89 protein-coding genes, 1 riboswitch and 1 other annotated feature are annotated in these 95,421 nt (G+C 33.0%); of the genes, 56 read left to right on the top strand and 33 right to left on the bottom strand.

Annotated features, from left to right (window positions below):
• Positions 1 to 364: 364 nt before the first annotated feature.
• From croR to serS, 6 genes are all read left to right on the top strand, one after another.
• Entirely contained in the window at positions 365 to 1,051 is a 687-nt protein-coding gene (croR, locus tag AC37UB_RS09370) for a response regulator transcription factor CroR (protein ID WP_117973706.1), read from the top strand.
• Positions 1,041 to 2,195 carry a sensor histidine kinase gene (locus AC37UB_RS09365; protein WP_241699656.1) on the top strand — a complete coding sequence of 385 codons (1,155 nt, stop codon included), beginning with the start codon at positions 1,041 to 1,043 and terminating at the stop codon, positions 2,193 to 2,195. The genes croR and AC37UB_RS09365 overlap by 11 nt, the downstream gene beginning before the upstream one ends.
• An 85-nt stretch (positions 2,196 to 2,280) precedes the next feature.
• Entirely contained in the window at positions 2,281 to 3,546 is a 1,266-nt protein-coding gene (locus AC37UB_RS09360; RefSeq protein ID WP_241699655.1) for a serine hydrolase, read from the top strand.
• A 51-nt stretch (positions 3,547 to 3,597) separates the two neighbouring features.
• A complete protein-coding gene (locus AC37UB_RS09355) occupies positions 3,598 to 4,881 on the top strand; it encodes a serine hydrolase domain-containing protein (protein WP_241699654.1) in 1,284 nt (427 codons plus the stop codon).
• A gap of 15 nt (positions 4,882 to 4,896) precedes the next feature.
• Positions 4,897 to 5,196, top strand: coding sequence for a MazG-like family protein (locus AC37UB_RS09350; RefSeq protein ID WP_117973714.1), 300 nt, complete (start codon positions 4,897 to 4,899; stop codon positions 5,194 to 5,196).
• Between the two features lie 37 nt (positions 5,197 to 5,233).
• Positions 5,234 to 5,459 (top strand) — a binding site (T-box leader).
• A gap of 61 nt (positions 5,460 to 5,520) precedes the next feature.
• Positions 5,521 to 6,795, top strand: a complete 1,275-nt coding sequence (gene serS / locus AC37UB_RS09345; RefSeq protein ID WP_241699653.1) for a serine--tRNA ligase — start codon at positions 5,521 to 5,523, stop codon at positions 6,793 to 6,795.
• 54 nt (positions 6,796 to 6,849) lie between these two features.
• On the opposite strand, the gene AC37UB_RS09340 is transcribed toward serS, so the two are convergent.
• The 16 genes from AC37UB_RS09340 to rpmH form a co-directional block, all read right to left on the bottom strand.
• Positions 6,850 to 7,086 carry a Rossmann-fold NAD(P)-binding domain-containing protein gene (locus AC37UB_RS09340; RefSeq protein WP_241699652.1) on the bottom strand — a complete coding sequence of 79 codons (237 nt, stop codon included), beginning with the start codon at positions 7,084 to 7,086 and terminating at the stop codon, positions 6,850 to 6,852.
• Between the two features lie 34 nt (positions 7,087 to 7,120).
• The gene (locus tag AC37UB_RS09335) at positions 7,121 to 7,465 is read right to left on the bottom strand and encodes a lactate/malate family dehydrogenase (protein ID WP_117973719.1); all 345 of its coding nucleotides are present in this window, start codon (positions 7,463 to 7,465) and stop codon (positions 7,121 to 7,123) included.
• Positions 7,466 to 7,708: 243 nt separating this feature from the next.
• A complete protein-coding gene (gene guaB, locus AC37UB_RS09330; RefSeq protein WP_241699651.1) occupies positions 7,709 to 9,190 on the bottom strand; it encodes an IMP dehydrogenase in 1,482 nt (493 codons plus the stop codon).
• 125 nt (positions 9,191 to 9,315) lie between these two features.
• On the bottom strand, positions 9,316 to 10,017 hold the full coding sequence (locus AC37UB_RS09325) for a DUF1129 domain-containing protein (protein ID WP_241699650.1): 702 nt from the start codon (positions 10,015 to 10,017) through the stop codon (positions 9,316 to 9,318).
• A gap of 21 nt (positions 10,018 to 10,038) precedes the next feature.
• The gene (ychF, locus tag AC37UB_RS09320) at positions 10,039 to 11,139 is read right to left on the bottom strand and encodes a redox-regulated ATPase YchF (protein ID WP_117973725.1); all 1,101 of its coding nucleotides are present in this window, start codon (positions 11,137 to 11,139) and stop codon (positions 10,039 to 10,041) included.
• Between the two features lie 34 nt (positions 11,140 to 11,173).
• Positions 11,174 to 11,359: a DUF951 domain-containing protein gene (locus AC37UB_RS09315; RefSeq protein ID WP_241699649.1), complete on the bottom strand. Its 186-nt coding sequence runs from the start codon at positions 11,357 to 11,359 to the stop codon at positions 11,174 to 11,176.
• A gap of 94 nt (positions 11,360 to 11,453) precedes the next feature.
• On the bottom strand, positions 11,454 to 12,338 hold the full coding sequence (locus AC37UB_RS09310) for a ParB/RepB/Spo0J family partition protein (protein WP_241699648.1): 885 nt from the start codon (positions 12,336 to 12,338) through the stop codon (positions 11,454 to 11,456).
• Positions 12,322 to 13,092 carry a ParA family protein gene (locus AC37UB_RS09305; protein WP_117973731.1) on the bottom strand — a complete coding sequence of 257 codons (771 nt, stop codon included), beginning with the start codon at positions 13,090 to 13,092 and terminating at the stop codon, positions 12,322 to 12,324. The genes AC37UB_RS09310 and AC37UB_RS09305 overlap by 17 nt, the downstream gene beginning before the upstream one ends.
• 58 nt (positions 13,093 to 13,150) lie before the next feature.
• Positions 13,151 to 13,870 carry a 16S rRNA (guanine(527)-N(7))-methyltransferase RsmG gene (gene rsmG / locus AC37UB_RS09300; RefSeq protein WP_117973732.1) on the bottom strand — a complete coding sequence of 240 codons (720 nt, stop codon included), beginning with the start codon at positions 13,868 to 13,870 and terminating at the stop codon, positions 13,151 to 13,153.
• A 573-nt stretch (positions 13,871 to 14,443) separates the two neighbouring features.
• Positions 14,444 to 14,644, bottom strand: coding sequence for a hypothetical protein (locus AC37UB_RS09295; RefSeq protein ID WP_490685638.1), 201 nt, complete (start codon positions 14,642 to 14,644; stop codon positions 14,444 to 14,446).
• Between the two features lie 77 nt (positions 14,645 to 14,721).
• The gene (gene mnmG / locus AC37UB_RS09290) at positions 14,722 to 16,629 is read right to left on the bottom strand and encodes a tRNA uridine-5-carboxymethylaminomethyl(34) synthesis enzyme MnmG (RefSeq protein ID WP_490685637.1); all 1,908 of its coding nucleotides are present in this window, start codon (positions 16,627 to 16,629) and stop codon (positions 14,722 to 14,724) included.
• A gap of 14 nt (positions 16,630 to 16,643) precedes the next feature.
• On the bottom strand, positions 16,644 to 18,038 hold the full coding sequence (mnmE, locus tag AC37UB_RS09285) for a tRNA uridine-5-carboxymethylaminomethyl(34) synthesis GTPase MnmE (protein ID WP_490685636.1): 1,395 nt from the start codon (positions 18,036 to 18,038) through the stop codon (positions 16,644 to 16,646).
• Between the two features lie 209 nt (positions 18,039 to 18,247).
• The gene (gene jag / locus AC37UB_RS09280; RefSeq protein ID WP_117973741.1) at positions 18,248 to 18,997 is read right to left on the bottom strand and encodes an RNA-binding cell elongation regulator Jag/EloR; all 750 of its coding nucleotides are present in this window, start codon (positions 18,995 to 18,997) and stop codon (positions 18,248 to 18,250) included.
• A gap of 18 nt (positions 18,998 to 19,015) precedes the next feature.
• Positions 19,016 to 19,798 (bottom strand): YidC/Oxa1 family membrane protein insertase, encoded by a 783-nt coding sequence (locus tag AC37UB_RS09275; RefSeq protein WP_490685639.1) that lies wholly within the window; start codon positions 19,796 to 19,798, stop codon positions 19,016 to 19,018.
• 50 nt (positions 19,799 to 19,848) lie between these two features.
• Positions 19,849 to 20,187, bottom strand: coding sequence for a ribonuclease P protein component (gene rnpA, locus AC37UB_RS09270; RefSeq protein ID WP_117973743.1), 339 nt, complete (start codon positions 20,185 to 20,187; stop codon positions 19,849 to 19,851).
• 85 nt (positions 20,188 to 20,272) lie between these two features.
• Entirely contained in the window at positions 20,273 to 20,407 is a 135-nt protein-coding gene (gene rpmH, locus AC37UB_RS09265) for a 50S ribosomal protein L34 (RefSeq protein ID WP_071457793.1), read from the bottom strand.
• 472 nt (positions 20,408 to 20,879) lie between these two features.
• Here rpmH and dnaA point away from each other — a divergent pair, with 472 nt between their 5' ends.
• The 23 genes from dnaA (at position 20,880) to AC37UB_RS09150 (ending at position 44,671) form a co-directional block, all read left to right on the top strand.
• Complete coding sequence (dnaA, locus tag AC37UB_RS09260; RefSeq protein ID WP_490685635.1) at positions 20,880 to 22,223, top strand: chromosomal replication initiator protein DnaA; 1,344 nt, start codon at positions 20,880 to 20,882, stop codon at positions 22,221 to 22,223.
• Between the two features lie 154 nt (positions 22,224 to 22,377).
• Positions 22,378 to 23,508: a DNA polymerase III subunit beta gene (dnaN, locus tag AC37UB_RS09255; protein WP_241699645.1), complete on the top strand. Its 1,131-nt coding sequence runs from the start codon at positions 22,378 to 22,380 to the stop codon at positions 23,506 to 23,508.
• A 130-nt stretch (positions 23,509 to 23,638) separates the two neighbouring features.
• Positions 23,639 to 24,112 carry a glutathione peroxidase gene (locus tag AC37UB_RS09250; RefSeq protein ID WP_241699644.1) on the top strand — a complete coding sequence of 158 codons (474 nt, stop codon included), beginning with the start codon at positions 23,639 to 23,641 and terminating at the stop codon, positions 24,110 to 24,112.
• 237 nt (positions 24,113 to 24,349) lie between these two features.
• The gene (gene yaaA / locus AC37UB_RS09245; RefSeq protein ID WP_117973751.1) at positions 24,350 to 24,583 is read left to right on the top strand and encodes a S4 domain-containing protein YaaA; all 234 of its coding nucleotides are present in this window, start codon (positions 24,350 to 24,352) and stop codon (positions 24,581 to 24,583) included.
• 2 nt (positions 24,584 to 24,585) lie between these two features.
• Positions 24,586 to 25,719, top strand: coding sequence for a DNA replication/repair protein RecF (gene recF, locus AC37UB_RS09240; protein WP_117973753.1), 1,134 nt, complete (start codon positions 24,586 to 24,588; stop codon positions 25,717 to 25,719).
• On the top strand, positions 25,709 to 27,655 hold the full coding sequence (gene gyrB, locus AC37UB_RS09235) for a DNA topoisomerase (ATP-hydrolyzing) subunit B (RefSeq protein WP_117973755.1): 1,947 nt from the start codon (positions 25,709 to 25,711) through the stop codon (positions 27,653 to 27,655). Before recF ends, gyrB begins: the two co-directional genes overlap by 11 nt.
• Before the next feature lie 17 nt (positions 27,656 to 27,672).
• Entirely contained in the window at positions 27,673 to 30,186 is a 2,514-nt protein-coding gene (gene gyrA / locus AC37UB_RS09230; RefSeq protein ID WP_117973757.1) for a DNA gyrase subunit A, read from the top strand.
• Positions 30,187 to 30,506: 320 nt separating this feature from the next.
• Positions 30,507 to 30,806: a 30S ribosomal protein S6 gene (gene rpsF / locus AC37UB_RS09225; protein WP_117973759.1), complete on the top strand. Its 300-nt coding sequence runs from the start codon at positions 30,507 to 30,509 to the stop codon at positions 30,804 to 30,806.
• A 43-nt stretch (positions 30,807 to 30,849) separates the two neighbouring features.
• Positions 30,850 to 31,353 carry a single-stranded DNA-binding protein gene (gene ssb, locus AC37UB_RS09220; protein WP_117973761.1) on the top strand — a complete coding sequence of 168 codons (504 nt, stop codon included), beginning with the start codon at positions 30,850 to 30,852 and terminating at the stop codon, positions 31,351 to 31,353.
• An 18-nt stretch (positions 31,354 to 31,371) separates the two neighbouring features.
• Positions 31,372 to 31,611: a 30S ribosomal protein S18 gene (gene rpsR / locus AC37UB_RS09215; RefSeq protein WP_071455937.1), complete on the top strand. Its 240-nt coding sequence runs from the start codon at positions 31,372 to 31,374 to the stop codon at positions 31,609 to 31,611.
• 133 nt (positions 31,612 to 31,744) lie between these two features.
• Positions 31,745 to 32,197 (top strand): 50S ribosomal protein L9, encoded by a 453-nt coding sequence (rplI, locus tag AC37UB_RS09210; protein WP_117973763.1) that lies wholly within the window; start codon positions 31,745 to 31,747, stop codon positions 32,195 to 32,197.
• 23 nt (positions 32,198 to 32,220) lie between these two features.
• The gene (gene dnaB, locus AC37UB_RS09205) at positions 32,221 to 33,588 is read left to right on the top strand and encodes a replicative DNA helicase (RefSeq protein ID WP_117973765.1); all 1,368 of its coding nucleotides are present in this window, start codon (positions 32,221 to 32,223) and stop codon (positions 33,586 to 33,588) included.
• A 122-nt stretch (positions 33,589 to 33,710) separates the two neighbouring features.
• Positions 33,711 to 35,003 (top strand): adenylosuccinate synthase, encoded by a 1,293-nt coding sequence (locus tag AC37UB_RS09200; RefSeq protein WP_117973767.1) that lies wholly within the window; start codon positions 33,711 to 33,713, stop codon positions 35,001 to 35,003.
• A 93-nt stretch (positions 35,004 to 35,096) separates the two neighbouring features.
• Complete coding sequence (locus AC37UB_RS09195) at positions 35,097 to 35,969, top strand: DegV family protein (protein ID WP_241699643.1); 873 nt, start codon at positions 35,097 to 35,099, stop codon at positions 35,967 to 35,969.
• Positions 35,970 to 36,502: 533 nt separating this feature from the next.
• Complete coding sequence (locus AC37UB_RS09190) at positions 36,503 to 38,974, top strand: hypothetical protein (RefSeq protein WP_490685634.1); 2,472 nt, start codon at positions 36,503 to 36,505, stop codon at positions 38,972 to 38,974.
• Positions 38,975 to 38,996: 22 nt separating this feature from the next.
• Complete coding sequence (locus tag AC37UB_RS09185; RefSeq protein ID WP_241699641.1) at positions 38,997 to 39,347, top strand: EF2685/EF0750 family sortase-dependent surface protein; 351 nt, start codon at positions 38,997 to 38,999, stop codon at positions 39,345 to 39,347.
• Entirely contained in the window at positions 39,344 to 40,144 is an 801-nt protein-coding gene (locus AC37UB_RS09180; RefSeq protein WP_490685633.1) for a WxL domain-containing protein, read from the top strand. The genes AC37UB_RS09185 and AC37UB_RS09180 overlap by 4 nt, the downstream gene beginning before the upstream one ends.
• A 28-nt stretch (positions 40,145 to 40,172) precedes the next feature.
• A complete protein-coding gene (locus tag AC37UB_RS09175) occupies positions 40,173 to 41,072 on the top strand; it encodes a WxL domain-containing protein (protein WP_241699639.1) in 900 nt (299 codons plus the stop codon).
• 97 nt (positions 41,073 to 41,169) lie between these two features.
• Positions 41,170 to 42,252 carry a WxLIP family cell surface protein gene (locus tag AC37UB_RS09170; protein ID WP_241699638.1) on the top strand — a complete coding sequence of 361 codons (1,083 nt, stop codon included), beginning with the start codon at positions 41,170 to 41,172 and terminating at the stop codon, positions 42,250 to 42,252.
• Positions 42,253 to 42,264: 12 nt separating this feature from the next.
• Positions 42,265 to 42,918 (top strand): hypothetical protein, encoded by a 654-nt coding sequence (locus tag AC37UB_RS09165; RefSeq protein ID WP_241699637.1) that lies wholly within the window; start codon positions 42,265 to 42,267, stop codon positions 42,916 to 42,918.
• 18 nt (positions 42,919 to 42,936) lie between these two features.
• On the top strand, positions 42,937 to 43,467 hold the full coding sequence (gene lepB, locus AC37UB_RS09160) for a signal peptidase I (protein WP_241699636.1): 531 nt from the start codon (positions 42,937 to 42,939) through the stop codon (positions 43,465 to 43,467).
• A 120-nt stretch (positions 43,468 to 43,587) separates the two neighbouring features.
• A complete protein-coding gene (locus AC37UB_RS09155; RefSeq protein WP_241699635.1) occupies positions 43,588 to 44,037 on the top strand; it encodes a DUF3290 family protein in 450 nt (149 codons plus the stop codon).
• 4 nt (positions 44,038 to 44,041) lie between these two features.
• Entirely contained in the window at positions 44,042 to 44,671 is a 630-nt protein-coding gene (locus tag AC37UB_RS09150; protein WP_117973773.1) for a DUF421 domain-containing protein, read from the top strand.
• Positions 44,672 to 44,705: 34 nt separating this feature from the next.
• Here the strand turns inward: AC37UB_RS09150 and AC37UB_RS09145 are convergent, their stop codons facing one another.
• The 4 genes from AC37UB_RS09145 to AC37UB_RS09130 form a co-directional block, all read right to left on the bottom strand.
• A complete protein-coding gene (locus AC37UB_RS09145; RefSeq protein WP_241699634.1) occupies positions 44,706 to 46,328 on the bottom strand; it encodes an ABC-F family ATP-binding cassette domain-containing protein in 1,623 nt (540 codons plus the stop codon).
• A gap of 130 nt (positions 46,329 to 46,458) precedes the next feature.
• Positions 46,459 to 47,445: a polyprenyl synthetase family protein gene (locus AC37UB_RS09140; protein ID WP_117973776.1), complete on the bottom strand. Its 987-nt coding sequence runs from the start codon at positions 47,443 to 47,445 to the stop codon at positions 46,459 to 46,461.
• 11 nt (positions 47,446 to 47,456) lie between these two features.
• On the bottom strand, positions 47,457 to 47,996 hold the full coding sequence (locus tag AC37UB_RS09135; protein WP_117973778.1) for a Gx transporter family protein: 540 nt from the start codon (positions 47,994 to 47,996) through the stop codon (positions 47,457 to 47,459).
• Between the two features lie 115 nt (positions 47,997 to 48,111).
• A complete protein-coding gene (locus AC37UB_RS09130; RefSeq protein WP_490685632.1) occupies positions 48,112 to 50,025 on the bottom strand; it encodes an FAD-dependent oxidoreductase in 1,914 nt (637 codons plus the stop codon).
• A 297-nt stretch (positions 50,026 to 50,322) separates the two neighbouring features.
• On the opposite strand from AC37UB_RS09130, the gene AC37UB_RS09125 reads away from it, so the two are divergent.
• The 15 genes from AC37UB_RS09125 (at position 50,323) to deoD (ending at position 66,388) form a co-directional block, all read left to right on the top strand.
• Positions 50,323 to 50,874, top strand: coding sequence for an FMN-binding protein (locus AC37UB_RS09125; RefSeq protein WP_117973782.1), 552 nt, complete (start codon positions 50,323 to 50,325; stop codon positions 50,872 to 50,874).
• Positions 50,875 to 50,961: 87 nt separating this feature from the next.
• Entirely contained in the window at positions 50,962 to 52,056 is a 1,095-nt protein-coding gene (locus tag AC37UB_RS09120) for an FAD:protein FMN transferase (protein WP_117973784.1), read from the top strand.
• Between the two features lie 18 nt (positions 52,057 to 52,074).
• The gene (gene menA / locus AC37UB_RS09115) at positions 52,075 to 53,019 is read left to right on the top strand and encodes a 1,4-dihydroxy-2-naphthoate polyprenyltransferase (RefSeq protein ID WP_241699633.1); all 945 of its coding nucleotides are present in this window, start codon (positions 52,075 to 52,077) and stop codon (positions 53,017 to 53,019) included.
• Positions 53,020 to 53,472: 453 nt separating this feature from the next.
• Positions 53,473 to 54,945, top strand: a complete 1,473-nt coding sequence (locus tag AC37UB_RS09110; RefSeq protein WP_490685631.1) for an LPXTG cell wall anchor domain-containing protein — start codon at positions 53,473 to 53,475, stop codon at positions 54,943 to 54,945.
• A 21-nt stretch (positions 54,946 to 54,966) separates the two neighbouring features.
• Positions 54,967 to 55,341 carry a hypothetical protein gene (locus AC37UB_RS09105; RefSeq protein ID WP_242093948.1) on the top strand — a complete coding sequence of 125 codons (375 nt, stop codon included), beginning with the start codon at positions 54,967 to 54,969 and terminating at the stop codon, positions 55,339 to 55,341.
• A 125-nt stretch (positions 55,342 to 55,466) separates the two neighbouring features.
• Complete coding sequence (locus tag AC37UB_RS09100) at positions 55,467 to 56,468, top strand: LacI family DNA-binding transcriptional regulator (RefSeq protein WP_241699670.1); 1,002 nt, start codon at positions 55,467 to 55,469, stop codon at positions 56,466 to 56,468.
• 120 nt (positions 56,469 to 56,588) lie between these two features.
• Positions 56,589 to 57,890, top strand: a complete 1,302-nt coding sequence (locus AC37UB_RS09095) for a pyrimidine-nucleoside phosphorylase (RefSeq protein WP_117973795.1) — start codon at positions 56,589 to 56,591, stop codon at positions 57,888 to 57,890.
• A 350-nt stretch (positions 57,891 to 58,240) separates the two neighbouring features.
• On the top strand, positions 58,241 to 58,639 hold the full coding sequence (locus AC37UB_RS09090) for a cytidine deaminase (RefSeq protein ID WP_370448245.1): 399 nt from the start codon (positions 58,241 to 58,243) through the stop codon (positions 58,637 to 58,639).
• Positions 58,640 to 58,676: 37 nt separating this feature from the next.
• Positions 58,677 to 59,786, top strand: coding sequence for a BMP family lipoprotein (locus AC37UB_RS09085; RefSeq protein WP_117973800.1), 1,110 nt, complete (start codon positions 58,677 to 58,679; stop codon positions 59,784 to 59,786).
• A gap of 172 nt (positions 59,787 to 59,958) precedes the next feature.
• Positions 59,959 to 61,524 (top strand): ABC transporter ATP-binding protein, encoded by a 1,566-nt coding sequence (locus AC37UB_RS09080; RefSeq protein ID WP_117973801.1) that lies wholly within the window; start codon positions 59,959 to 59,961, stop codon positions 61,522 to 61,524.
• Positions 61,517 to 62,620 (top strand): ABC transporter permease, encoded by a 1,104-nt coding sequence (locus AC37UB_RS09075; RefSeq protein ID WP_241699669.1) that lies wholly within the window; start codon positions 61,517 to 61,519, stop codon positions 62,618 to 62,620. Before AC37UB_RS09080 ends, AC37UB_RS09075 begins: the two co-directional genes overlap by 8 nt.
• The gene (locus tag AC37UB_RS09070; RefSeq protein WP_233519207.1) at positions 62,620 to 63,582 is read left to right on the top strand and encodes an ABC transporter permease; all 963 of its coding nucleotides are present in this window, start codon (positions 62,620 to 62,622) and stop codon (positions 63,580 to 63,582) included. The genes AC37UB_RS09075 and AC37UB_RS09070 overlap by 1 nt, the downstream gene beginning before the upstream one ends.
• A gap of 78 nt (positions 63,583 to 63,660) precedes the next feature.
• A complete protein-coding gene (gene deoB, locus AC37UB_RS09065) occupies positions 63,661 to 64,830 on the top strand; it encodes a phosphopentomutase (protein ID WP_117973805.1) in 1,170 nt (389 codons plus the stop codon).
• 13 nt (positions 64,831 to 64,843) lie between these two features.
• A complete protein-coding gene (locus tag AC37UB_RS09060) occupies positions 64,844 to 65,659 on the top strand; it encodes a purine-nucleoside phosphorylase (protein WP_490685630.1) in 816 nt (271 codons plus the stop codon).
• Positions 65,660 to 65,677: 18 nt separating this feature from the next.
• Positions 65,678 to 66,388 (top strand): purine-nucleoside phosphorylase, encoded by a 711-nt coding sequence (deoD, locus tag AC37UB_RS09055; RefSeq protein WP_117973807.1) that lies wholly within the window; start codon positions 65,678 to 65,680, stop codon positions 66,386 to 66,388.
• 38 nt (positions 66,389 to 66,426) lie between these two features.
• On the opposite strand, the gene AC37UB_RS09050 is transcribed toward deoD, so the two are convergent.
• Positions 66,427 to 67,188: a hypothetical protein gene (locus tag AC37UB_RS09050; protein WP_117973809.1), complete on the bottom strand. Its 762-nt coding sequence runs from the start codon at positions 67,186 to 67,188 to the stop codon at positions 66,427 to 66,429.
• A 112-nt stretch (positions 67,189 to 67,300) separates the two neighbouring features.
• A riboswitch (SMK box riboswitch) is annotated at positions 67,301 to 67,383 on the top strand.
• Between AC37UB_RS09050 and metK the strand changes: the two genes are divergently transcribed.
• Positions 67,381 to 68,568 (top strand): methionine adenosyltransferase, encoded by a 1,188-nt coding sequence (metK, locus tag AC37UB_RS09045; protein WP_490685629.1) that lies wholly within the window; start codon positions 67,381 to 67,383, stop codon positions 68,566 to 68,568. Its footprint overlaps the riboswitch before it by 3 nt.
• Positions 68,569 to 68,636: 68 nt before the next feature.
• Positions 68,637 to 70,124 (top strand): MDR family MFS transporter, encoded by a 1,488-nt coding sequence (locus AC37UB_RS09040; protein ID WP_117973813.1) that lies wholly within the window; start codon positions 68,637 to 68,639, stop codon positions 70,122 to 70,124.
• Between the two features lie 16 nt (positions 70,125 to 70,140).
• On the opposite strand, the gene AC37UB_RS09035 is transcribed toward AC37UB_RS09040, so the two are convergent.
• Positions 70,141 to 70,410, bottom strand: coding sequence for a hypothetical protein (locus tag AC37UB_RS09035; RefSeq protein WP_117973815.1), 270 nt, complete (start codon positions 70,408 to 70,410; stop codon positions 70,141 to 70,143).
• Between the two features lie 375 nt (positions 70,411 to 70,785).
• Here AC37UB_RS09035 and AC37UB_RS09030 point away from each other — a divergent pair, with 375 nt between their 5' ends.
• From AC37UB_RS09030 to AC37UB_RS09020, 3 genes are all read left to right on the top strand, one after another.
• A complete protein-coding gene (locus tag AC37UB_RS09030) occupies positions 70,786 to 71,058 on the top strand; it encodes a hypothetical protein (RefSeq protein WP_117973817.1) in 273 nt (90 codons plus the stop codon).
• 180 nt (positions 71,059 to 71,238) lie between these two features.
• A complete protein-coding gene (locus AC37UB_RS09025) occupies positions 71,239 to 72,294 on the top strand; it encodes an AEC family transporter (protein WP_117973819.1) in 1,056 nt (351 codons plus the stop codon).
• A 34-nt stretch (positions 72,295 to 72,328) separates the two neighbouring features.
• Positions 72,329 to 73,330, top strand: a complete 1,002-nt coding sequence (locus AC37UB_RS09020; protein WP_117973821.1) for a 2-hydroxyacid dehydrogenase — start codon at positions 72,329 to 72,331, stop codon at positions 73,328 to 73,330.
• 37 nt (positions 73,331 to 73,367) lie between these two features.
• Here AC37UB_RS09020 and AC37UB_RS09015 read toward each other — a convergent pair whose 3' ends face one another.
• The 7 genes from AC37UB_RS09015 to AC37UB_RS08985 all read right to left on the bottom strand — a co-directional run bounded on the left by AC37UB_RS09015 (position 73,368) and on the right by AC37UB_RS08985 (position 79,707).
• Positions 73,368 to 74,054, bottom strand: a complete 687-nt coding sequence (locus tag AC37UB_RS09015) for a response regulator (RefSeq protein ID WP_117973823.1) — start codon at positions 74,052 to 74,054, stop codon at positions 73,368 to 73,370.
• Positions 74,055 to 74,064: 10 nt separating this feature from the next.
• On the bottom strand, positions 74,065 to 75,681 hold the full coding sequence (locus AC37UB_RS09010) for an ATP-binding protein (RefSeq protein WP_158559460.1): 1,617 nt from the start codon (positions 75,679 to 75,681) through the stop codon (positions 74,065 to 74,067).
• A 97-nt stretch (positions 75,682 to 75,778) separates the two neighbouring features.
• On the bottom strand, positions 75,779 to 76,345 hold the full coding sequence (mnmM, locus tag AC37UB_RS09005; protein WP_490685628.1) for a tRNA 5-(aminomethyl)-2-thiouridylate-methyltransferase MnmM: 567 nt from the start codon (positions 76,343 to 76,345) through the stop codon (positions 75,779 to 75,781).
• Positions 76,338 to 77,306 carry a tRNA modification radical SAM protein MnmL/YtqA gene (mnmL, locus tag AC37UB_RS09000; RefSeq protein WP_117973829.1) on the bottom strand — a complete coding sequence of 323 codons (969 nt, stop codon included), beginning with the start codon at positions 77,304 to 77,306 and terminating at the stop codon, positions 76,338 to 76,340. The genes mnmM and mnmL overlap by 8 nt, the downstream gene beginning before the upstream one ends.
• A complete protein-coding gene (locus tag AC37UB_RS08995; RefSeq protein WP_117973831.1) occupies positions 77,303 to 77,959 on the bottom strand; it encodes a phosphatase PAP2 family protein in 657 nt (218 codons plus the stop codon). Before AC37UB_RS08995 ends, mnmL begins: the two co-directional genes overlap by 4 nt.
• 69 nt (positions 77,960 to 78,028) lie before the next feature.
• A complete protein-coding gene (locus AC37UB_RS08990; RefSeq protein WP_158559461.1) occupies positions 78,029 to 79,084 on the bottom strand; it encodes a DUF4097 family beta strand repeat-containing protein in 1,056 nt (351 codons plus the stop codon).
• Positions 79,081 to 79,707 (bottom strand): DUF1700 domain-containing protein, encoded by a 627-nt coding sequence (locus AC37UB_RS08985; RefSeq protein ID WP_117973835.1) that lies wholly within the window; start codon positions 79,705 to 79,707, stop codon positions 79,081 to 79,083. The genes AC37UB_RS08990 and AC37UB_RS08985 overlap by 4 nt, the downstream gene beginning before the upstream one ends.
• 320 nt (positions 79,708 to 80,027) lie before the next feature.
• Here AC37UB_RS08985 and AC37UB_RS08980 point away from each other — a divergent pair, with 320 nt between their 5' ends.
• The 5 genes from AC37UB_RS08980 (at position 80,028) to pepV (ending at position 89,415) form a co-directional block, all read left to right on the top strand.
• Positions 80,028 to 82,685, top strand: a complete 2,658-nt coding sequence (locus tag AC37UB_RS08980) for a LysM peptidoglycan-binding domain-containing protein (RefSeq protein ID WP_490685627.1) — start codon at positions 80,028 to 80,030, stop codon at positions 82,683 to 82,685.
• A gap of 303 nt (positions 82,686 to 82,988) precedes the next feature.
• Complete coding sequence (leuS, locus tag AC37UB_RS08975) at positions 82,989 to 85,403, top strand: leucine--tRNA ligase (RefSeq protein WP_117973839.1); 2,415 nt, start codon at positions 82,989 to 82,991, stop codon at positions 85,401 to 85,403.
• Positions 85,404 to 85,499: 96 nt separating this feature from the next.
• A complete protein-coding gene (locus AC37UB_RS08970) occupies positions 85,500 to 87,146 on the top strand; it encodes a putative polysaccharide biosynthesis protein (RefSeq protein ID WP_242093960.1) in 1,647 nt (548 codons plus the stop codon).
• 52 nt (positions 87,147 to 87,198) lie between these two features.
• The gene (locus AC37UB_RS08965) at positions 87,199 to 87,921 is read left to right on the top strand and encodes a pseudouridine synthase (protein ID WP_117973842.1); all 723 of its coding nucleotides are present in this window, start codon (positions 87,199 to 87,201) and stop codon (positions 87,919 to 87,921) included.
• Between the two features lie 87 nt (positions 87,922 to 88,008).
• A complete protein-coding gene (pepV, locus tag AC37UB_RS08960; RefSeq protein WP_490685626.1) occupies positions 88,009 to 89,415 on the top strand; it encodes a dipeptidase PepV in 1,407 nt (468 codons plus the stop codon).
• A 303-nt stretch (positions 89,416 to 89,718) separates the two neighbouring features.
• Here the strand turns inward: pepV and AC37UB_RS08955 are convergent, their stop codons facing one another.
• The 3 genes from AC37UB_RS08955 to AC37UB_RS08945 form a co-directional block, all read right to left on the bottom strand.
• Entirely contained in the window at positions 89,719 to 92,058 is a 2,340-nt protein-coding gene (locus tag AC37UB_RS08955; protein WP_490685625.1) for an ABC transporter ATP-binding protein/permease, read from the bottom strand.
• Positions 92,059 to 92,530: 472 nt separating this feature from the next.
• On the bottom strand, positions 92,531 to 93,010 hold the full coding sequence (locus tag AC37UB_RS08950; protein ID WP_241699659.1) for an RpiB/LacA/LacB family sugar-phosphate isomerase: 480 nt from the start codon (positions 93,008 to 93,010) through the stop codon (positions 92,531 to 92,533).
• A gap of 168 nt (positions 93,011 to 93,178) precedes the next feature.
• Entirely contained in the window at positions 93,179 to 93,388 is a 210-nt protein-coding gene (locus tag AC37UB_RS08945) for a CsbD family protein (protein WP_241699658.1), read from the bottom strand.
• Positions 93,389 to 93,607: 219 nt separating this feature from the next.
• Between AC37UB_RS08945 and AC37UB_RS08940 the strand changes: the two genes are divergently transcribed.
• A complete protein-coding gene (locus AC37UB_RS08940; protein WP_117973850.1) occupies positions 93,608 to 93,835 on the top strand; it encodes a hypothetical protein in 228 nt (75 codons plus the stop codon).
• Between the two features lie 387 nt (positions 93,836 to 94,222).
• Entirely contained in the window at positions 94,223 to 94,609 is a 387-nt protein-coding gene (locus AC37UB_RS08935) for an HsmA family protein (protein WP_117973852.1), read from the top strand.
• A 162-nt stretch (positions 94,610 to 94,771) separates the two neighbouring features.
• Here the strand turns inward: AC37UB_RS08935 and AC37UB_RS08930 are convergent.
• Positions 94,772 to 95,421 (bottom strand): LPXTG cell wall anchor domain-containing protein (locus AC37UB_RS08930; protein WP_490685624.1); only part of this gene is annotated, 650 nt, incomplete at its 5' end.

The raw sequence follows: 95,421 nt of genomic DNA, 5'->3' as shown, positions 1-95,421 counted from the left end.
TTTGTTTCTACATAGTAGAAACGCCCTACACATTTGGTTCGTCTTACTTTGTTCAGTTTTCAAAGGTCTAAACTTTGTTGTCGTAACAACTTTTATATCATAACAAGTTTATAATAACTTGTCAACATTTTTTTAAAATTATTTTCATAATGATTTTCTGTTACCGATGCAACTTAATGATAATAACATGTCGATACATAATCGTCAACATTTTTTTATCTTTTTTGTTTGAGTTATTAATATAAATAACAATGAAATTAATATACTACTTATTTAAAAAAAAGTAAACATATTTTTAAACAATTTTTTATTTCAAATTATTTGGTACAATAATAATATATTTAATATATTAGGAGGAAATAACATGAAAATTCTAGTAGCAGATGATGATAAAGAAATTGTGGAACTATTAAGTATCTATATAAAGAATGAAGGTTATGATGTTATACAGGCCTATGATGGAAAGGAAGCTCTTAGCAAAATTATTACAAACCCTGATATAGACTTACTTATATTAGACATCATGATGCCAAAAATGGATGGATTAGAGGTCGTAAAAGAATTAAGAAAAGACTCACAAATCCCCATCATTATGTTAACTGCTAAAACAACTGATATGGATAAAATTCAAGGTTTAATTACTGGAGCTGATGATTATGTTACAAAACCTTTTAATCCTCTAGAAATTATGGCTCGTGTAAAATCACTATTAAGACGAACTAACATGCAAGTTCAAACAGATATACCAGACTTATTAGAAGTGGGTCCACTTATTATAAAAAAAGATTCTCACGAAGTTGAGACTGAGAAAGGAATAAAAATTCAATTAACTGCTTTAGAATTTGGTATTCTTTACTTACTTGCAAGTCATCCGAACCGTGTCTTTAGCGCTGAAGAAATTTTCGAGAGAGTTTGGCAACAGGAAAGTTTAGTTTCTGCTAAAACTGTTATGGTTCATGTAAGTCATTTACGTGACAAAATTGAAGAAGCGACTAATGGAGAAAAAGTTATTCAAACAGTTTGGGGGGTAGGATACAAAATTGAAGGGTGATGAAAAAAAGACACGTATTAAACTTACCTCAAAAGAAACCAGTGAGTTAATTATTGAGGGGATTATTACTGTCATCTTGCTTATTCTTCTTAATTTAGCCTTATTTATCTTAATTGATCAAATTGTGAATACATCGTTACCCATCGATCAATTTCTGTGGCACATTCAATACAATATATTTTATGATCCTCGTCCGCCCATGTTTTGGCAGCGCCCTTTAATTTTTATGATGATAGTTGCAGATATTATTGTATTATATTGGCGATTAATTAGGCGTTATAAGCAGATGCAACAACAACATATTATTAGTGAACTACACTATATATCAAACGGGCATTACGATCACCGTATTCCATTTGAATTAAAAGGGGATTTAGGTAGGCTTATTACAAGTATAAATGCTTTGGTAGATAGTACAGTGGAAGCCCTAGAGGAAGAGCGTCGTATCGAACAGTCAAAAGATGAATTAATTACTAACGTTAGCCATGATATTAGAACACCGCTCACATCAATTATCGGATACCTTGGCCTAATTGAAGAAGGAAAATACAATAATAAAGAAGATTTATTGAAATACACACATACTGCTTATTTAAAATCTAGACAAATGAAAGTATTGGTTGATGATTTATTTGAATACACCAAAGTGAGACAATCAAATGTTCCACTAAATGCTATGACTTTTGATATGAACCAACTCATTGGCCAACTAACAGTTGATTACGAATTAGAAGCATCCAAAAAGGATCGTGTCATTGATTTTTTACCACAAGAAGATACCTTAATGATGAAGGGTGATACTGAAAAACTAGTACGTGTTTTTGATAATCTTCTGTCTAATGCACTCAAATACGGTGTGAATGGGACACAGATTATCATCACATCAGAAAAAATTGGTAATGAGGCGATTATCGTCGTTAAAAATGATGGTAAATCTATACCCCAAGAATCTTTAGATCATTTATTCGATCGTTTTTACCGAGTAGAAGAATCGAGATCTCAACAAACAGGAGGAACTGGACTTGGGTTGGCTATCGCTCAAAGTATTGTAGCACTGCATGGTGGCTATATTTATGCTACATCAAATAATAACTGGACATCATTTACCATACATTTACCATTAGAAACAACTAGTCATTCTTGATTTTTTTGTGCTCTTTAATAAAATCTATTGTTTTCTATTGGTTAATTTGTTAAATTAATTTCAGTTAAATATTAGGAGATTGTTTATGACATTACTAAAAAAAAAACGTGCTCTATTTTTTCTACTGTTATCTTTTTTATTCATTCTTCCTGTATCAGTTGTTGCTGAACAAAACAGTTTTGATGTTCCTGCAAAAGCTGCAATCGCTGTTGATTTTGATACGGGAAAAATTTTATATGAAAAAAATAGTGAAGCCCCTCTTCCTATTGCTTCAATGTCCAAGTTATTATCAGCATACTTAGTATATGAAGCAATTGATACAAAAAAAATAAACTGGAATGATAAAGTGCCTTTTGATGATGCTTTAATCAAACTAACTGAAGACCCAGATTTATCTAATATTCCAATCAAAAAAGAATTAACTTATACAGTTGATGATAATGTAAAAGCCATGCTCATTTCTTCTTCAAACGTTTCAACAACTGCACTTGCTAGACTGGTTTCGGGTAGTGAGCAAGCTTTTGTTGATAGTATGAATCAACATATTAAGGATTGGGGTATCACTGATGGCGTATTTATTTCTGCCTCTGGTTTAGATACACAAGATCTTTTAACAGTAGATCGTTACCCAAACTCTAAACCCGAAGATAGTAATATTTTATCAGCAAAAGACATGGTAATCGTAGCTCGACATCTCATTTCTGATTATCCTGAAGTATTAGATATTACGAAACAATCTCACTACACATTATTTCAAGGAACTGATAATGAAGAAACTTTCTGGTCATCTAATTTAATGTTACCGGATTTGTATTACTATACTGAAGGTGTCGATGGATTAAAAACAGGGACAACCCCAAATGCTGGAGCTTGCTTTATTGGTTCAACCATACAAAATGGGCACCGTATTATTACGGTTGTAATGAATGTAGACGAAGAATATGATCGATTTGAAGTCACGAAAAACTTACTCAATTATGTTAATACGAATTGGGAATATAAAACTATTGTTAAAAAAGGCGATAGCGCCGTTGTGAACAACCTCGATGTACCAAATGGAAAGTCTGAATCAGTTGCACTAACCTTAGCTGAACCTATTTCATTATGGGTCAATAAAGAGACGACTGAATTAAAACAAGTTTTTGCTTCAACTAAAGATGCAGTCTCTGCTCCTCTTAAAAAAAATGAAGTAGTAGGCCAACAAATTGTATCAGATAGTGCAGATAAATTAGGTTATCTAAGCGACACAGACAAACATGATGCCACCGGTAAAGTGATCACAAAAACAGACGTACAAAAAGCAAATATTTTTGTAAGAGTATGGCGTTCTTTGAAAAACAGCATACACTAATGCTGTTTTTTATATTACTAATTATTAGAAACGGAAATTGGAGAATAATTTATGAAAAAATCACGTATCGCATATGACAAACTTAAAAGAAAACAGAAGTGGATTGGCTTATTATTCTTTATCATTGGTGTCCTCATAAGTATTAGTATATTAATTACTCTATTGGTTATCTATCCTGATGAGCTAACGGCTATCATAAAGAGTAATAAAACAACCACGCAAACAATTATATCTTCCGAAACAAAAGAATCAAGTCAAACGACAACACAGTCATCTGATAGAAATACAGAAGGAGATTTTATTCCTAGGACAAATTTTGCTCAGACAGCATCGACTCCTTTACTATATCAACCATTAAAACAAGCCTTAGAGCAAAATATCGCCTCAAGAGAACTCTCTGGGACGCTGTTAGCCATTAAAGATAATCAAGTAGTTATGTATAATTCATTTGGCTATGCCAAAGATGTATCATGGAAAGCTCAAGATAGTACCTACATGATTGCCTCTATTCAAAAATTTTATACTGCATTACTTATCTCAACTTTAATCTCTGAAAAAAAATTGACATTAGATACTACTTTAGATAAATTTTATCCAGAAATACCTGGAAGTAATCAAATTACGATAGATTCTCTTCTATCAATGACTTCCGGACTGAAATTAGATTCTAGTAAAATCCCTACTTCCATAAACGAACAAACTGAATGGGAGGAATATGTCTTAAAAAATACGACACATCAAAATTCAAATAAATGGGACTACTCTCCGGTTAATTTTAATTTGCTTGCTATGATTATTCAAAAAATAACTGGACAAACATATGAAGAATATTTTAAGAAGGCAGTAACAGAACCTCTTAATTTAAAGCAAACAGGTTTTTATACCGATTTATCAGATAACACTCATCTTGTCCCTGTATATGAAGAAAATGGAACACTAAGAAAAAAAGATATTCCTAATTATGCTTATGTTAGAGAACTAGGTACTGGAAACATGTTTGTTTCACCGAAAGATTTTGCAACTGTCGTCCAAGCTACTATGGATGGTAAATTTGGAGATTTAAATGTAGTTAAATCTATGTGGTTAAAAGACTCACCTTACGGTACAACTTATTATAAATCCGGTCTTTACAGAAAAGTACTCGATGAAAACGGACCGACCATTTTCTGGGGACACGGTATTTTTAGGGGCTATGAACCCACTGTTATTTTTAATAATGATGCCAGTGACATGGTTATTTATTTCAGTAATCAATACTTAACCAATAAATCGAATACCATCGCAACAAAAGAATTTTATGATATCATTTCTCAAAATGTCACCTTCAATCAATAAAGGAGATTCATATCAATGGATTTAATACGTTTAATTAATTTAGCAAAAAAAGAACCAAAATCTCTTGAAGAAATGGGTTTAAAATTATCAGAAGAAACTGGAGAAGTAGCTGAAGCCATTTTAAAATATAAAAAATCCAGTGGAAGTCAATACAAATGTGGTACGTTAGATGATTTGAAGGAAGAGTGTGCGGATACTTTACTTGTGGCTCTTTCCCTATATTTTCAATTAGAAGATAGTTCTATAGGTGAGCTAAACAATATCATTAATATAAAAGCTGACAAATGGGAAAAGAATATGAAAATCAAAGATTAGTTGACATAGATACCAAAACTAGCTATAATTTTGCTAAATAAACAAATTGTGAAAGACTAGTATTTATATTGCTTGTTTTAAGAGAGTTAGCGGTTGGTGTGAGCTAATAACAACAGATAAAGAATCCACTTTCAAAGCATTTCTAGCGAACTCTATGCACTAAGCTAGAACGGGAAAAGCAATCCGTTAACATACTTACTTAGAGACAATATCTATTGTCTAAAATTTGGGTGGTACCGCGAATTCAATCTCTCGCCCCAGAAAATCAATTGATTTTCTGGAGTGAGAGATTTTTTTATTTTAAAAATTTAAGGAGGAAATATCATGTTAGATTTAAAATTTATACGTCAGAATACTGAATTAGTTAAGGAAAAACTCATGACTCGTGGAGTAGATGGAGAAAAAATTGATGAATTTATCCGTTTAGATCAAGAGCGTCGTGACAATTTAGTAAAAGTTGAAACACTTAAAAAACATCGTAACGATGTGTCTCAAGACATTGCAAAATTAAAAAGAGAAAAACAAAATGCTGATGATAAAATTCAAGAAATGAAACAAGTCGGAGAGGATATCAAAGTTTTAGATGAAAACATCAATGCAATTGATGAAAAGTTAGAATATATTGCTCATACACTTCCTAACCTTCCTGCTGAAGGTATTCCTGTTGGGGAAGATGAAGAAGAAAATATTGAATTAAGAAAATGGGGTACTCCTAGACAATTTGATTTTGAGCCAAAACCTCATTGGGAAGTAGCGGAAGAATTAGATATTCTTGATTTTGAACGTGGTGCTAAAGTATCTGGTAGCCGTTTCCTTTTCTATAAAGGTGCTGGGGCTAGATTAGAACGCGCGGTATATAACTTAATGCTAGATACTCATATCTATGAACATGGTTATACAGAAATGATGCCACCATATATCGTGAATGACAAATCTATGTTTGGTACAGGACAATTTCCTAAATTTAAAGAAGATGTTTTCCAACTAGAAAATTCAAACTATACATTAATCCCGACAGCAGAAGTTCCATTAACAAACTATTATCGTGACGAGATTTTAGATAATGATGCCCTACCTGTTTACTTTACTGCTTTAAGTCCAGCCTTTCGTTCTGAAGCTGGAAGTGCCGGGAGAGATACACGTGGATTAATTCGATTACATCAATTTAATAAAGTAGAGATGGTTAAATTTAGTAAACCCGAAACATCTTATGAAGAATTAGAAAAAATGACCAATAATGCTGAAGCCATTCTACAAAAATTAAACTTACCATATCGTGTCATTGTATTATGTACTGGTGACATGGGATTCTCAGCTGCGAAAACATATGATATCGAAGTTTGGATTCCAGCTCAAGAAACCTATCGTGAAATCAGCTCTTGTTCTAATTGTGAAGACTTCCAAGCTAGACGTGCAAAAATTCGTTACAGAGATGAAGAAGAAAAAGTACAATATGTTCATACTTTAAACGGTTCTGGTTTGGCTGTTGGTCGTACCGTTGCAGCTATTTTAGAAAATTATCAAAATGAAGATGGCAGTGTAACAATACCTGAAGCTCTTGTTCCTTACATGGGCGGAATGACTAAAATTACAAAATAATAAAAAAGCTCCTCCGTTTAGTTTCATTTTAAATGAATTCAACGGAGGAATTTTTTATTGTTCCAGATATTGTGTTACTTGCTCAACAAATTGTTTAAATAATAAGTCTTCTTTTTTCGTTAAGTCTAAAGATAGTGCTTTAACAATACATCCTTTACCTAAAACTGCGGGATAACCTATATGAATATTATCTTTTTCTTGATAAATCAACAAAGGATAAATCTTTTTTTCATCTTTTAAAATAGACTGAATCACCTGGATGTAGTTGAAGATATTCCATAACTTGTCCAATTTTTACGTTGAGATTTCCTATCCCCCAAAACGATTAGCCTCTTTCTTTCATTTTTTCCAATTCATCTTCTGATAACGACACAATGTCTAATAATTTTTGTGTGCCTACCACCACTGTAGTCCATGTGACAAACTGACTTTCCCTATGTTCACCTAACACATCACCATTGATAGATTGACCAGAAACACCTAATTTTTCCCCAACAATACGTTTCATACGATTAGTATCTAAACTCATACCGGTCCCAATCACTCGATATGTTGGAAAACTACTTTCTTGGTAAACAAGGGTTGTAATCACATCGCAAGGATTAGTAATGACTAAGAATATTCCTTTAAACCCACTAGAAACAACTTGTGAGATAATGGCGATACTCATATAATAAAATAGTGGTTTTTACATCTGTTCATCATCAAGCTATCTGTGAGTTTTAAATATTCTACCATTACTTTTCTTTGTTTTTATCAATTAACACTAATCCATCTATTTGACCTTTTGTATATAAGGTATAAGCAATATCTGATTCAACATACCCTAATCCAATAATTCCAACTTTCCTTAAATATAATTCCTTCTTTCTAAAAAAAGAGGCAGGAAAATCCCGACCTCTTTTAATCCATTTTATGAAATTGAATAGTTTGGTGCTTCTTTAGTAATTTGAACATCATGAGGATGAGATTCTCTTAGACCAGCGCCACTCATTTCAACAAATTGTGCGTTGTCTCTTAACTCTTTTAAGTTTCCAGCTCCAACATAACCCATTCCAGCACGTAACCCTCCTAGTAATTGGAAGATAATATCTTGTACACTACCTTTGTACGCTACACGACCTTCAATACCTTCGGGAACTAATTTGTTTGCTTCATTAACAGAACTTTGGAAATAACGGTCACTTGAACCTTTTTCCATAGCTCCTAAAGAACCCATTCCACGGTATGTTTTAAAACGACGACCTTGGAAAATTTCAAATTCACCAGGGGATTCATCTGTTCCAGCTAACATTGAGCCTAACATAACAACATACCCACCAGCTGCTAGTGCTTTAACAATATCTCCAGAGTACTTAATACCACCATCAGCGATGATTGTACGACCATATTCACGAGCGACACCTGCTGCATCATAAATAGCTGTTAATTGTGGGACACCAACACCCGCCACAACACGTGTTGTACAGATTGAACCAGGGCCAATTCCGACTTTTACAACATCCACCCCAACGTCATATAATGCACGTGTTGCTTCAGCAGTCGCAACGTTTCCTGCAATTAATGTCACATCTGGAAAGGCATCACGAATTTCTTTAATTTTACGAATAACACCCGCACTATGTCCATGGGCGGTATCAATAACTAACGCATCAACGCCTGCCTCAATTAAAGCACCCGCACGCTCAAATGTATCACTCGTTACCCCAACAGCCGCAGCAACTAATAAACGTCCATGCTCGTCTTTTGCGGCATTAGGAAATTCAATCACTTTTTCAATATCTTTAATCGTAATTAAACCACTTAATCGACCTTTAGCATCTACGATAGGTAGTTTTTCTATTTTATGTTGCTGAAGGATTTTTTCTGCATCTTTTAAAGATGTTCCAACTGGAGCTGTTACGAGACCTTCTTTTGTCATAACATCTTTAATCATTAAATTATAGTCAGTCACAAAACGTAAATCACGGTTTGTTAAAATACCAACTAATATTCTATTTTCTAATGTATCAACAATAGGTACACCACTAATACGATATTTAGCCATTAAATGTTCTGCATCACTTACTTTATGTTCTGGAGTTAAAAAGAATGGATCGATAATCACACCACTTTCAGAACGTTTTACTTTGCGTACTTCATCTTTTTGTTGTTCCACACTCATATTTTTATGGATAACACCTAGACCACCTTGTCTAGCCATAGCAATAGCCATTTTACTGTCTGTCACAGTATCCATACTGGCACTCATAATTGGAATATTCAACTTAATCTTAGATGATAATTCAACACTTAAATCGACATCGTTTGGCAATACATGACTTTCTGCTGGAATTAATAGAACATCATCAAATGTATACCCTTTTTTTGAAAATTTAGTTTCCCAATTTGACATTAGAAATTCGCACTCCTTTAATTTTGTTTTATTAACAAACTTACCAAATAATCTGTTATTCGTCAATCTTATATAAACGAAAAACCAAACAAATTTTCTTTAAAAAATGTTTGGTCTTCTTATTTTTAAGGACGTAAGAACATACTTCCTTGAATATTGTATTTTTTCTTTAATAAGTAACGGATACCAAATGCTACCACACCTAAAATAAGCGTTAAAACTGGGTCAAGTGATGGATTGATTGCATGTGGGATAAACGCAGATAATGAAAAAATCATTAACCACGGGATAAAGCATAATGCCATAATCCCACCTGTCTTCCATACACCAGGTCGTTTACTTCTATCAGCTCCTGGCATATCGTATATATAAATATAACGATAGATTAAGTAAAATGATAGACCACCTGACATCGCACCAATCGTGATACTTAATATGCCTTGTGTCGGTTGCGGTGTTTTAGAAATCATCGTTAATACACCCGTCATAACAGCTAAAAATGTAAACAATAATAAACTATTATCTAACCACATCGAAGCAAAATTAGTTTTCGTTGGCGTTGCTGGTTTTGTGGTAACAAACACAACAGCTTCCGTCGGTGTCCCATATAATTGTTTAGCGGTTACTCCTGTTTTTTGTCCTTCAACTAATGCTTTTAACATGGTGTTAAAGACTTCTATTTTTTGACGTTCATCAATCACTACACCATCATCTAATAATTTATTTAAATCAAACATAAATTGATTATTTTTTTTTGTTAATTGTTTTTCTAATTCACGATTTTCTGAGACTTTTTGTTGTAACTCTTCATTTGTTAACTCAGTCATTGTTGTCACCTATTCTTTCCATTAAACATTAAAACGGAAGAGCATTACATCACCATCTTGAACAACATAATCCTTTCCTTCTAAACGCACACGACCAGCTTCTTTAGCTGCATGCATGCTTCCATATTCTTTTAAATCAGTGTAAGAAACTGTTTCCGCGCGAATAAATCCTCGTTCAAAATCAGTATGAATAATACCCGCACATTCTGGTGCTTTCATTCCCACTTTAAATGTCCAAGCACGTACTTCTTGCTCACCAGCCGTAAAATAAGTAGCTAGCCCTAGTAAATGATATGCTGCACGAATTAATTTATCTAAACCAGATTCTTCAATACCTAATGCTTCAAGGAAATCTTTTTTATCATCTTCATCAAGCTCTGCTATTTCTTCTTCTGCTCTAGCACATACAGTAATGACTTCAGCATTTTCAGTTGCTGCAAATTCTTTTACTTTTTTTACGTAATCATTGTTTTCTGTATCTGCTATTTCATCTTCCGCTACGTTTGCAACATACAATACAGGTTTTGTTGTTAATAAAAATAATCCTTTTACAATAGGTAATTCTTCATCAGTGAATGCAATCGATCTAGCTGATTTTCCTTCTTCTAAAACAGGCTTAATTTTTTCTAATACTGCTAATTCTGCGACTGCTTCCTTGTCTTTTGTTTTAGCAATTTTTGATACACGTGCAAAACGTTTATCAACTGACTCTAAATCTGCTAACACAAGTTCTAAATTAATGGTATCAATATCTGCTAATGGATCCACACGCCCTTCAACGTGAGTGATATTATCATCATCAAAACAACGAACAACATGACAAATTGCATCTACTTGTCGAATATGACTTAAAAACTTATTTCCAAGTCCCTCGCCCTTACTAGCTCCACGAACAATTCCCGCAATATCTGTAAATTCAAAGGTCGCTGGGACTGTTTTTTTCGGTTTAACTAATTTTGTTAATTCTTCTAATCGATAATCTGGCACTTCTACCATTCCTACATTTGGATCGATTGTTGCAAAAGGATAATTGGCAGCTTCTGCACCTGCTTTTGTTATTGCATTAAATAAAGTTGATTTTCCAACGTTTGGCAATCCAACAATTCCTGCCGTTAATGACATAGTTATTTTCCACTCTTTCTTTTTAATCTTTAAATTAATCTTCTTTTTTCACTAATACCTTTTTCATCTTCTTATCAAATTCACGTCGGGGCATCATCACAATATGCTGACAGTTTAAGCATCTAATTTTGATATCCATTCCCATACGAATAATCTCCCAACGGTTTGTTTGACACGCATGTGGTTTTTTCATTTCGACTATATCGCCTAAATCGTACATACTAAACGTCCCTCCTTGATTCATTTTCTACGTGATATATCTTAACATAATTTTATCAGATTCATACTCATTTATCCTATTTTTATAAGTACAATTAATCAAATTCAATATTTAATAAATCTAAAATACGTGTCAAATCTGAAGAAGAAAGATATTCGATTTCTATTTTTCCCTTGCCTTCTTTTTCTTGGATATGAACACTTGTACCAAATTTATCCATTAATCGTTCTTCACTTTCAATGATATAATAAGGCTTCGGTTGTTGCTCTTTCTTTTTAACAAGCTCTTTTTTAGGCATATCATTCATCTGAGTGACCATCTGCTCTAATTGTCGGACGGTGAGTCCTTCTTTAATGGCTCGATTTGCTACGACTAAAATATCTTCTTTTTTCTTCAATCCAAGTAATGTTCTTGCTTGTCCCATTGAAAGCGACTCTTTTTGTACTAAATCTTTTACTACTTTTGGTAATGCTAATAAACGTAGATAATTTGCGATATATGGACGACTCTTACCTAATTTTTCAGACAGTTCTACCTGTGTTAAATCTAAATTTTTCATCAACATCTCATATGCTTCTGCTTCTTCAAGAGGATTTAAATCTTCTCGCTGTAAGTTTTCTAATACAGCAATCTGCATCATACGCTCTTCATCAAACTCACGAATAATTGCTGGTATTGTTTCTTTTCCTGCCAATTTAGATGCTCTAAAACGACGTTCACCCGCAATAATTTCATAACCTTTTACAGAAGATTGTCTCACAATGATTGGTTGAAACACACCTGATTGTTTAATAGATGAAGCTAACTCCTCTAGAGCCTTTTCATCAAATGTTTTACGTGGTTGATAAGGATTAGGTCTTAATTCTGCTAACGGAATATCTTGAACAGCCTCTGACTGAATATCTACTTCTTCAATTGTCGATAAATCTTGGAATAATGCGTCAATCCCTCGCCCTAATCCTTTATTCGACTTGTTCACGATTCATCACTTCCTTTGCTAATGCTTGATACACTTCTGCACCTCTAGATTTTGGATCATAATCAATAATCGCTTTACCATGACTGGGTGCTTCAGACAGTCTTACATTTCTTGGAATAATAGTATCATATACTCGCTCTCTAAAATAAGTTCGAACTTCTTCTACTACTTCTGAACCTAAATTAGTCCTAGCGTCATACATCGTCAACAACACACCTTCTATACGTAAATCCGGATTAAAGTGTTTTTGTACTAAACGTATCGTATTTAATAATTGACTCAATCCTTCTAGTGCATAATATTCACACTGAACAGGAATTAAAATGGAATCACTCGATGTAAATGAATTGATTGTTAAATGGCCTAACGATGGTGGACAATCGATTAATATATAATCATATTTAGCTTCCACTTCTTTTAGAGCGAGTTTTAATCGTGATTCTCTTGCCATCATAGATGTTAACTCAATCTCTGCTCCAGATAGTTGAATCGTCGCTGGTGCGATATCCATTCCTTCTCTATTCGTTTTTTGAATGACTTCAATGATGGGAACTTCATTAACTAAGACATCATAAATATCTTGAGATACATCCGCTTTACGTATGCCTATACCACTTGTCGCATTTCCTTGTGCATCCATATCTACTAATAATACTTTTTTTCCTTCGTACGCTAAACACGCACCAAGATTGACTGTAGTAGTCGTTTTACCAACTCCGCCTTTTTGGTTTGCTACAGAAATAATTCTAGCCATAATAGGTCCCTCCGTTTCTTACTCATTGTGTCTAATGATTTATCAGGCACCTTCATTTTTATACTAATGGTTTTTTATTTGGTAATCCTGCTTTACGAGGATATTTATTTGGTGTAACTTTCTTTTTATCTATTTCAATAATAAAGCGTTCATCTTGTGTTATAGGTAAACTAACCTCATGTTCTGATACAACTTTACCACCAAGTGTTGCTATTGCTTTTTTAGCTTCTAATAATTCTTCTTCACTCTTAGCTGCTTTCATTGCTAAAAATTGTCCATCTTGTTTAACTAAAGGTAAACACAACTCTGCCAACACATTTAATCGTGCAACCGCTCGAGCTGTCACCAAGTCAAAAGACTCTCGATATAATTTATTTTGTCCGAAATCTTCCGCTCTTGAATGATACAAATTGACATTATCTAATCCCAATTCTGTTGTTAATTCCGTTAAAAATTTAATACGTTTATTCAACGAATCAACAATCGAAATAGTGATATTAGGGAAAACAATTTTCAAAGGAATACTTGGAAACCCTGCACCCGATCCCACATCACACAAAGTTACTTCCTCTTTTGTCATATCTCGTTCAAACGCTAACGTTAATGAGTCGTAAAAGTGTTTTAAATACACTTCTTTTTTGTCTACAATTGCGGTTAGGTTTATTTTTTCGTTCCATTCAACAAGGCGTTTAAAATACAATTCAAACTGATTCATTTGTTTATCACTCAACACGATACCATGTTTTTTCAAATTCTTTTTAAACTCTTCTGGTGTCATTTTTATTCTCCTTCATGTGAAACAATCAGTGTTTCACGGATATGTCCACTTTATCGTATCCATCTTAAAAGTTCAATGCTTAATACGTCAGTTTTAATAAAAAAGCAACCCTAAATAACGAATAAGTTTACTTTTTTTTATTTATAAAATGTTTCACGTGGAACATTTTAATTTACACGACTATTTTCAAAATACTTGCGTAAAAAAAACTATATTTTCGCGAATTGTTTCACTTGCATTTATACTAGATAATGTATCATTTAAAAAGTCTTCAATTGTTTCATTCGTTACCGATTCGTAGCTAAAATAATTAAAATGTCGTTGCTGAAATTCACGTAAGTCTTTAATTATTTGCTGAAATTCATTAAATAGCTTTTCTTGGATAAATGGTTCATATTGATTCAACTAATTATCTAACTCATTAAGAGATTCACTACTTTTGACTACTCCTTCTTGAATCAATTTAACATACGTTTCTTCTAACGTTAATTCACTATTTTCTTTCAACAACTGTAAGCTTCCTTTGATACTTCTTGTCCTATCTATCGTTTGTTGCAATAAATCAAATAAATTTCAAAACAAATGATACTCTTTTTCGTACTGCTTTTGTGTCATAAAAATAAAACTATCTTGTTTTGCTAACATTTTTACTAGTTCTCTATCTTGCTTTATTTGTTTGCTTTGTATTGTTCGCTGCATTTGATACGTCAAAAAAATCGACACACTACTAATCAATATTGCTAATATAGCCATACCTATTGTCAAATATGCCATAATAGTCACCTCTTCTTAATTATACCAAAACTTCACTTAAATCCTTAAGTATTTATATAAAAAGAAAAGGCCTAATATTAGGCCTTTTCACTATCTATCTTTGCTATTTTCCCTTGTTCGATATAAACCATCAAAATGCTTATATCTGAAGGATTAACTCCACTTATTCGACTTGCTTGAGCAATTGTTTCTGGGCGGATTTTTTCTAATTTTTGAACTGCTTCTGTTGCCAAGCTGTTTATTGCTTTATAATCAATATTTTCTGGGATACGTTTTGCTTCCATACGCTTTAATTTTTCAACTTTATCTTTTGCTTTTTTTATATATCCTTCATACTTCACTTGAATTTCTACTTGTTCAATCACATAACGAGGTAATGGTTTTTCTGGTTTTGGGATAAATTGACTCAAATCATGATAAGTAATTTCAGGGCGTTTTAGAAAATCGCGAGCTAAAATCCCATCTTTTAGCGGAGCCAATTCTTTTTCTTCTAAAAATGATTGAATATCTTTGGTTGGTTTCAAACGAATTTTTCCTAATCTTTCTAATTCATTTTCCACCATCATTTTTTTCTCTTGATATTGTTCATATCTTGAGTCATCTACTAACCCAATGTCATGTCCCATCTCTGTTAGACGTAAATCTGCATTATCATGACGTAATAGTAAACGATACTCTGCACGAGATGTTAGCAGTCGATAAGGTTCATTCGTTCCTTTCGTTACCAAATCGTCGATTAACACTCCGATGTACGCATCGCTTCTTTTTAAAATAAATGGTTCTTTGCCTTGTATTTTTAAAGCAGCATTTATTCCTGCCATTAATCCTTGACAAGCGGCTTCTTCATACCCTGATGTTCCATTAGTTTGTCCTGCTGTATAAAGACCTGAAATCTTCATTGTTTCAAGTGTTGGACGTAATTGATGAGGCACAACGACATCATACTCAATCGCATAACCACTACGCATAATTTTCGCTTTTTCCAATCCTTCAATGCTTTGAACCATCTCTTTTTGGACATCTTCTGGTAATGAAGTTGACAGACCTTGAACATAGACTTCTTCAGTATGTTCTCCTTCTGGTTCTAAAAATATTTGGTGGCGAGGTTTATCACTAAAGCGAACGATTTTATCTTCAATCGACGGACAATATCTTGCCCCTACACCTTCAACAATCCCTGTAAACATTGGGGCACGATGTAAATTGTCACGAATTACCGTATGCGTGTCTAAGTTTGTATAAGTTAACCAACAAGGTAATTGATCGGTACGGTACTGATCATCTGTGCTTTCAAAACTAAAATGATTAGGTTGTTTATCCCCTGGTTGTTCTTCTGTTACAGAGTAATCAATCGTACTTGATTTTACTCGTGGTGGCGTTCCTGTTTTAAATCGTTCTATCTCTAATCCAATTTCTTTTAAGTTATTTGCTAATCCAATTGAGGGCAATGAGTTATTTGGGCCAGAAGAATATTTCAATTCACCAATAATAATTTCACCACGCAAAGCAGTTCCTGCTGTAATGATAACTGCTTTACTTGTATATTGTGTACCCGTACTTAGCTCCACACCATAACATACATCATCTTTAACTAATAATTTTTCTACGATACCTTGCTTAACAACTAAATTATCTTCTTTTTCTAATGTATGCTTTAATTCTGATTGATACGCATGTTTATCTGCTTGTGCTCGTAGGGCTCTTACAGCTGGTCCTTTACCAGTATTCAACATACGCATTTGAATATAGGTTTTATCAATATTACGACCCATTTCTCCACCTAGTGCATCAATTTCACGAACCACTACACCTTTAGCTGGTCCCCCTATTGATGGGTTACAAGGCATAAACCCAATCATATCTAAATTTAATGTCACAAGTAGTGTACTCATGCCCATTCTTGCTGCAGCTAAAGAAGCTTCTGAACCTGCATGTCCACCACCAACAACAATGATATCATAATCTCTCATTTCAATAGTTTCCATTAATGTTAATCTCCTTATTTTCCTAAACAGAACTGACTAAATAACTGGGTAATTAATTCATCTTGAACATTTTCACCCATAATTTCTCCTAATAAGTCCCAAGCTCTTGTCATATCAATTTGTAATAAATCTACAGGCATCTCTGATTCGATTCCTTTTAATACCTCATCAAGAGCCATATCAGCTTGTTCTAACAATGACACATGTCTTGTGTTAGAAATATATGTTGCATCTTTTTCAGACGTATTAGAAGCAAAGAATGTGTCTTTTATTAACTGTTCTAATAAATCAATACCTCTACCCTCTAAAACTGATATCGGTAAGAATGGTGTTTCCCCTAATATATTTTGTAACTCATCTTTATCTAATTTATTTGGTAAATCATTTTTGTTCAGTAATACAATACGTTGCATATCTTTTGTTAAAGAGATTAGCTCACGATCCATATCTGTAATAGATTCGCTTTGATTTAACACAAGTAACACTAAATCTGCTTCAGATAATGCTTTCCGACTTCGTTCTACCCCTATTTTTTCAACAATATCTTCTGTTTCACGAATACCTGCCGTATCAATTAATTTTAACGGCACACCACGTACATTAACAAACTCCTCTATAACGTCTCTTGTTGTTCCTTCTACATCTGTTACAATGGCTTTGTCTTCACGCAATAAATCATTTAATAGACTTGATTTTCCTACGTTTGGACGCCCAATAATAGCAGTTGCTAATCCTTCGCGTAAAATCTTTCCTTGTGTTGCTGTTTCTAACAAATGCGAAATATCTTCTTTCACCTCTAACGCTTTTTCCTTCATAAGTTTCGTAGTCATTTCTTCTACATCATCATACTCCGGGTAATCTATGTTTACCTCTACTTGTGCTAACGCTACTAATAATTTTTGTCTTAATGAATGAATTAATTGTGATAATCGTCCATCAAGTTGACCTAAAGCTAAGTCCATTGATTCACTTGTTTTGGCTTGTATTAAATCCATCACGGCTTCTGCTTGAGATAAATCCATACGACCATTTAAAAACGCTCGCTTGGTAAATTCTCCTGGTTCAGCTAACCTTGCCCCCTGTCTTAATAACAACTGTAACACTTGATTAGCTACAACCATCCCACCATGACAGTTTATCTCCACTATGTTTTCTCGTGTAAAGGTTTTGGGCTCTAACATCACAGAATACATCACTTCATCAATCACTTGATTTGTTTTTGGATCCTTGATATGTCCATAGTGAATCGTATGCGTCTCTACTTTGGTCAAATCCTTTTCTTTATAGTTTGTCACGCTTTGCGCAATTGTTATGGCATCATCTCCACTTAAACGAACAATACTAATAGCTCCCTCACCCGGTGGTGTTGATATCGCTACAATCGTATCAAACTCTTTTGTAATATTCATTTTTTACCTTCCTTTCTTAAAAAATACATATAAAAAAGTGCCCACTCCACCTCTTTATTTATCCCGTAAGCATAAATAAAAAAGTAGATAAGCACTTTGACTGCTATCTTATTTATAATCATAGAAATAATAGCATACTTTTATAGCTATTGACAATGGATATGATAATAAAAAAAGAAGTCATACAAGGGATGTATGACTCAATAGAGTTATTTTTTTAATTCAACAACTAAATAACGATGAGGTTCGTTACCTTCAGAGTGCGTTTTAATGTCCTTTTCATTTGATAAAATCGAATGAACTTGCTTTCGTTCAAACGCAGGCATTGGCTCCAAAAATACAGGTTGAGTAGTATCTCTTACCTTATGAACTGCTTGATTAGCTAATCGTTTAATGATTGCTTCTCGTCTTTCACGGTAATCTCCAACATTCACTATAACAGTTAATCGATTTTTCACTAAACGATGAATATAAACCTGTGATAGATACTGAATAGCGTTTAATACTTTTCCATGTTTACCAATCAACAAACCTTTTTTGTCTGTGTCTAAATGTAACACTACATGATTATCATTACGTTGTACTCTTGTCATTGCTGGTGCTCCTAAAGCCGTCGTTATATCTGTTAAATACACCGATAACTTCGTAATAGCCTCATCAAGTGATATATCTTGTGATTCAACTGGAGTTTCTTTTATTTCTACTTTAACTGGCTCTTGATATTCTATCATGACTTCAGATTCTATTTCTGGTTCTTCGATAATTTCTGTCGTTACTTGAATTTCTTCCTCTTTTTCTTTGGCGTTAATAGAAACAATCGCTTCTTTTTTACCAATTCCTAGAAATCCTTTTTTACCCTCTTCTATAATGGAGATAGCCGCATCGGCACGATTTATACCAAGTGAAGCCAAACCTTTTTTTATAGCTTGATCAACAGTTTCTCCCGTAAATGTTGGCATGATACGAACCCCCTCAATTTATTTTTTTCGTTTTTTTGGAGCATTTGCTTTACGCAGTGCTTTTTCTAATTCTTTTTTTCGTTGTTCTTCTGCTTCTTGTTCACGTCTAATTTTAAATGGATTATTAATCAATAATGTTTGAATTACTTGGAATGCATTTGATATTACCCAATATAAGGATAATCCACTAGCCAATTTAATACCCATAAATAAGATCATAACAGGCATCACATAATTCATTGCTTTCATCGTGCCTTGAACGTTTGACTGACTCATTGTTGTTAATCTCGTACTAATAAACGTAAAGATTGCGGCAAGTATTGGTAAAATAAACGTTGGATCAGGTTTACCTAACTCTAACCATAAAAATGTTCCCTCCGTTAATGCTGGAATACGAGAAATTGCTTGCCACAACGCCATCATAATTGGAAGTTGTACAACTAATGGTAAACAGCCTGATAACGGATTAACTCCTGCATCGCTGTATAAACGTTGCTGCTCTTCTTGTAATTTTCTAACCGTTTCAGAATCTTTTGAAGCATACTTTTCTTGTAATTCTTTTAATTTTGGTTGTAATTCTTGCGTTTTACGCATGCTTTTTGTCTGGTAATGCATTAAAGGTAATAAAATAATCCTAACAATAATCGTAAATAGAATAATCCCAATACCAGGATGCCCAAAAGATAACGCTTTTATCGCTTGACCAAAATAATAAACAATATATCGATCCCATAAACCAGTACTACTTTGATTGATTTCACCTGTACCACATCCTGTCAAAATAAAGACAAGAACAAACATGGACAGAATAAATAGCCATTTTTTCTTATTTTTCACTGACTAACCCTCTCTTATTTCATTAAATTAGCTAATTTAAACACATGCTGAATATTTTTCTTTACTTCATCTAAAGATAAATTAATGACTTGAGGTCTTGCAATTAATACAATATTGTAATTCGATTGAACCATCTCCTTCATATCATACAAGGATGTTCTCATTAATCGTTTCACCCGATTACGCATAACAGCATTTCCTACTTTTTTGCCAACAGATAACCCTACACGGAAATGAACGTTTTCAGGTGACTCATAGACATACACTATAAAATTTCTATTTGCAAAAGATTGCTTATTCTCAATAATTTGTTGAAACTCTTTTTCTTTTTTAATTCGATACGCTTTTTTCATATTAAATCACTCTTATCATAGCATAAAGATCGCTTTTTTTTTAATTTATTATAAAAAAAAATCACTGATTCGTAGAGTCAGTGATTTATGCCGCTAATACTTTTCTTCCTTTACGACGTCTACTTGCTAATACACGGCGACCGTTTTTAGTACTCATACGTTTTCGGAAACCATGAACTTTTTGACGTTTACGTTTTTTTGGTTGATATGTTCTTTTCATTCTCATACACCTCCTATAAACTAATATGCTTTCTAAATAATCACATTAGACAGACTATGACATTATACAAATAAAATAGTCATTTTGTCAACTTTATTTAAAATCTTTCTCATTATATAGTTATCCACAATGTCTTTTTTTATTCACATTCCTGTTAAAAATTAGACACATCACATTTTTTATCCATAACTTTAATACTAGTTATCAACAATATAACAACTTGTAAAAAAGTTATTAACATTCTAAAAAAATATTGTTAAAAACTCTTTTAAACTTTAAAAAAACAACTCTTGTATTTGTGTAAAACTTGTTGATAACTAAACTGATTATAAAAAATATTCACATTTTTTTAAACTTGTTGATAACTTTTATTAAGAGATGAAAATAAAATATCCACAAGTAAAATATTCAGTGGAAAACTTGTTTTTAAAGTGATAGAATATAAAAGACTATATAAGTTAGGGGGGTAACTATGCCCGATTTTAATTTTATCTGGAAAGAACTTGTTGAAAACTATAGAAAAACACTAACTCCTCCAAGTTTTAGCGCTTGGATTGATCCTGCAAAACCAATAACTTTGCAAAATAATATATTAACAATTGAGCTACCATCAGATTTACACAAAAACTACTGGGAAAAAAACTTAGCTGCAAAAATTGTAGAAACAGGTTTCGAATTAACAGGTGAAGAAATTACGCCTATTTTTATTATTCAAGATGATGAACCACAAATAAATGAATCAAAAAAAGAAGCTCCAACTGAACTACCAAATATCGTAAGAAAAAATAGCAAGAAAGCTTTACTTAATTCAAAATACACATTTGATACATTTGTTATTGGTAAAGGTAATCAAATGGCTCATGCTGCGGCATTAGTGGTATCAGAAGATCCAGGGGCGACATATAATCCTTTATTTTTCTACGGTGGCGTTGGTCTAGGAAAAACACACTTGATGCATGCAATTGGACATCAAATGCTTTCAAATAATGTGGATGCTAAAATAAAATATGTCACAAGTGAATCCTTCGCAAATGACTACATTAATTCGATTAAAAATAATAAATCCGAAGATTTTAGACAAGAGTATCGAAACGTCGATTTATTATTAGTTGATGACATTCAATTTTTTGCTGACAAAGAGGGAACACAAGAAGAATTTTTCCATACATTCAATACTCTTTATAATGAAGGGCATCAAATTGTCTTAACCAGCGATCGATTACCAAATGAGATTCCGAAATTACAAGAACGACTTGTTTCAAGATTTGCTTGGGGATTATCAGTAGATATCACTCCTCCTGATTTAGAGACACGAATTGCCATATTACGAAAAAAAGCTGATGCTGAAGGTTTGGAAATTCCTGATGATACATTATCATATATTGCTGGACAAATTGAATCAAATATACGTGAACTTGAAGGTGCTCTTGTCCGCGTGCAAGCTTTTTCTACAATGAAAGGGCAAGATATTACAACTAGTTTAGCTGCCGATGCTTTAAAAAGTTTAAAACCAATTAAAGAAAAAAGTGAATTATCCATTTTAAACATTCAAGAAGAAGTTTGTAAATATTATCATTTGCAATTAAAAGATTTAAAGGGAAAAAAACGTGTCAAAACAATAGTTGTACCAAGACAAATAGCAATGTATCTCTCAAGAGAACTAACAGATAATTCCCTACCAAAAATTGGTGCAGAATTTGGTGGTAAAGACCACACCACTGTTATACATGCTCATGAAAAAATTCAACAATTAGTCGAAAAAGATGTTACCATACAAAAAGAAGTAAATGACATTAAACAAACATTACTTTCCTAATTGTGGAAAACAAAAAAAACAACCTCGAGTTTTCCACATGTTATTAACAAGAAAAAATCCTTATCAGTTATAAACAGAAAATACTTATACACAGAATCAACAGCACCTACTACTACTACTACTTTATATATATTAATTAAAAGGAGACTAACTAATGAAAATAACGTTAAATCGCGCAGCATTTTTAAATGAATTAACTACAGTTCAACGTGCTATTTCCGGTAAAACAACTATTCCTATATTGACAGGGGTAAAATTAAGTATCACAGATGTTGGCTTAACTCTTACAGGTAGTAACGCTGATATTTCTATTGAAACTTTTTTAAGTGTTGATAATGATAAAGCCAGTATGCTAATTGAATCCACTGGATCAATAGTTATTCAAGCACGTTTCTTTAATGAAATTATAAAAAAATTGCCTGAACAAACATTAACTTTAGAGTTAATTGAGAATAATCAAGTTATTATTACATCAGGAAAAGCTTTATTTAATGTTAATGGATTAAATGCTGATAGTTATCCTCAGTTACCAATTATTGAGGATCAAACCAACTTCAAATTACCTGCAAGGGTATTAAATAAATTAATCAGTGAAACTGTTTTTGCTGTATCATCACAAGAAAGTAGACCAATACTTACAGGGGTACATATGACTCTAAATGATAATAATTTATTAGCAGTTGCAACAGATAGTCATCGTTTAAGTCAACGTAAAATGGAACTAGACAATGTCAATCAAACTTTTGATGTCGTGATACCTGGAAAAAGCTTACAAGAATTATCACGTTCATTTAAAGATGAAGAAGAGCAAGTTGATATTTCTATTATGGAAAATCAAATTTTATTTAGAACAGAAACAATGAATTTTTACTCTAGGTTATTAGAAGGAAATTATCCTGATACTAATCGTTTAATCCCGACGAATTTTAATACTGAAATTAGTTTTAATGTCTCTAGTTTATTATCAGCGATTGATCGAGCGTCATTACTATCTCATGAGGGCCGTAATAATATTGTCAAGTTAGCAATTGATGCTGAACAAGTGATTATTTATGGAAATTCACCTGAAATTGGTAATGTAGAGGAAAAATTAACTTATATCGAAGTTACAGGTGATCCTATAACAATCTCTTTTAATCCTGACTATATGAAAGCATCATTAAAATCGTTTGGAGATATCGATGTGACAATTCGTTTTATTTCACCGATTCGTCCATTCACACTCCAACCTAAAGATGGTGATATTGAATTTATTCAACTAATAACACCAGTTAGAACCAATTAGGAGGTTTTTAGCACTCATTAAAAAGGTGAGTGCTTTTTTATTTTGTATTCATTATGGTGTGTCATTCCTGAAAAAAATTAGATAATGTAGTTTAATTAAGCTATTACTACACAACGGGGAGGAAAATAGCGTGACAATTTATGGTTACGAAGCGACGTTAGATAATGGAGAGTCTTACTTTTTGGAAAAATATAAAGGGAAAGTAATGATTATTGTCAATACTGCAACTAAATGCGGACTAGCACCACAATTTAAGGAATTGGAGACTATTTATCAAACCTATAAGGATAAAGGGTTAGTAATATTAGGATTTCCATCTAATCAGTTTCATCAGGAAGTAAAAACAAGTGAAGAAGCTAGCCAAGCATGTCGAATGACTTATGGAGTGACATTTCCTATGCATCAATTATCTAAGGTGAATGGTAAAGCTGCTAATCCTATTTTTAGCTATTTGATGAACGAAGCACCTGGAGTACTAGGTGACAAAATTAAATGGAATTTCACTAAATTCTTAATTAATCAAAAAGGGGAAGTCGTTAAACGATTTTCACCAACAGACAAACCTGAAAAAATGGTACCAGATATTGAAAAACTATTAAATTAATCATGAAAACAAAGGAAGGGTTGAGAAAAAATCAATCATTCCTTTTTAATTATTTACAAAAAAATTTAAATTATCTCTTATTTTACGTTCTAAGAGGTTTAGTATAAAAAATGAAAAAAGTATCGATTCATTATAATATTGCGTAAAAAACGATTTTAGCAAAGAAAATTTGTTTTTAAGACTTAAAAAGGGTATAATAATAGCAATGGTAAATTGAAACAGAGAAGGTGAAAATTTGTGAAAAAAACATTTATATTAAAAACAGAATATATGACTCTTGGTCAATTTTTAAAAGAAGTTGATGTTATTTCTAGCGGTGGAATGGCCAAATGGTATTTACAGGAACATGCTGTATTTGTTAATGGAGAACCTGAAAATCGTCGCGGTAGAAAATTATATAAAGACATGATGATTGAAATACCTGAGTTAGGTACTTTTTTTATGGAAACAAACGCATCGGATGCTAAATAATTATGCAACTTAATCAAATAGAATTAACGAATTATCGAAATTACAATCAACTTACTTTAAATTTTTCACCAAAATTGAATGTATTTGTTGGTGATAATGCCCAAGGAAAAACTAATTTATTAGAAAGTATTTATGTTTTATCGTTAACAAAAAGTCACCGAAGCAATCATGAAAAAGAATTAATTCAATGGAATCAAGAGTTTGCTAGAATTGAAGGTCAAATAAGTAAAAAGAATAGTGATATTGATTTAACAATGATTGTTTCTAATAAAGGGAAAAAAACAAAAGTAAATGGTTTAGAACAAATTAAATTAAGTCAATATATAGGTTATTTGAATGTTATTTTATTTGCTCCAGAAGATTTATCTTTAGTTAAAGGGTCACCACAACATCGTCGAAAATTTCTAGACATGGAAATTGGCCAAATCAACTCACACTATTTATATCACCTAAGCAATTATCAAACAGTGCTTAAACAACGAAACCAATATTTAAAAAAAACAGCTTTTAATAAATCATATGATCCTCTTTATTTAGAAGTATTAAATGAGCAATTAGCACAAGAAGGAAGTTTTGTTCTCTTGTCACGTTTGTATTTTGTTAACTTACTTGAAAAATGGGCAAATAGTATTCATGATAACATCTCTTACGGAAAAGAAGAATTACGTATTTCCTATAAAACTTCCTTTCAATTAGGTTCAGAACAAACGCAAGAAGAGTTATATTATTTATTAATGAAAGAGTTTAAAAAACATGAGGAGAGAGATCTATCACAATTTACAACAAGTGTAGGACCTCATAGAGATGATTTGGTTTTTATGGTAAATGGACAAAATGTTCAAACGTATGGCTCGCAAGGACAACAGAGAACAGCAGCTTTAAGCGTTAAATTAGCAGAAATTGAGCTAATTAATGAGGAGATTGGGGAATATCCTATTTTACTTCTTGATGATGTTCTTAGCGAACTGGATGACGAAAGACAAGTACAGTTAATGGAATTTATTGATAATAAACTTCAAACGTTTTTGACGACAACCAGTATCGTGCATTTAAATGATAAATTAAAAATAAATCCCGAAATATTTTATGTAACAAATGGAAAAGTAGAAAGGACGAGTGAAGACGTTGACGGATAAACAAATAAATGGAGGGCAAGCTTCATCATATGATGCCAGCCAAATTCAAGTATTAGAAGGACTTGAGGCTGTTAGAAAACGACCTGGTATGTATATTGGGTCCACAGGACCACAAGGTTTACACCATTTAGTATGGGAAATTGTTGACAATTCAATTGATGAGGCGTTGGCTGGTTTTTGTACTGAGATTAACGTGACGATTGAAGAAGATAATAGTATCACAGTAAAAGATAATGGACGTGGTATTCCAGTAGGGATTCAAGAAAAAACGGGACGACCAGCTGTTGAAACCGTCTTTACAGTATTACACGCTGGAGGAAAATTTGGCGGTGGGGGTTATAAAGTCTCAGGTGGTTTACATGGTGTAGGTTCATCCGTTGTAAACGCGTTATCTGAATCACTTAATGTTAAGGTTCATGTTGATGGGAAAATTCATCATCAAGAATTTAAGCGTGGAAAAGTCATAGATGACTTAGAAGTAATTGGTGAAACAGACCATCGCGGAACAGTTGTTAACTTTAAACCAGATGCTGAAATTTTTAAAGAAACAACCGTTTTTGAATATGATAAATTAGCAACACGTATTCGTGAATTAGCTTTCTTAAATCGAGGATTACGTATTAGTATTACTGATAAACGTGTGAGTCCTGAAAAAGAAGAATCTTACCACTACGATGGTGGGATTAAGAGTTATGTTGAGTATTTAAATGCTGGGAAAACAGTTCTTTTTCCAGATCCAATTTATACAGAAGGTGAACAACAAGATATTAGTGTTGAAGTAGCAATCCAGTACACTGACGATTACCATACTAATTTGTTGAGTTTTGCTAATAATATCCATACCTATGAGGGGGGAACACATGAGTTTGGTTTTAGAACTGCTTTAACACGTGTGATTAATGATTATGCAAAACGTCAAAAATTATTAAAAGAAAATGACGAAAATTTAAGTGGAGATGATGTACGTGAAGGAATGACAGCTGTTATCTCTATCAAACATCCAGAACCACAATTTGAAGGACAAACAAAAACAAAATTAGGTAACTCTGAAGTAAGAACAGTTACAGATCGATTATTCTCAGAAGCTTTTAATAAATTTTTATTAGAAAACCCTGATGTAGCAAAACGTGTCGTTGAAAAAGGGATTTTAGCATCTAAAGCTCGTTTGGCAGCTAAAAGAGCACGTGAAGTAACACGACGTAAGGGAGCTCTTGAAATTAGTAGTTTACCTGGTAAGTTAGCAGATTGTTCAAGTCGTGATCCTGAGAAAAGTGAATTATATATTGTCGAAGGGGATTCTGCGGGAGGCTCAGCAAAAACTGGTCGTGACCGTAATTATCAAGCCATTTTACCTATTCGTGGGAAAATCTTAAACGTCGAAAAAGCAAGCATGGAAAAAATATTAGCCAATGCAGAAATTCGTTCACTATTTACAGCAATGGGAACAGGGTTTGGTGGCGATTTTGATGTATCAAAAGCACGTTATCATAAATTAATTATCATGACCGATGCCGACGTTGATGGGGCACATATTAGAACTCTTTTATTAACGCTATTTTATCGTTATATGCGTCCAATTGTTGAAGCAGGGTATGTTTACATTGCTCAGCCGCCATTGTATGGGGTAAAACAAGGGAAAAAGATTACATATATTCAACCAGGAAAAGATGCTGATGAGAGGTTAGCACAAGCAGTTGCAGATTTGCCAGCGACACCAAAACCAAGTATTCAACGTTATAAAGGTTTAGGCGAGATGGATGATCATCAATTATGGGATACAACAATGGATCCAACAAAACGTACAATGTTACGTGTAACAGTTGAAGATGCTGCTAAAGCAGATGCAGTGTTTGATATGTTGATGGGAGATAGAGTAGAACCTCGTCGTGAATTTATTGAGGCCAATGCACATTATGTTAAGAATTTAGATATTTAAGTAAGGGAGAAACGTTCATGTCTGAAGAAATCAGAGAAAATATTCAAGATGTTAATTTGACACAAGAAATGGAAGAATCCTTTATTGATTATGCCATGAGTGTTATTGTGTCTCGTGCGTTACCAGACGTAAGAGATGGGCTAAAACCTGTTCATCGCCGTATTTTATATGGGATGAATGAAATGGGTGTGACACCTGATAAGGCACATAAAAAATCAGCACGTATCGTTGGGGATGTTATGGGTAAATACCATCCTCATGGTGATAGTGCGATTTATGAATCTATGGTGCGTATGGCTCAACCGTTTAGTTACCGTAACATGTTAGTTGATGGGCATGGTAACTTTGGTTCTGTCGATGGTGATGGAGCTGCCGCAATGCGTTATACGGAAGCTCGTATGAGTAAAATTGCGGTTGAAATGTTACGTGATATCAATAAAAATACCGTTAATTTCCAAAAGAATTATGATGAAACAGAAAGAGAGCCAGAAGTATTACCTGCACGATTTCCTAATCTTCTAGTTAACGGGACAACAGGGATTGCAGTAGGTATGGCAACGAATATACCACCACACAATTTGTCAGAAGTCATTGATGCGTTAAAACTATTGATGGAAAATAAAGATGTGACAACAAATGAATTGATGGAGGCACTACCTGGACCTGACTTTCCGACTGGTGGACTTGTCATGGGGAAAACGGGTATTCGTAAAGCTTATGAAACGGGTAAAGGATCAATTATTGTTCGTGCGAAAGTCGATATTGAAGAAAAATCAAATGGTCGTGAACGCATTATTGTCACTGAAATCCCATATATGGTGAATAAAGCAAAACTGGTTGAACGTATTGCTGAGTTGCACCGTGAAAAACGTATTGAGGGGATTACTGACTTAAGAGATGAATCCTCACGCGAAGGGATGCGTATTGTCATCGAGATTCGTCGTGATACAAGCGCATCAGTTGTGTTGAATAATTTATATAAATTAACGTCATTACAAACAAGTTTTGGCTTTAATATGCTAGCCATTGTTAAAGGTGTACCAAAAGTTTTAGGATTAAAACCAATTCTAGAGTATTATTTGGAACATCAAGAAGAAGTTATTGTTCGCCGCACAGAATTTGATAAACAAAAAGCAGAAGCTCGTGCGCACATATTAGAAGGCTTGAGAATAGCATTAGATCACATTGATGAAATTATTAAAATTATTCGTGCATCTGATTCTGATGACGTGGCAAAAGCAACTTTGATGGAACAATTTGATCTATCCGATAGACAATCACAAGCAATTTTAGATATGCGTCTACGTCGTTTAACTGGTTTAGAACGTGAAAAAATCGAAGCGGAATACCAAGATTTATTAGTATTAATTGCTGATTTGAAAGACATATTAGCTAATCATCATAGAGTACTCAATATTATCTCTGAAGAACTGGATGAAGTTCAACGTAAATATGGGGACGAAAGACGGACCGAATTACTCGTTGGAGAAGTATTAAGTCTAGAAGATGAAGATTTAATTGAAGAAGAAGATGTGGTTATTACGTTAACTCATAATGGTTACATTAAACGATTACCAAGTACGGAGTTCCGTACCCAAAATCGTGGCGGACGTGGTGTTCAAGGAATGGGCGTTCATGATGATGACTTTGTTGAGAATTTATTATCTTGTTCAACACATGATACGTTATTATTCTTTACAGATACAGGTAAAGTATATCGTGCAAAAGGATATGAAATCCCTGAGTACGGTCGTACAGCTAAGGGGATTCCAGTCATCAATCTATTAGGTATTGATTCTTCAGAAAATATTGAAGCTATTATTAATGTGGAAGGAAAAGCTGATTCTAATCAGTATTTATTCTTTACAACGAAATTAGGAACAGTAAAACGTACGTCTGTTAAAGAATTTTCGAATATTCGCACCAATGGCTTAAAAGCTATTGGTTTAAAAGATGGTGATTCACTGATTAATGTAGCATTAACAGATGATGATGATACGATTATTATTGGGACAAATCTAGGGTATTCTGTAACCTTTAAAGCAGAAGCAGTGCGTTCAATGGGACGTAGTGCAGCAGGTGTTCGTGGTATTCGTTTAAGAGAAAATGATTATGTCATTGGCATGGATATTTTAAAACCAGACATGGAAGTATTAGTTATTACTGAAAATGGGTATGGTAAGAGAACACATGCTAAAGAATATCCAATCAAGGGCCGTGGTGGTAAAGGGATTAAAACCGTTAATATTACTGAGAAAAATGGTCATTTAGTTGGATTAACAACGGTTAGTGGTGAAGAAGACATTATGTTAGTCACTAATAAAGGTGTCATCATCCGTTTTGAGCTGAATTCTGTTTCTCAGACAGGTCGTTCAACCCAAGGTGTCCGTTTAATTCGTTTAGAAGAAGATGCTTTGGTATCAACTATGGCAACTATTGATGTTGATGAAGATGAAATAGAAGATACTATTGTGTCAGAGGAAATCGATGTTAAAATAACAGCGGATGAACAAGAAAAGAATTTTGAATAATAAAATGATAATTAACTCAAAGTAGGCAACTATTTTGAGTTATTGTTTTATAAAAAATTTAATTAAGGAGATATTCTAGATAACTATCTATTTACTAGGTTTAGTAACAAACAGTAAGGGAAATTTGTAGAAACTTTTGATATTAAATAATTTGAAGAAATATATCATTAGTAAATGGTCGATTAAAATAAAGGTATTATAAATTTATGTTGCAATACGATATAAAAAATAGTATAATTTATTACTGTGAGTAAATGAAAGTTTACTCTCCTTGTTCCTTATAATTAAGGAACCTTTAGTCCATAAGGAGGTGAAAATCAATGAGTCAGGTATCAAATTATGAAATCATGTATATAATTCGTCCTAACATTGATGAGGAAGCAAAAAATGCTCTAGTAAATCGTTTCGATTCAATCTTGAAAGATAACGGAGCAGAAGTTTTGGAATCTAAACAATGGGAAAAACGTCGTTTAGCTTACGAAATCCAAAATTTCCGTGAAGGAATCTACCATATCGTTAAAGTTTCTTCTACAGATGCTGCAGCAATCAATGAATTTGATCGTTTAGCAAAAATCAATGATGACATTTTACGTCACATGATTGTTAAAGAAGAAAAGTAATAATGTTTCACGTGAAACATTTATAACGAAAGGAGATTAACCAATGATTAACAATGTTGTATTGGTAGGTAGACTTACTCGAGACCCAGATTTGAGATATACGTCAAATGGTTCTGCCGTAGCGACTTTTAACTTAGCTGTTAATCGTAACTTTACGAATCAAAGTGGGGAACGAGAAGCAGACTTTATTAATTGTGTGATTTGGAGAAAACCAGCTGAAACCTTAGCAAATTATGCTAAAAAAGGAACTCTATTGGGAGTAGTTGGACGTATTCAAACTAGAAACTACGAGAATCAACAGGGACAAAGAGTGTATGTAACTGAAGTGGTTTGTGAGAACTTCCAATTATTAGAATCTAAGAATGCATCGAGTCAAAGACAACAGCAAACTAGCGGATTTAATAATTTTTCTCAAGATAACCAAAATACACAATCATCATTTGGCCAATCTTCAAGTAATGACATGCCGAACTTCGATCGTGATAATAGTAATCCTTTTGGAAACTCATCATCGATAGATATTTCGGATGACGATTTACCATTCTAATATAGAGGAGGGCATATAATGGCAGCTCAACAAAGAAGAGGCGGACGCCGTCGTCGTAAAGTATGTTACTTTACAGCTAACCATATTGATCATATCGATTACAAAGATGTTGAATTATTATCTCGTTTTGTTTCAGAACGCGGTAAAATTTTACCTCGTCGTGTAACAGGAACTTGTGCTAAACATCAACGTAAATTAACGATTGCAATTAAACGTGCAAGAATTATGGGATTATTACCATTCGTTAGTGAAGACTAATAAAATCCAGAGACATTCATTTGAATGTCTCTTTTTGTTTCACGTGAAACAATGAAGAATAGTTTAGAAATACTATAAATTATGTTAAAATAAAAAGAGTGTGTAACTAGAATCGTTAGGAGAGTGAATATAGATGAAAGTTATCTTTTTAGAAGATGTAAAAGGAAAAGGAAAAAAAGGTGAAGTGAAAGATGTTGCAGTAGGATATGCTCAAAACTTTTTAATTAAAAAAGGATTGGCTAAAGAAGCAACAGCTCAAAATTTAAGTGAACTTAAAGGAAAAGAAAAAGCCAAAGCTAAAGAAGATGCAGAAGTATTAGAAGAAGCTAAAAAATTAAAAAAAACATTTGAAACTGAAGGTTTTGAAGTTGTTATAAAATCAAAAGCAGGAGAAGATGGACGTTTATTTGGTTCAATTCCTTCTAAACAAATAGCAGATGGACTTCAAAAGCAACACAAAATAAAAGTAGATAAACGCAAAATTGAAATGGAACAACCAATTAAAGCATTAGGCTATACAACTGTTCCAGTTAAATTACATAAAGAAGTGGTAGCCAAACTACGTGTACATGTAGTGGTTGAGTAACCGGAAAATTGAGGATTTAATCTATGGAACTTATTCAACAAGATAGAGTGCCACCTCAAAGTATCGAGGCAGAACAAGCAGTTTTAGGTTCTGTCTTTTTAAATGCAGATGCTTTGATTGAGGCAATGGAATATATTGATTCAGCTGATTTTTATCGACGTTCACATCAGTTACTTTTCCAAACTATGTTAGATTTAAATAATCGTAATGAAGCAATTGATGTCATTACGATGAAAACAGAGTTGGAACAAAAGCAATTACTAGAAGATGTTGGTGGTATTAGTTACTTATCTGAGTTAACAACAAACGTTCCAACAGCAGCCAATGTGGGACACTATGCCAAAATTGTGGAACAAAAATCGTTGTTGCGTCGTTTGATACAAACGGCAACAGATATCGTAACAAAAGGCTTTGAACAAGATGAAGATGTTGAATTTATATTAGATGAAGCAGAACGTCAAATTTTAGAAGTCTCTGAAAAAAGAAATAGAAGTGGCTTTTTAGCGATTTCTGATGTGTTGAGTGATTCTATTGCTCAAATAGAACAATTATCACAACAAGGTGATGATATAACTGGATTGCCAACAGGATATCATGCTCTTGATAAAATGACAGCCGGTCTCCAGTCAGAAGAGCTCATCATATTAGCAGCACGTCCGGCTGTGGGGAAAACAGCCTTTGCTTTAAATATCGCACAAAATGTAGGAACAAAAACGGATGAATCAGTCGCTATTTTTAGTTTAGAAATGAGTGCAGAGTCATTAGTTAATCGTATGTTATGTTCAGAAGGCTCAATAGAAGCAAGTCATTTAAAAACAGGTCAGTTGACTGACGAAGAATGGAACAGTTTAATTGTCGCAATGGGAAGTTTATCAAGGGCTAATATTTTTATAGATGATACGCCTGGTATTAAAATATCTGAAATTCGGGCGAAATGTCGAAAATTAGCTCAAGAACAAGGTGATTTGGGCCTTATCTTAATTGATTATTTACAATTAATTGAAGGAACAGGACGAGAGAACAGACAACAAGAAGTATCGGAAATTTCACGTCAATTAAAGAAACTTGCTAAGGAATTGAAAGTGCCAGTTATTGCCTTATCACAGCTATCTCGTGGAGTGGAACAAAGGCAAGATAAAAGACCAGTATTAAGTGATATTCGTGAATCAGGTTCTATTGAGCAAGATGCAGATATTGTCGCCTTTTTATATCGTGATGATTATTATCAACGTGATAGTGAAGAAGATGATGATGAACCAGTACAAGAGTCTAATAATATTATTGAAGTTATTATAGAAAAAAATAGAAGTGGTGCAAGAGGAACGGTAGAATTGATGTTTATTAAAGAATATAATAAATTTACTTCTATTTCCCCAAGAGAAGAATTTTAATATTCGTAATTTTTGATAAAAATATGTTTTTTTTATTTTAATGTTCTGATTTAGTTGTGTTAGATTCTTTTTTTTGATAATATAGTTAGGTAATGAATAAAAGAGAAGAACGGAGTGTTCGTATGTCATCAGTTGTAGTAGTAGGAACTCAGTGGGGAGACGAAGGTAAAGGAAAAATCACTGATTTTTTAAGCGAAAATGCAGAAATTATTGCAAGATACCAGGGTGGAGATAATGCAGGACACACTATTCAATTTGATGGAACAACCTATAAACTTCATTTAATTCCATCAGGTATTTTTTATCAAGATAAAATAAGCGTGATTGGAAATGGTGTAGTCGTTAATCCAAAATCATTAATTAAAGAATTAAACTATTTAAAAGAACATAATATTCCAACTACTAATTTAAGAATTTCAGATAGAGCACATGTTATTTTGCCTTATCATATTCTTTTAGATCAGTTACAAGAAGATGCTAAAGGTGATCAAAAAATCGGAACAACGATTAAAGGGATTGGACCTGCTTATATGGATAAAGCAGCTCGTGTGGGTATTAGAATAGCTGATTTATTAGATAAAGAGATTTTTGAAGAACGATTAAAAATAAATTTAGAAGAAAAAAATAAATTATTTACTAAAATCTATGAAGTAGACCCTATTTCATTTGAAGAAGTGTTTGAAGAATACTATGAGTATGGTCAATTAATTAAAGAATATGTAACTGATACATCAGTTATCTTAAATGAAGCCTTAGATAATGGAAAACATGTACTATTTGAAGGAGCTCAAGGTGTTATGTTGGATATTGATCAAGGTACTTATCCATTTGTTACCTCATCAAATCCATTAGCTGGAGGCGTGACAATTGGAACAGGTGTAGGACCTTCCAAAATTGATAAAGTGGTGGGTGTTTGTAAAGCTTATACCTCTCGTGTAGGTGATGGACCATTCCCAACTGAACTATTTGATGAAACAGGTCATCAAATTAGAGAAGTTGGTCGTGAATATGGTACAACAACTGGTCGACCAAGACGTGTTGGTTGGTTTGATAGTGTTGTGATGAGACACTCTAGACGTGTATCAGGTATCACTAACCTATCATTAAATTCAATCGATGTTTTAACAGGTTTACCTGTCATTAAAATTTGTGTGGCTTATGAGTTAGATGGAAAAGAAATCACTCATTACCCAGCAAGTTTGAAAGAATTATCGAGATGTAAACCAATTTATGAAGAATTACCAGGGTGGACGGAAGATATTACTGGTTGTAAAACATTAGAAGAATTACCAGAAAATGCTAGAAATTATGTTAAACGTGTTTCTGAGTTAGTAGATGTTAGAATTTCAACATTTTCTGTTGGTCCTGATAGAACACAAACAAATATTTTAGAAAATGTTTGGGAACAAATTTAAATACCCAATAAATATAAAAAAATAGAGAGTTATCGAACTCTCTATTTTTTTATTATATAATAAAGTTAAACCAATGATAGGGAGAAAATAAAAATGACTTATAAATTTGATTTGTTGGTAGATTCCTGTTGTGATTTGACACATGATGAATTAGAGGAACCAGGCATTAAAAAAATTAGTATGACGATTCAATTAGACAACAAAGAATATATTGATGACTTTCAGGAAACTTTTGATTACAATTGGTTTATGACAGAACTTAAAAATGGAGCAACACCTAGTACGTCACAAATTAATATTGGGAATTACTTAGATATTTTTAAAGATTATGTCGGCCAGAACCAACCCTTGCTATATGTTTGTTTTTCATCAGGTTTAAGTGGCTCATATAATAATGCGATGACAGCTTTATCTATGTTAGAAGAAGAGCATGGTAAACTACCGATTACGATTATTGATTCCTTAGCGGCATGTTTGGGAGAAGGACTACTTGTAAGGAATGTCTTAAATCTTAGGAGACAAGAAAAAACACTTGAAGATGTCGTATTATGGTTAAACGAAATGATACCAAGATTACATTCATGGGTTACAGTTGATGATTTAAAACATCTAGAGCGTGGAGGTAGGATATCCAAAACGTCTGCGATGATTGGTAGTATGATCAAAGTGAAACCAATTATCTGTATGAATGCTGAAGGAAAATTAATTAATATTGGAAAAGTACGTGGACGCAAACATTCATTAGAAAAAATAGCTGAATTAACCAAAGAAACCATTGAGCAAGAATCTGAACAAGATATTTTAATTGCCTATGCTGGAGATAAGGAATCTGGTGAAAAATTAAAAGCTATTTTACAAGATAAAGTATCGGTAAAAAGTATTTCTGTAAAACCGATGGGACCAACCATTGCTAGTCATACAGGATATGGAGCATTGGCAGTATTTTCATTTGGTTTAATAAAGTAACATAAACTTATAAGATTATCTAGACTATGGACAAACTAGTTACTCATTAAGAGTGATTGGTTTGTTTTTTTTAGATACGCCAATTGTAAAATTGAGCTAGACAATAAAAAAAGACAAAGTATTGAAATTATTCAACACTTGTCCATAGTTTTATATAAGTTTATATGACTTTGTGGCTATTATGAATAAAAATTTACATATAATGTGGAACAGATAAAAAATTATTAACTATAACAGTTTTGATTATTTTTATTTGTTTTAAGTATTTTTAATTATGTATTAAATTTATTTAACATATATCTAATGATTATATAAAAAATGCATCATATATAGTTATTTTGTCTACTTTTTTTAATTAAATTATAATAAAAAACTTTAAATGTATTAAAGATACAATTAAACTATCTTTTTATAATAATTGTTGTTAAATTTGATATAAACAATAGTAATCTGTTTATTTTTTTTAAAAATGTGTTATAATTGTAAAGTGGTTGTTTGTGAAATTAGTTATATCAAGTAAGAGGTGGGGGTTAATGAAAAAGAATAAAATAGTATTATTTTTATTGACTTGTTTATTATTTTTATTTGTAACTGATTATAGAGTACTAGCTGTGAATAAATTGGTTGATAATCCTAACGTTACATTAGTGAGGCCAGGTTTAGAAAGATCAGTGGAGATTAATGGTAAGTATAATTTCTCAATGCAATTAATAAATGGGAAAGATGAGAATACGAAAACAACATATAGACCAAAAGGAAATACAGTGTTTTCAGGGAGAAATCCACAAATAGAAAATAGACCTTATAACGAAGCTTTTCCTGGAAGTAAGTCTCAAATTTATTATTTTCAGTCTGGAAAATCCGAAGAACAGTCAGTATATGTATCTAACGTAGGGTTTTACCAAGGTCGATCTGTTGATGTGAAATGGGTAATAGATGAGTTGTATCTAGATATTCCAGGTAGCGTGTTTCGTTTTTTTGCTGTTGATCCTTCTGAACAACATCTGAGTGGTTCGAAATATTATATTCCTTCAGTGGATACAAAAGCTGAATGGGGAGATATATTTATGTCAATAGGATCTGGGTTAGGTAATAAACATACCAATATACCAAATAAAATAATACCCAGATATCCTTTTACATCAGGTAAAGATTATATTGACTATCATTATGAATTTTATGATTCGTTAACTAAAGAAAAAATAGAAATTGTTGGTTTATGGAATGTGTCAAATTTAAATAAACTAAAAACTTTAGAGGTGTATAGTCCACTAAATGATTTGTCTAAGTATTATACTTATTCAAATTATAATGCTTATCCAAATAAATATACGAATAATATTGAGTATAACTATCTTTATAATAATATATTACAGTTTTCTAACTCTGAACCTACAATGAGCAAATATGAAACATCGTTTACAGGCTTATTCGAACGAACGAATACTTTAAAATTTCGTCTTAGTATGAATGATCAGACTATGGGATTAGATTATTTAAGGCAAGCTATACCTCGGGTGGCACCAAGTATCCAAACAGTTATAGGTAGAGTAAATAATGCGACTCATGATCAAGAAAATTATAGAGATGTCTATTATGATATTATTTTTGGTGTAGGAAATAATAGTATAGATAAGAGAACTGATAAATTATCCATAGAGACGACAGCTCCAGATGGCTATAACATAGACCCATCACAGATAAAGGTATATAACGTTGCTGAAAACAGTGAAGAAGTGGATAATAATATTTCATATACGGTTACATTGAATCCTGAAAATAAAGAGAAAGCGACTGTAACTTTTAACGATACTAAAAGCGCAGAATTTAATAACGGACAATATAAAATTTCAGTAGTGGCTACACCTAATGAGTCATTTAACTTATCAAATAATGGTTATCTTATTAAAGAAGATGATAAATTTAATGGATATATGCATTTTGACTTAGCGACAACTGCAGTAATGACGTATACACACTATGCAAGTAATAATATTGATACGAAACAATATTCATATAAAGTCGATGATCGATCAATTGCTAAGACTAACTATGAAGGAATGCCAACAGGTGAAGCAAAACAAAATGTGCCATTAGAGTATGGAAAAAGTATTTTAAGTCAATACCCTGATGCTTCTGAACTATTAGAAGAAGGGTATCAAACATCTATTGATACCAATAATATAGCGAAAGATACTCCTATCAAGGCAGATTATGTCAATAAGGATAAATTACCAGATACTACAAAATTGATGCCTGGTACAAAATTAAAAGTTCCTATTCGTTTAACATCAAAACTGGGTGTCACAACAGATGTAGATGCAACATTAGTTGTTAAAGAAGCTAAAAGTCGATTAACTGTTAACATTGTAAATGAAGCAGATGAATTGATTGATAAAGTAGAATTAAATGACTATTTGATTAATCAAGCAGTTGATTTAACAGCTATCAAAGAAGTAACATCCGTATTAGACAAATATACCACTAATGGTGGGTATACTATTATCGAAAGACCAAATGATGAAACTAATTTATTATTAAACAGTGTAAAGATGAGTGTAACTTATAAATTAAAAGGAAATTTATTGATTGAATCAGCTCCTAGATTGTTTGATTATGGTGAAATCAAAACTTCAGTTGATAATGTACATATAAGACAAGCTAAAAATTTAGATGAACAGCCACCTTTAAAAATTGTTGATAATCGTTCAAATAAGTCAACTGGTTGGAATTTAAAATTAAAAATGGTTAAATCTTTTACGAATGATGGAACAGAGTTACCTAATATTATGGAGTATAGGTTAAGTTCTTCCGATAGCTTTAATGTCACCTCAGATGCAATGACAGCATATCATAGTAAAGCAGGGGGAGATTATACCTTAAGTGATGACTGGAAAAAATATGATACAGGTTTAGGTTTGATTATTGAGCCTGGACAGGTTAAAAAATTAGGTCATTACACGAGTGAAATGGAATGGGACTTAATGCCAGGTGAGGAACCATGAAGCTAGTGGAAGGGGTGACGGAATGAAACACGTTATAAAACATGTATTTTTAGTTTTTAGTCTTGTTTATGTTATGAGTTTTTGTTCATCTATATCCTTTTTAGCTGCTGAACCTGATACCGATTCTGAAGTAACGCATGGTAGGATAATTTTTTATGAAGATGTTGAAACGAGTTCTTCAACATCAAATAAGGATAACCATCCGACACGATCTAATTCTAATCAGTATCCTGTAAGTAATAAAAAAGCAACAAAAGGACTCCTACCTCAAACGAGTGATTATTGCTCTTATTTTCCTACAGCTATTGGTTTAATACTAATATTAGGAGTTGTTATTATGTATAGAACCAAATGGAGAGTGAGAGTAGTATGATATATCGACAATTACTGAATCATGGATTCTATTTATTTATTATATTGATATCTAGTATTTTATTATCAGGTAATACTGTTTTAGCAGTATCACAGACGGTTAATCCAAATGCTAGTACAGAAGTTATCGATAATGGAATTACGCCACCAGTTGATCCTGAAAATCCACCAACGGAGGTTGATCCCAATCAACCATCTAAACAACCTAAAGGTAGTCTGCGTTTAGATTTTGTTTCTAATTTAGATTTTGGACGCGTTAGAATTGGTAATCATAAGGAAGTTAATGCTAAAGCACAATTTTTTAAGCAAGGTACTGAGCCTAGGGGAAGTTATATTCAACTTACAGATGTCCGAAGTGAAAGTACAGGATGGACTTTGATGATGGAGCAAAAAAACCAATTTAAAACTGCTGATGGACAGGAACTTTCTGGAGCTGTATTATCATTTGATCATGCATGGGCGAATGCTAGTCATAAAACAGAAGAAATTATGCCGCAAGTAACTAGAGAAACTTTATCTTTAGTACCCGGTGAATCAGCTATTGTCGCTCAAGCAGAAAAAAATAAAGGGTGGGGCGTCTGGACAGTTGAATTTGGTGCATCACAAAATAATAAAGATGGACAAAAATCAACATTGTATCCCTTGATTGATAGTAATAATCAACCGCTTATCAACCCCGAATGGAATAAACCAGACTTTGGAAATAGAGCTATTTCACTATCCATTCCGGATAAGACAACTATTTTACCAAAGGAATATAATACGGAGATAATTTGGACTATTGCCAAATTGCCTTAATAGATAAATATAAATGGAGGAATATATAATGAAAAACAAGGTTTTAGGAACAATTTTATTATCAACTTTACTATTAAGTAGTGCGGTTAGTGTTAGTGCTGCAACTGCAGACACAGTTAAGTCATCTGGTTCAGTAACGGTCGATGAAGGTTCTATCAAACCAACAGATCCAGATAAACCAGGTGATGGAGGAAATGATAAAGACCCTGAAAAACCAACAGATCCAGTGATTCCGGATGTTGATCCAAAGGATCCAGGTAATGGTGGATTTACACCAGGTAATCCAGATGGTGGAGCGTTGACTCTTTTAGGTGCATCAAACTTGAAATTTGGAACTATTAATATTAGTTCAAATAATATTCAAAAATATGCAGCACCAGCGAAAGTATTGGGTGCTACTCAAGATCCAACAACGGGAGCATTAACTCCTACTGGTACTAATAAAACAGTTGGTAACTATGTTCAATTTGGTGATATCCGCTCAGAACAAACTGGTTATACTTTAACTGCTCAATTAACTAAACAATTTACATTATATGATAAAGATGGAAAAACTCCACTAGGTACTTTAGATAATGCTTCTATAAACTATACTAATGGAATTTTAACTCATGAAGATGGTGCAAATATTACTGGTGGGGTTGATGGATTAGATTTAACTTCTACTATGGAATTAGTTCAAGATTCAGGTACAGCTCAACAAGTTGTTAACTTACCTTCTGGAAAAGCACCAGCTAAAGGTATCTTATCTGTTGAATATGGACAAACTAAAGATTACGATGACAAATACACAGTTAAAGGTACAGCTCAAAAAGAAACAGAAGATAAATCTATTGCGTTAAAAGTTCCTTCTAGAACAGCTACTAATATGAAAAAAGGAAACTATCTAGCAGAGATTACTTGGACTTTAACAGATGGCCAACCTTAATTATTAGACATAAAACTTAATATTGTGCAAAATAGGTTGATATATTTTATCAACCTATTTTGTGTTAATAAAATACATTGATAGAAAGGTTATTTTTATGAAAAAAAATAAAATTAGCAGCATATGGTTATTATTTATTATTATTTTTTGTATTTTTGGTTTTGGTAAAACGATAAGTATCGCAGAAGATAATATAGGAACAGCTGGTTTTTCATTCAGTATTAATTATCCAGATAATCAACTATCAGATAAAGGTTATCTAGACCTCTTAATGAAACCTAATCAAAAGTCATCTTTTACTCTTAATTTAGTCAATCCTTCTTCTGAAGATGTTAATGTTGATATTAGCATTACAGGTGCAAAAACGAATAAAAATGGTGTGATTGAATACACGCCAAATGATATCAAAAACGATGATTCTTTAAAATTTCCATTTGAAAAAATTGTGACTGGTCCTAATCAAGTATTATTGAAACCTGGTGAAACAAAAGAAGTCAAATTCGATATAGTGATGCCAGATAGTGATTTTGACGGTCAAATAGTCGGTGGTATTTCTATGATACGAAGTACTAAAGATGATAAAAATGAAAAAGTGGAAGGAACGCAAATTAAAAATAGATATCGTTATGTAGCACCAGTGGTGTTACAGGTTAACAAAAACGAAGTTTTACCTAAATTAGAATTCCGTAATATTTACCCAGAACAGTTAAATGCAAAAAATACTATATTTATTAATTATTCTAACATTAGTGCGACTTTCTTCAATGATATGTCAGTAGAAGTTAGCATTTCGAAAAAAGGGAAGGATACTGTTTTATATCAAACAAGAAAAAATAATATGAGAATGGCTCCTAATTCATTAATTAACTTTCCTGTAAGCATGCAAGGAGAGAAGATGGAGCCAGGAAATTATACTGCTAATATTACGGTAAAAGGAGATAAAGGTATTATAGAGCATTGGAAAGAGGATTTTAAGATTTCAAAAGATGAAGCAGATAAATATAATGAACGAGATGTTGGTTTATACGAGGAACGAAAAATTAATTGGAAACTCATTATTATAATTACTTTATCAGTGATTCTCTTAGTTATTATTATTTATTTTATTTTAACAAAAATAAATAATAAAAAGAAATCTAGAAATTTATCACGTAAAAAAAATAAAAAAAAGAGTAAATAGGAGTATTGAATAATGAATATAATTGAAATATTGTTTATTTGTTTGATTTCTCTTTCTATTGTGTTTCTAGCTTTTTCATTACTTAATACAATAATTTACTTCATCAATAAAAAAAAGATATTATCTCTTAATAAAAAAAAGCGTCATAAAAAAAAATATCGAAAACAATTACGTCAATTATCAAAAAATCAAGCTCGTTATTTAAAAAGAGCGTTAGTTCTGTTTTTTATATCTGTTATCGTAATGAGTGGATACTTTTTGACTAAAAATTATGTTGAAAAACACTTATTTTCGAAAGATTTAGAAATAGTAATGTCGGGTTATTTTTTAGTAGATAATTATGAAAAAAGTGTAGCTCAAGCAAAAAAATCTGAAGGTAAAAAAGAAGAGGTAACTAAAAAGATAACTGATAACTCTAATCGAATGGCTTCTTACATGACTGAAACGCCTAGTGATATGTTATCTGTAGATGGTCAGCGATTATTAAATAAATATTATAAAAGTTTATCAGAAGTCGGAATGAATACAGTTCCCATTATACAACAACTTTATGGAAATGAAGAGTTATCAAATGAATGTATTCAAAATTTAAATATAGTCAAAGAAAATCAAAAAGCTGTTTTTAATTATTTTAATATTGATGAAAGTAGAATACATAAAAAATAAGTGTAAGGGTTGAAGTATATGATAAAAAAGTATATAACACGACTGTCTTATCGGCGTTTATTCCTATCTGTTTTGATTACTGTTATATCTTTACTATGCTTTTCTCAGTTATTTTATAGAGTTTCAATTGTATCGGATAATCGAATGGCTCCTACACTAAAAAAAAAAGATGTGGTATTAGTAAAAAAAAAGATGAGATTACAACGTTTTGATATAGTATTATGTCAAATAAATAGTCAGTTGATATTTTTACGTATAATAGGATTACCAGAAGAATTTATATCTTATTCTGATGATGTATTATATGTTAATGGTAGTTCACTTGAAGAACCTTTTCTTATTAATAAATCAGTTTATAAACATGATAATAATCAATTATATACTGATTCGTTTACGTTGAGTGCTTTTGGAGAGCTTAATAGTATACCTCGTGATGAGTATTTATTATTAGGTGACAATAGACCATATAGCAATGATAGTAGGTATTATGGTCTCATTCATCGTGACGACATTAAGGGGAAATTAGTCACTATTATTCATACTAAATAAAGATGAGACGATTTAAATGTTGCGATTTAAATCGTCTTTTATATATATATTACATGTGTTTATCAGTTAATAAAGATAGTATAATAAATATTATTATCATTAATTAGGGAGTTGGGCTAAATGGAGTTTTTTACCTATAATTATTTTGTTAATCAGTCTAGTAATAGCCATATTTATCAATATTTATTAGTTATATTAATTTTATTGATAGTACTATTGCTTATTTTAAGACGGTCTAAAAATAAAAGTCGATTAAAATATCGTGATTTAATTATTTTATTGTCTTTATTACTAGTTTTTTTAATTGGAATACAAACAAATGATTATCAAAAGGGGAAAGCTGAAAAAGGGAACTATTCTCAAATGTTATTCTTTTTAGATGCTGTTAGTAAAAAGAAATTAGTTGATCCTGAGACAATTAGTGTTAATTATAAGTATTTAAAAGATGAAATGGTATTAAAAATCAATAATAAATATTATCAAGTGAATTTTAATAGTGATTTTACGACATTTAAGTTAGAAGATACAGTATTAGTAAATGATGAATCAATAAAAGTAACGGGGAAGTGATGACATGAAGGAATATTTGGATATAGGAATAAAACTAGCTATTGGGATTATTACGTTAATTTTTCAAATGAATTTATTAGGAAAAGCTAATTTAGCACCAACCTCTCCTCTTGATCAATTACAGAACTTTGTTTTAGGGGGTATTATAGGTGGGATGATCTATAATGCACAAATATCAATCTTACAATATTTTTTAGTGTTGGTGATGTGGACATTTTTGGTGACGTTATTTAAGTACCTTAAGGAAAATGTCGCTCTTGTGAAGAAAATGATAGATGGTTATCCTACAACATTAATTAAAAATGGTAAAGTATTAGTTGATGAGTGTACAAAACATGGCATTTCTGCTACAGATTTAATGTTTAAACTAAGAACCTCTAATGTTTATGAAACACGTTCGGTAAAACGTGCAATCCAAGAACAGAATGGTCAGCTGACTATTATTTTATATGGCGAAGAAAATGTTAAATACCCTATAATTACGAATGGATACATTAATCAGGAGGTATTAGAAATGATTGAACGAGATGAATCTTGGTTATTTAATGAATTAAATAAACAAGAAGCTGAAGTTCAAAATGTTTACTTAGGTGAATGGGTGAATGGTGAGTTAATCCTTAGTTTATATGATTAAAAAAATGAGTTATGCAAAAGCATAACTCATTTTTTTATTTGAATATCTTTTTTAATTGTTCTTTCACAGTAGGATTTTCTAAAAACTCATCATACGTGGTCTCAGCACGATCAATTACTCCTTGATCAGAAACAGCAATGATACGATTTGCAGTTGTTTGGATAAATTGATGGTCATGAGAAGCAAATAAAATGGACCCACTAAAGGAAATTAAGCCATCATTTAGTGCTGTGATTGATTCTAAGTCCAAATGATTTGTAGGATCATCTAACACTAGTACATTTGATTTAGAAAGCATTAATTTAGAAAGCATACAACGTACTTTTTCTCCCCCAGATAACACATTAACAGGTTTTAATACGTCTTCACCTGAGAAAAGCATACGTCCTAAGAAACTGCGTAAAAATGTATTATCATTTTCTTCTTTTGACGCATATTGGCGTAACCAATCAACGATAGTCATATCATTGTTGAATTCTTCTGTTGTATCCTTAGGCAGGTAAGCTTGAGATGTTGTGACACCCCAACGAACAGAACCAGTATCTGGCTCCATTTCCCCCATAATAATTTTGAAAAGAACAGTCGTTGCGATATCATCTTTTGCAATAAAGGCTACTTTATCATCTTTTCTTAATGTGAATGAGATATTGTCTAGAATTTTCTTCCCATCAATTGTTTTTGACACATTTTCAACTTGCAATAAGTCATTGCCAATTTCACGTTCTGGATTAAATCCTACAAATGGGTAACGACGTGATGATGGTTGGATATCATCTAGTTCAATTTTATCTAACATTTTTTTACGAGAGGTCGCTTGTTTAGATTTAGAGGCATTGGCACTAAATCTTGCGATAAAGGCTTGTAATTCTTTGACTTTTTCTTCTTTTTTCGCATTTTGGTCAGCTTGAAGTCTAGCAGCTAACTGACTAGACTCTAACCAGAAATCATAGTTCCCAACGTATAGCTTAATTTTTCCGAAATCTAAATCAGCCATATGTGTACATACTTTATTTAGAAAGTGGCGGTCATGGGAAACCGTAATAACAGTATTGTCAAAGTTGATTAAAAATTCTTCTAACCATGCGATAGACTCTCTATCAAGACCATTTGTTGGCTCATCTAGTAGTAATACATCGGGTTGGCCAAATAAAGCTTGAGCAAGTAACACTTTCACTTTTTGTCCAGCTGTTAATTCTGACATTTTTAGATTATGTAAGTCTTCTGTAATATTTAATCCTTGGAGTAAGCTAGCAGCTTCAGGTTCAGCTTCCCAACCATTTAATTCCGCAAATTCCCCTTCAAGTTCAGCTGCTTTAATCCCATCTTCATCAGAAAAATCTTCTTTCATATAGATAGCATTTTTTTCTTGCATGACTTCATATAGACGTTTATGTCCCATAATAACAGTGTCTATAACCGTTTCATCTTCGTAGTCAAAATGATTTTGTTTAAGTGTTGCTAATCGTTCATCTGGTCCTAGTGCAACATAACCAGTTGATGGCTCAATTTCATTTGAAAGTATCTTTAAGAAAGTTGACTTTCCAGCACCGTTTGCACCAATTAATCCATAACAATTTCCTGGTGTGAATTTTATATTTACATCGTCGAATAGTTTTCTATCCGGGAATTGTAAACTTACATCTGAAACAGTAATCAAAATAAATCCCTCACTTTTTCGTTATTAGTGTTGTTGTAATGTCTATCGTATCTCCCCGATTATATCGGGTTTAAACACTTGGTGCAACCATATGAATAAAAAGAACCTTAATCTGTTGCTAGATTAAGGTTTAAAACGTTCGTTGTAAAATAGATTTCGTGATTTCGTAGATGGTTTCTTTGGTCTGTTGTTGATTATTTGGTAATGATTGGATAGTGGCTAGTGCTCTGTTAGTATAGTGAGAAGCTAAGTCATAGGCCTTCTCAACACCATGACATTCAATGACTAACTCATGGATCCGTTTTGCATCCTCTTGCGTCATGTTTTCTTTTTTACTTAATATTGGTTCAAAAAGAAGCGGGTGCTCAGCAATGCTACATATCAGAGGTAAGCTGTAAACACCTTGACGAACATCTTCTAAAACAGGCTTACCAAGTGTTTCTTCATTTTGTGAATAATCTAAAATATCATCCACAATTTGAAAGGCTAAACCGATGTCTTTACCAATTTCACGGCATTTATTTGACAGTTTTTTTCCACCACCGTTTTCATAACAACCGACAAAACAACTTAAGGCAAATAGTTCAGCTGTTTTACCTGTAATATTGGCCAAATAATCATCAATTGTGACATTCATATTATATCGTTCACTCATTTGTCCTAATTCACCAAGTAGTACTTTTTCCATACTAGTTGTATTGAGTTCAATACTTTTTAGAGAACTTTGATATTGAATTAATAATTTAAAACAAATAATAAAAAGGTAATCCCCAGAATAAACTGCAACATCCGTGCTAAAGGTTGAATTTATTGTTGCTGTGCCACGTCTTGTATCAGCTACGTCGACAATATCATCATGAATAAGAGTAGCCGTATGTAAGGTTTCTATTGCAGCAGATAGAGCGATGGTTTTCTTTTTATCTATTTTTGTACCAAATTCAGCAAATAATAGTAGATACGCAGGACGTAATAATTTACCGCCAGAATGAAAAATAGCTAATATAGCCTCTTCGACTTCTTTATTAGGTAGTGAGATAGAATCTGAAATGAGATTAAGTGTTTTTTGTAAATCTTTTTTTAAGGACGGATATGACGTCCACATAGCATGAGGTTCCATCAATAGTCTCCTTATTTTAGAGTGTGTTTATCATAAGCTAATTGAAATTCTTGAAGTGTTTTAACATGTAGCATTAAATAATTTGCAGCAATACCAATGGCAATTCCAGCTAAAATCCCAATCCATGACAGAATGGGGAGGTATAACATGACCGTCCATGATTTAGCAATCCAACTTGCCACAATTAATTGTCCTACATTATGTAAAAATCCACCACATGCACTAATCCCAATAGTGCTAATACGTTTTGGCCCTAGTTGTTTTAGGAAGATCATTCCAAAATAACTTAGAAAAGCACCGGCAGCACTATACATTAAAGTGGAAACTGTTCCTCCGAGTAGTGTGGTTAGAAATAGTCTTAAAACCACTAATGTGAAACTATCTTTCATAGGCATCGTAAAAATCGCAATGATGGTGATTAAATTAGCTAATCCTAATTTTGCTCCTGGAGCAAAGGCAAAAGGGAAGGGGATCATATTTTCAAGTAGTCCTATGATAACACCTTGAGCAACAAGTAACGCAATATAGATAATTTTTTTATTTTTGGACATGATTATTCTCCTATCATAGTGAGAATACTATCAATTTATTCATTGTGCAATACTTTGAATAAAAAGAAAGTTCTAGAAAATAATTTCTAGAACTTTCTTATGACGTATTTTAGGTTTATGATTTTTCTCCGTATCGAGATTTTACATCTCCATACCACCAATTACCTAATTTACGTTGGATCCATGGTATAACCCATTTGTCTAATCCAAAGGCACGTCCTGAACCATTCATTAAGGCGAATGCTACGAATAAGAACCAAATATTTACCCAGTAGAACATTCCTGATAAACAAAACATTATAACTAAAACAATAGTGGTTGCATTTGCTAACCAAGTAAATAATCCAACGATAATCGCAAGAGCTAGAGCCACTTCAAATAATGTCATAAATTTTTGCATAAATAAAGCAACTTCAGTATTTGGCATCATGGATTTCATAATAGAGCCAAACCAGTCAGGCATTGATTTAAAGACAAGCATTGGTTCTTCACCAAAGGCATAACTTAATCCAAACGTTGGATCAGCAGTAGCAGTAGTTGCAGCAGCATCAGCGGCTTGAGAAGCACCTGATGTTGCATCAGCCGGTTGTAACCATTCAAACGGAAACGCAACAGTGTTGGTGAACCATGAGCCATCACCAAACCACGTACTTGGTTGTAATACTTTACCATTACCAATGACTTTTTTCATGGCTTCAACTAACCAAACACATCCGTAGAATACGCGTAATGGAACAGACCATAACACATTACTATTACGTGACGTATGCCCTCTGAAAACATTTCGTTCATCTTTAATTCGGAAAAATTCATGCATAATATATTGGAACATATAATAGCCTGAGCGAATATCAAAGAAGTATCTTAAGTTAATAATATGTTTCATCAACATTGCAAAGAATCCACTTAAATGGAATTTATCAAAGACACATGCAACAGCATACTTAGAACCAATGGATACCATGAAGCCATCATATTTTCCTTTATAAGCTTGTTTTTCAGTGCCGTTGATAGTAGCTAAAATATTTTTTGCTGCACACAGACCTGTTTGTTCAGCAGCTTGAACGATTTGTGGTGTTGGACGGTTTTCTTTGTCAGATTCTTCAAAGTAAACTAAATCTCCAACCACATAAATTCCTTTATCTTCAAATCCTTTTGCTTGCATGTATTCGTTTGAAAGCAAACGATTAGCACGAGCAGCAGGCATATCAAATTTTTCAGCGTCACTGTTTGCCTTGACACCAGCAGTCCAAATTAATGTGTGTGTTGGAATTTTTTCACCAGATTTTAACACGATGTGATCGTGGTTTACTTCAACGATTGGCATATCTTTTAAGATGCTAACGCCTTTTTTTGTTAGATATTTTTCAGCTTTAGCCGCATCATTACGATCTAGCATGTTTAAAATCGTTGGTGCTGCTTCGACAACCATTAAGTTAATGTCTTCTGGTTTAATTTTGTTGTTTTTAGCTAATCTATCTTTCCAGTCGATTAATTCACCGACCATCTCGATACCGGTAAATCCAGAACCACAAACAACAAAATTCAACATGGCGTTACGTTTGGCTTCATCAGGTTCAACTGCCGCTAAAGCAACGGTACGCTCGATGTGTTCTCTGATTTTAATGGCATCATCCATTGACCATAATGTAAACCCGTGTTCTTTCACACCAGGTGTACCAAAGTCATTAGGTTCTCCCCCCATACCTAATACTAGGTAGTCAAAAGAATAAGAACCTTGTTGTGTTTTCACCACTTTTTTCTCTTTATCAATCGTTGTGACAGTATCTGTTACAATACTTACATTTTTACGTTTACAAAATAAGCGTTGTAGATCATATTGGATTGCTTCAGGTTCAACACGTCCTCCGGCAACCTCATGTAATTCTGTCATCATTGTTTGATAGGAATGACGATCAATCAATGTGATATGAGCATCTGGATTTTTTTTCAATTTTTTTGATAACATCTTTGTGGCAGCTATCCCAGAATAACCTGCTCCGACAACTACTATTTCAGTTTTTGTCATAAAATACTCTCCTTTATTTATGTAACATATTTTGTGAATTGTGTAGAACAATAGCAAATAATAATTACGTGAAAAACTTTACACAATTACTTACAATTATACAGTTTTTCAAAATAAAAGTCTAACAAATATTTGATTTTATTGAAAATAGAGGGAATTAAGAGTAAGATTAGAAAAATGTGAAAAATGTGAAAAAATGAATAAAGTTGTTAAATGGCATTGCTATTTAAGTTACTATGTTATAAAATGACAAGTGATTAGAAGTTCACAAAGAATATAAAAAGGCGGGTTATTCATATGAAAATTAAAAAATTAGTATCAGGTGTTACAATGTTAGCTTTAACAACAGTATTATTAGCAGCTTGTGGTGGGGATAAAAAAGATGATACAGCTGCTTCATCAAGTACAGAAGCATCAAGTTCAGTTGTAGCTAAAGATTCATCATCAACAGAAGAATCATCAATGACAATTGGTGAATTAAAAGATGGAGAATATAAATTAGAAGAAAAAAATTATAACAATGGTTACCGTGTTGTATTTACTATTGTGGTAAAAGATGGCAAAATTACTGAATCTAACTATGATAATGTAAATGAAGCAGGGAAATCAAAAGTTGACGATGCTGAATACAACAAAAAAATGGAAGAAGTGACAAAAACGTCACCAAAAAAATACATTCCTGAGTTAAACAAAGCATTATTAGAAAAACAAAACCCTTCAGATATTGATACAATTACTGGGGCAACTCACTCAACAGATAGTTTCAAAGAATATGCAAAACAGTTAATTGAAGCAGCTGAAAAAGGTGATACTAAAACAATTGAAATTGATAATCAAGTAGAAAAATAAGGTTGAGTTTTGTTAAAATAATGAGTGGCAAGCTATTAAGTTTGCCACTATTTTTATTTTTAATAACTTATGGTGAGGAAAATAGATATGAAAAGAAAATTAACTACGAGTATTTTATTCTTAGCATTGACCAGTCTCTTAGTGGCAGGTTGTTCAGATAAAAAAACAGAAAAAAGTACTGATACCAAACAAGAAAAACTCGTTAAAGAACCCTATTCTGAAAGACAATTTTTAATGGGAACTTATGTACAAGTAAAAATATATAACAAAGGTAAAGAAGATGTCTTAAAAAAAGCATTTGATCGCATTGGTGTATTAGATAGAGAAATTACGGTTAATGAAAAAGGATCAGAAGTGGATGACATCAATGAACAAGCTGGTATAAAACCAGTAAAGGTCAGCTCGGATGTGTATGAGTTGATTAAGTCAGCTTTAAATTATACAAAAGATTCTAATGGTGGGTTTGATTTAGCTATTGGGCCAATTACTCAACTTTGGCATATTGGATTTGATGATGCGAGAAAGCCAGAACAAAGTGAAATCAATCAAGAATTGAAAAAAGTTGATTATAAAAAGGTTATACTAAATGATAAAGAACAAACCGTTTATTTAGAAGAAAAAGGGATGAGCTTAGATTTAGGAGCCATTGCTAAAGGGTATATTACAGACGAAGTAGTCGATGTTTTAAAAGAAAATGGCGTGACAAGTGCTATTGTCGATTTAGGTGGCAATGTCTATGTGTTAGGTGATAACCCTAAAAGCGAATCTGGCAACTGGAAAGTCGGTATTCAAGATCCTAACGAAGCGAGAAATACCGTTGTCGGAACTGTTGAGGAAAAAAACAAATCACTTGTCACATCCGGAATTTATGAACGTTATTTAAAAGTTGGAGATGATGTATATCATCATTTGTTTAACTCAAAAACAGGTTATCCATTTGATAATGATATTGCAGGTGTGACGATTGTTTCAGATACTTCTATTGCAGGGGATGCTCTGTCAACAGCAGTTTTTTCTAAAGGTGTTAAAGAAGGAATGGACTATGTTGATAGTTTAGATGGAGTGGATGCCATCTTTATTACAAAAGAAGATGATATTTATATTAGCAAGGGATTACAAGGTAATTTCAAATTAAATGAAGACTCTCCTTATAAAGTAAAAGATATTAAAGAGTTGAAATAGATTTAAAAAAGGAGAGGGTTGTTTATGTCAATATTTTTTGAATTGGTGGAAATTCGCACAAAATTAGCGAGTGTTTTTCCTTATTTTATTGGATTGCTATTTTCTTTATACTATTTTGGTCAAGTTAATTGGTTTAATATGTGTTTGTTTTTTATCGGAATGTTTGTATTTGATATGGCAACAACGGCCATCAATAATTTAATGGATTATTTAAAAGCAAAAGATGATAGCTATCAACAATCAACTAATATTATCGGAAAAGCTGGGTTGGGAGTGTCAAAAGTTCGAAATATGATTATTGCGATGATTACTTTCTCAAGTATTATTGGGTTGTGGCTTGTAGTTCGGACTAGTTTGTTACTATTGCCTATGGGTGGACTATGTTTTTTGATTGGTATCTTTTACACCTTTGGACCAGTCCCGCTATCAAGAATGCCACTGGGAGAGCTATTTAGTGGTGTCACAATGGGATTTGGGATATTTTTTATCACATTGTATTTAAACATATATGATACAGGATTTTTATCACTTAATTTTGCTAATGGTCAGTTCATGTTATCAGGCAATATTAAGGAGTTAATCGTCAGTGTATGGGCATCTATTCCTATGATGTTTACTATAGCTAATATTATGCTAGCCAATAATTTATGTGATTTAGATCAAGATATTTTAAATCATCGTTACACATTGCCCTTTTATATAGGTAGAAAACAAGGTGTGTATCTGTTTGATTTGTTGATGTATGGTTGCTATATTTTGATTATACTAAGTGTTTTAGTTGGAATTTACCACTGGAGTATGTTAGTTGTGTTATTAACCTTTCCTATAATTAAAAAGAATGTGTCATTATTCAACCAAAAACAAGAAAAAGCAACCACTTTTTCTGTGGCAATCAAGAATTTAGTATTGTTTAATGGATCGCAGATGATTGGTTTACTGCTGGGGTTATTATTAAGAAAATAGATTAAAAGCATTTTATAGTGGTTTTACATGGAAGTAAAGCGATTATAAAATGCTTTTTTAGTCTGTAGACTTAAAATAAGTCTGTTATAGAAAAAATATCAAGAAATTAGTTGATGATTTTATAATCTATCAGTAATTTTGAATACTATTAGATTACTTAATAATATTTAAACTTAGTGTTATTAATCATGAATCTGTTGCTCTTTTTTTATATCACCATAAGATAATAAACAAATAATAAACAAATAATAAGCAAATAATAAAACAATAATATACAATAAATAAATATAAAGCATAAAAAAACTGTTTTTATTTAATAAACTATCGTTTTTTATTTTAAAAAAGATAAAAAATAACTATAAATAACACAAAATATTGAACTTTAGTTATAAAGTGATATAATACTAGTGTATTATTATAATATATAAGAAAAAATTAGGAGAGATTAATCACATGAAAAAAGTTAAATTAACAACAGCAACATTAGCGTTACTAGCAGGGACCGCAATGGCTCCGATAATTACAAATGCTGTCACTGTTGATCCATCGGAACAAGCAGCTAAAAAAGATTGGAATACTGAATCTGCTAAGGAAGGAAAAGCTTCTGAAGCTGCAGGACAAGATGCATGGGAACAAGCAGCTAAAGAAGATGCAGCTAAAAAAGATTGGAATACTGAATCTGCTAAGGAAGGAAAAGCTTCTGAAGCTGCAGGACAAGATGCATGGGAACAAGCAGCTAAAGAAGATGCAGCTAAAAAAGATTGGAATACTGAATCTGCTAAGGAAGGAAAAGTTTCTGAAGCTGCAGGACAAGATGCATGGGAACAAGCAGCTAAAGAAGATGCAGCTAAAAAAGATTGGAATACTGAATCTGCTAAGGAAGGAAAAGCTTCTGAAGCTGCAGGACAAGATGCATGGGAACAAGTAGCTAAAGAAGATGCAGCTAAAAAAGATTGGAATACTGAATCTGCTAAAGCAGGAAAAGCTGAAGAAGATGCGCATGGAGATGCATGGGAAGAAATGGCTAATTTAGAAAATGCCAAAAACCAAGCATTTAAAGAATTACAAGATAAAGTTAATAATGGTGAAATTGATTATCTAGACGGTTTAGGGTTAACTGATAAAATTACTGGTGCTAAAACGATTAAGGCATTACAAGATCTAGGGTTTTTAGCAGAAAAAAATAATGATAAACCAGTAAGTGAAGATTGGGATACACCAACAGCAGAAGAAGGAAAATCTGCAGAAGACGCACACAAAGATGCATGGGAAGAAGCAACAAAACCATCAACACCAAGTGAAGATTGGAATACACCAACAGCAGAAGAAGGAAAATCTGCAGAAGACGCACACAAAGATGCATGGGAAGAAGCAACAAAACCATCAACACCAAGTGAAGATTGGAATACACCAACAGCAGAAGAAGGAAAATCTGCAGAAGACGCACACAAAGATGCATGGGAAGAAGCAACAAAACCATCAACACCAAGTGAAGATTGGAATACACCAACAGCAGAAGAAGGAAAAACTACAGAAGATGCACACAAAGATGCATGGGAAAATGAAGCTAATGATGCATTAAAAGACTCTTCTAAAAAAGATGACGAAGTAAAAGATTCTTCTAAAAAAGATGACGAAGTAAAAGATTCTTCTAAAAAAGATGACGAAGTAAAAGATTCTTCTAAAAAAGATGACGGAGTAAAAGACTCTTCTAAAAAAGATGGCGAAGTAAAAGATTCTTCTAAAAAAGATGACGGAGTAAAAGACTCTTCTAAAAAAGTGGCAACAAAAACAATAGAAAAAAATGAGGTGAAGAATAATGAAAAAACTTTACCACAAACAAATGAAAAAATGAATATGGGATTAGTGATTGGCGGAATTTCATCAGCTTTAGCATCAGCTTTCATGTTCTTTAGAAGAAAATAATTTAATAAGGTTGTTAATTGCATGGGGATGAGAAGAGAAAGACGGTTACAAGAAACTACTTCTAAAAAAAAGAAAATTATAAAAATTATTATTATTCTCTTATTCATAGTATTTAGTGTATTTTATGCTAAATCAAAGATAAGTAAAACTATAACAAAAGAACCGTCAACTTCATATAATGTTAATAGTTCTGACATTGTTGAAGGTAAAAAAGTCCGAGACGCAATGAGTGCAATGAGAGATTTATATGAAGAGGGGTCCCCAAAAAAGTTAAAAGATAATTTGGATATGGAAACCTTAAAAAAAGTAAAAAAAAGTGTCGATAAATTAGACAATGGCAAATTAAAAGATCAATTGATGAATCAATTGAACCAAATAAGGGAACAAATTAATTGATTGAATTTACTTTTAAAGGAATAGTATACTGACTATTCCTTTTTTTATATATTTTTATTATTTTCACTATTTATTTATGATTTACTTTGATATGATAAAAGTGTCGATAAATTGAGGTGAAATACATGAAAATAACCATTAAAGAAATTGCTGCTATCACTGGTGTTTCTACTACGACTGTTTCTCAAATATTAAATAACAAAGGACAGCGATTTAGTGAGGAAACGCGTCTAAGAGTTTTGAAAGCGGTTGATGAATACGATTACATACCGGATTATTTTGCTAAAAATATGATTCATAGAGAATCGAAAACAGTTGGGATGATTGTTCCAGATGTGACAGATTTATTTTTCTCAAAGGTGATTGAAGGTGTTGAAGCATATTTTAATAAAAAAGATTATATGATTTTATTATGTAATTCAAGACATTCAGCAAGGAAAGAAAAAGATTATATAAAACAGTTACAAAATAGATCTGTTGCTGGTATCTTATTAGCAAGTCCAAATTCGTTAAAGTTAGAGAGTGATTTAAAAGGAAGTCCATATATTTTAATTGATAGGGGGCTTAATACGAGAACAGAGGGAAATCTGTTAGTAAAAGAATATAGTGGTGTTTATCAAGCTATTCAACATTTGATTGATAATGGACATAATAGAATTGGTATGTTGACAAATGAATCTGGTTATTATGAAATGACAGAGCGATTTGATGCGTATTATCAATGTCTAAAAGATAATAATATTGAATATAATCCTGACTTTATTGCAGACGGTCCTGTAACGATAGAGGGTGGATACTTTGCAGCTAAAGCATTACTTGAAAAACAATTTATCACGGCATTATGTTGTGGAAATGATCAAATGGCAGTGGGAGCTTACAGAGCAGCCTATGAATTAGGTATATCTATTCCAAAAGATTTATCGGTGGTAGGATTTGATGACTTAGAACTCTCAGCTTTTTTAAATCCACCATTAACGACAGTAAAACAACCGGCTTTTGATATTGGTTATACAGCCGCCCAATATTTATTGCAAGAAATTGAGCACCCTAATGAAAGTATTCCTAACAAAACGTTCGAAACCACGTTTGTTGAACGAGGTAGCACAACATCTATTGACAAAACATGAAAACGTGTTAAAATTTAATTGTAAGCGCTATTAGTTTAATATTACAATGAGTAAACCGATTTACTCAAGTAAATTAGTTATAGTAAATCGGTTTACTTAATGGGAATTGAGGAACACATAATGAGAATGGTAGATTTAATAAAGAAGAAACGAGACGGTTTAGCTTTATCAAAAGATGAGATTGAATTTATTATTAATACCTATACTACAGGTGATGTAACGGATTATCAAATGAGTGCTCTTTTAATGGCAATATATTTTAATGATATGACAGATGAGGAAATTACATGGATGACTACAGCAATGAGTAAGTCAGGAGATATGATTGATTTATCAGCAATTCATGGTATAAAAGTAGACAAACATTCAACTGGTGGAGTAGGAGACACAACAACATTAGTATTAGCTCCTTTGGTGGCATCGGTTGGAGCAAAAGTAGCTAAAATGAGTGGTCGAGGATTAGGTCACACAGGTGGTACAATTGATAAATTAGAAGCGATTCCTGGGTTTAAAGTAGAATTAGAAAATGATGAATTTATAAAATTTGTAAATGAAAGTAATGTAGCAGTCACTGGTCAATCAGGTGATTTAGCCCCAGCAGATAAAAAGATTTATGCATTACGAGATGTGACAGCAACGGTGGACTCTATTCCACTAATTGCTAGTTCTATCATGAGTAAAAAGATTGCTTCTGGAGCGGATGCAATCGTTTTAGATGTGACCACTGGTGATGGTGCATTCATGAAGAGTTTAGAAGATGCGGAAAGACTTGCCCATACAATGGTAAGAATTGGTCATTTAGCTAATCGACAAACAATGGCAATTATTTCTGATATGTCACAACCTTTGGGAAATGCGATTGGGAATGCTAATGAGATAAAAGAAGCAATTGATGCATTAAAAGGTGAGGGACCAGAAGATTTAATGGAAATGGTCTATACACTTGGAAGTCAAATGGTTGTTCTAGCAGAAAAAGCGTCTACTTTAGAAGAAGCACGACAATTATTAGAAAACAGCATAACAAGTGGCGCGGCTGCGGATAAATTTAAAGAAATGATCCGTAATCAAGGTGGAGATGATTCTGTTGTTGATTTTCCTGAAAAATTACCACGAGCAAACTATATTATAGAAGTTCCAGCTAAAAAAACGGGTGTTGTTTCTAAAATAGTTGCAGACAAAATTGGTGTTGCAGCGATGCTTTTAGGAGCCGGTAGAAGAACAAAAGAAGAAAGCATAGACTATGCAGTTGGGTTGATTTTAAATAGAAAAGTAGGCGAAACAGTTTTTGAAGGAGAATCTTTAGTAACTATTCAATCAAATCGAGAAAATGTAGAAGATGTCTTAAAAGTTATTTATGACAGTATTGAGATTGGAGAGGTAGGAGAAGAACCTATCTTAATTCATAAAATTATAACCGAATAATAAAAAATATTGATAAAAAAATGTTCATATTATTCTAATGAATATTGATAAATTCTCTTAAAAATAGTATCTTTAATTTTAGAAGTAATATAAATGATTAAAGTCTTTTTTACCTAATTTATTATAAAATAACAGTGATTTATAACTTTACTCGTCTATTAAGTAATGTTAACAAAGTAAGAGTTTTCAAATGAGAAGTCAGATTAAGTAATTAAATATAACAGAATTGGTATAGTTATGATAGGTTGGTAAAAGAGATGTTTCTTATCAAAAAGAGGGGGCGGGCGATATCAAAATAAGCTGATAAAGTCTTTGGGTTGATGTTCGTAGGTAATAAAGATAGGAGATATATTATGACAGTAAACAAAAATTGGATTGACCATGCAACACATGCGTATCATCAAGCATATGTTCCTTATTCTGAATTTCCTGTAGGCGCTGCTCTTGTGACTAAGTCAGGAAAAGTGTATGAAGGATGCAATATTGAAAATGCATCATTTGGGTTAACAAACTGTGCAGAAAGAACAGCCATTTTTAAAGCTATCTCAGAAGGTGAAAAAGAATTTGAGCATTTAGTGGTTATTGGTAATACGAAAGAACCAATTTCTCCTTGTGGGGCATGTAGACAAGTTTTAGTCGAATTTTGTAAGCCAGATATGCCAATTACATTATGTAATTTAAATGGTGATACAAAAGAAACAACAATGCAAGAGCTACTTCCTTATTCATTTGTCGAAGTAGAAAAATAACTATCAACTAAAAATTATAAGCGGAGGTTTTTCAAAAATGAAAAAATCAACAAAAATTGGTGCAGGACTATTAGTTATGGGATTAGCAGTGACGTTAACAGCTTGTGGGGGAAATAAAGCAGGTGGTAACGTTGGTGGAAAAACAACTTCAGGTGAAAAACCAGATCAAACAGTTCATACAGCAGCAATTGTAACTGACGTTGGTGGTGTGGATGATAAATCGTTTAACCAAGGTGCTTGGGAAGGTTTGAAAGAGTGGGGAGAAGCTAACAAACTTGAAAAAGGTGCTAATGGTTATGATTACTTCCAATCAACAGATGCCTCTCAATATACAACAAATATTGATCAAGCTGTCGCAAGTAAATTTGAAACTATTTTTGGGATTGGGTACTTATTAACAGATGCTATTTCAGCAGCAGCAGATCAAAATAAAGACACACAATTTGGTATCGTAGACTCAGTTATTGAGGGAAAAGATAATGTGGTATCTTTAACATTTAAGGATAATGAAGCAGCTTACTTGGCAGGGATTGCAGCAGCGTATTCTACTAAAACAGATAAAGTTGGATTTGTTGGAGGAGAAGAAGGGGCAGTTATTGACCGTTTTGAAGCAGGATTTGTTAAAGGTGTTGAAGATGGAGCAAAAGAATTAGATAAAAAAATTAAAGTAGACGTTCAATATGCAGCATCATTTGGTGACCCTGCTAAAGGTAAAGCTTTAGCTGCCAATATGTACCAAAACGGTGTGGATATTATTTACCATGCTTCAGGTGGTACTGGTGCAGGAGTCTTCCAAGAAGCTAAAGACTTAAATGAAAAACAATCAGCAGACAAACGTGTTTGGGTGATTGGTGTAGATAGAGATCAAGAAGAAGATGGTAACTACAAAGACAAAGATGGTAAAGAAGAAAACTTCACCTTAACATCAAGTATTAAAGGTGTGGGAACTGCTGTTAAAGACGTAACTGAAAAAGCTCAAAAAGGTGAATTCCCTGGTGGAGACGTATTAGTTTATGGTCTTAAAGAAGGCGGAGTTGATTTATCTAAAGGGCATTTAGATCAAAAAGCAATTGATGCAGTAGAAAAAGCTCGTAAAGAAGTTATTGATGGAAAAGTAGAAGTTCCAGAAAAACCAGCTAAAAAATAAAAATTGTTGAAAAGTTGTTGATAGAAAACTTTATGGGAAACGTTCAAAATAAACTGAATAACTTTTCCATAAAGTTTTTCTTTTAGGCTTTAAAGGAATGGGAAAAGTAAGTTTTCTCTTTCCTTCAAAGTCTAAACTTTGAAGTGTGATAATGATAAAGAGGTGTGAAGTCATGAATGAGGAAAACTATGTCATAGAAATGCGGAATATCACAAAACAATTTGGTGATTTCAAAGCAAATGACAACATCAATCTCCAAATTAGAAAAGGCGAAATTCATGCGTTATTGGGTGAAAATGGTGCAGGAAAATCAACCTTGATGAATGTATTATCAGGATTACTACAGCCGACTAGTGGACAAATCTATATGGATGGTCAACCAGTAACGATTGCTAATCCAACTGATGCCAAACGTTTAGGAATCGGGATGGTCCATCAGCATTTTATGTTGGTAGATGCTTTTACGGTAACTGAAAACATTATTTTAGGTGATGAACCAACAAAATCTGGTGTGCTGGATAAGAAAAAATCAGTGGAAGATTTAAAACGAATCTCAGAACAATACGGTATGGAAGTTAATCCAGATGCCTTAATCAGTGATATTTCAGTTGGAATGCAACAACGTGTTGAGATTTTAAAAACATTGTATCGTGGCGCGAATATTTTAATTTTTGATGAGCCAACAGCGGTATTAACACCTCAAGAAATTGATGAGTTGATTATGACCATGAAGGAATTAGTAAAAGAAGGTAAATCAATCATTATTATTACGCACAAGTTAGATGAAATTAAAAAAGTGGCGGATAGATGTACGGTAATTCGTCGTGGTAAGAGTATTGAAACAGTGAACGTAAAGGATGTTAGTTCACAACAATTAGCTGATTTAATGGTCGGTCGTTCGGTATCATTTAAGACAGAAAAAGAACCATCAAATCCTAAAGAAGTCATTTTATCGGTTAAAGATTTACATGTAAAAGATAATCGTGGACTTGAAGCAATTAAAGGATTAGATTTAGATGTTCGAGCTGGAGAAGTTGTTGGGATTGCTGGTATTGATGGGAATGGTCAAACAGAATTAATCCAAGCTATTACAGGTCTTAAGAAAATTGAATCTGGTAAAGTGATGTTACGTGATAAGGACATAACGAATTTAAAACCTCGTCAAATCACTGAATCAAGTGTAGGACATGTTCCTGAAGACAGACATAAATATGGTCTTGTTCTAGACATGACATTATCTGAAAATATTGCCTTACAAACTTATTATCACGAACCGTTTAGTAAGAATGGTGTACTGAATTATAACTACATGGATTCTTATGCGAGAAAATTAATCGAAGAGTATGATGTTCGTACAACAAGTGAACATGCACAAGCTAAGTCACTTTCAGGTGGTAATCAACAAAAAGCGATTATCGCTCGTGAAATGGATAGAGATCCTGAGTTACTAATTGTTTCTCAGCCAACTCGTGGGTTAGACGTTGGAGCGATTGAGTACATTCATAAACGTTTGATTAATCACCGTGATAAAGGCAATGCTGTTTTAGTAGTCAGTTTTGAATTAGAAGAAATATTAAATGTGTCGGACCGAATTGCTGTTATCCATGCAGGCCAAATCGTCGGGATTGTTGATCCAAAAGAAACAACAGAAAACGAGTTAGGATTATTAATGGCTGGATACACATTGGAAGAAGCACGACGAGAATTAGGGACAGAGGTAGGTGTAACTAATGAGTAATTTTAAATTTAGTAAGATGAATGGAATCTTGGTTCCTATTTTATCGGTTATTATGGGATTTGTATTAGGTGCTATTATTATGTTGCTATTTGGTTATAACCCAGTTCAAGGGTATCAAGCCATGTTGACAACAGCATTCCAATCACCAAAAAGTATTGGAGAAATTTTTGTAACAGCTGGGCCTTTAATTTTTACGGCTTTAGGATTTTCTGTGGCAAGTGCTGCTGGATTCTTTAATATCGGGCTTTCAGGTCAGGCGTTGGCTGGTTGGGTAGCAAGTATCTGGGTTGGACTTTCAATGGGAGACTCGCCAAGATTAGTTGCCTTAACTGCAGCTATTTTAGCAGGGGTGATTGCTGGAGCTTTAACAGCGGCGATACCTGGTTTATTAAGAGCTTATTTTGGAACAAGTGAAGTCATTGTTACAATCATGATGAACTACATTTTGCTTTATACAAGTACACATATCGTTAATAATGTTATTCCAGAGAAATTTATTTCAACTAAAGGAACTACTAAATTGATTGGGGAAAATGTGTCTCTTAGAACAGAGTTTTTAACCTCAATTAGTAATGGCTCTCGTTTGAATTTAGGTATTATCTTTGCTTTTATTTTCTTAATCTTGATTTGGTTTTTAATGAAGAAAACCACATTAGGTTATGAAATTACAGCTGTTGGTTTAAACCCATTTGCATCAGAATATGCAGGGATGAGTAGTAAACGTATTATTGTGTTATCAATGGTCATATCAGGAGCATTAGCTGGTATGGGTGGCGTTGTGTATGGATTAGGAACATTTGGTAACTTCTTTGTTCAAGGTAACTCATTAAGTATTGGATTTGATGGTATGGCAGTCTCATTACTTGGTGGAGGATCATCCATCGGTATTTTACTATCCTCTTTATTGTTTAGTATCCTAAAATTAGGTGGACAAGGTATGCCAATATTGGCTGGTGTACCAACTGAATTGGTTGATGTTGTTATTGCTTCTATCATCTTCTTTGTTGGTATTAGCTACTTAATCAAATTGATTTTAACAAAACTTGAAACAAAAAAAGAACCAAAAGCTAGCAAAGTTGAAGGAGGTAAAGCGTGATGGCAGCAGATACTATGTCAACAGTTGCGTCTATTATTACGCAAACACTTGTTTATTCAACACCTCTTGTTTTTACAGCATTAGGCGGAACATTTTCAGAACGTGGAGGGATTGTTAACGTTGGGTTAGAAGGTATCATGGTGATGGGTGCATTCAGCTCAGTTGTGTTTAACATTACGTATGCCGGAGTTTTTGGCGTTTGGACACCATGGATTGCTTTATTAGTTGGTGGAATTGTCGGAATGATTTTCTCATTACTTCATGCTGTAGCAACAATTAACTTGCGTGCCGATCATATTATTAGTGGTACTGTTATCAACTTGATGGCACCAGCTTTAAGTATTTTCTTAGTTAAAGTGTTATATGGTAAAGGTCAAACAGACCAAGTGCCACAAACATTTGGTTATTGGGAAGTTCCTGGGTTAAGTAAGATTCCAGTGATTGGGCCATTATTATTTGAAAAAACATCAGCACCAGCTTTCTTAGCTATTTTAGTGTCAGTCCTTGCGTGGTTTGTCATTTATAAAACACGCTTTGGCTTGAGATTACGCTCAGTAGGTGAAAACCCTCAAGCAGCTGATACTTTAGGGATTAATGTTTATGGTATGAAATATTCAGGTGTATTAATTTCTGGCTTTTTAGGTGGTATTGGTGGAGCAGTATTTGCTCAAACCATTGCTGGACGTTTTGCTGTAACAACTATATCCGGTCAAGGTTTCATCTCAATGGCTGCGATGATCTTTGGTAAATGGAACCCACTTGGTGCAATGGGAGCAGCTCTATTCTTTGGATTTGCTCAAAACTTGAGTATTGTAGGAGACAGCATTCCACTTATTTCAAGTATTCCAAAAGTATACCTACAAAGTGCCCCATACGCGTTAACGATTATTGTGTTAGTATTGTTCTTAGGTAAAGCAACAGGACCTAAAGCAGGCGGTAAAACATATATTAAATCTAAATAGTAATTAACTCCTTCCTCTAGCTCCTCTAAACAGAGGAAGGTTTTAAAATATAAAAATGACTTGGAAGAAGGAATGGTAATGTTTAAAAGAATTCATTTAGTAGTACTAGATTCTGTTGGAATTGGTGAAGCTCCTGACGCTGAAAAATTTGGCGATGTTGGAAGTCACACACTAGGTCATATAGCTGAGCATGGGTTACATGTTCCTAATATGGAAGAATTAGGTCTTGGAACAATTGAACCTTTAAAAGGTGTCAAAGCGATTGAAGATCATAAAGGCTATGCGACTAAACTAGAAGAAGTATCTGTTGGTAAAGACACAATGACTGGTCATTGGGAAATTGCTGGATTAAACATTCAAACACCTTTTAGAGTATTCCCTGAAGGTTTCCCTCAAGATTTATTAGACAAAATCACTGAATTTTCTGGTCGTGGCATTATTATGGGTGCTAATAAACCATATAGTGGCACACAAGTTATTGAAGATTTTGGTGAAGAACAAATGAAAACAGGGGACTTAATTATCTACACATCAGCTGACCCTGTGTTACAAATTGCTGCTCATGAAGATGTGATTCCATTAGAAGAATTATACAAAATTTGTGAGTACACTCGTGAAATCACGAAAGATGATCCTTACATGATTGGTCGTATTATCGCGAGACCTTACTTAGGTGAACCTGGTAACTTTAAACGTACAGCTAACCGTCATGACTATGCCCTTGATCCATTTGGTCGTACGGTTTTAAATGAATTAAAAGATGCTGGAAAAGATGTTATCGCAGTTGGTAAAATCAACGATATCTTTAACGGTCAAGGAATGACAGAAGCAATCCGTACGGCTTCAAATATGGATGGCGTGGATAAATTATTAGACGTAATGAAACAAGATTTTGAAGGAGTAAGTTTTACTAACTTGGTTGACTTTGATGCGTTATTTGGACACAGAAGAGATACACCAGGTTATGCTAAAGCATTAGAAGACTTTGATGCCCGTTTACCAGAGATTTATGCTAATATGCAAGAAGATGATTTATTATTAATTACAGCAGACCATGGAAATGATCCAACATTCCCAGGAACAGATCATACTCGCGAGTATGTACCATTACTTGCTTACAGCAAAAAAATGAAAGGTCATGGTCAATTGCCACAAGGATACTATGCAGATATCTCTGCGACAATTGCAGATAACTTTGATGTTAAACCAACTGAAAACGGAAAAAGCTTTTTAGAATTATTGAAATAAGGGAGACTATAACATGTCATTAAGCGAAAAATTAGCAGCAACATCACAATATATTAAAGAAAAAGGGGTAGGAGCCGTTGATTTTGGTCTTATCCTAGGATCAGGATTAGGAGAACTTGCTGACGAGATTACCGATCGCGTAGTTATTCCTTATGAAGACATTCCGCATTTTCCTGTATCAACAGTGGTAGGTCATGCAGGACAACTTGTTTACGGAACATTATCTGGTAAAAAAGTTCTAGCAATGCAAGGACGCTTCCATTATTATGAAGGTCATTCAATGCAGACTGTCACATTCCCAGTGAGAGTGATGAAAGCTTTAGGAGCAGATTCATTAATCGTAACAAATGCAGCTGGTGGCGTAAATACAAGTTTTTCACCGGGTGATTTGATGTTAATTACTGATCAAATTAACTTTACCGGTGAAAATCCTTTAATGGGGTTAAACGAAGAAGATTTAGGTCCACGTTTCCCTGATATGTCAGAAGCTTATAACAAAGCATATGGTGAAGTAACGAAAAAAGTAGCACAAGAACTATCTATTCACTTACAAAAAGGTGTTTATATGGGATTCTCTGGTCCAACTTATGAAACACCAGCAGAAGTACGTATGGCACGTGTGATGGGTGCGGATGCTGTTGGTATGTCAACTGTCCCTGAAGTGATTGTAGCTAACCACATGTCAATGAAAGTATTAGGTATTACATGTGTGACAAATTTGGCTGCAGGTATGCAAGCTAACTTAAATCATGAAGAAGTAGTTGAAACAACAGAACGAGTGAAAGCTGATTTTAAAGAACTAGTGAAACGTACACTAGAAAAACTTTAATTTAAAGGAGACTGAAGAATGAGCGTACATATTGGAGCAAAACAGGGAGAAATTGCAGATAAAATATTACTTCCAGGAGATCCATTAAGAGCGAAATATATCGCCGAAACATTTTTAGAAGATCCTAAGTGTTACAATGAAGTTCGTGGGATGTTAGGATATACTGGAACGTATAAAGGCCATAAAGTATCCGTTCAAGGAACTGGTATGGGAATGCCTTCAGCAGCTATCTATGCGAATGAATTAATTCGCGAGTATGATGTGAAAAAATTATTGCGTGTAGGAACATGTGGTGCGATTCGTAACGATGTACATGTGAGAGATTTAGTGTTAGCTCAAGCGGCAGCAACCAATTCTGCGATTATTCGTAAAGATTTTCCGACTTTTGATTTCCCGCAAATTGCTGATTTTGATTTATTAACGACAGCGTATGATATTGCTAAAGAAAAAGGATTTAATATTCATGTTGGAAATGTATTATCAAATGATACGTTTTACTCAGATGATAATTCAGACGTCTTTAAATTAGGTGAATATGGTGTGTTAGGTGTTGAGATGGAAGCAGCAGTACTTTACTATTTAGCAGCTAAATACAACGTCCAAGCTCTTGCTTTGATGACAGTGAGTGATCACATGATTACTGGTGAAGAAACCACATCAGAAGAACGTCAAACGACATTTAATGACATGATGATTGTTGGTCTAGAAACATTAATTAAAGAAAATTAAATGAAAAAACGAGTAAGAGGTAGTGTCTTACTCGTTTTTTATTGGATATAGTAAATAATTAAACTAGCTAAAGCAAAAAGATTGAGGATAAACTCTTTCTTTTTAGCTTTTTTTGTTTTCATAAAAAGAAAGAATGAAATTATTGTGGCAACAATAAAAGATATTAATTTCCACGTATCAAGTTGTTGAGACATATAATGTTGCACTACTAAATAATAAGTTCCTATTAGAGACAGTAAACCAAGGAGAAGAAATATAGGCTGTCTTGATAGATATGAATACATTCCTTGAGTAAAAATCGTTAAAAATAACACAATAAAAAATGAAAAGACAAATGGTTTTATTAATTCAAAATCATAATCAAAAGGGTAGCTAATGGTCAGCAGTTGATTAAATACAATTCCTTTAAAGAAAGCATTGGTAAACGAATAAAAAAGTGAGTCAACATAGTAAAACTGTTTTGAAAAAATCATTATTTGAAAGAGTTCATAGGCTAATAAAATTATTCCAAATTGAATCGCTGTTTGTTGAATAATCAAGTAAATCAATACAGCACTGATGATAAGTTTTAATCCATAGATGGCAATAGGCATGGAACGTCCTTTTTTATAAGTATTTTTCCCAATGAGTTGAAAAAAATCACTCAGTAATAAATAAAGAATCATATAGTTTAAAATTAAGGCACCATGGCTACTATTTTTCAAAAATAAAATGCCAGGTATAAGGGAAATAGTTGTTTGTAAAATGGCAATAAGAAAGGTTAGTGGAATATTTTTCCACAAAGTAGGTTTTGGTTGCAAAATATATCTCCTTGTATGTTATTGATAATAACACTTTATGGCAATAATATAAAAAGGTCAAGATTATCGGTTAAATTATGTAGGTAAAAAGTGAAAAATCTGATATACTGACTTATGTTGCAAGATTCCCGATAGGATTTACATCTCGTGTAAAGATGCCTTGTAACCGACTATATTTAGGGGGAATGAATGATGAAAGAAAGAAAATTATTCACGTCAGAGTCTGTATCGGAAGGACATCCTGACAAAGTAGCAGACCAAATAAGTGATGCGATATTAGATGCGATACTAGAAAAGGACCCAATGGCTCGAGTAGCTTGCGAAACAAGTGTTACAACAGGATTGGTCTTAGTATTTGGAGAAATTACCACAAGTGCTTATGTTGATATTCAAAAAGTAGTGAGGGATACAATAAAAAGCATTGGGTATACACGTGCAAAATATGGTTTTGACGGAGATACATGTGCCGTCATGGTTGCCATTGATGAGCAATCACCAGATATTGCACAAGGAGTTGATGCGTCACTTGAAACACGTGCAACCTCAACTAGTGAAGAAGATTTAGGTGCCGGAGACCAAGGATTAATGTTTGGATTTGCTATTGATGAAACACCAGAATTAATGCCTTTACCAATTGCTCTAAGTCATAGAATCACACAAAAATTATCAGAATTAAGAAAAAATGATACACTATCTTATTTACGTCCAGATGCTAAATCTCAGGTGACGGTTGAATATGATGAAGAAGGCAATCCATTACGTGTTGATGCGATTGTTGTGAGTACACAACATGATGAAGACACAACATTGGAACAAATTCAAAAAGATGTTACCGAGTTAGTCATAAAAGAAGTGATTCCAAGTGAATTACTTGATGATAAAACAAAATACTATATTAATCCAACTGGTCGCTTTGTTATAGGTGGACCTCAGGGAGATTCTGGTTTAACAGGTCGAAAAATTATTGTTGATACCTATGGAGGATACGCTCGCCACGGTGGTGGAGCATTTTCTGGAAAAGATGCGACAAAAGTTGACCGTTCAGCAAGTTATGCTGCCAGATATATTGCAAAAAATATCGTCGCAGCAGGTTTAGCGACAAAATGTGAAGTTCAACTTGCTTATGCCATTGGGGTAGCTCAACCTGTTTCGATTTCGATTGAAACATTTGGAACAAGCGATTACAAAGAATCAGAACTGATTGCTGCTGTGAGATCCTTGTTTAATCTATCACCAACTGGTATTATAAACATGTTGGACTTAAGACGTCCCATCTACCAAAAAACAGCTGCATACGGTCATTTTGGACGTGATGATGAAGACTTTACCTGGGAAAAAACAGATAAAGTGGATGAATTAAAACAATTTTTAGCAAAATAAAAAATAACAATAATCCTTATTTGGCAAGTACTTTGGCTGATAAGGATTATTATTTTGAGGAGGAAACCATGCAACAAAAAAGAGAAACAAATGTTAAAATTATCACTGCTTGCGTATTTATCGCTACTTTTATGACAGCAGTGGAAGGGACCATTGTATCAACCGCTATGCCAACGATTGTTGGGTCATTAAAAGGCATTAGTATTATGAATTGGGTTTTTTCCATTTATCTATTAACCAATGCTATGATGACACCGATTTATGGTAAATTAGCAGATAAAATTGGGAGAAAACCGATTTATTTGATTGGAGTCTTTATTTTTATTGTTGGTTCTGCTTTATCAGGAATGAGTCAAAATATGATGCAATTAATTATTTTTCGAGCGATTCAAGGAATTGGGGCAGGTTCTATTGTTCCAGTATCTTTAACCATTATTGCGGATATTTATCCAGTTGATAAACGAGCCGGTGTTTTAGGATTAAATAGTGCGGCTTGGGGGATAGCTAGTATTGTGGGGCCACTTGCGGGAGGATTTATAGTGGATGCTCTGAGTTGGCATTGGATTTTCTTAATCAATGTACCAATCGGTATTATGTTAATGATATTAGTATGGATTTACTTGATTGAAGAAAAACGTGAAGTTGAGAAAAGTCCAATTGACTACATGGGAAGTTTCTATATGATAACTATGTTACTGTCATTATTGTATGGTGTTCAAAAAATTAATGATGGCTTTAACTTAATTACCGTTATTGCTTTTGCAATTTTTATTCTAAGTTTAGTATTGTTTGTCAGAACAGAAAAAAAAGCACAAGATCCAGTTATTTCTCTTGACCTTTTCAAAAATCGCACCTTTGTGTTGGTTAATTTAATTGCGGCATTAATTAGTGGATTCTTAATGGGTGTTGAAGTGTACATTCCGATGTGGATGCAAGGAGTTGTTGGGAAATCTGCTGCACTAGGAGGAATTGTGTTAGCTCCTATGTCAGTTATCTGGATGTTCGGCTCATTTGCTGGGGGACGAGCGATGAAAAAATGGCATCATCGTTTAGCCATTATCATTAGTATGTTGCCAATATTAATTGGTTCTGTTTTCTTAACATTAGTTGATAAAGGAACACCGTATGGACTCTTCTTGGTTTTCTCTGGAATTATGGGGATAGGATTTGGGATGACGATGACCTTATTAACTGTTTTAGCTCAAACCTCTGTTTCTAAGCAATTTACAGGTGTTGCCACATCATTTTTTACGTTATCTCGAACAATTGGACAAACCATTATGATTTCAATTTTTGGTTTAGCATTAAATAAGACGATGGATACACAGCTAGAAAGTAGTATGGTTCCAGGAGCAACAAAAGATATGATGAATGAGCTAATCAATCCACATACTGCATCAGGATTACCAACAGAGTTGATTGGTGGTTTACGTGATATTTTATATAATAGTATCCATACTGTTTTTTTTATTGGCTTACTTTTGGTGATTGCATCATATGTTTTAAATTATTTTCAAGAAAAAGAGTCAGTTAAAAATACCCACATCGTTAATTAAACGATGTGGGTATTTTTTACATTAATTCCACAGCTTCTAGAGCTTTTGTAACATTAAGATAGGCATCTTCGGTTAATTTTTTTCGCTTATCATAAGAAATATTGGTATTAATGTCATGTAAATGATGACCAATATTTACGATATTACGTTCAATCGTTTCAGCAAAGTTTAGTTCTTTACTAGAAAATTGTTCAGAATGTTTTTTGAATTCTTCTTTTAGCTGTTTGACTAAAGATTGGGCATCTTGGTAAATTCCAGCATACTGATCAGATTCTAGTGACTCCATAATGGTGCTATCTTTTTCAAGAATGACTAGTAAATCTTCTTTTAGTTTTTTAAATGGATAGTGATATCTTTAAATGTTTCGGCTTTTGATATGGTCATGTTAATCACTCCTATAATTTTTTTCAAAACGATTTGTTTATAGAATTCATTTTCGTAGTTAAATAAAATTTTTTTGTAAACAAAATACGAATAAATTCAAAATAATTAAAAAATAAATGGTTTTTTGTACACATAAACACCATTATTTTGTAATAAATTAAACACTAACTTGAGAAAAGTGGAAAATATATTCCGAGACATAATATTGGTGTAGCTTACTTAATTGAGCAATTAGATAATGATATAAAAAAATTTTTATAGTTGAACCATTGATTGGTTGTATATCCCAAAAGATGTCAAAAAATTAAGTCATTTAAACAGAGCTACAGAAATTGGTGATGTAGTTGAAGCAAGAGATGGTCATACTTACTTATTAATTGAAGCTATTCATCGAGAAGATAGTGAGGAAGCCCAAGATGTGTTACTGTATATCATAATTATTGTTCATACAAAAGAACAAGTGAATGATTATACAGTTGAAATTATTGGAGACAATGACTCAACTTTTGATCGTTTAGTAGATGAGTATATGGAGAATAGTGTGAAATAAGCTATTTTAAGAACCTAACATATTCTATGTTAGGTTCTGTTTACTTACATAAGTTACAAAAGTATCATTAATTACAAATTGTTAACTTTTTCACAAATAGCCGTTAAGATATGTATGTAAAGCAAAGGAGCATGCAACCTTTTGTGATATAACACACAATGATTAATGGAGGATTTATATATGAACATAGGAGAAGTCATAAAAACTACCATGACTGATATGAATATTATCAGTGCGATAACATCAACAGTATTTATTATTTTATTAGGATTCTTTTGTCGCAAGAAAGGTATTTTCTCGTCAGAAGTAGGAAAAATTTTATCAAAAGTTGTTTTAAGTGTAGCTCTACCAGCCTTGGCATTTAACGCATTTATGCAAGATATTAAAAGTGAAACACTAAAACAAGGAATGAACGTGTTAATTTGGGGTATTGTCATTTATATTATTTTAATTTTCGTTTCTAAGCCATTATTTATGAAATATAAAGGCGACAAACAAGATACTCTACGCGTATTAACTATTTTTGGATCAACTACATTTTTTGGTACACCAATCGTTAGTGCTATTTACGGACCAATTGGTGTGATGTTTTCTTCAATCTTTAATATAGGTTACCGAATTTTCTTATACTCATATGGCTACATTAAAATGAGTGGATTAAAAATGGAGCTTAAAAATATAAAAACAATGTTTTTAAATCCAATTGTTATTGCAACGTTTGCTGGTTTATTCATTTGGATTTTCCAAGGATACTTACCACAAGTTAGTGTGACCAATGCAGAAGGTGTTGTGAATCAAGTGGCATTCTTACGTATTGATCAAACAGCAGTTTGGTTATTTAAACCAATGACTTATTTAGCTGGATTAGCTTCACCACTTGCTTGGTTATCAATCGGGGCTACTTTAGGTGAAGTAAGCTTTAAAGATGCAGCTTCAGATAAAACATCTTGGTACTACAGTGCAATGAAGGTAATTGTTGTACCAGTTATAAACATTGTATTATTAGCGATTTTAACTATGACTCACATTTTACCAGTAAGTTACGAAGCATTAGCAACTATCGTCATCATGATGGCTGCACCAACAGCGACAGTAGCGGCTGCTTATGCGATTAGTTTTGATAAGAAACCACTTCTAGCTTCAAATGCTTCTCTTATTTCAACAGTATTAGCTGTTGTCATGACGCCAATATGGATTGTAGTGCTAGAAATGATTAGTAAAATGGGTATTTTTTAACATAAAACATGATTAAGAAAGAAGAGAGATAGAGATGACATTCAAAATAGCTTGTTACGGTGTACGACCAAATGAGGTAGCGTACTTTAATGATTTAAACAAATATAACTATGACTTAACATTGATTGAAGAATTATTAACACATGATAATATTGAAACAGCTTATAATCATGATGCAGTCTTATTACGAGGAAATTGTGTGGCTGATAGAGAAAACATTGAGAAAATGTCAGAACATGGTGTGAAATATGTCTTTACACGTACAGTTGGTTTTAATCATATTGACTTAGATGCAGCAAGAGATTATCACATGGAAGTGGCAAGAGTACCATCATACTCTCCTAATGCTATTGCTGAATTGTCATTGACTTTAGCTATGATGTTGTTAAGACATACTTCTTATATGACCATGAGAACAAGCCATAAAAACTTTATTGTTGATAATACCATGTTCAGTAAAGAAATTAGAAATTGTAAAGTGGGAATTATTGGGACTGGAAAAATTGGTTTGACAGAAGCGAAGTTATTTGCCGGATTAGGTGCGACAGTATTAGGATATGATATTTATGAAAATGATGCAGCAAAAGAGATTTTAACCTATACAGATTTAAACGATTTATTAGCACAATCTGATATTGTTAGCATTCATGTACCATATATTCCTGGTGAAAACGATCAAATGATTAATGCCGAATTTATTAGTAAAATGAAAAAAGGAGCTATCCTAATTAATACAGCTCGTGGAGAATTACAAGATAACCAAGCCATTTTAGAAGCGTTAAAGACAAATCATTTAGAAGGATTTGGAACAGATGTATTTGCTAATGAGAAAGATTTATTCTTTAAACAATTTGGTGAGGATCAACCTTTACCTGATCCAACAGTTGAAGAGTTAATTTCTCTCTACCCTAGAGTATTGGTTACTCCTCATGTAGGGTCAAATACAGATGAGGCTTTAACAAACATGATTGAAACAAGCTTTGAGAACTTCCATTCAGTATTAGAATCTGGAAAAACAGCTAATAGTGTTTTATAAAAAATACCCCCTCCAATAACGATTGGAGGGGGTTAACTTATGTTCTTTTATAACGTATAATGGGTCGCCCAACTTCTTGGTACACAATATCCTCTGTTAAGTAATTTGATTCAACTAAAAAGGTTAAATATTTTTTAGTCGAAATACGAGATATTCCAATTTTTTTTGCTAGTTCTTCAGTTGAAAAAGAAGTAGTTTCTTCATTGATTTTTTCTAATACTTTTTCCATTGTTAGTTTTGCTAGGCCTTTAGGTAAATCATTACTTAAAGAAAAATTAGCAGATGTGCTATTAGTCGAGTGCTCGTTGAATAGGACATCAATATTTTGTTGATTAGCGTATTTAAGTTGACTGAATAATTTTTTTTGGTTCATAACTTTTTGTATGGATGATAAAAAGCGTTCTGCGGTAAAAGGTTTGACTAAGTAGTCTATTACCCCAAGTGCTAGAGCTTGTTGAATGGTTTCAATATCATTGGCTGCGGTAATAAGAATGACTGGAACTTGATTATTTTCTTTGCGTAATTCAGCTAAAAATTCAATCCCTGTTTCATTGGGTAGGTAATTATCTAATAAAATAACCTCTACTCTTTTTTCTTGTAAGAGTTTCTTAGCATCTTGTGTTGTTCGATAATTCCCTACAATGTTTATAGTTGGGATAGTTTTTAAAAAGTCTTCATTTAATTTTGCTACCATTGGATCATCTTCAATAATTAGAACGTTCATGGGTTCCTCCTTATTCTATTAATGGTAATTCTATGTAGACCGTCGCACCAATATCATCATTATTAGTGATATCAATTAAACCACCATGTTCATTGACGATGCGATAAATGGCATGGAGACCATATCCTCTTCCTATCCCTTTAGTAGAGAATCCTTTTTGAAAGAGTTTTTCAACATCAGTATGTTGAATACCACAACCACTATCTATCACTTCAATAATTAGGATACTTCCTTCCATTTCATAGGTTATTAGGAGATTAACGTTTTTAATTATTTCTTCTTTAGTCGCATCAATGGCGTTATCCAATAAATTACCTAATATTTGAATAGTATGGTGTACAGTATCATCGATGGTTAAGTCAGGTAAAAAAGATGAAGGGTCTAATGTTAAATTAACGTTTTGTTCTTTTGCTTCATTGATTTTTCCAAGAATAAAACCAGCAATAGCAGGAGATTTAATGATATCAGTAACATGGCCAACTTCCTTTTGGTAGTCATGACTAATTTGTTGAATGTAATCTTGGACTAAATCATATTTTTTCTGTTCAATGAGTCCCATGATAACATGAGTCTTATTCATAAACTCGTGTGTTTGTGCTCTTAGAGCATCAATATATTGTTGGCTTCCACTTAGTGTGTGGATCAGTTGACTCATCTCTGATTGATCTCTAAAAGTGATTACTGATCCATTAAAAGTATCATGAACCATAATAGGCGAAATGGTTGCAATAAGAGTTGTGGTGTTTAGTAGTAATTCTTGATCAGTTTGTTTGTGTTGCAGAGTGAAGCATTCTTTAAAAAAGATAGTATATAATCGCGGATCAATCACCTCATTTTCAATCAGTCTAAATGATGGATCAATAGAAGTTAATAGATTAAAAGCAGCTTGGTTTATAAGAGTAATTTCTTGATCTTTATTAATGGCAATGATACCTTCATTGATTTCATCATTAATCCATTGTTTTTCTTGAACCAATTTAGAAATATCTTGTGGTTCTAATCCAAGCAGAATACGTTTTATGGCAGTACTACTGATGATAGCACCTATTATTCCGACAAATAACCCAATCAATAAAATAAGGGTTATTTTAGCTTGTAAGTTATTAATCTCACCTTGTAACGTATTAAGTGTAATCCCAGCACAGATAACACCTATAATGTGATTATTATCATCTTTAACTGGAACAAAAAAACGAATTCCATCTCCTAGTACTCCTTTTTTTTGAGAAAAATGAGATTCTCCGTTAAGTGTTTTTCTAGCATCATCCAAGTCAGAAAAGGGTTGTCCAATAACGTCAGGGTTTGGATGAGATAATCGAATGAGTTCTTTGTCTAATACAACAATAAAATCCATATTACTGATAGCCGCAACTTCTAATGAAAGAGTTTGGATGTCTTTGGATGTTTTATCTTGAATTAAAGCATCTTTTACTTGTTCATCTGTAGCAAATACCTTGGCAATGGTCGACATTTTATCCTTGGCATGTTTGTATTCATTTTTAACAACATAGTGTTCAATATATAAAGAAGACAGTACTAGCGAAATAAGTGTTGTTAGAAGTACGATAAATATAATAATGGCTCTTAATGAAAACCGACTCATAAATTGACTAATTTTTTGTTGCATGGTTATAGGATACTCCTTCATAAATCGTATTATTCATTATAACTTACAATAGACTGTTTGTGATGATATTCGTAAAAAAAAAAAAGAGCCTTAATTGTTAGGCTCTCTTTTTTTCGATACATAGTACAGAAGGGGGATTATTTTGTTGATTGATAAATTGATAGGTTAAAACAGAGTACATATCCTGTGGGAGTGTTTGAGCAAAGGTTAAAACGTCTGATTTTTCAGCCATTCCTTCTTCGTGACCAGAATAGAGGACAAGAATTAGTCGACCACCTTCTTCTAAAATTGATAGTAACTGATTAATCGCAGTTATTGTTGTATCACTGGTTGTTGTAATGTGTTTATCTCCACGAGGTAGGTAACCTAGGTTAAAGATAGCAGCTTTAATGTTAGTATTTTTTGGTAAGTGATTGACTGCATACTCGTGGCCATCTTTAATTAACGTTGTATTTTGAATAGATTGTGCTGTTATCTTTTTTTGAGTACGTTCTATTGCTTTGTCTTGAATATCAAAGGCATAAACATGTCCAGTATAGCCAACTAATTTGCTTAAAAATAGAGTATCATGTCCATTTCCCATTGTCGCATCAATTACTGTATCACCTAGGATAATACATTCAGTTAAAAGCTGGTGACTAAAATGAAGTGCTGTTTTAAGCATTTTTTTTTCCTCCATGTCTAACATTATAGATTCCTTGATAGGTTTGTCTTTTTTCCAATTCTTTATCAATCCCATTTAAGACTTCCCATTTTTTAAGACTCCACATTGGTCCAATAATCGCTTCTCTTGGAGCGTCTCCGGTTAAACGATGAATAATAATTTCAGGTGGGATGATTTCTAGTTGGTCACAGGTTAATGTGGTGTATTCTTCTTGTGTTAATAGTTTCAGGCGCCCTGAAAGATAATCTTTCTCCATCTTTGTATTTGACATCAAATGAAGAAGATGTAGCTTAATTCCTTGAATATCTGAATCTAAAACAGTTCGCTTGACGTTTTCCATCATCATGTCATATGTTTCACCTGGTAACCCATTGATTAGATGAGTGCAGACATTAATACCATGTTTACGAAGTTTTTCAACACCATCTAAGTAGGTTTTGTAATCATGTGCTCGGTTGATACATTGACTTGTTTCTTCAAAGGTTGTCTGTAAACCAAGTTCTACCCATAAATATAATCGTTTATTTAATTCGGCTAAATAGTCTACTACATCATCAGGTAAACAATCAGGACGAGTCCCAATAGATAAACCAACGACCCCATCTTCATTGATCACTTGTTCAAAGCGATGTTTTAAGATATCAAGAGAAGCATGAGTATTGGTAAAGTTTTGAAAATACACGATATATTGTGTAGTATTAGGCCATTTATGATGCATTTGGTCGACTTCTTTACGAAATTGTACAGGTAAAGGATCACTTGGTGCGATAATCATATCACCAGAACCTGATACACTACAAAAGGTACAGCCGCCTCGAGCGACTGTACCATCTCTGTTTGGGCAATCAAAGCCACCATCAATTGGAACTTTAAAGACTTTTTCATTAAATACTTCTCTAAGAGCAGTATTCCAAGTGTAATAACGTTTTGAGTCTCCTTTTTTATATGTAAACACGTTTATCGTTTCCCTTCAAATCGTTGGATAAAATCATATTTTTTAAAGTATGGGTAACTAAAGGTTAACCAACAGCCACCTAATAAGAATCCACCTAAAATATCAGTTGGGTAATGAACACCTAAGTAAACTCGACTTATTCCAATGAGTAAAATAACAACTCCTAGTGTCATTTGAATCAATAGCCTCATCGCTTTATTATTGATGTATTTATAGGCTAAAAAGATAAGTGTTCCGTAAAATAGCATGCTTCCCATAGCATGTCCACTTGGAAAACTGGAGTGCTTTGCAGCTACTAAATGCTCGACAGCTGGACGTGGGCGATTGAATAGATATTTTAAACTAATATTTCCAATACCTGAAATAAGAACAGTATTTACGGCTAACCAGTAACTAGCAATTTTATCTTTTACTTTAAAATATAAGATTGAAAAGCTAATAATAAATAACAAAGCAATCGTTACGGTGTTACCAAATTTGGTAAAATATTTAAAGACAATCGTTTTCTCAGGTGTAATGGAGCCGCGAATTAATTGTTGGACAGGGTGGTCAATCCCATATAAGACGGATTCATTTGATACGACAAAATAAGCAAGAACAGCAAAGAGTAGTAAGCAAATACTTGCCGCGTAGGACCAATATAATTTCGATGTTTTCATAAAATACCTCCTAAAATAAAAAACAGACTTTATTAATGAAATAACAAAGCCTGTTAATTATACCATGGTTTAGTCGTAACCATAATGTGTATCTTCACTATCTAGCTCATCTACGTCAATTTCTCCATTTTTAGTAGAGGCTTGAAGACTTATTTTTCCTTTATTTGTTTTATATTTTCTATCAGAAGATAAATTTTTATTAAAAATTGAAATATCTCCCAGAGTGGCTTCGAATTCTATCCGATTGTTTTGAATGGAAGATTTATCTGTTTCAATTTTAATATCTCCATTGCTAGAAGTGAGCGTTGTATCAAAATCAATGGCATTATCGTGAAATAGAATATCACCATGGTTTGTTGTGATGTTAGTTTTACCAGTTGTATGGTTGATTGATACATCACCATCTTTAGATGAGATGTCCATGTCTCCTTTTGTATTTCCTGTGAAGATATCCCCCATTTCAGTTGATAGTACCATATGTTTTGCCGTTGTATTAATCACGTTAATATCATATTGTTTAGATGTAGCTGTTAGTGTATCTAAGATTTTAGAGTCTTGGATTGTAAAATCAACGTCATTTTTTATTTGTGAGATGTCATTTGAGCGAATATTTTGTACAAAGATACTTCCATTTGAAATATCAAAATTTATTTTATCTACAGAGAGATCAGACATAGACACATTTATATTTTTTCCATTTATATTGATAGATTCATAATGTTGTGGAATTCGTAAGTAGACGGTATCATCTGTATAATTATTAAAATTAATAATTGAAAATGGGTAACGTTTTTCACTACTTACTGTTGGATTATTAATGGTTAAAGCGGAGAGGTCTTTTTCTTCGGTAAACGTGCAATCAACTTGTTTTTTTTTGTCTAATTTAAAATCAACTCCTTGTTTATTCATATAGATGTTATTATCATCTGATTTTGTGATAGTGACGAATGTAGGTGAGTTGAAATTAATATTTAGCGTTTTATTCTCCTTCGTTGGAATTTTTTTATTAATAGCATTCTGGTCGCGTTCGTTGATAAGTTGTCTTTGTGTAAAAGCTGTTCCTGCACCTCCTATGATAATAAAGAGGATGGCAATAATGATGGCGAAAAAAGTTCGCTTTTTCATGAGTATGTTCCTCCTTTTAAGATAGACCAACACCATTTATGGTAAATCAAGAATAGCTTAACAGCCCCTTTAGTAATTGGTTTCATAATAATAAAGCCTAGGAGTCCAATTCCAAATAAAATCAATGTAATGAAAAATTGGAGCCAAGCATAGGTAGTCACCGCAGTTCCTAATAAGAATAGACTAGCAAGAGGACTACCTATAAAACTAACAATTACAATCCATCCGCTGACTAACAATATAGTAATTAATAAGATAATCCAAAACATAAAAAATAAATTTAATATACCTAAACCAAGTAATTGAAAAAGGCGTGTAGCTTTAGAATCAGATTGGGTATATTGATTAGATGTGTGAAACGGATAAGGTATATCGTGTGTGATTTCGACCCAATCATCATTATAAGTTGGCTGATTATTAAAGGATAAACCTAACTCTTCTAGAACTGACTGAGCAATATGTTTTGGTGATGGAAGTATTTGTGTGATTTCATATTCGGATAACCCTTGAGCAGTTTTTGCATCAAATATGCGTTCATAAGTATTAATAATGGTTTGTTGTTCTTCTTTAGATAATTGATTTAAATAGAGCTTTAACTCTATAAAAAAATGCTCTTTATTCATACGTATCTCCTTCTTTAATTATAACTAAATTCAATATACCGTCAAACCCTATCTATAACAAGATGGAGAGATAAAAATCGGCCTAAAGTATGAGTGTCTGTTATAAGGATTTATAAAAACACGCTAAGTTATATTAAAAATATTACGTTAAAAAAATTAGTGACTTTTCTTGCTAATAATTTTTTTTGATGATTTAATAGTAGTGATAGATAAATTGTATTAACAAATAATTAATACACGTTTAATGTGCTTTTCCTGTATAAAATAATAAATTAGTGTTTTTAGAACAATTAAATAAAAAATAGGAGAAAAAATCTAGAATGAAAAAAAATAAATTACTTGTAAACCAGCCAATGATTCGTCACGCATCGCTATTTGGAACAGTCTTGTTAACCTCTACAACCATTTTGCCAGGTATCACGGCTCTTGCTTCAGAAAATGTAAATCATGATACATCCACCACGCAAGATGAGTTGTCTAGTAAGAATGAACTAGATGAGGCATCGTCATGGACAGTATCATCTCTAAATGGAAACAATGAGTGGACAGAAAATGCCTCGCCACTTGATTTAACACTCACTTTAGAATCTCATCAGCCAGAACAACTGGACACTTTTGTTCAAGTGTCAGCTAATACTATTATAAATATGACGAATGCTGATGTAGCTATTAAAGATGAAACCGGAAGAATTATTGGTCATTATGAAGTAAATCATGATATGAATCAATTACATTTAATTTTTACAGAAAAACAGTTTACTAAGGCCATCATCTCTATCTCTGTAGATTTTAAAAAAGCTGATTTATCAGATCAGACAGTGGCCATGTCTATTGGGAAAAGCGTAATGACAAAGTCTATTAAAGTCATCGCTAATTCCAAAAAAGAGGAAGTACCAGTCGAAAGTGTGACTGATGTAAGTGATAATTTATCAGATAAATTGGAAGATAGCTCTTTAAGCAAAGACTCACAAAATCAGCTTGAGACTAATCAGTCAGTTGAACATGCACAGGGTACTGATTCTGCTCAAACAGATTCGTCCGATACAAAAGAATCAACTCAAGTCATAAAAAAAGGCGAAGTAAAAGAGGAAGCAAAAGATGAAGCAAAAGATGAAGTAGAAGATGAAGCAAAAGATGAAGTAAAAGATGAAGTAAAATACGAAGCAAAAGACGAGCCAAAAGAAGTAGTGAAAGCCGCAAACTTTGTTATGCCAACTCCAAAAGTGGCGACTTTAAGGGCAGCAACACCGCAAGCAGCCTTTATTGATAGTATCGCATCTCACGCTCAAAGCGTCGCAGCCGCAAACGATTTATATGCCTCTGTAATGATTGCTCAGGCTATTTTAGAAAGTGGTTATGGATCAAGTACACTATCATTGCCACCAAATCATAACTTATTTGGAATTAAAGGCACTTACAATGGTCAATCTGTTACAATGGCAACTCAAGAATTTTATGGTGGACAGTATGTCACTATTAATGATGCGTTTAGAAAATATCCCTCTTATCGCGAATCTCTAGAAGATAATGCAAGAGTATTAAAAACAACATCGTTCTCTCCAGGAGTATATTTTTACGCTGGAGCTTGGAAATCGAATACGCGTTCTTATGTAGATGCGACGAAATGGTTAACCGGTAAATATGCAACTGATCCTATGTATAATACTAAATTAAATAATTTAATTGTGACATATAATTTAACGCAGTATGATGACGCAAATTATAGTGGTCCTGTGACAACGCCAACTGTGACAGCACCTGGTTCTTCACCTGGAAATAATGGATCAGGTTCTTCAACGGGTAATTCAGGAACCTATACGGTCAAAAGTGGGGATACACTTTATAGAATCGCGTTAAATCATGGTATGACAGTTCAAGAGCTTAAAAGATTAAATGGGTTAACAAGTGATATGATTCGTGTTGGCCAACAATTGACAGTTAGTGGAAGTCAATCAAATACATCAAGTAATTCTAATAAACCAAGTACGGGTTCTAATAATCAATCTAAACCAAATACTTCTAATAGTGGTAGTAGTAATTCGTCATCTAAGTATACGGTTAAGAGCGGGGATACACTTTATAGAATCGCGCTAAATCATGGTATGACAGTTCAAGAGCTTAAAAGATTAAATGGGTTAACAAGTGATATGATTCATATTGGGCAACAATTGACAGTTAGTGGAAGTCAATCAAACATCTCAAATAGTTCCAATAAACCAAGTACGGGTTCTAATAACCAGTCTAAACCAAATACTTCTAACGGTGGTAGTGGCAATTCGTCATCTAAGTATACGGTTAAGAGTGGGGATACATTGTATGGTCTTGGATTAAAATATGGGCTAAGTGTACAAGAAATTAAATCACTAAATAATTTAACGAGTGATACAATTTATGTTGGTCAATCTTTAAAAATAACGAAACAGACTCAGACTGTGACGTCATCAAATTCGTCAACAAATACGACACAGCAATCTGTTACTCAAGCAACCCACACAGTTAAAAGTGGAGATACATTGTATGGGATTGGTTTGAGATACAATGTATCAATCAATGATATTAAAAAATGGAATAATTTGACGAGTGATTTAATCTACATTGGTCAAACTCTAAAAATTGGTCAAGGAACTAAAAAAAATGCATCAACATCTATAACAACATCAACAAATAATAATGTATCAAATTATCAAGTCAAAAGTGGCGACACACTTTACCGAATAGCTTTAAACAATAAAACAACTGTTCAAGCGTTGAAGCAGGCAAATAATTTAACGAGTGATTTCATTTATGTTGGTCAAGTTTTAACGTTACCAAGAATGACAAGTGTTGTAACATCAAAAAACATACGACATACTGTGATGCCAGGTGAATCACTATGGCTGTTATCACAAAAATATAATGTGAGCGTGTCTCAAATTAAAGATTGGAATAACTTATCAACGAACATTATTTACGCAAATCAAATCTTACGAGTAAGCTAGTTGTCAAAGTAACATTCATTTGATATGATTAACGTAATAATATAAAAACAAGTAGGTAAGAAGTAGTAAAATAGAAAGTTTTTAAGAGAGTATGTGGTTGGTGGAAACATGCAAATGGACTATTTGAACTTGTCTTAAGAAAGAGTTACTTGTCGGAAAATCTATTTTCGTTAACATGGATTAGAGGTGTTCTAGTATAGCTAGGCACAAATTTAGGTGGTACCACGTCAGTCAACGTCCTATAAAAACACGAGAGTGTTTTTATAGGACGTTTTTTTACATAAAATTTTAGGAGGAAAATTCATGGCATATAATCATCTACAAATCGAAGAGAAATGGCGTAACTATTGGAAAAAAAATCAGATATTTAAAACAGGTGAAGAAACAGATAAACCAAATTTTTATGCACTAGATATGTTTCCTTACCCTTCAGGACAGGGGTTACATGTAGGGCATCCAAAAGGGTATACCTCAACAGATGTATTATCTCGCATGAAACGAGCGCAAGGATTTAACGTGCTACATCCAATGGGGTGGGATGCGTTTGGGTTACCTGCTGAACAATATGCTTTGGACACAGGAAATGACCCAGCTGAATTTACTGAAAAAAATATTCAAACCTTTAAACGTCAATTTGATGCATTAGGCTTTAGTTTTGATTGGAATCGTGAAATTAATACCACAGACCCTTCATACTACAAATGGACGCAATGGATTTTTACTAAAATGTTTGAAAAAGGGCTAGCCTATGAAGCGGAAGTACCGGTTAACTGGTGTCCAGCTTTAGGAACCGTATTGGCTAATGAAGAAGTCATTGATGGAAAATCAGAGCGTGGCGATCATCCTGTATATCGTGTTCCAATGAAACAATGGATGTTACGTATTACGGCTTATGCGGATCGTTTAATTGATGATTTAGAGTTGATTGATTGGCCAGAGAGTATTAAAGAGATGCAACGTCATTGGATTGGTCGTTCTGAAGGAGCGAATGTTAATTTTGACATTAAAGGAACAGACAAACAATTCACAGTATTTACAACGCGTCCTGATACATTATTTGGTGCAACTTATGCTGTTATGGCACCTGAGCTTCCACTGGTTCAAGAAATTGTGACACCAGAACAAAAAGATGCAGTGGATGCTTATATCAAAGAAACTGAAAAGAAAACAGATTTAGATCGTACTGAGTTATCAAAAGAAAAAACAGGTGTCTTTACTGGGGCTTATGCAGTAAACCCAGTGAATGGTAAAGAAATCCCTATTTGGATTGCAGATTATGTGCTATCAACTTATGGAACAGGGGCGATCATGGCCGTTCCAGCTCATGACGAACGTGATTATGAATTTGCGAAAACATTTGATTTAGACATTGTTCCTGTTGTAGCTGGTGGAGATGTGTCAAGTGAAGCCTACACAGGAGATGGCGACCATATTAATTCAGACTTCTTAGATGGTATGAATAAAGAAGATGGTATTGAAACAATGATTAAGTGGTTGGAAAAAGAAGGCATCGGTGAACAAAAAACAAGTTATCGTTTGCGTGACTGGTTATTCTCTCGCCAACGTTATTGGGGTGAACCTATTCCAATTATTCATTGGGAAGATGGTACGATGACAGCTGTTCCTGAAGAGGAGTTGCCATTAGTATTGCCGAAATCAAATGATATTAAACCTAGTGGAACAGGTGAATCGCCATTAGCTAATATGACGGAGTGGATTAATGTTGTAGATGAAAAAACTGGCATGAAAGGTCGCCGTGAAACGAATACTATGCCACAATGGGCAGGTAGCTCATGGTACTACTTGCGTTTTATTGACCCACATAATGACGAACAACTAGCAGATCCAGAAAAACTAAAAGAATGGATGCCTGTTGACGTTTATTTAGGTGGAGCAGAACATGCAGTACTTCATTTACTATATGCTCGTTTCTGGCATAAATTCTTATATGATATTGGAGTAGTGGAAACAAAAGAACCATTCCAAACATTATATAATCAAGGCATGATTTTAGGTGAAAACAATGAAAAAATGTCGAAATCAAAAGGAAATGTGGTTAACCCTGATGATATCGTAGAGCAATATGGTGCAGATACCTTGCGTTTATACGAAATGTTTATGGGACCACTTGATGGCTCAATTGCATGGAGCGAAAAAGGGTTAGAAGGAAGCCGTAAATTCTTAGACCGTGTATGGCGTTTGTTTATCGACGAAAACTTTGTCTTACGCGATCGTATCACGAAACACAATGACGAAGCATTGACAAAAGTGTATCATCAAACAGTGAAAAAAGTGACAGAAGATTATACGAACCTACATTTTAATACAGCGATTTCTCAATTAATGACATTTGTAAATGAAGCTTATAAAGCAGAAGCATTACCTGTTGAGTATATGAATGGTTTCTTACAATTATTAGCGCCTGTTGCCCCATTCCTCTCAGAAGAATTATGGGAAAGAATGGGAAATGAAGGATCTATCAGTTATGTCGCTTGGCCAACTTATGATGAATCAGCCTTAGTTGAAGACACAATTGAAGTAATTTTCCAAGTAAATGGAAAAGTTCGTGGGAAAGAAGTAGTTGCTCGTGATCTATCCAAAGAGGAGTTAGAAACGATCGCTATGGAAAATAATGCGGTGAAAGGTCAACTTGATGGAAAAACGATTCGTAAAGTGATTGTTGTACCAAATAAATTAGTTAATATTGTGGCTAATTAAAGTTAAGAATACGTTTAAATCCATTAAAAGTGTTTGCATAAACGTACAATTGTCGATACAATTAGAGCAGTATAATGAAGAAAGTTGGTTAGAATCATGCCAAATCAAAACACTTCTTTTGAGGAGACTGAAAAAGAGTTGAATGCAAAGGAAAAAATGGTTCGTGGCTCTTTATGGATGACAATAGGAAATGTTTTTTCTAGATTACTAGGTGCAGCGTATGTCATCCCATGGTATGCATGGATGGGCACGGATGCTAATATAGCAAACGCCTTATTTAATAAAGGGTATAACATTTACGCCTTGTTTTTAATGATCGCAACAGCTGGTATTCCAGGTGCGATTGCAAAACAAATTTCACACTATAATTCGTTAAATGAGTATGGTATTAGCCGACGGTTATTTAGACGGACGATGGTAATAATGGGTGTGTTTGGCGTTGCCTGTTCGGGAGTTATGTATTTGTTTGCACCAATTTTGGCGGATGGAAACGCTGATTTAATTCCAGTGATGCGAGCTTTAAGTTCAGCTATCTTGATTTTTCCAATGATGAGTGTCATTCGTGGGTATTTTCAAGGGAATCAAAATATGATGCCTTCTGCGGTATCACAAATTATTGAACAGATTGCCCGAGTATTTTATATGCTTCTGATGACGTTTATTATTATGAAAGTGACGACAGGTGATTATGTTGATGCTGTTATCCAATCAACCTTTGCTGCGTTTATTGGAATGCTTGGTGCATTTGCTGCATTAATTTGGTTTTATAGTAAACAAAAATCACGTATGAATTACTTGGTTGACAATAGTAATAATGAGGTAGAAATATCTGAAAATCTTTTGATTAAAGAGATGATTAAACAAGCAATTCCGTTTATTATCGTGGGTTCTGCCATTACCTTGTTTAAGTTGGTTGACCAATACACATTTGAAAGAATGATGGCAAGTTTTACAAATTATTCACCGAAACAATTGCAAGCTTTGTTTAGTATTTTTAGTGCAAACCCTGATAAATTGGTTATGATTACGGTGTCTTTGGCTACAGGTATGGCTATGACAAGTTTGCCCCTTGTGACAGCAGCTTATACCAAAAATGAAAAAACTGAATTAGCTAAGTTAATTAGTGATAACATTCAGCTGCTACTTTTCATCATGGTACCAGCGACATTAGGAATGATTGTTTTAGCAAGACCAATGTACGCTTTATTTTATATACCAGAAACACTGGGCGTGAGTGTGCTGATTGAAGCTAGTTTAGTTGGTCTTGTAATGGGATACTTTATTCTGATTTCAACAACATTACAAGGATTGTATCAAAATCGAGAAGCTATCTTGTTATTAGGTATGGGACTAGTAATAAAATTAGTTCTACAATACCCAATGATTCGTATGTTTGAAACATATGGACCACTCATTGCGACAGCTATTGGTTTAGGTGTAGCTGCAATGTTTATGACGCGTTCGATTTACCGAATTACCAAGTTTGATTTATCAATTACAGCCAAAAGAATCTTACTAATCATGATCTTAGGTGCAATCATGTCATTTGTTACTTGGCTTGTCAGAAGTGGCCTATACACGATATTAAATCCTGATAGAAAATTTCAAGCCTTTATTATTATTATGATATGTGTGGTGTTTGGTATTATCAGTTATGGCTGGTTAGTACTACGCGTAAGATTAGCAGATCAATTACTTGGCCCCAAAGCACGAAAATATCGTCGGAAATTTAGAATAAAATAAACAGGAAGAACATCTATTTAGGTGTTCTTTCTTGCATTAGGAGAAGAAATAGATGCGTTTAGATAAGTTTTTAAGTCATACAGGATTTGGTAGTCGGAAAGAAGTAAAAGAGTTACTGAAGAAAAAGCGAGTGACGGTCAATCAAACGATGGTAAGAGATGCTAAATTTTCAGTTAATGAAAATGAGGATGAGGTCTGCGTCGATGGCCAACCCGTTTTATACGAAAAATATGTTTATTACATGTTGAATAAACCAAAAGGAGTTATTTCTGCGACAGAGGACGCATCCTCTCGAACAGTGATTGATTTAGTCAAAGTAGATGATTATAAAAAGGGATTATTTCCAGTGGGACGACTAGATAAAGATACAACGGGGCTGTTATTATTGACGAATGATGGGGCATTAGCACATGAATTATTGTCTCCTAAAAAGAAAGTGCCTAAATTGTATCAAGCATTAGTTCAAGGAAAAATGACAGATGAAGATATCGATGTTTTTTCTAAGGGAGTAATTCGATTAGATGGGGATGAGTGTTTGCCAGCTAAGTTAACCATTTTATCTGTTGATGAGAAAAAAGAACAAAGTATCATTCAATTAGAAATTATGGAAGGAAAATATCATCAAGTCAAACGTATGGTAGGTGCTGTTGGAAAAAAAGTAATAGAGCTTGAAAGGCTTGAAATGGCTAATCTGATATTAGATACAGAGTTACTTAGAGGAAAGTATCGTCCATTAACTGAAAATGAGCTGAAATTGTTAAAAAATAACGAATAAACTCGCTTAAATCCTAAATTATATTATCTAAAACATTAAAAAAATGATATGATAAAGTAAGATAAAATCAACAGGAGGTATTTTTGTATGACAATCGATTGGAGAAAAGAAGTCGAAGCTCGTCGCGAAGACTTAATGAAAGATTTATTTACGCTACTAAGTATTCCTAGTGTTAGAGAAGATGATTTAGCGACAGAAGATGCACCAGTTGGTCCTGGACCAAAAGCAGCGTTATTAAAATTTTTAGAATTAGGAGAACGTGATGGTTTCTTGACTAAAAATGTTGATAACATTGCAGGTCACATTGAATTTGGTGAAGGCGATGAAACATTAGGGGTATTTGGTCACGTTGATGTGGTACCAGTTGGACCAGGTTGGGATACAGATCCCTTTGAACCAGTAGAAAAAGATGGACGTATTTATGCGCGTGGTGCTAGTGATGATAAAGGGCCTACAATGGCTGCTTACTATGCCTTAAAAATTATCAAAGAGTTAGGATTACCAGTTTCCAAAAAAACACGTGTCATTATTGGAACAGATGAGGAAAGTGAATGGAAATGTATGGACCACTACTTAGAAGTGGAAGAGACACCAGATTTTGGTTTCTCACCAGATGCAGAATTTCCTATCATCAATGGTGAAAAAGGAAATACAACCATTTTAATTGAGTATCCTGGTAAAAATGAAGGGAACTTAACATTAGTTAAATTTGATTCAGGTATGCGTGATAACATGGTACCAGAAATAGCAACTGCTGTTGTTGAGATTTCAGGTGATATTAATGCATTTGAAAAAGAATTTGAAGAATATTTAACAACTGCACCTGTAACAGGTGATATTGAAGTGGTTGGTTCAACTGCAACATTGACTGTTCATGGTAAAGCAGCTCATGGAGCAATGCCAAGTAAAGGAATTAATGCCGGAACTTATTTAGCAAACTTCTTAAGCTTCTATGATTTTTCAGGTTCAGCAAAAGATTACCTAACAACGATTGCAGATTATGTCCATACTGATACTGAAGGTAAAAACTTTGGTGTGAATCATGTTGATGATGTTATGGGAGATTTAACAATGAATGCTGGTGTGTTCAAATTTGATTCTTCAAGAGATGACAACATAATCACATTGAACTTCCGTTATCCTAAAGGGTTAACTGAAGAGATGATTTTTGATCGCATTTCTGAAAAAACAGCCAATACATCAGCTAAAGTGATTCAAAAACCTGGTGGAAAAGGTCCTCACTATGTATCACCAGAAGATCCATTGGTGAAAACTTTATTAGATGTTTACGAAGACCATACTGGTCTTAAAGGTCATGAACAAGTTATCGGTGGTGGAACATTTGGTCGTTTATTAGAACGTGGCGTTGCTTATGGCGCCATGTTCCCAGATAGTATCGATACAATGCACCAAAAAAATGAATTTATTTCAGTTGATGATTTAATTAATGCAACAGTGATTTACGCTGATGCGATTTATCGTTTAATTAAATAATAAATAAAATCCCATCAGTTCATGATTGAACTGATGGGATTTTATTTTAATGAAAGAAGCATGTGCTTTTTTTTTCGAGTTCAATAGATTTTGCTGTATAGTTTGTAAAATAAGAATCGGATCCAAGATTAATAGCCTTATTAATATCTGCCATACTATTTAGCGTCCAAAAGTTAGCTTGTTTATGTAGAATATCAAGAATATAGTAATAATTATTTTTTCTTTTTTATAAATAACTTTTTTAGAGAAACTATAACATAAAAAAGAGTCCCTTAATGAAAGGACTCTTTTAGTATTGATTCATTAATCTGCTCTTAAGGCAATAGCAGCATCTTTTTTCGCTGCGATTTTTGCTGGGATATGCCCACCAAGCATGGTTAAAATGGTTGAAATAATGACTAAAATCAACGCATGTTTTGGATTTAATTGTGCCACATTTTTTAAGTCAGTTAATTTATATAATAAATTATTGATAGGGAACGTAGAAGCGTAAGCAATGAGAACACCTAGTGAACCAGAGGCGATACCTAAAATACAGGTTTCAGCATCAAATACACGCGTGATATCTTTTTTTCTAGCCCCTAAAGCCTTTAAGACACCAATTTCTTTTGTTCTCTCAAGAACAGATGTATAAGTGATGATACCAATCATAATCATACTAGTAACAAGGGAAATTCCCGCAAAGGCAATTAAAACGTAAGTGATCGCATCCATCAAACCACCAGTTAGTTGTGTCATAGTTCCAGCTAAATCAGTGTATAAAATCCGGTCTTCTTTATCTTTACCTTTATTGTATTTATCTAGATACGCTAAAATTTGTTCTTTGTCACTAAAGTTATTTGGATAAATTAAAATACTAGATGGAATATTAGTACCACCAAGATAAGCAAGTAGATTATCTTTAGCTTGAGCATCAAGAGATTCATTATTCATCACGTTTTTGTTACTATCTCGTTGTGCTTTGACAATGTCTGATTGCTCATTTTCATCTACAATTTTAGCTGTTAGTTCATTACTATAGGCAAATCCTGGTGAGAGTAAATTCATACTAGAGGAAGATTTAACACGTAAAATTCCGCTTACGTGAATAGTAGTGTTACTAGTATTGTCGTACATTTTTTGATAATCAGTATTTGGAATAAAATTACCAGTCGGAATTTTTTGATAATATGTATTGTTAGAAATTAATTTAAATTCTTTTCCAACAATGTCACCAAATGGGAGTGGTTCATTTTCTTTAACATTTAATCCAATATTTTTCAAAGCATTGATATTGGTTGCATTTTGTCTATCAACAATTAATACAATATCTGTTGCAGAGGTTGGATATTCTCCTGCAATAACATTATAATTTTCTTTTAAAAAGTCTTTAGAGTCATTGTTAAGTTTGGTTGGAAAAGATGAAATTCCTATACCTGTCATTGAGGACATAGCAGATTCCATAGAACCACCACTGTTTGGTGTGGCGTTAGAAAAGCTGATAGGTTTAATGTCTCCATTAACGTCACCTAAAATATTCATGGCAACGGTTCTAGAATAACCTATATTATTTGTTAGTGATGGATTAATCTTTTTAATATAATCAATATACTTTTGATCTATATGGTTAATATGTTGCGCTTTATCTTGTTCACTTTGTTTAGGAGTAATCTCTTTTTTATTAGAATAAGAGCCTTTATCACTACCTAAAGCATTTTTTTGATTGATAGTTTGATCGGTTGTAATTTGTGAAATGGTAATAGGAAATTTGGCCAGTGTTTCTGTTTGCGTTTTATCAATTTGCTTTTGAAATCCATTAGATAGGGACAAAACAATTCCAATACTAATGATTCCAATACTTGAAGCAAAAGCAGTTAGTAATGTTCTCCCCTTTTTTGTACGTAAGTTATTAAAGGATAATTTTAACGCAGTGAAAAAATTCATTTTAGTTCGTTTTAGTTTAAATTTAGTATCATATATTTCTTCAGTATAGGGATTTGAATCATTTTTTATTTTTCCATCAGAAAACTCGATAATACGATCAGCATAGTCATAAGCAAGTTCAGGATTATGTGTGACCATGATGACTAATATTTCTTTAGAAAGTTCCTTGATAAGCTTCATGATTTGTAAACTAGTTTCTGTATCTAACGCTCCTGTTGGCTCATCACATAGTAAAATATCTGGATTGTTTGCAAGCGCTCGAGCAATCGCGACACGTTGCATTTGTCCACCTGATAATTGATTGGGTTTTTTATGCATATGACCAGAAAGCCCCACTCTTTCTAAGGCAGCTGTTGCATGTTTTCTTTTTTCTTCTTTTGATACACCACTAAGAGTCATCCCCAATTCGACATTTTCGATAATTCCTAAATGACTGATTAAATTATAACTTTGGAAGACAAAGCCTATTGAATTATTTCGATAAGCATCCCAATCACTATCTTTAAAATCTTTTGTGGATTTTCCATCGATAATCATATCACCTGAATCGTAATTATCTAGCCCACCAATGACATTGAGTAAAGTCGTTTTACCAGAACCACTTGCTCCTAATATTGCAACAAATTCTTGTCGCCTAAACGATACAGAGACACCATCGAGTGCTTTTGTTGTCGTACCACCAACAGTGTAATATTTTTTGATATTTCTTAATGCAAGCATGTGATTCCCTCTTTTCTTTTATTAATATATTATTAACGAAATATTTGTTAATAAACTAGCTTTTATTATAACAAATTTTTTTGGATATGCTATTGATATGTTGCTCTTACTAATTTAAACATAACTTGTCCATATTTCCCGTGGATAAGTATGGATAACTTTTTAATAGACACATTTTATCTTTATATAGGTTGATGGATTAGAATTTCAATTTTAGGTAAATTAAGTGAAATTAAGTGTTCGTGTGTAAATTTAACACAAAAATTGTGGATAAGTCTGTGGACACTGTGCATAACTTTTATAAGCGTTGAAAAATAAATGTTTTTTTGTGAATAAAATATTTGTGGATAACTTAAAATAAACACCAATCTTTTTTTGTTCGCCAATGAAAATTACTTTACAGAAAATAATAAAACTTATCCAAATAAACAAAGTTATTAGGATAAGTTTAAAAGTAATCTTATTTGACACGTTAAAGAGAATTATTTTCTTTTAAAATAGTTGGTTCAAGATTTTGTATAGTTTTGTATGAAGATTGTAAATATTCAGGAGATCCTTCAGAAAAACCATAAGAAAAGTCTGTTTCTAAGAAAGCATCTGCCATTTCTTTTGCTAAATAAGGTGTGATAATCAAGCCACCCATTGCTAACACGTTAGCATTATTTATTTTTCTAGACAAGGTTGCTGTTTTAATACTTTCGCATAAAGCAGAATAAACACCATTAAACTTATTTGCTACAATATTTACGCCCATACCAGTACCACAAAAAATGAAACCTCGATCGTATTTTTTATTAGCTATCGCTTTTCCAACTTCGAAACCAACAGAGTAGTATGCTTGATCATCATCCTCAGTAATATCAGTTATTTCAAGTCCTTTGTTCAATAAATGTTTTTTTACTTCATTTTTTAACGCTAAACCAGAAGGATCTGCTCCCATAATAATTTTCATTATATTCGCTCCTTTTTTTATTTTTAAAACATATAAATAGATTGAATATGTATATTATTATTGTATAAAAAAACACTATAAATGTAAAATGATGTTATTTGATAATTAATGATTTGTGTAAAAATATAAAAGGGAAATCTTATCACTAAGATTTCCCTTTTATATTAATTATTTTTTATCGTCATGTTCTTTAAATTTGTCTTTAACATCATCAACTATTTCTTCTGTTTTTTCTTTAATTTCAGAGGATACTTCTTTTACTTTGCCTTCAGCTTGTTTTAAAAGACCTTTATTTTTTAACTTGTCATTATTTGTAATGTCACCTGTAGTTTCTTCAACTTTACCTACCGCTTTGTCAACTTTACCTGTATCAGTCATATTAAATTCCTCCTATTTCTATTGATGTATCTTAAGTATATATCAAAACACTTAAAAAATTCAAATGAAAGGCTTTCATTTGAATTTTTTATTATATTAAAAGATGTTAAAAAAAACAGATATTTCATAGTACGTGGCTGTCATAATTAAATAGTATTAAAAAAGAATTACTAAAATAGAGCTGTTGTTTATGATGAGGATTGGTTTTGTTAGCAGTACATGTATAGGGAAAAAGGTAGACGAATTTGTGGAAGAACAGTGTTAGTCAACAATAATAAAAATAATGATATGATAGTTGGTGTTGGTTTATCAGATATAGAGACGACAGAAAACAATTTACGACTAATGGTAAAAAAGTATCCAGTGTTTTTGTTAGCCTTAATTGAAGAGATACTTAAAATGTATTTATTAATTGATAGATTGTCCTTGGTTATGGAAATCTTTTAAAGTCTATCAGGAGAAACTTTCTCTGAGAATCCAGAGACATTAAATTCTCTAAGATGAAAATACATTGACATTTTGGATTTATCAGTAAATCAAGAAAACAAACAAGTAGAATATCTGATGAATAGTTTCTAAAGTATCTCAAAATAGAAAAAATAAATAAAGAGAATGGAAACAGGAAACAGTATACAAAAAGTATTAAAAGCATATAAGGAAATATTAACGGATTACTATAAACAATTAGAGAAATAATTGAAATAAAAAGTTAAAATTAAATGTGAAAACCACCTAATTTTATATTTTTGTTTGACTAGTGACACTTTGTCACTTATCATAGTTTTATAATGACAAAGTGTCACCGGTCAAACAATTTACGAGAGGGGAAATATAATGAGTAAAGAGTTGATTTTAGCTAGTATAGCTATGATTATTGCTTTAATATCTTACAGTATAGGAGTATTTGGTGAAAGAAGAACGGGGACTATCCAATTAAAACATATTTTATTTTTTGTTGGAGGGCTTATATTTGACTCGACAGGAACAGCTTTGATGAATCAAATTGCTTCTGAAAATGCAGAATCAACTTTTGGTTTACACCAAATTACTGGTGGTGCGGCACTTGTTTTGATGGGCTTTCATTTAATTTGGGCAATTGCTGTGTATAAAAAAGGTTCTGAAAAAGCAAAGAAACAGTTTCATAAGTTTAGTTTAGGTGTTTGGAGTCTATGGGTTATCTCATTTATTTTAGGTATGTTTGTAGGTATGGGGATTATATAAATAAAAGTTATTAAAAAAGATTCTGACTCAAAAGTAATTTTTTAAATGAAAATGACTAAACAAACAAAAGAAGTAATCCCATGAAGTCAGTTTTTAATAAACTGACTTCATGGGATTGCTTTTTGGTAAGGTTTTTGGCTCAGCCTCTTTTAATGTATGTATCTATCTTACATTAATTGAACGACGTCTAATAATAATAGCAGACGAACCTAAAAGACCTAAGCCGATTAAAGATGTAGTCATTTTTGACGTTGTTTCACTCGTTTGTGGTAATTCAGAAGCTTTCGATGAAGTAGTCGTAGCTGTTGGAACCACAATTGTTTGGATTGCTTCAGAAACTATAGGTTTGTTGACAATAGATGATACCAATTCATTTTCTGGTGTGCTTGGTTTTACAATTAAATCAATACCAGGAGCAGTTGGGTCTTCCATTAGACCATTGTCAGGAGCCATCGGAGCATCTGGTTCAAAAACAAGCCCATTGTCAGGAGCCATTGGAGCATCTGGTTCAAAAACAAGCCCATTGTCAGGAGCCATTGGAGCATCTGATTCAAATACTAGCCCATTGTCAGGAGCCATTGGAGCATCTGATTCAAATACTAGCCCATTGTCAGGAGCCATTGGAGCATCTGGCTCAAAAACAAGCCCATTGTCAGGAGCCATTGGAGCATCTGGCTCAAAAACAAGCCCATTGTCAGGAGCCATTGGAGCATCTGGCTCAAAAACAAGCCCATTGTCAGGAGCCATTGGAGCATCTGGCTCAAATACTAGCCCATTGTCAGGAGCCATTGGAGCATCTGGCTCAAATACTA

The organism is Vagococcus changpingensis (genome assembly GCF_058211775.1).
The sequence above is the reverse complement of the archived record's forward strand: the minus strand, read 5'-3'. Positions and strand labels throughout refer to the sequence as shown.

Coding starts and splice junctions, on each gene's coding strand:
- AC37UB_RS09200 (WP_117973767.1), top strand. CDS start 33,711: ATGTCATCAGTTGTAGTAGTAGGAACTCAGTGGGGAGACGAAGGTAAA.
- ychF (WP_117973725.1), bottom strand. CDS start 11,139: ATGTCATTAACGGCAGGAATTGTTGGATTGCCAAACGTTGGAAAATCA.
- guaB (WP_241699651.1), bottom strand. CDS start 9,190: ATGTCAAATTGGGAAACTAAATTTTCAAAAAAAGGGTATACATTTGAT.
- AC37UB_RS09120 (WP_117973784.1), top strand. CDS start 50,962: ATGAAAAGAAAATTAACTACGAGTATTTTATTCTTAGCATTGACCAGT.
- AC37UB_RS09110 (WP_490685631.1), top strand. CDS start 53,473: ATGAAAAAAGTTAAATTAACAACAGCAACATTAGCGTTACTAGCAGGG.
- AC37UB_RS09095 (WP_117973795.1), top strand. CDS start 56,589: ATGAGAATGGTAGATTTAATAAAGAAGAAACGAGACGGTTTAGCTTTA.
- ssb (WP_117973761.1), top strand. CDS start 30,850: ATGATTAACAATGTTGTATTGGTAGGTAGACTTACTCGAGACCCAGAT.
- AC37UB_RS09020 (WP_117973821.1), top strand. CDS start 72,329: ATGACATTCAAAATAGCTTGTTACGGTGTACGACCAAATGAGGTAGCG.
- mnmG (WP_490685637.1), bottom strand. CDS start 16,629: ATGGAAACTATTGAAATGAGAGATTATGATATCATTGTTGTTGGTGGT.
- recF (WP_117973753.1), top strand. CDS start 24,586: ATGCAACTTAATCAAATAGAATTAACGAATTATCGAAATTACAATCAA.
- AC37UB_RS09060 (WP_490685630.1), top strand. CDS start 64,844: ATGTCATTAAGCGAAAAATTAGCAGCAACATCACAATATATTAAAGAA.
- AC37UB_RS09360 (WP_241699655.1), top strand. CDS start 2,281: ATGACATTACTAAAAAAAAAACGTGCTCTATTTTTTCTACTGTTATCT.
- AC37UB_RS09130 (WP_490685632.1), bottom strand. CDS start 50,025: ATGACAAAAACTGAAATAGTAGTTGTCGGAGCAGGTTATTCTGGGATA.
- AC37UB_RS09025 (WP_117973819.1), top strand. CDS start 71,239: ATGAACATAGGAGAAGTCATAAAAACTACCATGACTGATATGAATATT.
- AC37UB_RS09105 (WP_242093948.1), top strand. CDS start 54,967: ATGGGGATGAGAAGAGAAAGACGGTTACAAGAAACTACTTCTAAAAAA.
- AC37UB_RS09165 (WP_241699637.1), top strand. CDS start 42,265: ATGAATATAATTGAAATATTGTTTATTTGTTTGATTTCTCTTTCTATT.
- AC37UB_RS08990 (WP_158559461.1), bottom strand. CDS start 79,084: ATGAAAAAGCGAACTTTTTTCGCCATCATTATTGCCATCCTCTTTATT.
- AC37UB_RS09275 (WP_490685639.1), bottom strand. CDS start 19,798: ATGTTTGTTCTTGTCTTTATTTTGACAGGATGTGGTACAGGTGAAATC.
- AC37UB_RS08940 (WP_117973850.1), top strand. CDS start 93,608: ATGTATAGGGAAAAAGGTAGACGAATTTGTGGAAGAACAGTGTTAGTC.
- AC37UB_RS09100 (WP_241699670.1), top strand. CDS start 55,467: ATGAAAATAACCATTAAAGAAATTGCTGCTATCACTGGTGTTTCTACT.
- lepB (WP_241699636.1), top strand. CDS start 42,937: ATGATAAAAAAGTATATAACACGACTGTCTTATCGGCGTTTATTCCTA.
- AC37UB_RS09195 (WP_241699643.1), top strand. CDS start 35,097: ATGACTTATAAATTTGATTTGTTGGTAGATTCCTGTTGTGATTTGACA.
- AC37UB_RS09015 (WP_117973823.1), bottom strand. CDS start 74,054: ATGAACGTTCTAATTATTGAAGATGATCCAATGGTAGCAAAATTAAAT.
- AC37UB_RS09185 (WP_241699641.1), top strand. CDS start 38,997: ATGAAACACGTTATAAAACATGTATTTTTAGTTTTTAGTCTTGTTTAT.
- deoD (WP_117973807.1), top strand. CDS start 65,678: ATGAGCGTACATATTGGAGCAAAACAGGGAGAAATTGCAGATAAAATA.
- AC37UB_RS09010 (WP_158559460.1), bottom strand. CDS start 75,681: ATGCAACAAAAAATTAGTCAATTTATGAGTCGGTTTTCATTAAGAGCC.
- AC37UB_RS09190 (WP_490685634.1), top strand. CDS start 36,503: ATGAAAAAGAATAAAATAGTATTATTTTTATTGACTTGTTTATTATTT.
- AC37UB_RS08955 (WP_490685625.1), bottom strand. CDS start 92,058: ATGCTTGCATTAAGAAATATCAAAAAATATTACACTGTTGGTGGTACG.
- AC37UB_RS09070 (WP_233519207.1), top strand. CDS start 62,620: ATGGCAGCAGATACTATGTCAACAGTTGCGTCTATTATTACGCAAACA.
- AC37UB_RS09150 (WP_117973773.1), top strand. CDS start 44,042: ATGAAGGAATATTTGGATATAGGAATAAAACTAGCTATTGGGATTATT.
- mnmE (WP_490685636.1), bottom strand. CDS start 18,038: ATGAATATTACAAAAGAGTTTGATACGATTGTAGCGATATCAACACCA.
- rpmH (WP_071457793.1), bottom strand. CDS start 20,407: ATGAAAAGAACATATCAACCAAAAAAACGTAAACGTCAAAAAGTTCAT.
- pepV (WP_490685626.1), top strand. CDS start 88,009: ATGACAATCGATTGGAGAAAAGAAGTCGAAGCTCGTCGCGAAGACTTA.
- AC37UB_RS08965 (WP_117973842.1), top strand. CDS start 87,199: ATGCGTTTAGATAAGTTTTTAAGTCATACAGGATTTGGTAGTCGGAAA.
- dnaA (WP_490685635.1), top strand. CDS start 20,880: ATGCCCGATTTTAATTTTATCTGGAAAGAACTTGTTGAAAACTATAGA.
- AC37UB_RS09315 (WP_241699649.1), bottom strand. CDS start 11,359: ATGTACGATTTAGGCGATATAGTCGAAATGAAAAAACCACATGCGTGT.
- AC37UB_RS09295 (WP_490685638.1), bottom strand. CDS start 14,644: ATGGCATATTTGACAATAGGTATGGCTATATTAGCAATATTGATTAGT.
- AC37UB_RS09140 (WP_117973776.1), bottom strand. CDS start 47,445: ATGGAACCTCATGCTATGTGGACGTCATATCCGTCCTTAAAAAAAGAT.
- AC37UB_RS09350 (WP_117973714.1), top strand. CDS start 4,897: ATGGATTTAATACGTTTAATTAATTTAGCAAAAAAAGAACCAAAATCT.
- rsmG (WP_117973732.1), bottom strand. CDS start 13,870: ATGACACCAGAAGAGTTTAAAAAGAATTTGAAAAAACATGGTATCGTG.
- dnaB (WP_117973765.1), top strand. CDS start 32,221: ATGGAACTTATTCAACAAGATAGAGTGCCACCTCAAAGTATCGAGGCA.
- AC37UB_RS08970 (WP_242093960.1), top strand. CDS start 85,500: ATGCCAAATCAAAACACTTCTTTTGAGGAGACTGAAAAAGAGTTGAAT.
- serS (WP_241699653.1), top strand. CDS start 5,521: ATGTTAGATTTAAAATTTATACGTCAGAATACTGAATTAGTTAAGGAA.
- AC37UB_RS09125 (WP_117973782.1), top strand. CDS start 50,323: ATGAAAATTAAAAAATTAGTATCAGGTGTTACAATGTTAGCTTTAACA.
- rplI (WP_117973763.1), top strand. CDS start 31,745: ATGAAAGTTATCTTTTTAGAAGATGTAAAAGGAAAAGGAAAAAAAGGT.
- AC37UB_RS08945 (WP_241699658.1), bottom strand. CDS start 93,388: ATGACTGATACAGGTAAAGTTGACAAAGCGGTAGGTAAAGTTGAAGAA.
- AC37UB_RS09175 (WP_241699639.1), top strand. CDS start 40,173: ATGAAAAACAAGGTTTTAGGAACAATTTTATTATCAACTTTACTATTA.
- AC37UB_RS08980 (WP_490685627.1), top strand. CDS start 80,028: ATGAAAAAAAATAAATTACTTGTAAACCAGCCAATGATTCGTCACGCA.
- leuS (WP_117973839.1), top strand. CDS start 82,989: ATGGCATATAATCATCTACAAATCGAAGAGAAATGGCGTAACTATTGG.
- AC37UB_RS09335 (WP_117973719.1), bottom strand. CDS start 7,465: ATGAGTATCGCCATTATCTCACAAGTTGTTTCTAGTGGGTTTAAAGGA.
- AC37UB_RS09180 (WP_490685633.1), top strand. CDS start 39,344: ATGATATATCGACAATTACTGAATCATGGATTCTATTTATTTATTATA.
- AC37UB_RS09075 (WP_241699669.1), top strand. CDS start 61,517: ATGAGTAATTTTAAATTTAGTAAGATGAATGGAATCTTGGTTCCTATT.
- gyrA (WP_117973757.1), top strand. CDS start 27,673: ATGTCTGAAGAAATCAGAGAAAATATTCAAGATGTTAATTTGACACAA.
- rpsF (WP_117973759.1), top strand. CDS start 30,507: ATGAGTCAGGTATCAAATTATGAAATCATGTATATAATTCGTCCTAAC.
- deoB (WP_117973805.1), top strand. CDS start 63,661: ATGTTTAAAAGAATTCATTTAGTAGTACTAGATTCTGTTGGAATTGGT.
- AC37UB_RS09080 (WP_117973801.1), top strand. CDS start 59,959: ATGAATGAGGAAAACTATGTCATAGAAATGCGGAATATCACAAAACAA.
- rpsR (WP_071455937.1), top strand. CDS start 31,372: ATGGCAGCTCAACAAAGAAGAGGCGGACGCCGTCGTCGTAAAGTATGT.
- AC37UB_RS08935 (WP_117973852.1), top strand. CDS start 94,223: ATGAGTAAAGAGTTGATTTTAGCTAGTATAGCTATGATTATTGCTTTA.
- AC37UB_RS08985 (WP_117973835.1), bottom strand. CDS start 79,707: ATGAATAAAGAGCATTTTTTTATAGAGTTAAAGCTCTATTTAAATCAA.
- AC37UB_RS08950 (WP_241699659.1), bottom strand. CDS start 93,010: ATGAAAATTATTATGGGAGCAGATCCTTCTGGTTTAGCGTTAAAAAAT.
- AC37UB_RS09305 (WP_117973731.1), bottom strand. CDS start 13,092: ATGGCTAGAATTATTTCTGTAGCAAACCAAAAAGGCGGAGTTGGTAAA.
- AC37UB_RS09155 (WP_241699635.1), top strand. CDS start 43,588: ATGGAGTTTTTTACCTATAATTATTTTGTTAATCAGTCTAGTAATAGC.
- jag (WP_117973741.1), bottom strand. CDS start 18,997: ATGCCAACATTTACGGGAGAAACTGTTGATCAAGCTATAAAAAAAGGT.
- AC37UB_RS09325 (WP_241699650.1), bottom strand. CDS start 10,017: ATGACTGAGTTAACAAATGAAGAGTTACAACAAAAAGTCTCAGAAAAT.
- AC37UB_RS09135 (WP_117973778.1), bottom strand. CDS start 47,996: ATGTCCAAAAATAAAAAAATTATCTATATTGCGTTACTTGTTGCTCAA.
- AC37UB_RS09355 (WP_241699654.1), top strand. CDS start 3,598: ATGAAAAAATCACGTATCGCATATGACAAACTTAAAAGAAAACAGAAG.
- rnpA (WP_117973743.1), bottom strand. CDS start 20,187: ATGAAAAAAGCGTATCGAATTAAAAAAGAAAAAGAGTTTCAACAAATT.
- AC37UB_RS08995 (WP_117973831.1), bottom strand. CDS start 77,959: ATGAAAACATCGAAATTATATTGGTCCTACGCGGCAAGTATTTGCTTA.
- metK (WP_490685629.1), top strand. CDS start 67,381: ATGAAAGAAAGAAAATTATTCACGTCAGAGTCTGTATCGGAAGGACAT.
- croR (WP_117973706.1), top strand. CDS start 365: ATGAAAATTCTAGTAGCAGATGATGATAAAGAAATTGTGGAACTATTA.
- mnmM (WP_490685628.1), bottom strand. CDS start 76,345: ATGCTTAAAACAGCACTTCATTTTAGTCACCAGCTTTTAACTGAATGT.
- AC37UB_RS09040 (WP_117973813.1), top strand. CDS start 68,637: ATGCAACAAAAAAGAGAAACAAATGTTAAAATTATCACTGCTTGCGTA.
- AC37UB_RS09170 (WP_241699638.1), top strand. CDS start 41,170: ATGAAAAAAAATAAAATTAGCAGCATATGGTTATTATTTATTATTATT.
- AC37UB_RS09085 (WP_117973800.1), top strand. CDS start 58,677: ATGAAAAAATCAACAAAAATTGGTGCAGGACTATTAGTTATGGGATTA.
- dnaN (WP_241699645.1), top strand. CDS start 22,378: ATGAAAATAACGTTAAATCGCGCAGCATTTTTAAATGAATTAACTACA.
- AC37UB_RS09035 (WP_117973815.1), bottom strand. CDS start 70,410: ATGGAGTCACTAGAATCTGATCAGTATGCTGGAATTTACCAAGATGCC.